The 108,808-nt window shown below is 61.4% G+C and carries 118 protein-coding genes, 4 tRNA genes, 1 pseudogene and 1 riboswitch (2 of these 124 only partly in view); of the genes and pseudogenes, 51 read left to right on the forward strand and 72 right to left on the reverse strand.

The window, feature by feature from the left end:
* Positions 1–1,284, forward strand: the 3' portion of a protein-coding gene (locus QOV41_RS17055; RefSeq protein ID WP_284577993.1) for an outer membrane protein assembly factor BamB family protein. The gene continues 600 nt to the left of window position 1, outside the view; the window shows 1,284 of its 1,884 coding nt (coding positions 601–1,884); its start codon lies beyond the left edge, outside the window; its stop codon occupies positions 1,282–1,284.
* 45 nt (positions 1,285–1,329) lie between these two features.
* On the opposite strand, the gene QOV41_RS17060 is transcribed toward QOV41_RS17055, so the two are convergent.
* The 10 genes from QOV41_RS17060 to murA all read right to left on the reverse strand — a co-directional run bounded on the left by QOV41_RS17060 (position 1,330) and on the right by murA (position 8,168).
* Positions 1,330–1,563, reverse strand: a complete 234-nt coding sequence (locus QOV41_RS17060; RefSeq protein ID WP_284577994.1) for a hypothetical protein — start codon at positions 1,561–1,563, stop codon at positions 1,330–1,332.
* 457 nt (positions 1,564–2,020) lie between these two features.
* Positions 2,021–2,096: transfer RNA gene (locus tag QOV41_RS17065), tRNA-Phe, on the reverse strand.
* 115 nt (positions 2,097–2,211) lie between these two features.
* Positions 2,212–2,403 carry a DNA gyrase inhibitor YacG gene (gene yacG, locus QOV41_RS17070; RefSeq protein WP_284577995.1) on the reverse strand — a complete coding sequence of 64 codons (192 nt, stop codon included), beginning with the start codon at positions 2,401–2,403 and terminating at the stop codon, positions 2,212–2,214.
* A complete protein-coding gene (locus tag QOV41_RS17075; protein WP_284577997.1) occupies positions 2,403–3,041 on the reverse strand; it encodes a Maf-like protein in 639 nt (212 codons plus the stop codon). The genes yacG and QOV41_RS17075 overlap by 1 nt, the downstream gene beginning before the upstream one ends.
* A gap of 11 nt (positions 3,042–3,052) precedes the next feature.
* A complete protein-coding gene (infA, locus tag QOV41_RS17080) occupies positions 3,053–3,271 on the reverse strand; it encodes a translation initiation factor IF-1 (RefSeq protein ID WP_035082742.1) in 219 nt (72 codons plus the stop codon).
* A gap of 76 nt (positions 3,272–3,347) precedes the next feature.
* Positions 3,348–4,307: a UPF0262 family protein gene (locus tag QOV41_RS19810; RefSeq protein WP_350150085.1), complete on the reverse strand. Its 960-nt coding sequence runs from the start codon at positions 4,305–4,307 to the stop codon at positions 3,348–3,350.
* Between the two features lie 8 nt (positions 4,308–4,315).
* Positions 4,316–5,608 carry a histidinol dehydrogenase gene (gene hisD / locus QOV41_RS17095; protein WP_284578006.1) on the reverse strand — a complete coding sequence of 431 codons (1,293 nt, stop codon included), beginning with the start codon at positions 5,606–5,608 and terminating at the stop codon, positions 4,316–4,318.
* A gap of 9 nt (positions 5,609–5,617) precedes the next feature.
* Positions 5,618–6,052: a DUF2948 family protein gene (locus QOV41_RS17100; RefSeq protein ID WP_284578007.1), complete on the reverse strand. Its 435-nt coding sequence runs from the start codon at positions 6,050–6,052 to the stop codon at positions 5,618–5,620.
* Between the two features lie 445 nt (positions 6,053–6,497).
* The gene (locus tag QOV41_RS17105; protein WP_284578009.1) at positions 6,498–6,872 is read right to left on the reverse strand and encodes a VOC family protein; all 375 of its coding nucleotides are present in this window, start codon (positions 6,870–6,872) and stop codon (positions 6,498–6,500) included.
* 3 nt (positions 6,873–6,875) lie between these two features.
* Positions 6,876–8,168: a UDP-N-acetylglucosamine 1-carboxyvinyltransferase gene (gene murA, locus QOV41_RS17110; RefSeq protein WP_284578011.1), complete on the reverse strand. Its 1,293-nt coding sequence runs from the start codon at positions 8,166–8,168 to the stop codon at positions 6,876–6,878.
* 425 nt (positions 8,169–8,593) lie between these two features.
* Between murA and QOV41_RS17115 the strand changes: the two genes are divergently transcribed.
* Positions 8,594–8,668 (forward strand) — tRNA-Thr (locus QOV41_RS17115).
* 306 nt (positions 8,669–8,974) lie between these two features.
* Here QOV41_RS17115 and QOV41_RS17120 read toward each other — a convergent pair.
* Positions 8,975–9,442, reverse strand: a complete 468-nt coding sequence (locus QOV41_RS17120; protein WP_284578012.1) for a hypothetical protein — start codon at positions 9,440–9,442, stop codon at positions 8,975–8,977.
* A 159-nt stretch (positions 9,443–9,601) separates the two neighbouring features.
* On the opposite strand from QOV41_RS17120, the gene QOV41_RS17125 reads away from it, so the two are divergent.
* Positions 9,602–9,751, forward strand: a complete 150-nt coding sequence (locus tag QOV41_RS17125) for a hypothetical protein (protein ID WP_284578013.1) — start codon at positions 9,602–9,604, stop codon at positions 9,749–9,751.
* 62 nt (positions 9,752–9,813) lie between these two features.
* Positions 9,814–10,797, forward strand: coding sequence for a ribosome small subunit-dependent GTPase A (rsgA, locus tag QOV41_RS17130; RefSeq protein ID WP_284578014.1), 984 nt, complete (start codon positions 9,814–9,816; stop codon positions 10,795–10,797).
* Between the two features lie 234 nt (positions 10,798–11,031).
* Here rsgA and QOV41_RS17135 read toward each other — a convergent pair whose 3' ends face one another.
* On the reverse strand, positions 11,032–11,361 hold the full coding sequence (locus tag QOV41_RS17135; protein WP_284578015.1) for a hypothetical protein: 330 nt from the start codon (positions 11,359–11,361) through the stop codon (positions 11,032–11,034).
* 11 nt (positions 11,362–11,372) lie between these two features.
* Positions 11,373–11,747 (reverse strand): tudor domain-containing protein, encoded by a 375-nt coding sequence (locus QOV41_RS17140; RefSeq protein ID WP_284578016.1) that lies wholly within the window; start codon positions 11,745–11,747, stop codon positions 11,373–11,375.
* Positions 11,748–12,115: 368 nt separating this feature from the next.
* On the opposite strand from QOV41_RS17140, the gene QOV41_RS17145 reads away from it, so the two are divergent.
* The gene (locus QOV41_RS17145; RefSeq protein WP_284578017.1) at positions 12,116–12,451 is read left to right on the forward strand and encodes an ion transporter; all 336 of its coding nucleotides are present in this window, start codon (positions 12,116–12,118) and stop codon (positions 12,449–12,451) included.
* Between the two features lie 35 nt (positions 12,452–12,486).
* Here QOV41_RS17145 and QOV41_RS17150 read toward each other — a convergent pair whose 3' ends face one another.
* Both QOV41_RS17150 and QOV41_RS17155 read right to left on the reverse strand, forming a co-directional pair.
* Positions 12,487–12,804, reverse strand: coding sequence for a DUF190 domain-containing protein (locus tag QOV41_RS17150; protein ID WP_284578019.1), 318 nt, complete (start codon positions 12,802–12,804; stop codon positions 12,487–12,489).
* Positions 12,801–13,751: a sodium-dependent bicarbonate transport family permease gene (locus QOV41_RS17155; RefSeq protein ID WP_284578021.1), complete on the reverse strand. Its 951-nt coding sequence runs from the start codon at positions 13,749–13,751 to the stop codon at positions 12,801–12,803. The genes QOV41_RS17150 and QOV41_RS17155 overlap by 4 nt, the downstream gene beginning before the upstream one ends.
* Before the next feature lie 213 nt (positions 13,752–13,964).
* Between QOV41_RS17155 and QOV41_RS17160 the strand changes: the two genes are divergently transcribed.
* On the forward strand, positions 13,965–14,957 hold the full coding sequence (locus QOV41_RS17160; RefSeq protein WP_284578023.1) for an SDR family oxidoreductase: 993 nt from the start codon (positions 13,965–13,967) through the stop codon (positions 14,955–14,957).
* Between the two features lie 190 nt (positions 14,958–15,147).
* The gene (locus QOV41_RS17165; RefSeq protein ID WP_284578024.1) at positions 15,148–16,470 is read left to right on the forward strand and encodes a PAS domain-containing sensor histidine kinase; all 1,323 of its coding nucleotides are present in this window, start codon (positions 15,148–15,150) and stop codon (positions 16,468–16,470) included.
* Between the two features lie 579 nt (positions 16,471–17,049).
* Here the strand turns inward: QOV41_RS17165 and QOV41_RS17170 are convergent.
* The 12 genes from QOV41_RS17170 to QOV41_RS17225 all read right to left on the reverse strand — a co-directional run bounded on the left by QOV41_RS17170 (position 17,050) and on the right by QOV41_RS17225 (position 26,068).
* Complete coding sequence (locus QOV41_RS17170) at positions 17,050–17,469, reverse strand: response regulator (RefSeq protein WP_284578025.1); 420 nt, start codon at positions 17,467–17,469, stop codon at positions 17,050–17,052.
* Between the two features lie 125 nt (positions 17,470–17,594).
* A complete protein-coding gene (locus QOV41_RS17175) occupies positions 17,595–17,810 on the reverse strand; it encodes a hypothetical protein (protein ID WP_284578027.1) in 216 nt (71 codons plus the stop codon).
* A gap of 188 nt (positions 17,811–17,998) precedes the next feature.
* Complete coding sequence (gene cydB, locus QOV41_RS17180) at positions 17,999–19,003, reverse strand: cytochrome d ubiquinol oxidase subunit II (protein WP_284578028.1); 1,005 nt, start codon at positions 19,001–19,003, stop codon at positions 17,999–18,001.
* Positions 18,993–20,405, reverse strand: a complete 1,413-nt coding sequence (locus QOV41_RS17185; protein WP_284578030.1) for a cytochrome ubiquinol oxidase subunit I — start codon at positions 20,403–20,405, stop codon at positions 18,993–18,995. Before QOV41_RS17185 ends, cydB begins: the two co-directional genes overlap by 11 nt.
* Before the next feature lie 162 nt (positions 20,406–20,567).
* The gene (locus QOV41_RS17190; protein ID WP_284578031.1) at positions 20,568–21,881 is read right to left on the reverse strand and encodes a TRAP transporter large permease; all 1,314 of its coding nucleotides are present in this window, start codon (positions 21,879–21,881) and stop codon (positions 20,568–20,570) included.
* 1 nt (position 21,882) lies between these two features.
* Positions 21,883–22,458 carry a TRAP transporter small permease subunit gene (locus QOV41_RS17195; protein WP_284578033.1) on the reverse strand — a complete coding sequence of 192 codons (576 nt, stop codon included), beginning with the start codon at positions 22,456–22,458 and terminating at the stop codon, positions 21,883–21,885.
* Between the two features lie 71 nt (positions 22,459–22,529).
* Positions 22,530–23,552 carry a TRAP transporter substrate-binding protein gene (locus tag QOV41_RS17200; protein ID WP_284578034.1) on the reverse strand — a complete coding sequence of 341 codons (1,023 nt, stop codon included), beginning with the start codon at positions 23,550–23,552 and terminating at the stop codon, positions 22,530–22,532.
* Between the two features lie 166 nt (positions 23,553–23,718).
* Positions 23,719–23,901, reverse strand: coding sequence for a hypothetical protein (locus tag QOV41_RS17205; RefSeq protein WP_284578036.1), 183 nt, complete (start codon positions 23,899–23,901; stop codon positions 23,719–23,721).
* Between the two features lie 109 nt (positions 23,902–24,010).
* Entirely contained in the window at positions 24,011–24,226 is a 216-nt protein-coding gene (locus QOV41_RS17210) for a cold-shock protein (RefSeq protein WP_284578037.1), read from the reverse strand.
* A 189-nt stretch (positions 24,227–24,415) separates the two neighbouring features.
* Positions 24,416–25,069 carry a DnaJ domain-containing protein gene (locus tag QOV41_RS17215; RefSeq protein WP_284578039.1) on the reverse strand — a complete coding sequence of 218 codons (654 nt, stop codon included), beginning with the start codon at positions 25,067–25,069 and terminating at the stop codon, positions 24,416–24,418.
* A 51-nt stretch (positions 25,070–25,120) separates the two neighbouring features.
* Entirely contained in the window at positions 25,121–25,609 is a 489-nt protein-coding gene (locus QOV41_RS17220) for a DUF421 domain-containing protein (protein ID WP_284578040.1), read from the reverse strand.
* A 57-nt stretch (positions 25,610–25,666) separates the two neighbouring features.
* Positions 25,667–26,068 carry a four-helix bundle copper-binding protein gene (locus QOV41_RS17225; protein ID WP_284578042.1) on the reverse strand — a complete coding sequence of 134 codons (402 nt, stop codon included), beginning with the start codon at positions 26,066–26,068 and terminating at the stop codon, positions 25,667–25,669.
* Positions 26,069–26,251: 183 nt separating this feature from the next.
* Here QOV41_RS17225 and QOV41_RS17230 point away from each other — a divergent pair, with 183 nt between their 5' ends.
* Together QOV41_RS17230 and QOV41_RS17235 are read left to right on the forward strand one after the other, a co-directional pair.
* The gene (locus tag QOV41_RS17230) at positions 26,252–27,088 is read left to right on the forward strand and encodes an MBL fold metallo-hydrolase (RefSeq protein WP_284578043.1); all 837 of its coding nucleotides are present in this window, start codon (positions 26,252–26,254) and stop codon (positions 27,086–27,088) included.
* A 100-nt stretch (positions 27,089–27,188) separates the two neighbouring features.
* Positions 27,189–28,046 (forward strand): SDR family oxidoreductase, encoded by an 858-nt coding sequence (locus QOV41_RS17235; RefSeq protein ID WP_284578045.1) that lies wholly within the window; start codon positions 27,189–27,191, stop codon positions 28,044–28,046.
* Between the two features lie 9 nt (positions 28,047–28,055).
* On the opposite strand, the gene QOV41_RS17240 is transcribed toward QOV41_RS17235, so the two are convergent.
* Both QOV41_RS17240 and QOV41_RS17245 read right to left on the reverse strand, forming a co-directional pair.
* On the reverse strand, positions 28,056–28,793 hold the full coding sequence (locus QOV41_RS17240; protein WP_284578047.1) for a DUF4336 domain-containing protein: 738 nt from the start codon (positions 28,791–28,793) through the stop codon (positions 28,056–28,058).
* A gap of 143 nt (positions 28,794–28,936) precedes the next feature.
* Positions 28,937–29,326 (reverse strand): PRC-barrel domain-containing protein, encoded by a 390-nt coding sequence (locus QOV41_RS17245; RefSeq protein ID WP_284578048.1) that lies wholly within the window; start codon positions 29,324–29,326, stop codon positions 28,937–28,939.
* Positions 29,327–29,479: 153 nt separating this feature from the next.
* Between QOV41_RS17245 and QOV41_RS17250 the strand changes: the two genes are divergently transcribed.
* Positions 29,480–29,743 (forward strand): hypothetical protein, encoded by a 264-nt coding sequence (locus QOV41_RS17250; protein WP_284578050.1) that lies wholly within the window; start codon positions 29,480–29,482, stop codon positions 29,741–29,743.
* Positions 29,743–30,042, forward strand: coding sequence for a hypothetical protein (locus QOV41_RS17255; protein ID WP_284578051.1), 300 nt, complete (start codon positions 29,743–29,745; stop codon positions 30,040–30,042). The genes QOV41_RS17250 and QOV41_RS17255 overlap by 1 nt, the downstream gene beginning before the upstream one ends.
* A 53-nt stretch (positions 30,043–30,095) precedes the next feature.
* Here the strand turns inward: QOV41_RS17255 and QOV41_RS17260 are convergent, their stop codons facing one another.
* The 3 genes from QOV41_RS17260 to QOV41_RS17270 all read right to left on the reverse strand — a co-directional run bounded on the left by QOV41_RS17260 (position 30,096) and on the right by QOV41_RS17270 (position 32,969).
* Entirely contained in the window at positions 30,096–30,761 is a 666-nt protein-coding gene (locus QOV41_RS17260) for a YiaD family glycine zipper/OmpA-like lipoprotein (RefSeq protein ID WP_284578053.1), read from the reverse strand.
* A gap of 117 nt (positions 30,762–30,878) precedes the next feature.
* A complete protein-coding gene (locus tag QOV41_RS17265; protein WP_284578054.1) occupies positions 30,879–31,649 on the reverse strand; it encodes an SDR family NAD(P)-dependent oxidoreductase in 771 nt (256 codons plus the stop codon).
* Between the two features lie 21 nt (positions 31,650–31,670).
* Positions 31,671–32,969 carry a hypothetical protein gene (locus tag QOV41_RS17270; RefSeq protein ID WP_284578056.1) on the reverse strand — a complete coding sequence of 433 codons (1,299 nt, stop codon included), beginning with the start codon at positions 32,967–32,969 and terminating at the stop codon, positions 31,671–31,673.
* A 312-nt stretch (positions 32,970–33,281) separates the two neighbouring features.
* Here QOV41_RS17270 and hemA point away from each other — a divergent pair, with 312 nt between their 5' ends.
* Positions 33,282–34,562, forward strand: coding sequence for a 5-aminolevulinate synthase (gene hemA, locus QOV41_RS17275; protein WP_284578057.1), 1,281 nt, complete (start codon positions 33,282–33,284; stop codon positions 34,560–34,562).
* A 10-nt stretch (positions 34,563–34,572) separates the two neighbouring features.
* Here the strand turns inward: hemA and QOV41_RS17280 are convergent, their stop codons facing one another.
* A complete protein-coding gene (locus QOV41_RS17280; RefSeq protein WP_284578059.1) occupies positions 34,573–35,208 on the reverse strand; it encodes a response regulator transcription factor in 636 nt (211 codons plus the stop codon).
* A 208-nt stretch (positions 35,209–35,416) separates the two neighbouring features.
* A complete protein-coding gene (mscL, locus tag QOV41_RS17285; RefSeq protein ID WP_284578060.1) occupies positions 35,417–35,890 on the reverse strand; it encodes a large conductance mechanosensitive channel protein MscL in 474 nt (157 codons plus the stop codon).
* A gap of 147 nt (positions 35,891–36,037) precedes the next feature.
* On the opposite strand from mscL, the gene QOV41_RS17290 reads away from it, so the two are divergent.
* Entirely contained in the window at positions 36,038–37,657 is a 1,620-nt protein-coding gene (locus QOV41_RS17290) for a hybrid sensor histidine kinase/response regulator (protein ID WP_284578061.1), read from the forward strand.
* Here QOV41_RS17290 and QOV41_RS17295 read toward each other — a convergent pair.
* A complete protein-coding gene (locus tag QOV41_RS17295; RefSeq protein ID WP_284578062.1) occupies positions 37,654–38,325 on the reverse strand; it encodes a response regulator in 672 nt (223 codons plus the stop codon). The genes QOV41_RS17290 and QOV41_RS17295 overlap by 4 nt on opposite strands.
* A gap of 181 nt (positions 38,326–38,506) precedes the next feature.
* Here QOV41_RS17295 and QOV41_RS17300 point away from each other — a divergent pair, with 181 nt between their 5' ends.
* The 3 genes from QOV41_RS17300 to QOV41_RS17310 all read left to right on the forward strand — a co-directional run bounded on the left by QOV41_RS17300 (position 38,507) and on the right by QOV41_RS17310 (position 43,913).
* On the forward strand, positions 38,507–42,079 hold the full coding sequence (locus QOV41_RS17300; protein ID WP_284578063.1) for a peptidoglycan-binding protein: 3,573 nt from the start codon (positions 38,507–38,509) through the stop codon (positions 42,077–42,079).
* 149 nt (positions 42,080–42,228) lie between these two features.
* On the forward strand, positions 42,229–43,152 hold the full coding sequence (locus tag QOV41_RS17305; protein ID WP_284578064.1) for a sulfite exporter TauE/SafE family protein: 924 nt from the start codon (positions 42,229–42,231) through the stop codon (positions 43,150–43,152).
* Positions 43,152–43,913 carry a TIGR02186 family protein gene (locus tag QOV41_RS17310; protein WP_284578066.1) on the forward strand — a complete coding sequence of 254 codons (762 nt, stop codon included), beginning with the start codon at positions 43,152–43,154 and terminating at the stop codon, positions 43,911–43,913. Before QOV41_RS17305 ends, QOV41_RS17310 begins: the two co-directional genes overlap by 1 nt.
* On the opposite strand, the gene pdeM is transcribed toward QOV41_RS17310, so the two are convergent.
* Positions 43,910–44,617, reverse strand: a complete 708-nt coding sequence (pdeM, locus tag QOV41_RS17315) for a ligase-associated DNA damage response endonuclease PdeM (protein ID WP_284578067.1) — start codon at positions 44,615–44,617, stop codon at positions 43,910–43,912. The two genes, QOV41_RS17310 and pdeM, sit on opposite strands and share 4 nt — an antisense overlap.
* Positions 44,614–47,103, reverse strand: coding sequence for a ligase-associated DNA damage response DEXH box helicase (locus tag QOV41_RS17320; protein WP_284578068.1), 2,490 nt, complete (start codon positions 47,101–47,103; stop codon positions 44,614–44,616). Before QOV41_RS17320 ends, pdeM begins: the two co-directional genes overlap by 4 nt.
* Positions 47,104–47,319: 216 nt before the next feature.
* Here QOV41_RS17320 and QOV41_RS17325 point away from each other — a divergent pair, with 216 nt between their 5' ends.
* The 3 genes from QOV41_RS17325 to QOV41_RS17335 all read left to right on the forward strand — a co-directional run bounded on the left by QOV41_RS17325 (position 47,320) and on the right by QOV41_RS17335 (position 49,731).
* The gene (locus QOV41_RS17325; protein ID WP_284578069.1) at positions 47,320–47,613 is read left to right on the forward strand and encodes a DUF6460 domain-containing protein; all 294 of its coding nucleotides are present in this window, start codon (positions 47,320–47,322) and stop codon (positions 47,611–47,613) included.
* Positions 47,613–48,284: a nucleoside/nucleotide kinase family protein gene (locus QOV41_RS17330; protein ID WP_284578070.1), complete on the forward strand. Its 672-nt coding sequence runs from the start codon at positions 47,613–47,615 to the stop codon at positions 48,282–48,284. The genes QOV41_RS17325 and QOV41_RS17330 overlap by 1 nt, the downstream gene beginning before the upstream one ends.
* 88 nt (positions 48,285–48,372) lie before the next feature.
* Complete coding sequence (locus QOV41_RS17335; RefSeq protein WP_284578071.1) at positions 48,373–49,731, forward strand: MATE family efflux transporter; 1,359 nt, start codon at positions 48,373–48,375, stop codon at positions 49,729–49,731.
* Here the strand turns inward: QOV41_RS17335 and QOV41_RS17340 are convergent.
* Positions 49,728–50,804 carry a quinone-dependent dihydroorotate dehydrogenase gene (locus QOV41_RS17340; protein WP_284581366.1) on the reverse strand — a complete coding sequence of 359 codons (1,077 nt, stop codon included), beginning with the start codon at positions 50,802–50,804 and terminating at the stop codon, positions 49,728–49,730. The two genes, QOV41_RS17335 and QOV41_RS17340, sit on opposite strands and share 4 nt — an antisense overlap.
* Before the next feature lie 29 nt (positions 50,805–50,833).
* Positions 50,834–51,190: a DUF952 domain-containing protein gene (locus tag QOV41_RS17345; RefSeq protein ID WP_284578072.1), complete on the reverse strand. Its 357-nt coding sequence runs from the start codon at positions 51,188–51,190 to the stop codon at positions 50,834–50,836.
* Positions 51,191–51,317: 127 nt separating this feature from the next.
* Between QOV41_RS17345 and QOV41_RS17350 the strand changes: the two genes are divergently transcribed.
* Positions 51,318–51,956, forward strand: a complete 639-nt coding sequence (locus tag QOV41_RS17350; protein WP_284578074.1) for a S24 family peptidase — start codon at positions 51,318–51,320, stop codon at positions 51,954–51,956.
* 70 nt (positions 51,957–52,026) lie between these two features.
* Here QOV41_RS17350 and QOV41_RS17355 read toward each other — a convergent pair whose 3' ends face one another.
* Positions 52,027–53,643 (reverse strand): lysine--tRNA ligase, encoded by a 1,617-nt coding sequence (locus QOV41_RS17355; RefSeq protein WP_284578075.1) that lies wholly within the window; start codon positions 53,641–53,643, stop codon positions 52,027–52,029.
* Between the two features lie 131 nt (positions 53,644–53,774).
* Here QOV41_RS17355 and QOV41_RS17360 point away from each other — a divergent pair, with 131 nt between their 5' ends.
* Positions 53,775–54,188, forward strand: a complete 414-nt coding sequence (locus QOV41_RS17360) for a tellurite resistance TerB family protein (RefSeq protein WP_284578076.1) — start codon at positions 53,775–53,777, stop codon at positions 54,186–54,188.
* Here the strand turns inward: QOV41_RS17360 and QOV41_RS17365 are convergent.
* Both QOV41_RS17365 and metZ read right to left on the reverse strand, forming a co-directional pair.
* Complete coding sequence (locus QOV41_RS17365) at positions 54,185–54,979, reverse strand: transporter substrate-binding domain-containing protein (RefSeq protein ID WP_284578077.1); 795 nt, start codon at positions 54,977–54,979, stop codon at positions 54,185–54,187. The genes QOV41_RS17360 and QOV41_RS17365 overlap by 4 nt on opposite strands.
* Positions 54,980–55,016: 37 nt before the next feature.
* Entirely contained in the window at positions 55,017–56,225 is a 1,209-nt protein-coding gene (gene metZ / locus QOV41_RS17370) for an O-succinylhomoserine sulfhydrylase (RefSeq protein ID WP_284578078.1), read from the reverse strand.
* Between the two features lie 37 nt (positions 56,226–56,262).
* A riboswitch (SAM riboswitch) is annotated at positions 56,263–56,338 on the reverse strand.
* Between the two features lie 77 nt (positions 56,339–56,415).
* On the opposite strand from metZ, the gene QOV41_RS17375 reads away from it, so the two are divergent.
* Positions 56,416–57,528, forward strand: coding sequence for a 2'-deoxycytidine 5'-triphosphate deaminase (locus QOV41_RS17375; protein ID WP_284578079.1), 1,113 nt, complete (start codon positions 56,416–56,418; stop codon positions 57,526–57,528).
* 7 nt (positions 57,529–57,535) lie between these two features.
* Here QOV41_RS17375 and QOV41_RS17380 read toward each other — a convergent pair whose 3' ends face one another.
* The 10 genes from QOV41_RS17380 to QOV41_RS17425 all read right to left on the reverse strand — a co-directional run bounded on the left by QOV41_RS17380 (position 57,536) and on the right by QOV41_RS17425 (position 68,684).
* Positions 57,536–59,269, reverse strand: a complete 1,734-nt coding sequence (locus QOV41_RS17380; RefSeq protein WP_284578081.1) for a hypothetical protein — start codon at positions 59,267–59,269, stop codon at positions 57,536–57,538.
* A gap of 3 nt (positions 59,270–59,272) precedes the next feature.
* Positions 59,273–60,394: a protein-glutamate methylesterase/protein-glutamine glutaminase gene (locus QOV41_RS17385; protein ID WP_284578082.1), complete on the reverse strand. Its 1,122-nt coding sequence runs from the start codon at positions 60,392–60,394 to the stop codon at positions 59,273–59,275.
* 7 nt (positions 60,395–60,401) lie between these two features.
* Entirely contained in the window at positions 60,402–61,283 is an 882-nt protein-coding gene (locus QOV41_RS17390) for a CheR family methyltransferase (protein ID WP_284578083.1), read from the reverse strand.
* 52 nt (positions 61,284–61,335) lie between these two features.
* Positions 61,336–61,800 (reverse strand): chemotaxis protein CheW, encoded by a 465-nt coding sequence (locus tag QOV41_RS17395; RefSeq protein ID WP_284578084.1) that lies wholly within the window; start codon positions 61,798–61,800, stop codon positions 61,336–61,338.
* Positions 61,801–61,808: 8 nt separating this feature from the next.
* Positions 61,809–63,905, reverse strand: a complete 2,097-nt coding sequence (locus QOV41_RS17400) for a HAMP domain-containing methyl-accepting chemotaxis protein (RefSeq protein ID WP_284578085.1) — start codon at positions 63,903–63,905, stop codon at positions 61,809–61,811.
* Entirely contained in the window at positions 63,902–64,402 is a 501-nt protein-coding gene (locus QOV41_RS17405; RefSeq protein WP_284578086.1) for a chemotaxis protein CheW, read from the reverse strand. The genes QOV41_RS17400 and QOV41_RS17405 overlap by 4 nt, the downstream gene beginning before the upstream one ends.
* Complete coding sequence (locus QOV41_RS17410) at positions 64,399–66,450, reverse strand: chemotaxis protein CheA (RefSeq protein ID WP_284578087.1); 2,052 nt, start codon at positions 66,448–66,450, stop codon at positions 64,399–64,401. The genes QOV41_RS17405 and QOV41_RS17410 overlap by 4 nt, the downstream gene beginning before the upstream one ends.
* Entirely contained in the window at positions 66,447–66,815 is a 369-nt protein-coding gene (locus tag QOV41_RS17415) for a response regulator (RefSeq protein WP_284578088.1), read from the reverse strand. The genes QOV41_RS17410 and QOV41_RS17415 overlap by 4 nt, the downstream gene beginning before the upstream one ends.
* Complete coding sequence (locus QOV41_RS17420; RefSeq protein WP_284578090.1) at positions 66,812–67,159, reverse strand: STAS domain-containing protein; 348 nt, start codon at positions 67,157–67,159, stop codon at positions 66,812–66,814. Before QOV41_RS17420 ends, QOV41_RS17415 begins: the two co-directional genes overlap by 4 nt.
* A 475-nt stretch (positions 67,160–67,634) precedes the next feature.
* A complete protein-coding gene (locus QOV41_RS17425) occupies positions 67,635–68,684 on the reverse strand; it encodes an HD domain-containing phosphohydrolase (RefSeq protein ID WP_284578092.1) in 1,050 nt (349 codons plus the stop codon).
* 274 nt (positions 68,685–68,958) lie between these two features.
* On the opposite strand from QOV41_RS17425, the gene gmd reads away from it, so the two are divergent.
* The 7 genes from gmd to QOV41_RS17460 all read left to right on the forward strand — a co-directional run bounded on the left by gmd (position 68,959) and on the right by QOV41_RS17460 (position 74,968).
* Positions 68,959–70,128, forward strand: a complete 1,170-nt coding sequence (gene gmd / locus QOV41_RS17430; RefSeq protein ID WP_284578093.1) for a GDP-mannose 4,6-dehydratase — start codon at positions 68,959–68,961, stop codon at positions 70,126–70,128.
* Between the two features lies 1 nt (position 70,129).
* The gene (gene fcl, locus QOV41_RS17435; protein WP_284578095.1) at positions 70,130–71,089 is read left to right on the forward strand and encodes a GDP-L-fucose synthase; all 960 of its coding nucleotides are present in this window, start codon (positions 70,130–70,132) and stop codon (positions 71,087–71,089) included.
* Positions 71,090–71,192: 103 nt separating this feature from the next.
* Positions 71,193–71,266 (forward strand) — tRNA-Gly (locus tag QOV41_RS17440).
* A gap of 140 nt (positions 71,267–71,406) precedes the next feature.
* Positions 71,407–72,474, forward strand: coding sequence for a M48 family metallopeptidase (locus tag QOV41_RS17445; protein WP_284578097.1), 1,068 nt, complete (start codon positions 71,407–71,409; stop codon positions 72,472–72,474).
* Positions 72,475–72,663: 189 nt separating this feature from the next.
* On the forward strand, positions 72,664–73,638 hold the full coding sequence (locus QOV41_RS17450; protein WP_284578099.1) for a calcium/sodium antiporter: 975 nt from the start codon (positions 72,664–72,666) through the stop codon (positions 73,636–73,638).
* A 55-nt stretch (positions 73,639–73,693) separates the two neighbouring features.
* Entirely contained in the window at positions 73,694–73,966 is a 273-nt protein-coding gene (locus QOV41_RS17455) for a hypothetical protein (protein ID WP_284578100.1), read from the forward strand.
* 105 nt (positions 73,967–74,071) lie between these two features.
* On the forward strand, positions 74,072–74,968 hold the full coding sequence (locus tag QOV41_RS17460) for a mechanosensitive ion channel domain-containing protein (RefSeq protein ID WP_284578101.1): 897 nt from the start codon (positions 74,072–74,074) through the stop codon (positions 74,966–74,968).
* Positions 74,969–75,036: 68 nt separating this feature from the next.
* On the opposite strand, the gene QOV41_RS17465 is transcribed toward QOV41_RS17460, so the two are convergent.
* Both QOV41_RS17465 and QOV41_RS17470 read right to left on the reverse strand, forming a co-directional pair.
* On the reverse strand, positions 75,037–75,621 hold the full coding sequence (locus QOV41_RS17465; protein ID WP_284578102.1) for a YqaA family protein: 585 nt from the start codon (positions 75,619–75,621) through the stop codon (positions 75,037–75,039).
* Positions 75,622–75,635: 14 nt separating this feature from the next.
* Entirely contained in the window at positions 75,636–76,469 is an 834-nt protein-coding gene (locus QOV41_RS17470) for an undecaprenyl-diphosphate phosphatase (protein WP_284578104.1), read from the reverse strand.
* Positions 76,470–76,741: 272 nt separating this feature from the next.
* Between QOV41_RS17470 and QOV41_RS17475 the strand changes: the two genes are divergently transcribed.
* Genes QOV41_RS17475 through QOV41_RS17490 form a run of 4 tightly spaced genes read left to right on the forward strand, consistent with a single transcriptional unit; the run spans position 76,742 to position 79,802 of the window.
* Positions 76,742–77,683 (forward strand): DUF3618 domain-containing protein, encoded by a 942-nt coding sequence (locus tag QOV41_RS17475; protein ID WP_284578105.1) that lies wholly within the window; start codon positions 76,742–76,744, stop codon positions 77,681–77,683.
* 21 nt (positions 77,684–77,704) lie between these two features.
* The gene (locus tag QOV41_RS17480) at positions 77,705–78,445 is read left to right on the forward strand and encodes a hypothetical protein (protein ID WP_284578106.1); all 741 of its coding nucleotides are present in this window, start codon (positions 77,705–77,707) and stop codon (positions 78,443–78,445) included.
* A gap of 8 nt (positions 78,446–78,453) precedes the next feature.
* The gene (locus QOV41_RS17485; protein WP_284578108.1) at positions 78,454–78,846 is read left to right on the forward strand and encodes a phage holin family protein; all 393 of its coding nucleotides are present in this window, start codon (positions 78,454–78,456) and stop codon (positions 78,844–78,846) included.
* Positions 78,846–79,802 (forward strand): hypothetical protein, encoded by a 957-nt coding sequence (locus QOV41_RS17490; RefSeq protein WP_284578110.1) that lies wholly within the window; start codon positions 78,846–78,848, stop codon positions 79,800–79,802. Before QOV41_RS17485 ends, QOV41_RS17490 begins: the two co-directional genes overlap by 1 nt.
* A gap of 176 nt (positions 79,803–79,978) precedes the next feature.
* Here QOV41_RS17490 and QOV41_RS17495 read toward each other — a convergent pair whose 3' ends face one another.
* Positions 79,979–80,320 carry a hypothetical protein gene (locus tag QOV41_RS17495; protein WP_284578112.1) on the reverse strand — a complete coding sequence of 114 codons (342 nt, stop codon included), beginning with the start codon at positions 80,318–80,320 and terminating at the stop codon, positions 79,979–79,981.
* 67 nt (positions 80,321–80,387) lie between these two features.
* Here QOV41_RS17495 and QOV41_RS17500 point away from each other — a divergent pair, with 67 nt between their 5' ends.
* The 3 genes from QOV41_RS17500 to QOV41_RS17510 all read left to right on the forward strand — a co-directional run bounded on the left by QOV41_RS17500 (position 80,388) and on the right by QOV41_RS17510 (position 82,965).
* Entirely contained in the window at positions 80,388–80,783 is a 396-nt protein-coding gene (locus QOV41_RS17500; RefSeq protein ID WP_284578114.1) for a YsnF/AvaK domain-containing protein, read from the forward strand.
* A gap of 1 nt (position 80,784) precedes the next feature.
* Positions 80,785–81,609 carry a YsnF/AvaK domain-containing protein gene (locus QOV41_RS17505; RefSeq protein WP_284578115.1) on the forward strand — a complete coding sequence of 275 codons (825 nt, stop codon included), beginning with the start codon at positions 80,785–80,787 and terminating at the stop codon, positions 81,607–81,609.
* Between the two features lie 219 nt (positions 81,610–81,828).
* Complete coding sequence (locus QOV41_RS17510; RefSeq protein ID WP_284578117.1) at positions 81,829–82,965, forward strand: AAA family ATPase; 1,137 nt, start codon at positions 81,829–81,831, stop codon at positions 82,963–82,965.
* 93 nt (positions 82,966–83,058) lie between these two features.
* Here the strand turns inward: QOV41_RS17510 and QOV41_RS17515 are convergent, their stop codons facing one another.
* From QOV41_RS17515 to QOV41_RS17530, 4 genes are read right to left on the reverse strand one after another with little or no spacing between them, the layout of a single operon-like run.
* Positions 83,059–84,216 carry a glutathionylspermidine synthase family protein gene (locus QOV41_RS17515; protein ID WP_284578119.1) on the reverse strand — a complete coding sequence of 386 codons (1,158 nt, stop codon included), beginning with the start codon at positions 84,214–84,216 and terminating at the stop codon, positions 83,059–83,061.
* Position 84,217: 1 nt separating this feature from the next.
* The gene (locus QOV41_RS17520; RefSeq protein WP_284578120.1) at positions 84,218–84,805 is read right to left on the reverse strand and encodes a DUF1190 domain-containing protein; all 588 of its coding nucleotides are present in this window, start codon (positions 84,803–84,805) and stop codon (positions 84,218–84,220) included.
* A gap of 11 nt (positions 84,806–84,816) precedes the next feature.
* Complete coding sequence (locus QOV41_RS17525; RefSeq protein WP_284578122.1) at positions 84,817–85,218, reverse strand: DUF350 domain-containing protein; 402 nt, start codon at positions 85,216–85,218, stop codon at positions 84,817–84,819.
* 37 nt (positions 85,219–85,255) lie between these two features.
* Positions 85,256–85,909: a DUF2491 family protein gene (locus tag QOV41_RS17530; protein WP_284578124.1), complete on the reverse strand. Its 654-nt coding sequence runs from the start codon at positions 85,907–85,909 to the stop codon at positions 85,256–85,258.
* Positions 85,910–86,210: 301 nt separating this feature from the next.
* On the opposite strand from QOV41_RS17530, the gene QOV41_RS17535 reads away from it, so the two are divergent.
* Both QOV41_RS17535 and QOV41_RS17540 read left to right on the forward strand, forming a co-directional pair.
* The gene (locus QOV41_RS17535) at positions 86,211–86,645 is read left to right on the forward strand and encodes a YjfI family protein (RefSeq protein WP_284578126.1); all 435 of its coding nucleotides are present in this window, start codon (positions 86,211–86,213) and stop codon (positions 86,643–86,645) included.
* A complete protein-coding gene (locus tag QOV41_RS17540) occupies positions 86,642–87,376 on the forward strand; it encodes a PspA/IM30 family protein (RefSeq protein ID WP_284578128.1) in 735 nt (244 codons plus the stop codon). The genes QOV41_RS17535 and QOV41_RS17540 overlap by 4 nt, the downstream gene beginning before the upstream one ends.
* A gap of 78 nt (positions 87,377–87,454) precedes the next feature.
* On the opposite strand, the gene QOV41_RS17545 is transcribed toward QOV41_RS17540, so the two are convergent.
* Positions 87,455–88,609: an alpha/beta fold hydrolase gene (locus QOV41_RS17545; RefSeq protein WP_284578129.1), complete on the reverse strand. Its 1,155-nt coding sequence runs from the start codon at positions 88,607–88,609 to the stop codon at positions 87,455–87,457.
* A 390-nt stretch (positions 88,610–88,999) separates the two neighbouring features.
* On the opposite strand from QOV41_RS17545, the gene QOV41_RS17550 reads away from it, so the two are divergent.
* Positions 89,000–89,731, forward strand: a complete 732-nt coding sequence (locus QOV41_RS17550) for a DUF2254 family protein (protein ID WP_284578131.1) — start codon at positions 89,000–89,002, stop codon at positions 89,729–89,731.
* A pseudogene (locus QOV41_RS17555) lies at positions 89,712–90,400 on the forward strand (DUF2254 family protein). Before QOV41_RS17550 ends, QOV41_RS17555 begins: the two are co-directional and overlap by 20 nt.
* Here QOV41_RS17555 and QOV41_RS17560 read toward each other — a convergent pair.
* Genes QOV41_RS17560 through QOV41_RS17570 form a run of 3 tightly spaced genes read right to left on the reverse strand, consistent with a single transcriptional unit; the run spans position 90,397 to position 93,038 of the window.
* Positions 90,397–91,509, reverse strand: a complete 1,113-nt coding sequence (locus QOV41_RS17560; RefSeq protein ID WP_284578133.1) for a YihY/virulence factor BrkB family protein — start codon at positions 91,507–91,509, stop codon at positions 90,397–90,399. The pseudogene QOV41_RS17555 and the gene QOV41_RS17560 overlap by 4 nt on opposite strands.
* 39 nt (positions 91,510–91,548) lie before the next feature.
* A complete protein-coding gene (locus tag QOV41_RS17565) occupies positions 91,549–92,625 on the reverse strand; it encodes a DUF3618 domain-containing protein (RefSeq protein WP_284578135.1) in 1,077 nt (358 codons plus the stop codon).
* Positions 92,625–93,038, reverse strand: coding sequence for a phage holin family protein (locus QOV41_RS17570; protein WP_284578136.1), 414 nt, complete (start codon positions 93,036–93,038; stop codon positions 92,625–92,627). The genes QOV41_RS17565 and QOV41_RS17570 overlap by 1 nt, the downstream gene beginning before the upstream one ends.
* A 254-nt stretch (positions 93,039–93,292) precedes the next feature.
* Here QOV41_RS17570 and QOV41_RS17575 point away from each other — a divergent pair, with 254 nt between their 5' ends.
* Positions 93,293–93,799, forward strand: coding sequence for a ferritin-like domain-containing protein (locus QOV41_RS17575; RefSeq protein WP_284578137.1), 507 nt, complete (start codon positions 93,293–93,295; stop codon positions 93,797–93,799).
* 93 nt (positions 93,800–93,892) lie between these two features.
* Positions 93,893–94,303 (forward strand): VOC family protein, encoded by a 411-nt coding sequence (locus tag QOV41_RS17580; protein WP_284578138.1) that lies wholly within the window; start codon positions 93,893–93,895, stop codon positions 94,301–94,303.
* 60 nt (positions 94,304–94,363) lie between these two features.
* On the opposite strand, the gene QOV41_RS17585 is transcribed toward QOV41_RS17580, so the two are convergent.
* The 5 genes from QOV41_RS17585 to coxB all read right to left on the reverse strand — a co-directional run bounded on the left by QOV41_RS17585 (position 94,364) and on the right by coxB (position 99,643).
* Positions 94,364–95,536 carry a zinc-dependent alcohol dehydrogenase gene (locus QOV41_RS17585; protein ID WP_284578139.1) on the reverse strand — a complete coding sequence of 391 codons (1,173 nt, stop codon included), beginning with the start codon at positions 95,534–95,536 and terminating at the stop codon, positions 94,364–94,366.
* 21 nt (positions 95,537–95,557) lie between these two features.
* Positions 95,558–96,079 (reverse strand): SRPBCC family protein, encoded by a 522-nt coding sequence (locus QOV41_RS17590; RefSeq protein ID WP_284578140.1) that lies wholly within the window; start codon positions 96,077–96,079, stop codon positions 95,558–95,560.
* A gap of 74 nt (positions 96,080–96,153) precedes the next feature.
* Complete coding sequence (locus tag QOV41_RS17595) at positions 96,154–96,492, reverse strand: hypothetical protein (RefSeq protein WP_284578142.1); 339 nt, start codon at positions 96,490–96,492, stop codon at positions 96,154–96,156.
* The gene (gene ctaD, locus QOV41_RS17600; RefSeq protein ID WP_284578143.1) at positions 96,492–98,993 is read right to left on the reverse strand and encodes a cytochrome c oxidase subunit I; all 2,502 of its coding nucleotides are present in this window, start codon (positions 98,991–98,993) and stop codon (positions 96,492–96,494) included. Before ctaD ends, QOV41_RS17595 begins: the two co-directional genes overlap by 1 nt.
* Entirely contained in the window at positions 98,990–99,643 is a 654-nt protein-coding gene (gene coxB / locus QOV41_RS17605; RefSeq protein WP_284578144.1) for a cytochrome c oxidase subunit II, read from the reverse strand. The genes ctaD and coxB overlap by 4 nt, the downstream gene beginning before the upstream one ends.
* A gap of 114 nt (positions 99,644–99,757) precedes the next feature.
* Between coxB and QOV41_RS17610 the strand changes: the two genes are divergently transcribed.
* On the forward strand, positions 99,758–100,225 hold the full coding sequence (locus QOV41_RS17610) for a DUF2231 domain-containing protein (RefSeq protein WP_284581367.1): 468 nt from the start codon (positions 99,758–99,760) through the stop codon (positions 100,223–100,225).
* On the opposite strand, the gene QOV41_RS17615 is transcribed toward QOV41_RS17610, so the two are convergent.
* Positions 100,206–100,706, reverse strand: a complete 501-nt coding sequence (locus tag QOV41_RS17615; RefSeq protein WP_284578145.1) for a CopD family protein — start codon at positions 100,704–100,706, stop codon at positions 100,206–100,208. The genes QOV41_RS17610 and QOV41_RS17615 overlap by 20 nt on opposite strands.
* Positions 100,703–101,446, reverse strand: coding sequence for a cytochrome c oxidase assembly protein (locus tag QOV41_RS17620; protein WP_284578146.1), 744 nt, complete (start codon positions 101,444–101,446; stop codon positions 100,703–100,705). Before QOV41_RS17620 ends, QOV41_RS17615 begins: the two co-directional genes overlap by 4 nt.
* 388 nt (positions 101,447–101,834) lie before the next feature.
* Here QOV41_RS17620 and QOV41_RS17625 point away from each other — a divergent pair, with 388 nt between their 5' ends.
* Positions 101,835–102,215: a GFA family protein gene (locus tag QOV41_RS17625; RefSeq protein WP_284578148.1), complete on the forward strand. Its 381-nt coding sequence runs from the start codon at positions 101,835–101,837 to the stop codon at positions 102,213–102,215.
* A gap of 56 nt (positions 102,216–102,271) precedes the next feature.
* Here QOV41_RS17625 and QOV41_RS17630 read toward each other — a convergent pair whose 3' ends face one another.
* On the reverse strand, positions 102,272–102,838 hold the full coding sequence (locus QOV41_RS17630) for a GcrA family cell cycle regulator (RefSeq protein ID WP_284581368.1): 567 nt from the start codon (positions 102,836–102,838) through the stop codon (positions 102,272–102,274).
* Between the two features lie 362 nt (positions 102,839–103,200).
* Between QOV41_RS17630 and QOV41_RS17635 the strand changes: the two genes are divergently transcribed.
* From QOV41_RS17635 to QOV41_RS17660, 6 genes are all read left to right on the forward strand, one after another.
* Complete coding sequence (locus QOV41_RS17635) at positions 103,201–104,394, forward strand: aspartate aminotransferase family protein (RefSeq protein WP_284578150.1); 1,194 nt, start codon at positions 103,201–103,203, stop codon at positions 104,392–104,394.
* Positions 104,395–104,516: 122 nt separating this feature from the next.
* Complete coding sequence (gene argF, locus QOV41_RS17640; RefSeq protein ID WP_284578151.1) at positions 104,517–105,446, forward strand: ornithine carbamoyltransferase; 930 nt, start codon at positions 104,517–104,519, stop codon at positions 105,444–105,446.
* A 152-nt stretch (positions 105,447–105,598) separates the two neighbouring features.
* On the forward strand, positions 105,599–106,600 hold the full coding sequence (locus QOV41_RS17645; RefSeq protein ID WP_284578153.1) for an Hsp33 family molecular chaperone: 1,002 nt from the start codon (positions 105,599–105,601) through the stop codon (positions 106,598–106,600).
* 107 nt (positions 106,601–106,707) lie between these two features.
* Positions 106,708–107,517: a hypothetical protein gene (locus QOV41_RS17650; RefSeq protein WP_284578155.1), complete on the forward strand. Its 810-nt coding sequence runs from the start codon at positions 106,708–106,710 to the stop codon at positions 107,515–107,517.
* 119 nt (positions 107,518–107,636) lie between these two features.
* Positions 107,637–108,095 carry a hypothetical protein gene (locus tag QOV41_RS17655; protein ID WP_284578157.1) on the forward strand — a complete coding sequence of 153 codons (459 nt, stop codon included), beginning with the start codon at positions 107,637–107,639 and terminating at the stop codon, positions 108,093–108,095.
* 31 nt (positions 108,096–108,126) lie between these two features.
* Positions 108,127–108,204 (forward strand) — tRNA-Gly (locus QOV41_RS17660).
* Between the two features lie 25 nt (positions 108,205–108,229).
* Here the strand turns inward: QOV41_RS17660 and QOV41_RS17665 are convergent.
* Positions 108,230–108,472: a helix-turn-helix domain-containing protein gene (locus tag QOV41_RS17665; protein ID WP_284578159.1), complete on the reverse strand. Its 243-nt coding sequence runs from the start codon at positions 108,470–108,472 to the stop codon at positions 108,230–108,232.
* A gap of 93 nt (positions 108,473–108,565) precedes the next feature.
* Here QOV41_RS17665 and QOV41_RS17670 point away from each other — a divergent pair, with 93 nt between their 5' ends.
* Positions 108,566–108,808, forward strand: partial view of an IS1595 family transposase gene (locus tag QOV41_RS17670; RefSeq protein ID WP_284578160.1) — the start only. It continues 747 nt past the right edge of the window; 243 of the gene's 990 nt are visible here — the first part of the coding sequence; it begins with the start codon at positions 108,566–108,568; the stop codon falls past the right edge of the window.

The raw sequence follows: 108,808 nt of genomic DNA on the forward strand, positions 1-108,808 counted from the left end.
TGGGCTGGCAAGGATTGGGAGTATACCGTCGCCCCGCCCGGCAATCTTCTGGCCATAGATGCGCGCTCGGGCGAGCTACTGTGGGAAACGAGCTTCATTCCATCCGAACTGGTCCCGCAGACGGGAACCGCAAACATCTGGACGGCGATGACGGCGGACCCAGAACTCGGCATGGTTTATGCCCCGGTCTCGTCGCCCAGCCCCAATTACTGGGGCGGCCTGCGGACCGACCCTATTCCGCTGGCTACCTCGGTTAGCGCCATCGACATCGAATCGGGGGAGATCGTCTGGAGCTTCCAGCACGTCCGGCATGACATCTGGGATTATGACACTCCCTCTGCGCCCACCCTTGTCGACATCGAGCGGGATGGCCAGACTATTCCTGCTCTCGTGCAGGCGACCAAGCAGGGCTTTTTGTTTGTGCTTGACCGTCGAACGGGCGAGCCGCTCTTTCCGATCGAAGAGCGCCCGACGCCTCCCAGCACCGCCGAGGGCGAAGTCACCGCCGCGACGCAGCCCTTTGCAATGACACCAAGGCCGATGGGCAACCCGCTCGAGTTGCCGGACGTTTGGCCGCTCGCTGACCTTGTGAGTATGTGGCAGTGCTCGCGCGATCGCGACCAGTATCTTTATGAAGGCATTTTTACACCGCCGTCAGAGCAAGGCACCCTGTTTTTCCCCGGCACTGCCGGCGCGACGAATTGGGGCGGTGTCGCCGTCGACCCGCTCAACGCCATCCTTTACGTCAACGCATCGCGCATCGTGCAGCTGATCCGGCTGATTCCTCGGGCAGAATATGACAGCCTGGACGCCACCACCGGCGGAAATGAGGAGGGCTATTCCCCGCAGGAAGGCTCTCCCTACGGCATCTATCTGACCGATTGGAGCAACTGGGCTGGCATGCCCTGTTGGGAGCCGCCGTTCGGCACGTTCTCGGCCTACGACCTCAAGACGGGCGAGCTATTATATGAAACCCCATTCGGCCGGGCGCAGCTCTACGGGTTTTATGGCCTTGAGGCTTGGGGCTCGCCAACTCTGGGCGGTCCCGTCGTAACCGCTGGCGGTGTGGTGTTCATAGGCGCCTCGGTCGACTCCCGAGTTCGCGCGCTCAATGCGGCGACGGGGGAGGAAATCTGGTCTGATCTCGTCGAGGCGCCTGCCGTCTCGATACCGGCGGTCTTCACCCATGAGGGCGTGGATTATGTCGTCTTCGCGGTGGGAGGTAATTCCATCCTCAAGCCGGAAGTCTCGGATCAGGCAGTCGCTTACCGGCTGGCGCCATAACCACCGCAAGGGCGCTTAATGCCCGGGCGCAGTGTCAACTCACACCTAGTTGCTGTTGTCGGTCTGCCTTTCTTCGATCTTGTAGAAATCCACAGCCGCCACTGTCTCTCTGAGCAGTTCGGCTCCCTGGGGATCCTTTTCCAGCTCCATGTTACCAATGTTCGCAGCCATGCTGCCGAGCAGATCGTTCCAGCGCTCTCTATCCAGTTGCCCCGCGTTAGCCATCACCTCGATCAGCGCCTTGAGCGCCAGCTTCATCGCCTGTGTTTCTGCTACCATTTGTCAAATCCTTACGTGCTTTGCATGCGGCGCCGCCCCTGCGGTCGCTTAATTGGAGCGCTCGATCTCAATCATGATGACAGCGATGATGAGCGGAATGGTGGCGCCGAGGTAGAGCACCTGCTGCCACCACGTGCCGGTGCCGAACCAAATTCTGAATGATGCCATAGCTGAGCTTTGGCCGAGAAAACCAGCGATTGATGGCCAGCAATGCCGCGGGTACGGCGAGTGCTAGAATAGCAGCGATAAGTTCATCGCTGCCTGTAAACCGCTGCCAGGCCTCGCCCCACCAATCCATCAACGCCCCCATGTTGCATCCATGTCGCATGGATTCACCGAGACTGTCGAGAAAACCCCGGAAATGCTGGAGATCGCAGCGCAACATGTTTGCGACATGCAAGCGCTACAAAGGACGCCTATGGAGCACTTGAGCTCTTGTTCTGAAACGAGAAAGGCGTGGTGCCCGGGACCGGAATCGAACCAGTGACACGCGGATTTTCAATCCGCTGCTCTACCAACTGAGCTACCCGGGCAGCGGGGCGTTTGCGGCGCCCGGCTTCAAGCCACGGGCCTTATAGGGGAAGGGTTTTGCCGGCGCAAGCGGGAAAAGCTGTTGTGGAAAAGGCCTTCTGCAGGACCGCCTGGCGCTTAGATATTGTCGTCCTCATCGGCACCAGGAACACCCAAGTCAGCCTCTTCACCCACCTCGTCATCGCGCGCGGGGATGACGTAGCTATCCGAAAGCCAGCGGTTAAGATCGACATCAGCACAGCGCTTGGAGCAGAAGGGCTTGAACTCTTCTACCGATGGCTTGCCGCAGATGGGGCATGACCTTGCCATCAGACGCCCGACAAGGCCGACTGGTTGAGCCAGTTGAACTGGACCGGATAGCCTTCCCCGGCGAGGAGTTGCGCGGTTTCCATGAGCGGGAGGCCGACAACGGCGGTGTAGGAGCCGACCAGCTTGACCACAAAGGCGCCGGCAATCCCCTGAATGGCATAACCTCCTGCCTTGTCGCGCCATTCGGCACTGGCAAGATAGGCTTCCATTTCACGGGTGGAGAGACGCTTGAAACGGATGCGCGTTTCCACGACTCGCTGCCGCTTGCTGCCCGAAGGGGTCAGCACCGTCAGCGCGGTATAAACGCGATGGGCCCGGCCGGAGAGAAGATGAAGGCAATCGGTTGCTTCCTCCATCGTCTCGGCCTTGGGCAGGACGCGGCGCCCGACAGCCACCACAGTGTCGGCGGCAAGCACCAACGCGCCAGTGCCAAAACCCGCGGAACGGGCTTTGTGCTGGGCAGTCAGTGCCTTGATGTCGGCCAATCGCATCGCCAGCTTGCGCGGCAGTTCGCCTTTTTCCGGCGTCTCGTCGACATTGGCGGGCACCAGATGCTCAGGCTCGATGCCGATCTGGTTGAGGAGCGCAAGACGGCGCGGCGAGGCGGAGGCCAGGATGAGTTCCGGACGGCTGGCCATGGCGTGCCGCCTTACTTGAAGCGATAAGTGATGCGACCCTTGGTCAGGTCGTAGGGCGTCATTTCGCACAGGACCTTGTCGCCGGCGAGAACGCGGATGCGGTTCTTGCGCATGCGGCCGGCGGTGTGGGCGATGATCTCATGTTCGTTTTCCAACTTGACGCGGAACGTCGCGTTGGGAAGCAATTCAGTCACCACGCCCGGGAATTCGAGCACTTCTTCCTTGGCCATACTCTCTCCAGAAAAGACCCCGCGCGGCTCCAAAACGGCGCGCCGGGGTCGAAAAACGCGCGGAACCTACTCTAGTTCAGGGGTTTTGTGAACCACCGGAAACCAGCGGCTCCAAACGGGCCCGCACCCGCTTGCGCAAACTGTCGCGCAGCTCGCGATAAGCATCGAGCGTTGCGTCCCGGCTGGCTTCCACTAGAGAAGGATCGGCCACGTCCCAATGCTCGGTGGCGCCTGCCTCCAAGGCCTTGTGGACCAAAGCACCAGGCGCGTCATCGGACAGTGTGACGACGAGGTCGAAGCGGGTGGCGACGAGTTCATCGAGGATATGGGGCGTGTGCACGCTCATATCAATGCCCGCCTCCTCCATCACCTCATGGACGAACTGATCGGCCTTGCCACCATTGACGCCTACCGAGCGCGCGATCACGCGCCCAGGAAAAGCCTGGCGCGCCAGTGCCGCCGCCATGGGGGAGCGCACCGAATTCATCGAGCAGACAAAGAGCACCGTGGGTAGCTCGCTAACACGCTCGTCGATCCGGCTGGCATAAGGCTGCACGGCACAGATCAGGGTGAAGAGTCGTCGCGCGGTATTCAGATCGATGATGATCTTGTTGGTGAGGCGCGTCCGCAGCAATTCGGCCGCTTCGTTGTGCATGCCGCGCCGAGCCATGTCGACGGTTTCGATCTGAAAGGGCTGCGCGGAGCGAATGGCCTCGTAATAGGCGTCGCGAATGCGGAAATAATCACGGATCAAACGGCGAAACGGGGTGAGCGACAGGTAATGGGCGGCAATCGGCTGGAAGGTCGTGGGATGCCGCACATCGAGAACGATGGAATTGCCGATGATCGACATGTGGAGCGCGAACGGGCCGGTCGCATCCACCCGCGCCGGGCGAAAACGATTGTCCTCGAGCAGGTCGTAGATCGCGCTACGCCATTCATGCACCTCGTCGGGATTGATCGAGGTAATGGTGTTGGGATCCAGCGTTACAGTCACCAGACGGTCGGTGTCGGTGACCCGCGCCGTGGTTTCCATCGAGATGCTCACCGGTTGAGCCTTATGGAAATGGAGCGGCCATGCCCCGCCAGCGCCTCCACTTCGGCGATCGTCACGGCAGCATCGGCCAGAGTGGACAGGGAGGACGGATCGCAGCCCAGGATCGAGGTGCGCTTGACGAAGTCGAGCACGCCCAGGCCCGAGGCGAAGCGGGCCGACCGTGCGGTGGGCAGCACGTGGTTGGAGCCCCCGACATAGTCGCCAATCGCTTCGGGCGTATGGTGACCGAGGAAGATCGCGCCGGCATGGCGAATGGCTGGAACCATGCTCTGTGGATCGTCGATCGCTAGTTCCACATGTTCGGAGGCGATCCGGTTGGCCAGCACTGCAGCCTCGTCCAGCGAAGTGACCGTAATAATGGCGCCGAACTCGGCCCAGCCCTCGCGAGCGATTGCCTCCTTGGGGAGGATAGCCAATTGCCGCTCGACCTCGGCTTCGACGGCGTCCGCAAGGTGTGCTTCGGTGGTGAGCAGAATGGATTGGGCCCCTGCCCCATGCTCTGCCTGGGCGATCAGGTCGGCAGCAACCCAGGCGGGATTGGCGGAACGGTCGGCGATGACAAGCACTTCGGACGGGCCGGCAATCATGTCGATGCCGACCTGCCCGAAAACCTGGCGCTTGGCCGCAGCCACATAGGCATTGCCCGGACCTACGATCTTATCGACGCGAGCGACGGTAGCCGTGCCGTAGGCCAAGGCGGCTATGGCCTGCGCCCCGCCGATGCGGTAGATTTCGGTAACGCCGGCGATCTTGGCGGCAAGCAGAATGGCGGGATTGACCTGCCCATCGGGGGTCGGCACCACCATGGCGATGCGGCTGACGCCGGCAACCTTGGCGGGCACGGCGTTCATCAACACCGAGGACGGGTAGGACGCCAGCCCACCCGGCACATAGATGCCCACGGCGTCGACGGGCGTCCAGCGCGTGCCCAGCGTCACTCCCAGCGCATCGGTATAGATGTGATCCTCAGGCTTTTGCTTTTCGTGATGCGCCCATATGCGGTCATGCGCCGTCTGGAGGGCATCGCGGATATTGGCGGGCACGCTGGCGGCGGCCGCCTCGATCTCATCCTCGGTAAGGCGCAGGGCATCGGCGGTTAAACTGGTGCGATCGAACTTGTTGGTGAGGTCCACCACGGCCGCATCGCCGCGCCGGCGCACATCGGCGATGATGCCGGCGACCGTGTCGTTGACGTCTTTGCTGGACTCCCGCTTGCCGCCTAGCAGCGCAGAAAAGTGCACTTCGAAATCGGTGTCGGCGCTATCGAGGCGAATGGGCATGGAGGTCCTTTAGTCCAGTCTGTGTTCCGGCTTGGCGGCAGCCGCCCAGGCAGCGCCCAGATCGGAAAGGCGGGCTTCGACGCACTCCACGGTGAGCCGCACCGTGCCGCCGCCAGCAAAGCTGAGTTCGATCACTCCGGCCGGCGCTTCGGTAGGCGTGAAGGTGATGGCGAGCAATTCCAGCACGCCCTCGGGCGCATTGGGATCAAAGCCGACAAAGGCGACCGAAAGCACATGCTCAAAGTGCAGGGCAGCCCGCTTGCGGACACCCTTCTGCCGCCGGCCACCGGTCTTTTCCCAGTCGAAGCGGTTCATCAACAGTGCAAAGCGGCGGTCGGCGCGCGCAAAGCCCATTTCGGCAACGCGAAGCACCGCGTCCTGCACATGGGCGGAGATGATCTGGAGGTCTTCGGAATCAAGCGCAATCAGCTTGAGGTCAGTCATGGGGCGCCCTGTTCTTCTCGCATGAAATCCTTCCAGAGCCTTTGCGGCAGCGGTGCCTCGGGCCGGCTGGACTGATCCCTATCTGGTTCCGGTGCTCCCGATCTACAAGTTTGGCGGCAGTGGGGCAATGCGGCTCTCCTCTACCTCGCTAGATGTGGCGTGCCGAAGCGCCGCCCTGGCCAGATTGGCCGCTTATGCTGCGACACGGGGCGAAGTTCGCCTCGGTGTTGGTCGTCCGGCAGGTAAACAGGTGACCTCCCTTCCATCCGGATCCCCGCACCAACCGTCCTTCGCCACCGCGCAGCTTGTGCGGAGATGAGGCACTGTCGCACGGGGCGGAGGGGTGCGGGTACCCGGATAGTCGGGGTCAGTTTAAGGGGTTTGGGGGTGAGAGACCCCCACCCGGCCTCACCCTGGGAAGGTGGAGGTGAAGAGGTACTGATGGCTAGGCGCCTTGCATCCAGCCGATGGCAGCACCGGTGGGGTCGCGCAGCACGCAGACGCGGCCCACATCGGGGACGGTGTGGGGCGGGCGAATGGCCGTGGCACCCGCCTCCAGTGCCCGGGCGAACCGCTCGTCGATTTCGGACACCTCGATAAAAGCCAACCAATAGGACTGGGTGGTTTCAAGGTCGCCGTGCTCGATGGCGCCCAACCCACCCACCATGGTCTCGCCGGAGCGGATGACGAAGTAGGGCTGGCCTGCAAGGGAGAAATCTTCGTAGGTCCAGCCCAGTGTCTCGGCATAGAAGCGCTTGGCACGTTCGACATTGCTGGTCAGCAAATCGTTCCAGACGATGGTGCCGTGCTGACGCGCCATAGGTTAGCCGGAAACGCGCTCGATTTCGGCACCGCAGCGCGAGAGCTTCTCTTCGAGGCGCTCGAAACCGCGGTCCAGATGATAGATGCGGTTGACCGTGGTTTCGCCCCGGGCTGCGAGCCCCGCGATCACCAGCGACACCGAGGCGCGCAGATCGGTTGCCATCACTTGGGCACCGCGCAATTGGGGCTTGCCCCGGATGGTCGCGAGTTGGCCATCGACACTGATGTCGGCGCCGAAGCGGGCCAGCTCGGCCACGTGCATGTAGCGATTCTCAAAGATCGTTTCGCGAATGCGGGACGTGCCAGTGCTCATGGTCATCAGCGCCATGAACTGCGCCTGGAGGTCGGTGGGGAAACCGGGGAACGGATCGGTATCGACATCGACCGGCTGGATGCCGTTGCCATTGCGATAGACGCGGATGCCACCTTCTTCGGAGGTGACGTCGGCACCGGTCTGGCTCAGAATATCGAGCGCCGCCTTGAGGTGTTCGGCGTGGGCACCCTTGAGCAGCACATTGCCGCCCGTCATGGCGGCGGCCATGGCGAAGGTGCCAGTTTCGATGCGGTCGGGGATCACATCGACCGTTGCCCCATGGAGGCGGTCGACGCCTTCAATGGTCAGCGTGCGTGTGCCGATGCCGGTAATCTTGGCGCCCATGGCTACAAGGCACTCGGCTACATTGGTGATCTCGGGTTCCTGGGCGGCATTTTCGAGGATCGTCGTGCCCTTGGCGAGGCTCGCCGCCATCAGCAGGGTGTGGGTTGCGCCCACCGATACCTTGGGGAAGGTGATGCGGGCGCCGACCAGCCCGCCCTTGGGAGCCTTGGCCAGCACATAGCCACCGTCGATGTCGATCTCGGCGCCGAGCGCCTTGAGGCCGAACAGGAAGAGATCGACTGGCCGCGTACCGATGGCGCAGCCGCCCGGCAGGGAAACACGGGCCTCATGGCAGCGCGCCAGGAGCGGCCCAATGACCCAGAAGCTGGCGCGCATCTTGGAGACCAGCTCGTAGGGCGCGGTGGTGTCCACGATATCGGCGGCATGGAAAGTCATGCGCTGGCCTACGCCCTCGTCCTCACCGCGGCGGCGGCCATGGACGGCGATGTCGACGCCGTGATTTTCAAGGATGCGCTCGAGCTGTTTGACGTCAGCCAGGCGCGGCACGTTCTGCAGCACCAGCGGCTCGTCGGTGAGCAAGGAGGCGATCATCAGCGGCAGGGCAGCGTTCTTGGCGCCGGAGATGGGGATCTCCCCATGAAGTTCGTTGCCACCGACCAAACGAATGCGGTCCATAAAGTCTATCCTATCTCGCGGGGCCGGTCTGGCCACCTTTTGTGGGGAACGAGGTAGGCCAAGTCTTCTCAGCCCCGTAGGCTAGACTCGCCGCACTCAGTGTCGAAAGGCGTAACTCAGTTCGCCCGAAAATGGTTTACGGTTTCTTGACCGGGACCGTTTCGGCAGCCGGAGCAGAACCAGGTGCCTGCTCGTCCGCGGTGGCGCGAGCCTTAGCCTGTCCCTTCCGGCGCTTGAGGTTCTCCCGGAGCTTTGCGGCCAATCTTTGCTCGCGCAGGGCGGCTTGTTCGGATTTGCTCATGGGCCCAAGGAGAATCTACGTTGCCTTTCGGACTGGTGATAGGCGTTTTTTGGCCTTGCGTCGAGCCAGACCCTATGGCAGTAGAGCCCGCGTCGCCGGACACGCCTTGTCTCCCGCGCTAATTGCTGCCGTAGCTCAGTGGTAGAGCACTCCCTTGGTAAGGGAGAGGCCGACAGTTCAATCCTGTCCGGCAGCACCATTTCCCCTTGGTACGGCAAGTTACTCGATCTCGGGTGGTCGCCCGCTGGCGGCTGCAAACGGCGTCTGCGGGGAGCGACTGGCGGAGCTCCAATCTACACTGACCTGGCAGAGTTGCGGGAGGCCCCTCGCAGATATAGCATGTGCGGTGGGGCGCGGGGTCTAAGTACCGGCGCATACAACAAGTCGAGCACCAGTGGACTGAAGCTTCGACCCGACGCTTCAGAACACAGTGTGAGCGGCGTGCATGTGCAAGCAAGTGCTACGCTGAAGCAGTGGGCGGGCTTTGGCCGAAGCCATGCTGCTTCTAGTTCAGCCGCGACCGCCAGGTTTTCGGCAGTGCTATGCCAAATCCCTCCAAGCGGGTGCGCGCAGCCTGCACAACGGCGTCGTCAAACCGGTTGGCGTACTCCAAGACCACGTACTCACCGGTGAACTCGGCCATGCCACTCTCAACAACTGCGATAAAGCCGGGCGTAACGACCTTGTCTGTCGCTAAAGCCGCCAACGTTGCGATAGGCCCCTTGGTCTCGATCTGCTTGCGCATCTTTGTGGCGCGCTGCGCCCGACCATGCTTGATCCTGAGGGTCTCTTCGTAGGCAGTTACCACCTGCCACAACCGCTGCGTCATCGCGTCGGGATGGTGAGCGCCACCGAGCTCGAAGATCCGGCGCATGGAGAGGCGTGCCAATCCTTCCTCACCTCGGGTGAGCGCATTTTGCATGAGTATCTTGATCCGTTTCGGATCGTTCATTGTCGAAGGGTCGGCTGACATGGTTTCCCCGGTGATTTGCCCACGTGTAGCACGCAAGGCGCTTCCGGGAGCTCGGAAACGAACGGTATTGCCAACGAATTGACATCGGCCAAGTGAATGCGTCCTTGTGTTCGGACGCGTGAAGGATCAGGAACAGCAATTCAAAGACGATGAGGAACCATGGCTCGTACCCCCAACTACAGTTTCGAACGAAAAGAGCGCGAACGGCTCAAGAAGCTAAAAAATGCTGAACGTGCAGAGGCCAAGCTGAAGCCGGCTGTCGAGCAACCCGAAAGTGCAGCACCCGACGAAAGCCCGAAGCCGGACTAGATGCTGGTTTCAGTCGTGTTGCACGCCAATCTCCTGACGCTTTTCTGTCTACAGGGGGCACTGTGAGCGACAATTTCGCGCAAACCAATGCTGCGGACTTGCAGCGGCTTGGCTGGGCGCCCTTTTTTGAGGATCAACTCTCCGGAGGTGAACTCGACCTGGCACGATTGCGGATCGACGCGATCCATCGCAAACGGCTGACCGCGCTTTCGACCGTCGGGCAAATCGAGTTGGATCTGCCCGCCCATACGGACACCGGCAGATACGCGGTTGGGGACTGGTTACTAGCCGACCCTCTGACCCATCTGTTGACCCGTCGATTGGAGCGCAAAACGCTGCTCCAACGCAGCGCTGAGGGCAAAAAGCCCATGCAACTCGTGGCTGCGAATGTGGATGCCCTGTTTATTGTCGCCTCCTGCAACAATGACTTTAGCCTCGCTCGGCTGGAACGGTATCTCGCCTTTGCCAATGAGGCTGGAACCGAGCCGGTGATTGTTCTCACCAAAGCCGATCTGGCGCAGGATGCAGCAGAGTTCGAGCAGCAAGCCTCCTTGCTTCAGCGGGGGCTCGCTGTGGTCACGCTTAATGCCCGCTCGACAGGGGCCGCAGCAGCCTTGCGTCCATGGTGCAGCGTTGGCTCGACTGTGGCTCTGGTTGGCTCCTCCGGGGTCGGCAAATCCACTCTTGTGAATACCCTTGTGGGCGTCGGCTGGGGTCAGCCCCAGCAAACAGGCAGCGTGCGCGAGAGCGACTCCAAAGGCCGTCACACCACAACGTCTCGATCACTGCATGCCATGTCCGGCGGTGGCTGGGTTATCGACACCCCTGGCGTCAGAAGCCTTCACCTCAAGGATGTGAGTGAGGGGATCGACATGCTGTTTGCGGAGATCACTGAACTCGCCCCCCAATGCAAGTTCCGCAATTGCAGCCATGACCATGAGCCCGGATGCGCCGTTATCGCCGCAGTGGCGGCAGGCACGCTTGATCCTGATCGGCTGGCGCGTTGGAGAAAGCTGCAAGCGGAAAGTCGCGGCCGTCACGCATAGTCGCTTGCACGAAGTCATACCTCTGCAGCGGGTTTAACTGCCCTGAGGCTAGCCAAGCCTTGAAAGGCGGGAAGTGCCGGACGCGCTCTGATGCATGTCGGTTCCGCAGACGTTTCAGCTTCTAGGCGCAAGATGGACGCCCGCCGCGGTTCGCCAGCGGCGGGTGCCAGGCGCGCGCCACGTGGGTAACGCAGAGGCGCGATACGCGCCTCTGCAGAAATCGTCCTCAGTCCGTTAGTCCGTCAGCGTGTAGCTGCCGAGGGAGCAGATATCGACTTCGTAGACGTCGAGTTCGCCGCCTTCGGCTGTTTCGAAGAGGAAATCGTAGAGGCACTGGTCCGAGCCATCACCGATGAAGACGATCGCCTCTTCACCCGGCTCAAGCGTGCCGGTGTCGCCCAAGAGGTCGTCACCCCAATCTTCGGTGTTGCTCGGTGCTGCGTAGTAGTAGTGCAGCGACTGCGAGCTGTTGTTGATCAGAGTAAATTCGACGTTCTGTGCAGCGACAGGAAGAACACTGGTGGTCAGCGCCGTGGCGACGAGCGCCACCTTGAAGAAGTTCATCATCATACTTTCTAGAAAGAGCGGCAAAGGCCGGTGGTTGTCGTTTCCTTGTCGCCATCATGGTAGGCGATGCCAATTTTCTCGCCGGCCAGGGAAGCAATCGTGCCGGGATAGAAGACGCCCTTGCCCTGGAAATTGCATTCCACTTCCATGCCGATCATCCAATCATAGGGACGGACCTTGGACAGGCTCACAGTCTCGCGCTCGCCGTCATCGTAGAGGATCGTGATTTTGCCGCCCTCGATCTTCTCGGCTATGCCGGCAAACCAGTAACCCGAACCTTTGTAGTTCCCCAGTACCCAATCACCCTGGGTCTGGGCCTGAGCCCCAGCGCTGCTGGCGATCAGAATGGCAGCCGTGAGGCCTGCCGACACAAACTTTAACATGTACGTCCCCATTTATATTCCGCGGTAGAGAATTTGCGGCGTCCAGCTAGGTACTCACTTCCGATAAACTTGCGAACAGCCAGCTGCAAAGTATTCGACATAAAACTCAAATAAGGCATATTGCCAGATCGGCTCTGCTGTGCGGGTTTGTCTTGTCGAGATGCGCTATTAACGATTGCGCAGGGCACTCCCTCTGGAAAAGGCAAGTTATCGGCTGACGCGCACGGCAGGGTTGCCGACGAAATGGATGCAGCCGGAGCTTGCCTCAGTGCGCTGGCCGCTCAGAACAACGCCATTTGGCGCTTGGCTTTTTCGGGCTTTGATTAGTATGAGACCCCTAGAACCATGAGGGTTGGAGAGTGCTACCGATGCGGTCTGAACTGCGAGCGCTGCTGAGCTCCCGCAGCTGGGAGTACTTCATTATCACAATAATTCTGATCAATGCGGTTACACTGGGCCTGGAAGCTGAGCTGGGCCTGCTGAGTGAGTTCAGCACGGCTCTGTTGTTTGTGGATCGCCTGATCCTGGGGGTATTCGTCGTCGAGCTCGCGGCCCGTCTAACTGCAGAAGGGGTGGAAGAGGACCAGCAGCGCGATGCACTCGTCCAGTTTGGATGCGACCATCTGCAGGACTTTTTACTGTCACGTCCTCTGGAAGGCGGGCAGCTAGCCCAGGCACTGTTGAACGTACGCCGTGCCGCATAGGTGGGGTGCCAGAAGTGTCTGTCGCTGTTGGCGAGCTAGATGAACTTTTGTCCCCGCAGCACGGCAACGGGGCTGACGAGGACGACTATGCCATAGCTGTCGAGCACGGGACGCAGTGCTTCGGCCAGCGCATCGGCTTTGGCCGCATCGGTGATAACGAGAACCATCACCTTTTGCTGCGCAGAGGTGATCTGATCCTCCTGCCAGTGGCCGGAGGCGCCCTCTCCGCTGAGGGTTGGAAAAACGGTGTACCCGGTGATGCCGCTGTCCTTGATCTTGCCCACCAGCCAGCCCAGCAGGGGCGCGTCCAGGAGCACCTCAATTCGGGCCTTTTGCGTCTGCTCGGCACTCATGGGTTCAGAAACCTCGCCATTGCGGCATAAAGCGGGATGCCGAGCAAGATGTTGAAGGGGAAGGTGACGGCCAGCGACATGCCGAGATAAAGGCCGGGATCGGCTTGCGGGAGGGCCAGGCGCATCGCGGCCGGGACGGCGATATAGCTGGCACTGGCGGCCAGGATACCCAATGCCGCCGTCGAGCCTGCGTCAAGCCCGAGCGCGGTGCCCACCAGCACGCCGATGATGCCGTTGACGATAGCTACGGCAACGGCAATTACCGCCAGGCGCAGGGTGAGGCTCTTGGTTTCGCGCAAGCGCCGGGCAGCAATAAGGCCCATATCGAGAAGGAACAGGCACAGGACGCCACGAAAGGCGCCGTCGAACACGGGGGCGATGGGAGCAAAGCCAACCGGCCCTGCGATGTACCCGATAAGGAAACTGCCCACGAGCAGCATCACTGAACCGTTGGTAAGCGCCTCATGGAGCAATTCCCCTGTCGGGCGCGCAGCCACGCCGCCAGTGCGCTGGGCCAGCAGCAGGCCAGTGACGATGGCCGGCGTTTCCATCAACGCCAGCACGGCCACCATGTAGCCGGCGGCCGGCATATTGCCCTGGGCCAGCACCTCGATGCCGGTGACAAAGGTAACCACTGAGACCGAGCCATAATGGGCGGATACCGCGGCGGCATTGGTGGCATCGAGCCGCCCCAGCGTGCGGAGCACCCAGAAAACCGGTAGAGGCAGGAGAAAGCTCAGCGCTAGGCCGGCAGCAGCGGCAAGGCCGAGCTCAACGCTCAGCCCCGCTTGCGAGACTTGCACCCCACCTTTAAGGCCAATGGCTGCCATAAGGTAGAGCGACAGGGCCTTGCCGATGGTTTCGGGGATAACAAGATCTGATCGTACCAACGCGGCGATCGCACCCAGAACGAAAAACAGGATGATGGGCGAGAGTAGTGTCTCCATCGCGTCCGAAACAGGCTCCTACATTCGACAGTGATCTACGTCGTGCCAAGGCGATGAGCGGGGGGCGGCATGCACCTTGGTCCAGTCACCATCGCATAGTCCTTCTTCTACAGTCCACGACGCCTCGCGCAAGGCATTCCCGAAAGCCGCCGACGGAACGATGTTGATGCCTCGCCATTGGTCCGCTGGACTTTGAAACGGGTGGGTGGTGGCATGAGCCGGCAGCAGCAAGTGGTGGTTATTACGGGCGCATCGAGCGGCAATGGACGCGCCACTGCGCATGCCTTTGCACGTCGCGGCGCCCGCCTAGCCCTCGCAGCACGCCGCAAGGCTGAACTCGAGGAGACCGTGCGCGAATGCGCTGCACTGGGCGGCGAGGCCATCGCAGTCGTCACCGACGCGGGCGATGCAGCAGCCATTGCAGCTTTGGCCGAGACGACGCTGCACCGGTTCGGCCGTATCGATATTTGGGTCAACTGCGCCGCAGTGCTGCAATTCGGCCGGGTGGAGGATACGCCGGCTGCGGTTATCGAAAAGGTGATCCGCACGAACCTTCTTGGCTACTTCTACGGAACGCAGGAGGCAATCAGGCAGTTTCGCGCCCAGGGTCGGGGCAACCTGATCAATGTGAGCTCGGTCCTGGGGATCACCGCGCAGCCCTTCGCCGCGGCCTATGTCGCTAGCAAGTTCGGTATTCGCGGCCTCAGCGACAGCGTGCGCCTGGAGGTCAGCAAAGAGCCGCACATCCACGTTTGCACCGTCCTGCCCTTTGCCATCGACACCCCGGTCTACCAACGGGCCGCAAACTATCTGGGCCGCAAGATGCAGCCAGTTTATCCGCGTTATCGTCCCGAGACCGTAGCCGATGCAGTGTTAAGCGCGGCCGACCACCCGCGGCGCGAAGTCTACGCGGGCAGGATCGGTGGCCTGGTGCGGATGGCGAAGGCGCTCGCCCCGGGGCTGAGCCAGCAATTCACCGGGGCTGCAGTCAGGCTCCTCGAGGTTCGCAACGAGCCTGAGCGCACCAGCGCCGGCAATGTCTTCGAGCCGATCAGCGATGAGTGGAAGGTCGATGGAGGCTGGAAGGCACAAAAAAACCAGAGCATACGCTCAGCAGCACCGCTCCTGGTGCTGGGGGCAGTGGCAGGCCTGGTTGCCGTATCAGCGTTAACCTTTCGAAAACCACGCGGCTCGAAGCGGAGCTGATCCCCCTGCCCGCCTGGCGCAGGAGAAACCCCTAGTTCCTCAGGCCTCGCACCTGGTGCCCATGAGCAACAGCGTACAGGCTGCCCCTTGTTTACCGGCGGCACGCATTGCTACTGGTTAACACAGATGCTTAAGTACCACTGTGGACTCCAAGGGGGCGGGCTTGGTGGATCTTTGGACGCCAACGAGTATGGGCGGATTGCGAGCAGGGCATGAGCCTTTGCCGGCGATCATCTGGTCATGCGATGAAAACGGATTGTGTACGCGCCTGACGGCGGCCTGGACGCACTTCACCGGCAACACGCCCGATAATGGCCTCGGCTGGGGTTTCTTGCAGGCTGTTCATCCCGATGACCGCCAGGCAATCAGGACTGCCTTCGAATCGGCGCGGATCACCAAAAGCACCTATCAGGTCGAGTACCGGCTGCTGCACAAATCGGGTGCGCATCGCTGGGTGCTGGACACCGCATCCCCAGAAGAAGACCAGGATGGTATCTTCCGAGGTTTCATGGGCGCCATTGTCGACAATTCCGCCCGCAAACTGGCCGAGGAGCGGCTCGCCGAGCGTGAGCGGGAACTGCGGCTCGTAACCGACACCGTGCCGGTGCTGATTGCCCATGTCGACAACGAGCAGCGCTATATCTACGCCAACTCCGCCTATCGCACCTGGTACGGGGTGGATCCGCAAACACTTTCCGGCAAGAGCATCGCGGAACTGCTTGGCCCCGACGCCTATCGGGAGCGTGCCCCCTATATCGAGGCGGCCCTACGGGGCGAACGGGTCGCCTATGATGGCTCCGTGACGATGCACGACGGTTCGGTGCGGCAGGTACAGACGGTTTATGTGCCCAATGTCTGCTCGGCCGGCATGATCGAGGGGTTCATCGTGATGGTGACCGATATCGATGAGCGCTTCCAGGCGCAGGAGCATCTTGATCTCGTGGTTCGAGAGCTCAAGCACCACATGCGCAACATGATGAGCCTGGTGCAGAGCATTGCGTCGCAGACTTTTCGGGGTGACGCTGGCGCCTCGCAGTCGCTGGAGGTCTTCTATGGTCGCTTGCGGGCGCTTGCAGCGGCTACCGATGCCATCACTCCGCAGGACGTAGCGGCGTCAGACCTCAGCAGCCTCGTGGAAAAGGTCGTGGCGCCCTATCGGGACAATGGTCATGATCCCTTTGCCCTGGACGGCGGCAGCTACGAACTGCCCACCACGGCCGCGACCAGCCTCTCCATGGCACTGCACGAGCTCTGCACCAATGCGGTCAAATATGGTGCCCTGTCGGTGCCGGAAGGACGCGTCACCGTCTCGTGGTTTGAAACGGATACTACTCTGGAGTTGCACTGGGTGGAGAGCAAAGGTCCTACTGTCGCGCCGCCAAAGCGCCAGGGCTTCGGTACCCGCCTCTTGCAGTCCGCACTTAGTTCGGTCTCCGGCGCCCGTGCCGTCTGCGAGTTCCCGCCCAGCGGAGTTACCTGCAGCTTTCTTATTCCCAAGGTCAAAACCGCCTAGGACGTGGCACTACTATGCGCCGACTTGGTGTAAAGTCGCACCATGGTGATTGGCTGATCCGGTGCCTGGAAATACACACGGGCAGCTAGATCACGTTTGCGGCCGCTGCGAGTGAGTTCCATCCCCAGCGCCATGCGAGCCGCAGCTTCCGGCGAGCGCGCCCCAGTTATGGCACTTGGCTCCGTCTTGGTTGTGCCCGGACGCAAGTCAATGACGCGGTATTCCATCTTACTCGGCGCCTTGGGTGAACCGGCTGTCGTCACGCTCATTGAGCGTGGTGGCGATAAGGCCGGCGCCGCTCACGGCCAGTGCAGCAATGGAAAGTGCAACTACGATGAGAGTGATCATGGTTCTCGTCCGGTGGCTCAGGTTCGGGTTGCGCCAGGGCCGCTCCCACGCACCAAACGGGGGGCGAATAGAAGCACAGGAGCGGCCTGCTGACGCTCTTGAGGAACACCGCTTGAGGCGTTTGGTTGCACAGCTAAGTGATTGTTATCCAAGATGAAAATACACTCACCGCGCTGTCAGGAAGCTGTCAGCTTGGCATTGGAGTGCTTGGCCGCCGATGGGGATCAGGGCCTAAAGAACCTGCGGCGGCGCGTTGTTCAACAATTGTGAGACGGCGGTTACCGCCTGGTCCAGCGCGAAGGGCTTGCTGAGCATCAGGCTATTGGGCACACCTTTGGATACCCAGTCGCGCGCGCTGTCACCGCTCATGTAGACAACGGCCATTGTCGGCATCAGTTCGCGGGCCCTATGCCCAACGTCCCAGCCATCTGGCCCCTTGGGCATGCGGATGTCTGTGACAACGGCTTTGAAGCGCTCCGGGTTGGCCTCGAGTTCACGCACGGCGACATTACCGTCCTTTGCCACGACGGCTTCATAGCCCGCGTCAACGAAAGCTTCTTCGAGCGCGAACGCCAGCAATCCCTCATCTTCGACAAGCAGCACGGTCACGGGTGACATTTCAAACCAAGTCTGTGGCAGCGGAGCGGCCATGGCATCTTCCAACTAGGAAGATGCCCACACCGGTGGCGCCTTATAGAAGAGACACGCCGCCCTGCACAGTGCCAAAGGAAAAAAGAGTAAAGTGACCAGGCCGCGGGAGCAGCCCGAAAGCTCAGTCACGGCTTGATGTAACGCGAGCCTTTATCCTTGCCATCCCGGCCAGCATAGCCGTTATGGATGCCATCATTAGGACCGAGGTCATTGCGCGGCGCATCATCACCGCCGGGACGGCGCTGGCGATCATAATGCTCTTCGTTGGACGGATGGGGATCGGCGACGTCCAGCTTAGGCGGAGCGGTACCAGGGCCGGTCTTTTTGAAGCTCTGAGACATAGGATCGATCCTTGTGTGTCGGACCCCAGGAACGCAGCTGAGGGGCGTGTCAGTTCCGCTCTCCCCGTTCACAAGGTTAAGGGACCAGGAACAAGCGGATCACAAGTCCGACAGCGGTCACCGCCAGCACACCGGCGAACCACAGGCCAATGAACCAAAGCCATTTTCGCCCCGTGTCGGCAGCCATTTCAGTGATAGCCCTCGTCGGGGTCCAACTTACCGCGGAAAACCCAGTAGGCATAACCCGTATAGATGAGGATGGTCGGTACCAAAACCACAGCGCCCACCAGCAAGAACATCAGCGAGGAATCGGGCGCCGCCGCCTCCTCGATAGTAAGGCTTCCCGGGACGATATAGGGGTAAAAACTGATCCCTAGCCCCACAAAGCTCAGGATGAAGAGGCCCAGTGCCGCGAGGAATGGCTGCAAATGCTTGTCGTGGGTCAGGCCATGCCAAAGCGCGAAGGCGCACACAACCAGCAGCATCGGCACGAAGGCGGAGAAGAACGCTGTCGGCCAGCCGAACCACCGGTCGAAATATACAGGGTTGATGAAGGGGCTCCAGAGGGACACTGCGCCAATCAGTACGAGCAGAATGACACCTGTCACCAACGCCATCTTACGGGCATGTTCCTGGATATCGCCTACTGTCTTGAGATTAAGCCAGGTCGCCCCCAGTAGGGCATAGCCAACCACCACGGCCAGGCCGGTCAGCATCGAAAATGGGGAGAACCAGTCCCACCAGCCGCCGACATATTGGCGGTTGGCGATGTCGATGCCCTCGACGAGGGCGCCTAGGGCAATGCCCTGCGTAAAGCCCGCAACAGTCGAGCCGATCCAGAAACCATGATCCCACCAGCCAGAGCCGCGCTGGGTGCGCCAGCGGAACTCGAACGCGACGCCACGAAAGATCAAACCGAGCAGCATGAGTATGACCGGCATGTAGAGGGCCGGCAGCACGGTGGCGTAGACAACGGGGAAGACCGCCATCAGTCCCCCACCGCCCAGCACCAGCCAGGTCTCGTTGCCGTCCCAAACAGGCGCGATGGAATTGGTCATCAGGTCACGGTCGCGCCGCGCCGGAAAGAAGGGGAAGAGAATGCCGACGCCTAGATCAAAGCCGTCGAGCACCACATAGGCCAGCACGGCAAAGGCAATGATGCCGGCCCAAACGGTGGGGAGATCAATTGGCATCGACGCCTCCCGAGCGGATGGGTTCTTCCTGGGCTGGGCCCGGGGTGATGCCGGCGGCGCGATGCGGCCCCTTGTCCAGTTCATGGTCCTCCGCAATGACCGGTGGCCGTCGCATCAATCGCAACAGGTAGAAGGTGCCAGCGCCAAAGACGAGGAAGTAGACGATGATGAAGGCGAGCAGCGAGGCGCCCACTGCTGGCGCATCCACCGGCGAGAGACTGTCGGAGGTACGCAGCATGCCATAGACGGTATAGGGCTGACGGCCGACTTCGGTCGTGAACCAGCCCGCCAGCACCGCAACGAAGCCGGAGGGACCCATCACCAGAGCGGCCCGATGCAGGGTCTTGTTGGTGTAAAAATTGCCGCGCCAACGTTCCCACAGCGACCAGAGGCCCAGACCCAGCATCAGGAACCCGATGCCCACCATGATGCGGAAGGTGAAGAAGGGGATGATTGCCGGTGGCCGGTCCTCACGCGCCCACTCTTTCAGCCCCTGAATCGCTCCATCCCATTCGTGAGTAAGGATCAGTGAACCAAGCTTGGGGATTTCGAGCGCGAAATGTGTGGTTTCCGCCTCGTCGTCGGGGATGCCGAAGAGAATAAGCGGCGCCCCGTCGGTGTGGGTCTCGTAGTGGCCCTCCATGGCGGCGATCTTGGCGGGTTGATACTCGAGCGTGTTGAGCCCGTGCAGGTCCCCTACGAAGATCTGCACCGGGGTCACCAGCGCCGCCATCCACATGGCCATCGAAAACATGATGCGGGCCTGCCGGTTCGTACGGTCCTTGAGCAGGTGCCAGGCCCCCACCGCACCTACCGCAAAGGCCGTGGTCAGGAAAGCCGCCAGCACAGTGTGCGTCAGCCGGTAGGGGAAAGACGGATTGAAGATGATGGCCCACCAATCCTCGGGCACGAAGTTGCCGTTGGCATCGATGCCGTAGCCGGCTGGCGTATGCATCCAACTATTGGCCGAGGTGATCCAGGTGGCCGAGATCAGCGTCCCGACAGCGACAGCCACCACTGCAACCATGTGGAGGGTGTCGCCCACACGTTTGCGCCCGAACAACGCAATGCCGAGAAAGCCGGCTTCTAGGAAAAAGGCAGTCAGCACCTCATAGCCCATCAGGGGCCCGATCACGGCACCCGCACGGTCCGAAAAGGTCGCCCAATTGGTGCCGAACTGGTAGCTCATCACGATGCCGGACACCACGCCCATGCCAAAAGTGATGGCGAAAATGGTCTTCCAGTACTCGAACATGTGGAGGTAGACCGGGTCGCGCTTCCACAGCCACAAGCCGTTAAGCACCGCCAGGAAACTCGCCGTGCCGATGGAGAAGGCGGGAAACAGGAAGTGAAACGAGACGGTAAAGGCGAACTGAATGCGCGCCAGGATTTCAGCCGTCATGCCAAAAGTCATCGCCTACCCCGCTTCATCAGCGGCAGCAATCGGGTGGAGCCCCGGCTTGCCGCCGTCTCTCGCTACGTACCCGCTATATATAGCTCCTCCGGCCCTCCATTTTAGAACATCTGCCTGCGTAGCAAAGTCGCAGCCCGGGCTCTTCCCTTTCTAGGAGATGGCCCAGGTGGACAGTTCGGGGAAGAACAAGAGCAGCATCAGCACTACCAGTTGCAAGCCGATAAACGGCAGGAGCGAGGTATAGATGTGCTTTAGGGTTATGTCCGGCGGCGCCACGCTCTTGAGATAAAAAGCAGCGGGTCCGAACGGCGGCGTGAGATAGGACACCTGCATGTTGACGGCAAAGAGAATGCCGAACCAGATCGGGTCATAGCCAAGCTGGACGACGATTGGCACGAAGATGGGTAGCGTCAGAAGCGCAATGCCGATCCAGTCGAGGAACATGCCGAGGACAAGTAGGATCAGCATCATGACCATGATGATGACTACCGGCGGCGCATCGATCCCCAGGATCGCGGAGGCTACGAAACGATTGCCACCCATGAGGTTGTAGACGCCAACGAGCGCGGCCGCAGCGATACCGATCCAGATGATCATGCCGCAGGTTTCGAGCGTATGGACCAGACTGTCCTGCAGCATCTTGAAGTTCAGTTCGCGCCGCAGGAGCGATATGACCAACACCGAGGAGACACCTAGTGCCGCGGCTTCGGTGATCGAAGCCACGCCGGCATAGATCGAGCCCAACACGACGACGACGATGAAGAGCGGCGCCGCCAAGGACACGAGGGCATGCCCCAGCGATTCCTGTTTGGCTTCCTCCCTGGACATTGGCGGCCCCAGCTTGGGGTTGCGAATGCAGAGCACCAGCACATAGGCGATGTAGAACGCCAGTAGCAGCAGCGCGGGAGTGATTGCGGCAGTGAAGAGGTCGGCGATGGATACGCTGGCGATCAGACCATAGATGATCAGCACGATCGAGGGCGGCATCATGGTGCCGAGCGAACCGCCGGCCACCACCACGCCAATCGAGAGATTGCGGTCATAACCCAAGCGCAGCATCTGCGGCAGGGCGAGAATGCCAAGCAGGACGATCTCGCCACCGATAACGCCGGACATCGCTGCAAGCAGAATGGCGACGATCAGCGTCTGCACGGCAACGCCGCCGGGCACTCGCCCCGCGAGCACGCGCATGCTGTTGAACAGATCCTTGGCGATACCGGAACGGTCCAACAGCGCCGCCATGAGGATGAACATGGGCACCGCAACCAGCGAATATTCGGTGATGAAACCGAAAACGCGGGACGTGACGAGCGGCAGCGCGTTGGGCCCAAACCAGCCGAAGGTGAAGATGATGGCGACAAGACCGGTTACCCAGGCCAGCGGCAAGCCGGTGAGCAGCAGCAGGAAGATGCTGCCGACGAGAACATAGGTGCCGAGTTCGATACCGAGACTGCTCAAGCCCATCTCAGCGCTCCTCGACCCGCTTGGATAGCGGTGTGCTGCCTCTCAGGGCAGATATCAAATGCAGGATGGTCTGGACAATCATCACCACCACGACGATCAGGATGGTAATCTTCAGCAGCGCTGGTGTGGGTGGGTTCCAGGCCGTTCCAGTGCGCTCGAACTGGATGGCGCCCGTGGGAGAATGGGTGGACTGCCACGCCATGGTGGCGGCGGCGTAGCCCAGCCCTCCCAAGAAGGCGAGGGTGATGATGGAGTTCACCACGTCGAGCCAACGGCGGCGCTCCGGCGAAACCGTGTCGTAGATCACCCGCACGCGGATGTGCTTGTCGCGCGCCAACGCAATGGGGCCACCAACCAGGAAGATGGCGGCGATCAGAAAGGTCGTGGATTCATGCGCCCAATAGGTAGGCCGGTCGAAGACGTAGCGGGCCACGACCTCGTAGACGCTGACCGCAAAGGCGAGGAAAATGGCCCAGGCGAAGACCTTGGCGGTGCCAGCTACCCAGCGGTCGAGGCGGGTACGCACGAGCGGCTCGCCGCCGTCACGGACGGCATCGTCGTCTTGATTGGTAATCATCTAAAGCCACCCGGTGGAACGGCAGGAAACGCCCGGCGGAACAATCCCGCCGGGCGTCAACTTCGCAGCTATCAGAGCAGGTTGCGGTTCTGCAGATAGGTCGTGACGGTGTCGTAATAGCGCTGGGTCATGTCCGAGCGCGAGGCCCAGTTCTGCCACTCTTCCTGCGCGATTTGACGGAACTTCTGACGTTCATCATTGGACCAGTTGATGATCTCGATGCTCTCGTCAGCACGCGCTTCGGCCACCGCTTCAGCATCGAGCTGACGCACTGAATAGATATGGTCCATGGCGAAGTTGTTCACCGACGCGGTGAGGATCGCCTGGAGATCTTCGGGCAAGCTGTCCCAGATTTCCTTGTTCATCGAGATGTCGATGAGCGGCAGCGAGTGGAAGCCCGGGTAGAGCGGGTAGGTCGCAAAATCGTGCAGGCCTTGGGCGTGGTTGGTGGCGAACACGGTATTGTCGGCGGCGTCCACTACGCCCTTGTCCAGCGCGGTGAAAATTTCCGAACCCGGCAGCGCAACAGGCGAAGCACCGGCCTTGGAGAAGATTTCGAACACCATGCCTTCAGGGGCGCGGAGCTTGACGCCTTCGAGGTCTTCGACGGTGCGGATCGGCACCTTGGAGACAAAGGCTTCCGGTTCGGTCGCCGCAGCGCCAATGAAATGGATGCCATATGGCTCCACCAGTTCAGAATAGAGCTCATTGCCGCCGCCTGAGTTCATGAAGCCCAGCAGCTCATAGGGATCGCTCCAGGCGCCGACCAGATTGCCCATCATGGCAAAGGCGGGATCCTGCCCGGAGAAGTAGCTCGGATCGGTCAAATGGCCCTGGAGAATACCGGTGCCCACTGCCTGCAGCGTCTCGGTATGGGGAACCACCGCGCCGATTGGCAGGATCTCAATTTCGATGCGGCCGCCCGACATCTCGGCGACGTCCTCGGCCCACTTGGTCTTGTTGATGAAGCCGGGCTCGCCGGCTGTCTCGGAGGTCTGGAAGGTCCAGTTATAGTCAGCGGCCAGCGCCGCCCCGGTCAGGGCCAGCACTGACGTCGCAACGGCTGCAGCCGCAATCATGCGCTTCAGGATCATCAATCTCACTCCCATGTGCCTTGTGGCTTGTTTCTAGAGCGCCGGTGGAGCATCGGTCAGTTCGACCAAAGCTCGATCGGCGCCCGGGGAGTGAGTGTGCACGTCAGCGGATCGGGATCAACCCCAATAAATTCCGCTGCCGATCAGTCAAGCGGGCCTATAACGGTCAGTCCGCCGTTTCCTTGGCGCGGATGATGTCGCGCAATTGCTTCATCAAGGTGCGGCCGGTGATTTGGGCTACAGAATAGCCTTCCTCACTCACCGCGCTCTTGATTTCCGATGACGTGGTGAAGCGGCCGGAATGGGCCAGTTCGAAGGCTCGCTCGAGTGCTGTCTTGTTCGGTTCCATAACCCTACCTTAGCAGGCGTGGCGCACAAAAAAAGGCCGCCGCGTTTTCAACATCGCGGCGGCCCTTGTGTTTACGGCCTGCAAAGGCTGTAAACTAAGTGGAAACTGGTTACTCGACCAGGGTCAGGTTCGTTGCCGAAACCTTGCCGTCACGGCCAGTCTCGAGCTCGTAGGTGACCTTGTCGTTCTCATAGAGACCCTGCAGGCCCGAGCGCTCGACAGCGGAGATATGGACGAACGCGTCCTTGCTACCGTCTTCTGGCTGAATGAAGCCGAAACCCTTGGTGGAGTTGAAGAACTTTACGGTACCGTTGATGGTGGCCATTTTTGCAATCCTTAGTGCTCGAAGCGAATGCGAACGAGCGGTTTCCCTCCCCGCAACATGCAGGAAGAGGCAGAAACGTTCGCATTGTAGAGCTGGAGCCGAGGACCGGAAATGACCGGCAGCAGGCAGCCGACTTAGGCTGAAAACGTATGGCCGGACAATGTCAGACCAGAGTGTTCAAATCAAGGCCTATGATTCGGCAGACATGGTTTTGGCAGTTGTGGGGGCCGAGCCTTCGGCTTCCACGTCAAGGGCAGAGAATAATTCAACTTCAGAATCGTAATTCTCGAGTTCGGCCGCTGCAGTTGACAACAATGCCTGGCGGTGCCGCACGGTGGCATGCGCCTCGACCTTGCTCTTGACCTGCTCATTGAGCCGCTGCACGAAGAGATTAGGCTCTTCGTCCTGGCGCCTGATACGGTTGCGCAGCACCTTGAGAGCCTCGATCTCCTGATCCAATCGCTGCGACTGTTCGTCGGCCTGGGAAGACTGCGTGCCCAGAGCGGTGCTCATCTGCTTAATGAAATCGACGCGGTCGAGCGGCAGGCCCAGATCGAGGGCAGTGCTCACAGCCGTATCAAACATGTCGGCGAGGATGACGGCGACTTCCTGCCGATAAGAGCGCGCCCCCTCTTCGTTAACGATGCCGAACTCATCGAAGAGACGCTTGGCTTCAGGGTCCGACAAGACACCGAAGGCTTTCACGACGGTCATAAACGCCGCGGGCTCCCCGCCCCGGTCGGGGTGCGTCAAGCGGGCGTGCTTGCGGTAGGCGCTCTTGACGGCATCTTCGTCGGCTGTCCGTGCCAGCTCTAGAACCGCGTATGGATCGAAACTCTGCATAGCGCCATCTACAGGGATCACCCTTGCAAGCGCAATATCAGGCTGACTGGGTCAACTGCTCTTGCGCAAGATTGCCGTCAAGCTGCCATCGGTCTCCAGAAACACCGCTTCAGCGTCCTCGAGGTCTCTGCCGCCGGACTGACGAATAGACGCCACGAGTTCATCCTTGGTCACCCGCTCGCGCCTCATGGCGGTCTCGATGGGCTCCCCGGCCCGGAGCAAGACCGATGGCTCGGCCTTGATGATGCGATCGAACCCGTCCCAGTGCACCGAAAGCCAGGTCACCACCAGTTGCAACAAGACCAGCACGAAGAGCGCGGTTATACCGTTGACGAGGGGCAAATCTTTGGAGGTGATCACGGTCGCCAGCGTGGAGCCCAGGGCAATGGTGACGATGAAATCGAAAGCGTTGAGCTTGGAGAGGGTGCGCTTGCCGGTGACCCTGAGGATGATGATCAGGGCCACATAGGCCATGATGCCGATCAGCAGGATCCGAACGACGCCGCTCCATCCTTGAAAGAAAATATCCGAACTCAGCATTGAGGATCCTCGGCAAGGCGGGCCCCGCGCATCAACGCGGGACCGGCAATTGGCAGGTTAGTGCACCTGCGGCAGGGCCTCGCGGCAAGCCTGTTCGCAGGAGCGGCACGCCTCTGCACAGATACGGCAGTGTTCATGCATGTCGGCGTGCGACTGACACTCCTCGCCACAAGCCCGGCACGCTGCGGCACAGGCCTCGATGGTGGCCCGGAGAACTTCGACATTGCGGCCGGAGCGGCGTGAGGCCATGGCGCCCGTCGCAGCGCAGATGTCGGCGCAGTCGAGGTTGAGGCGAATACACTGGGTCAGGTCCTTGACCATGTCTTCGCCCATGCAGGCATCGGCACAGGAGGTGCAGGTCTGGGCACAGGCGTAGCACTCCTCGATGCACCGCAACAGAGCGTCGGCGGTGCTTCCCTGCACATGAGGATGGGTGCTGATCATTTCGCGAACTCGCATGGGATATCTCCTGTTCTGAGATGACGGCAGGCTGCTGCCCTTGTGGCGAACGGGTGCGTCTCTCCTCGGTTCCGCTGCACATCCATCTATGTCAGGCCAAGTGGAGCTGATATCCTGCGTCAACCGCATGGGCCCATGTTGAACCTCCGCCGATGCACTCCGTTCCGAAACCGGAGGTGCTTCATGGCCGTACAAATCCCCCTTTCCAACGACGCCCGCACGCATGACCAGATCGGCGAAGAACGCATGCGCGAGATCCTGCCAGACGTCGCCTACCGCCGGCTAACCATGGTCAACGTCGTGTTCATCGGCCCCGCAGGCGCGCCCGACCGAGGTTGGGTCATGGCCGACACCGGCTTGGTCGGCTTCGGCGCAACGATCTTTGATGCGGCGGTAGCCCGGTTCGGTGCGAAAAGCCGCCCGGCTGCCATCATCCAAACGCATGGGCATTTCGACCATGTCGGTGCGCTTGAGGACCTCGCCGACAGCTGGGATTGCCCCGTTTTCTGCCACAGGCTGGAAGCGCCTTACCTCTCGGGCCAGAAGGATTATCCGCCTCCCGATGCTGCCGCTGGCGGTGGCATCATGCCCAAGATCGCGCCGCTCCTGCCGCGAGGCCCTGTGGATGTCAGCACGCGCCTGCAGATGCTGCCCGAGGATCACTCGGTCCCCTTCCTCTCCGGCTGGGAATGGCTCCACACCCCCGGCCATACCGAAGGCCATATCTCCCTCTGGCGTGCCGCGGACCGTATGCTGGTGGCGGACGATGCGATCGTCACGACGGGCCAGGAATCGGCCTACGAGGTGATGGTTCAGGAGCCCGAAATGCATGGGCCACCCCGCTACTTCACGCCAGACTGGATCGCGGCCGAAGCCTCCGTGCAGCAACTTGCAGCGCTTGAGCCCGAAACAGTGGTTACCGGCCATGGCCGCGCCATGCAGGGCGAGGAAATGCGCCGTGCCCTCCATGAGCTCGCGCGCAATTTCCGGCAAATCGCGGTTCCGGCATCCCGCCAGTAGAACTGTTCCAGCAGAGAAAAACGTCACAAGCTGCGTGGGTTACATGCTGAACCCCGCCGCTTCCGGCACGTTAGCCACTCACCAACCTGCGGAGTACTTCATGTCCAACGAACCAAAACCACCCTTCGACACGCCGCAACAGCCGATCCCCGGCTCCAGCGAGGCAATGAACCCCAAGCCCGATCATGGCGAAGACAGCTACAAGGGCAGCGGCAAGCTCGAAGGCAAGAAGGCGCTGATCACCGGCGGCGATTCCGGCATTGGCCGCGCTGTCGCGCTGGGCTTTGCCCGAGAAGGTGCGGACGTCTTGGTGTCCTATCTCAGCGAGCATGAGGATGCCCAGGAGACCAAGCGTCTTGTGGAAGCGGCGGGCCGCCAGTGCATTCTTGTGGCTGGTGACATCTCCAAGCGCGAGCACTGCAAGGATCTGGTGAAGCAGGCGGTGGAAGCCTTTGGCCGGATCGACGTGCTGGTCAACAATGCCGCGCACCAGGACACGTTCGAAAAGATCGAAGACATTCCCGACGAGGAATGGGAAGTCACCCTCGCCACCAACATCTCGGCGATGTTCTATATCACCAAGGCTGCGGTTCCGCACATGAAGGAGGGCTCTTCAATCATCAACACCTCCTCGATCAATGCCGATACGCCCAGCCCCATCTTGCTGGCCTATGCCACCACCAAGGGCGCGATCCAAAATTTTGGCGCAGGACTTGCCCAGATGCTTGCCGAGCGCGGCATTCGGGTGAATACCGTGGCGCCAGGGCCGGTTTGGACACCCCTCATCCCCTCCACCATGCCAGCCGAGAACGTGAAGAACTTCGGGAAGCAGGTGCCCATGGCGCGTCCGGCACAGCCTAAGGAACTGATCGCGCCCTATGTGATGTTGGCCAGCGACGAAGCCAGCTACATCTCGGGCGCAACCATTGCCGTCACCGGCGGCAAGCCTATCATCTAGACCGCAAGACTAGGACGGCAGCAGCCAGGACAGGGATTTCTCGAGCCTGGCCGTGCCGTCCTTCTCGAACCAGGCGCCATGGGCAAAGATCACCCGCTCGGGCGCGAAGGCGACCAGCTTGGCGGCGGCTTCTTCGGCCTCCTTGCCACCCGCCTTGTAAGCAGCACGCGCATAGGCAGGTGCCTTGCCATTGGGAGCAGTTGAACCCGCCAGGGTCGCCCCCAGCCGGATCGGCAGCGGCATCTTCTCTGCCTCCATGTTGACAACGAGATCGGTGAGCACGAGCGTGCGGCTCCGGCCGTGGAACAAGGCAATTTCGCTGACGCCCTTGCCACGGACGATCACCGTCTCGACTTCGCCTGTCCAGGGGAATGGCATAGCCTCATCGAACACCCGGTCGATTCGTACGCCCGCTTTTTGTACGGCCGGACGCTCCTTTAGTCCGGGTATGGCCCAGCAGATCGCGTCGGGACAATGGCTCTGCCACTCCTTGATGAACGACCAGTGCGTGGTGCTGGGCGCCACCAGATGCGAGATGGGACCCACCGCCTCCAGGCGCTCCTTGAGAGCGAGACTGAACTGAGTAGGGGAGTGAAGAATAAGGGCGCCGTTGTCGAGCTGGATCACAGTCATTCGCACCGGGATGGGCACCGCACCCATAGCCTTCATGGGGCCTGCGTCAACAATCCAGACATGCTCGGCGACGGGTTTGAGAACATCGATGGGCGGGTAGGTAATCTCCGGCACGGGCAGTCTCCTTGGGGCTGGCTGACCGCTCAACAACTCCACACCGCTAGCAGTTGCGCCGCTTATCCGCGGGCACGCGCCCAACAAAAAAGCCGGCGCCTTTGTGGGCGCCGGCCAGTCGCATTCGGTCTTAGCTCTCCGGCCTAGATCCAATAGGGGGCCACGCCGTAATAATCGTAGACGCGGCGGCCGTTCTCGGCCGTCCAGTAGTCGTCGTCTTCAGCGCCATAACGCGGAGCACCTTCAAGCTGCTCTCGGGTCACGCCGACCCGGTAACCGCCTAGGCTCTCGTCATATTCGAGCTTGCTCCAGGGGAGTGGGTAGTGGTCGTGGCCGATGCCCAGAAAGCCGCCAAAGCTCAGTACCGCATAGGATACCTTGCCGCTGCGCTTCTCGACCATGATCCGCTCGATCGAGCCGATATGCTCGCCCTTGGGATCATAGACCTTGGTGCCCTCGACCTTATCGGAAGCGATGAGATCGTGGGTTTCCGTCACATCGGCGTCGCGATTGCGTACATCTTCGTAAGCCATCGTCGTTCTCCTCAGTTTAGGGATACAACTTAAACGCATGGCCCCCATCGGAGTTGCGAAGTCAGCGGGGCCGGAAGGGGAACCTCGATCCGGGGCCGGCATTAGTCCTTGCGAAGGGGGCATGTGCCCCGCAAGCAATGTTAGGAGTCGATCATGGTATTCGACAGCCTCATCAATCGGGCGGGCGGCAAGGACAAGGTCTCCCCCATGAAGATAGCGCATAACAGCCTGCTGACGGCCCGCGAGAAAATCGACCTGCTGAACCAACTCAAGGCCGACGTGACTGGCGCCCAGCAGGAGGGCGACGACACCCATGTGGGCTTCGACGCCGCCGAAATCGATGCGGCCATCGAGGAAGTGCGCCTGGGCGTCCAAAACGGCGTCAACTCGGACACCGTGATCCGGGGAGACTACTAATGGCAACAACGCCCCAGCAACCAGCCCCGCGCGTGGCCCAGGTAGATTCGCTGGTCGACGAGAACGGCTCCCGCATCGATGTGCCTGATGGCTCGACCATCAAGGTGGCGGGCGAAGAGGAGGGCACGGTTGGCGCGACGGGCCCAACCAATTGGTGGATGTATGGCCTGTTAGGTCTCGCCATCGTGGTCGCGCTGCTCTTTATCTTGCAGCTCTTTAACGGCGCCCCGGGTACCGATGTCCGCCCCAACTCCCCCGTTGCCGAGCCAGTGGTCGCACCGGTAGATTCAGCCCTCTAGATGCAAAAAAGCGCGGCTCGATGGCCGCGCTTTCCCAATTGGAGTGTCGCGTCTTAGCCGTTGATCGGTGCGATCTGGATCTCAACGCGCCGGTTCTGCGCGCGGCCTGCCTCGGTGGCGTTGGACGCGATCGGGCTGGTTTCACCCTTGCCCTCGATGAAGAAGCGGCGCTGGTCGATGCCCTGGCTGGCAAGGATGGTCGCAACCGAAACGGCACGGCGCTGGCTGAGCGACAGGTTATAAGCGTCGTCGCCCTGGCTGTCGGTGTGGCCATAGACATCGACGATGGTCTTGTCGAACTTCTTGAGCACCAGCGCGACCGAGACCAGGGTCTGGTTGAACTGCGGCTGCACCGCCGCCTGATCGGTGGCAAAGGTGATGTTGGACGGCATGTTGAGGATGATCTGCTGACCAACACGGGTCACCGAAACACCGGTGCCCTGCAGTTGCGCCCGCAATTCGGCTTCCTGCTGATCCATGTAGTTGCCCACGGCCGCGCCGGTGAGGCCACCAACACCAGCGCCAATCAAGGCGCCTACGCGGGGATCGCCACCCACTGCCGCGCCGACCAGGGCACCCGCGAGCGCGCCGCCGCCGGTGCCGATCAAGGCGCCGCCGGTCGTGTTGGAAAGCTGCGACTGGCCCGTGAACGGATCGGTGGTGGTGCAGGCGCTCAGCGCCAGGGTCGCGGCAAGCGCGACGAGAAGCTTGGATTTCATGTGAATCCCCCTGAAGGATGAAGAGCCGGCTGGTGGCGGCTGATTACGGCAGGACCGTGGTTAACAAAATTGGCTGAACGGCGGATGAACGATCTCTGAACGAGGTGTTAACCGCCCCTAGACGTGGGCCCAACCACCATCGACCAAAAACTGCTGCGCCGAGATCATGCGGCTGTCTTCGGCCGCGAGGAACAGCGCCATGCGCGCGCAATCCTCAGGGTAGACGCGCCCAGCCAACGCCTGAGTTTCCTCGATTTGCTTTTCGCCCGCCGCGTCGAGCCATTTGTCGAGTTGGCGCTGCGTCATGATCCAGCCCGGCACCAGCGTATTGACCCGAATGCCCGACTTGCCCAGTTCTCGCGCCATGCCGCGGGTGAGGCCATGGGTTGCGGCCTTCGCCGCCTCATAGATGGGAATACGCGGTGCCATGATCATCCAGCTGATCGAGCCGGTATTGATGATCGAGCCACGCCCCGCCTTGACCATGCCTGGGGCGACCGCCTGGATGGCGAAGAAAGCGTGCTTGAGATTGACCGCGATGCGCTGGTCCCAAGAGGCAGAGGTCTCCTCGGCCCAGTCGTGCCGCTCGTCATGGGCGGCATTGTTGACCAGCACCAATGCGTCGCCATGCGCCTCGGCGAACCCGGCAATAGCAGCCTGATAGGCCTCGGTATCGGTGATGTCGCAGCGGGTGAAGCGCACCGTTTGGCCAGCTTCGGTCAGTTCGGCCGCCAGATTTTCACCGGCCTCGGCGGCGATATCGACGAAGCCCACTTTGCTGCCTTGCGCGGCGAAATGGCGGACGAGGCTTTCTCCTATACCGGAGGCACCCCCAGAGATGACGACGGGCGTTCCGGCTAGGCTCGGATAGCGGGCGAATTCGGTCACGTGCTGCCTCAGACGCTTGGGTCAGGAAGCGGGCTGAATATCACGATTCTCGGTGGCTTCCAGCAGGGTGACGATATAGTCGACGCGGTCGAGGAAATGCTGCTCCATGGCGAAATTCAGTGTGATGTATTCGCGATTGGGCACGAAGGTGCAAAGGTTCGCGCTGGGGTGGAACGAGCCGACATAGACCGGCTCCACCAGATCGCGCGTCATGTTGCCATACATGCGGTGCGGCGGCACCAGGGTTAGCACCACGTCGGTCGCCTGATTGAAGCGAAACAGCCGGTCGCCATAGAGAAAGGGCAGAACCTTCGAGATCTTCCGGTGCAGGGCAAACATGCCCATGATCACCAGCTGGAAGGTGGTCGTGTCCTTGGCCTCTACCTCGGTGAGCGTCTGGTCGATGCTGCGCACATACTCCACAAAGTCGGACTTCACCGGAAACTTGGTGCGCAGCGCTCGCACCCGGAACTGGTCGTCATCGGCCTCTGTGCGCTGGGCGTTGTCCAGCATGGTGTAGGCCGCCGTGATGACCTCAGCACTGGGTCCCTTCTCGGCTACATTGAGCGCCTGAGTAATGAGCCCGAACATCAGCGAACGCTGCCGCACGCCCATGCGGTTGGCCAATGCGCGAATGCGCGCCCGATCGAGCGCCAACGACTTGAAGCCCAGATTTTTCTCGGGCACCGGCTTGGCATGGGCGAAAATCAACTGCACCGAGGCCATGAGTACCGAGCCGAGCGCAAGACCGGCACGGCGCTTGAGCGGGATTTTGGCCTTGGACTTGGAGGTTGGCGCCGCGGTGCGGGCAATCGAGTGCGAGCGGGTCAGCAAGGAGGAATCCTGCCCCTCCAGCAAAGCATGGCTGGAGCGGACGAGCACCATGGAGGCATGACCCTTCTCGTCGGGTCCGCCACGGCGGGTGATGGCATAGACGCGAAACAGGGGCAGGTCCTTGCGCTCGAAAATGTCGAGACCCTTGCCCAGCCATTTGTCGGGATAGCCTTCGAAATCATCGACCTCGGTCACCGAGGTGATGGCGTCGAGGATGTGCTTGGGGAAAGGCTGCCCCGGCAGGGCGCCCACAAAGCCATGCGTCAGTTGCGGCGCCAACGACACCATCTCGGCGACGAAGTTGCCCAAGCTTGCCTTATCGAACGCCGTTTTGGAGAAGGCGGTGAAGTAGACGGTGTTCTTGGATTTGTAGAGGAACCACTGAAAGTTGGTGAACAGCGCCTGTGGATTCTTGCGAACGGCCTTGGCCGCCCATTGCAGTGCTTTTTCCTGTTCGACCGCGGCGCTTGCCTGAAGATTGTCCAAGATTACCTCCCTGCCCAAATGCGGCATTTTCTTGATGCTATAAGTTCCGCGGCGGAGCAGCAACTAGGCACTCCAGGTGCAGTTACCAGCGTGTCATTTCTGCCATTTTGGGGCAGCAGATGTGCGCCATTGGCGCATTGGCAGACGCAGTCGAGTACTTTAGAATGGCTCTCAACTTCGAAACCGGTCGCGAAAGGCGAGACGGTGGGTCGCGCGGCGAATTGACCTAGGTCAAGGCAGCCCCAGCGGCACTATGTAAGGCTGAGCGTTGCAGCGCTCCATGCGGTGCAGCACGGCGCAAAGGAACATTTCATGGATTATCGCGGCATATTCGAAGAAGCAGTGGACACACTGCGTTCCGAGAAGCGGTACCGGGTCTTCGCAGATCTCGAGCGCATTGCGGGTCGTTTCCCGCGCGCGCTCTATCGCGACGAAGCCGACAATGCCCGCGAGATTACCATCTGGTGCTCCAACGACTACCTCGGTATGGGCCAGCACGACTGCACAGTTTCGGCCATGCAGGAAACCGCCGGACGGTTGGGCGTCGGCTCGGGCGGCACCCGCAACATTTCGGGCACCAACCGACCGCTGGTGGAGCTGGAGCGCTCGCTTGCCGATCTGCACCGCAAGGAAGCCGCTCTGGTCTTCACCTCTGGCTTTGTCTCCAACGAGGCGGCGATCTCGACCATTGCCCGCCTCTTGCCTGATTGCGTCATCTTTTCGGACCAGCTCAACCACGCCTCCATGATCCAGGGCGTGCGCCAGTCGGGCATGCAGAAGCACATTTTCCGCCACAACGACGTCGCCCATCTGCGCGACCTCCTAGCGGCAACCGATCGCAAGCGCCCCAAGCTCATCTGCTTTGAGTCAGTCTATTCGATGGATGGCGATGTCGCTCCCATTAAGGAGATTTGCGACCTTGCCGAGGAATTCGGCGCTCTCACCTATATCGATGAAGTGCATGCCGTGGGCATGTATGGCCCACGCGGCGGCGGCATCGCCGAGCGCGACGGCCTGATGGACCGGATCGACATCATCGAAGGCACGCTGGCCAAGGGTTTTGGCGTGATGGGCGGCTATATCACCGCCAACCGCGCGATCATCGATGCCGTGCGCTCCTATGCGCCCGAATTCATCTTTACCACCTCCCTACCCCCGGCGCTCTGCGCTGCGGCCCGCGCTTCGATCGAACACCTCAAGGCCTCCGACCACGAACGCATCATGCATCAGCGCCAGGCCAAGCTCACCAAGGCGATCCTGGCCGATGCTGGCCTGCCGGTGATGGAAACCGAAACCCATATTGTGCCGCTGATCGTGGGGGATGCGCGCCAGTGCAAGGCGGCCAGCGATATGCTGCTGGACAAGCACAATATCTATATCCAGCCGATCAACTATCCAACCGTGCCCAAGGGCACCGAGCGGCTGCGTATTACGCCGACCCCGCTCCATACCGACGAGATGATCTTTGCGCTGCGGCACGCGCTGGTCAGCGTCTGGACCAGCCTGGAGCTGCCGCGCGAGCGCGCCGATGCGGCGATTACCGCCAGCAAGCTGACCTCGGGCGACTTGACCCTGCCGACCACGGGCGGCTGAGCGGCAACTCTCAACCCGTCAGGACAATCCGCATCAAATCGGCGGTGTTCTTGGCACCGAGCTTTTCCATGATGCGCGCCCGGTGCACTTCCACCGTACGGGGCGAAATGCCCAGCTGCCGGCCCGCTTCCTTGTTGGAAAGGCCATTGCTGATCAATTGCAGCACGTCGCGTTCCCGGGCTGTGAGCTTGGCAAAACCGCGCACCTCGACCGATCGCCGGCCGGAACTGATCGTTCCCAGATGAACATCGCGCTGCAGCGCCTCGCGCACCACACCCAGCAGGTGCTCGGTGTCGATAGGCTTGCTGATCACATCGGTTGCGCCCAGCTTCATGGCAGCAACCGCCTCGTTGACCTGTGGACCATCGGCGATCATGAACACGGGTGTTGCCGTGCGCATGGCCTTGATGCGCCGGAGCAGCACCAGTCCACTATCCCCGCCGAGCTTGAGATTGAGCACCACAGAGTCTGGCATACGGCGCTCGAGGGCGCTGACAAACTGGGTTGCATCTACAGAAAAGGTGGTCTGGAAACCCTCGAGGCGAAAAAGAACACTCAACGCCTCGCAGGCGGACGGATCTGTGTCAACGATGTGGACAAGTCGATCTCGGTTCAGCACCGGATGGTAGTAGATTTGCTCTTCCACTAGTCTTTCCCCCTTCAGACTATCCATCCAGTTTAAACCTGTATTACAGGGTTTCCAAGAACCTTAATCCCTGAGGCTGAAGCAAAATCCCGTAGGGATACGTTCATTACCCCATGCCGGTACTGAACAAAACATACGGTAGAACACGTACTACCCTCCGTAAAATTAGGTATATTTCCCTAGGTTCCGCGCGTCAACGACAAAGTTCCTAGGTAGAAGGACTTTCATCAGGCTGAGTTCCCGTCGGATTCGTCGGTCTTGCCCGCAATGCATCCCGAATTTCGGTCAGCAACACCTCTTCTCGACTGGGTGAGGCAGACTCCTCGACTGGCTCCTTGGCAGCCTCGCGCTTGAGGGAATTGATGCCCTTGACCACCATGAACAGCACCATGGCGATGATCAGGAACTTCACCACGGCGTTGATGAAAAGGCCGATATTGAGCGTGGAAACCCCCGCCTCCTGGGCCGCCGCTACCGAGGATACCTCGATCCCTTGAGGGTTGGAGAGGACGATAAAGAGGTTGGAGAAATCGATGCCGCCGATGACGAGGCCGATCAGCGGCATGAAGATGTCGTCGACGATAGATGAGACGATGGCGCCGAAGGCGGCGCCGATGATGACGCCGATGGCTAGATCGATCATGTTGCCCTTGACGGCGAAATCGCGGAATTCTTTGAACATTGTCTCTCTCGTCTTGGCGCGGCTGCCGCGCAGGTCCTGAACCCTCCACCGTCTCGGCGAAGCAGGCCTGATGGTTACGCGGGCGGCCTTGCTTGCGCAATCGGAGCGGCAGATAGTTGGATCCATCGAACTCAGCACGCACGTGACATGGCCTCTTCCCACAACGCTGCCAGCAGCCTGATCCAGGCGATCGACCATATCCCGCAAGGGGTCGCGGTGTTCGATGCGGGCATGCACCTGGTCGCCTCCAACCAGCGTTACAATAGCCTCCTGGCCCTGCCCGAGGATCTCGCCCGCGCCGGCACGCCACTATTTGATATCGCGATCTTTCTCGGCGACCGCGGCGACTTCGGGCCAGGCGATCCGGCCGGCCTTGCCATCGAGCGCATCAAGCGCATCACCGGCGCGCCCAATTCGGTGACGCAGCGCGTCGGCGATTCGGGGCAGTCCCTGGAGTTCTATTCCAGTCGTTTGCCCGATGGGGGCCTCGTCATCAGCGTTGCCGACGTGACGGCGCGCGTACATGCCGAGCAGGAATTGGAGCGCGTCAACCAGACCCTAGAAGGGCGCGTGGCCGAACGCACGGCGGCGCTGACGCGCGTCAATGCGGAACTGGAGACCGCCCGCGCCAAGGCCGACGCCGCCAACCACGACAAGACCCGCTTTCTGGCGGCGGCCAGCCACGACCTGTTGCAGCCGCTCAACGCGGCTCGGCTCTATACCTCGACATTGATCGAACGCGCCAAGAGCACGGGGCTGGCCGATCTCGCCAACTCCATCGAGGCATCATTGACCGCGGTCGAGGACATCATGTCGGCCCTGCTCGACATTTCCCGCATCGATAGCGGCGCCTTGCGGCCCAATCCGGCACCCGTGACGGCGCGCGAACTGCTGCGCAAGATCGAGGTGGAGTTCGGACCCATGGCGCGCGAGCGCAATATCTCGCTGCGCATCGTGCCTACGGCAGCCACCGTGCTGGCCGACCGGACCCTGGTGGGGCGCATCGTGCAGAACCTTGTCTCCAACGCCATCAAATACACCATGCCCGGCGGCAAGGTGCTGGTGGGGTTGCGCCGGCGCGGCGCGCGGCTGCGGCTCGACGTCATCGATACCGGCATCGGGTTCAACCGCGACCAGCATCGGCTGCTTTTTGCCGAGTTCTCCCGGCTCGAGCGGGGCGCGCGCATGGCGCAGGGCCTGGGGCTGGGGCTTTCCATCGTCCAGCGCCTCGTCGCGGCGCTGGGCCTGTCGCTCGAAGTGGACAGCCAGGAGCGGCGCGGGTCGCGCTTCTCGCTCTACCTGCCCATCACCCGGCCGAGCCGCACTGCCGAGGAGACAGGGCCCGTCGCCCCCGAAACCAGCTTCACCACGCTCGATCTCAAGGTGCTGTGCGTCGACAACGAGAGAGCGATCCTCGAAGCCATGGATGGCCTGCTCAGCCATTGGGGGTGCGATGTGCGCGGCGCCCTCTCGCTCAAGCAGATCGACCGCGAGCGGCTACTCGAGGGCTGGTATCCCGACCTCGTCCTCATGGACTACCATCTCGACCAGACCTCGGGGCTCGATGCCATCGAGTGGCTCCGGCACAATCTGGGTGCCCATTTGCCCGCCGCCCTGGTGACCGCCGACCGGAGCGCCGCCGTCCGCGCGCTGGCGGAGGATCGCGGCATTCCAGTGATCACCAAGCCAGTGAAGCCGGCGGCCCTGCGGGCACTGATCAGCGGCATGGCCAGCCAGAGCGGGCGCACCGTCAAGCGCGCCGGCTAGGCCTTTTCGGCGCCGGTCGAGAACAGCGCCTCGAATTGACCTTCCTCGATCCGCGCGGCGGCGATCACCGCCTGGGTGCGGCTGTCGACGTCGAGCTTTTGCAGGATCGCCGATACGTGCGCCTTGACGGTCGCCTCGGAGATCGAGAGCTCATAGGCAATCTGCTTGTTCATCAAGCCATCACTCAGCATCATCAGCACCCGCACCTGCTGGGGCGTCAGGGTCGAGAGCCGGCGCATCAGCGCGGTGTGATTGTCATCGCTGCCCAGCGTCGTTCCGGCGGGCAAGAAGACTTCCCCCGCCAGCACCGTCTCAATCGCCCGGCGAATCTCGGTGGGTCCAACCGATTTGTGGATATAGCCAGCGGCACCCAGCTCGAACGCGCGGCGGATGACGGTGCTGTCCTCCACCGCCGAGATGATCATCACCGGAATATCGGGGTATTGCGCCCGCAGCAGCAACAGCCCCGAGAAACCGCGCACGCCCGGCATGTTGAGATCGAGCAGCACCAAGTCGCAATCGCGGTCGGCGTCGAGCGCCGCCGAGAGGCTGTTGAGGTCGCCCGCTTCCTCGACATTGACGGTGGTGTCGCCCACGGCCAAGGTCTGGCGCAGGGCTGCGCGGAACAGGGGATGGTCGTCGACGATGATGATGCGGCGGCGGGTCATGGGGCTGGCCGATTCCTCCTGGGCAAGCAATTGTGGGCATGTAAACAGGTTATGCGCCCATAGTTGTTGCATATTGCAGCAGTGCTTAACGGGTTCTTTACCATGTTTTCCCAAGAGTGAGGCTTAGACCTTCGTGTGCAATCGCGAGGGCTCCGTCTAGTCACAGACAGGGACTTACCGAATGGCCCGCGCTTACCGGCAACAGGAACTGCCCGCATCACACGATCCGCAACCGGGCGAGTGGCAGGCGCTGCGCGGCGAATTGGTCGCCTTGCTCGATCAGGTGGAAGGACGATTGGCGCCGCAACGCGAGCCGGAGCCCGGATTGTCCGGTCTCGCCCAGCGTATGCGCCATCTGCGCGACCAGGTGGAAGGCCCCGAGCCCACCCTGCGCCGCCGCGAGGCCCTGCGCACCGTCAAACGCGCCGTTGACCGCTTCAGCGACCGCGACGAGGATACTTCGGGCATCGACAATGATGCGCTGACCGACGCCATCGCCGAGATCCGCGGCCGGCAAATGTCGGGCTCAGCGGCAGCTTTGGGCAGCCGCCCAGCCGACATGCCCGAATTCCGCGAGTTGGGCCGACTGGTGGGCGGTATCTCGGATCGGCTCGGATGGCTCGAAAGTGAGCTCAAGTCGCAGCGGTCTGGCAAGGACGGCGTGCGCGAGGTCGCAGCCCAGGTCGAACAACTGACCCATGTGGTCGAACTCCTCGCCGGCGCCGTTGGCGAGACCGGCCAGGTCAAGCGCCTCGAAGCCCAGATAGCCGCCCTCGGCGCGATGATCGAAGATACGCCCCGGGTGGACCTCGGCGCTGTCAACAAGCGCCTCGACGATGTCTCGGCCACTGTGGGCAAGCTCGCTGAGCTCCAGGTCCAGCAGATGGAACGCGAGATCGTGCGCGAAGAACGCGCCGCGATCGAAACGGTCGACACGGCGTCGATGCTCACGCCGGCCATGCAGTCGATCGAGGAAAACGTCCGCGCGGTCTATGACCGTATCGATGCCATCGAGCGCAACACCGCCATTTCCTCGGCTGACTTCGAGCGCCTGACCGAAGAAATGGCTGCGTTCAGCCGCGCTATGCAGGAACGCGACATGCCTCCGGGCAAGCTCGTCGCCAAGGTCGACGCACTGGCCGCGCGTATCGCCGACTTCGAAGGTGCCGGCGCCGAGATCGGCGCCCTCCAGCAGGATGTGGGCGCGCTTCGCGACGCAGTATTGGCCGGCATGCAGCCGCACTTCCAGCGTATTGAAGACCGCATAGAAGCCCTTTCCGAGAAGATGGTGCCCGCCGATACGGGACAGGTCGAAAGCCAGCTAAAGCTGCTGATGCAGCGCATGAACGAGACCGGCGCGCAGCTCGACGGACTGACCAAGCTTTATTCGTCCCATCAGGGTGAGCCCACAGATCTCGAAGCCATGGCAACGCTGGTGGCCGAGCGCACCAGCGAGGCGGTGACCCGCAAGGCCCCGGCTCCCGTGGCTATGTTCGGTCCCGACAGCCTCAAGAGCATCGAGGATCGGCTCGCCGGATTGATCAAGACAGCGGGCAAAGCGCCCGATCTTGAAAAGCTGGCGACGCTCGTTGCCGAGAAGACTTCTGAGGCCGTCTCCAAGGCGGCGCCGGCACCGCAGTCTGCCATAAGCGATGACGGCATGGATGCGCTGGAACAGCGCATGGCATCGCTCTTCAACACCGCTGGCAAGGAAACAGCTGAGCGTTTGACGCGTCTCGAAGCAGCTTTGGCGGCACGGCAGGAACGTGCACCCGATGCACCGGCCGCCCCGCGGCGCGAAGCTGCGCCCGCAAAACCCGTGACCGAACGGGACGGCACCAGCCTAGATGCCATGCTGAGCGCGCTCTCGAGCCCCAGTGCCACTGGCCGGAGCGACTCCATGCCGGCCAATCCGGCCGATGACGCTCCTTTGGTAGATCCGGGGTTCAAGCAAGGCCCCATCCGGGCAGCGCTCGAGGCCAAGACCCACAACAAGGGCAGCTCTGCCAACACGGCGCCACAGCGCCATGAATTCGATCTTTCCGCCGTCGAGCCGCCGCCCCGGCCGCAGTCCAGCTTCCACCCGGCAGAGGCCGATCCCTTCGCCGCTCCACCCCCGCCGCCAGCCGCCGCAGCGCCCGTGGTGGCGCCGGCGCCCAACAGCACCAGCACCTTTGTGGCCGCCGCCCGGCGGGCTCAGCAGGCGCGGCAGGAAACCCCCGCTCCGGCGGCAAGCGGAAACTCGCTGATCAGCCGTGCCCTCTCGCGGGTGATGCCGGGGCAAGCTGCAGTCGAGACAAAGGCAGACGACACTGCCGCTCCAGCTGAAAAGCCTGCCAAGGCCAAAAAACCGGTCAAGGAAAAGCAGGTCAAGCAACCCAAGGCGCCCGCTACGGCCGCTCCGGTCGCCGGGATGGAGCAAGACGCGCCGCAGCAACCGAACTTCCTCGTTCGGCACCGCCGGCCGCTGCTTCTCGCCGCAACGCTCGTGGCCGTTTCCATGCTGGCGCTGAACCTCGTCATGCAGCGAGCCAACGAGGCGCAACCAGCCACTCCCGCACCGCTCGAAAGTGTCGCTCCGGCGCCCGCCCCAGTTTCTCCCGAGCTGTCTTCCACGGTTGAGCCCGCAGCGGACGCTGCCGAAGAGGTATCCTTGGTCGCGCCTGAGCCGCGCGTCATCGACATGGTCGACAGCACCGAGACAGCTTCGATCAATCCCTCGCAGCGGATGAGCTTCAGCCAGGCTGTGGCGGAAACGCCAATGCCGCCGACGCTATTCGCCAGCACCTCACAGGCGCCGCTTGATCCTGTTCCAGCTGAGGTAACGCCTGCGGTACCGACCGGTCTAGCGCCCGAGTTCACCGGCAGCATCCCTCCTGCCTCAGACCCTGCTGAACCTTTCGAGCTGCCACCCGAAGCACTCGGTCCGACCGAACTGCGCCAGGCCGCAGCCGATGGCGACGCCCGTGCCCAGTTCGAGGTCGGAGCCATCTTCACCGAAGGCCGCGCTCTACCGCAGGACCATGTCGAAGCCGCCAAGTGGTACGAACGCGCTGCCGCGCAGGGGTTCGTTCCGGCGCAGTACCGCCTGGGCAATCTTTATGAAGCCGGCCAGGGCGTGGAAAAGGACCTAGAGGTTGCCAAGCTTTGGTACCAGCGCAGTGCCGAAGCGGGCAACCGCATGGCGATGCACAATCTGGCGGCTCTCTATGCCAGCGGCCAGCTGGGCGAGCAGGAGTTCGAAGCTGCCGCCGAGTGGTTCGAAAAGGCCGCCGACCGCGGCATGACCGACAGCCAGTTCAATCTGGGCATGCTCTATGCTCGCGGGCTCGGCGTCGTGCAGGATTTCGAGCAGAGCTACAAATGGTTCTCGCTGGCCGCCATTGCAAGCGATGGGGACGCGGGCAAGGCGCGCGACGACATTGCCAAGTCGCTCAATGCCGCAGCGGTCAGCCGCCTCGATGACGAAGTCGCCGCATGGAAGGCCCAGCCCATCGACCTGGCGGTCAACTATGCCCCCCTCGGCACCTGGTCGGAGAGCTTTGACCCCGGCGAAGCGATCACCAGCAAGGAGGTGGTCGCCCGCGTCCAGCAGGCGCTCACCAAGCTCGGCTTCGATGTCGGCACGCCAGACGGACTTGCCGGCCCCAAGACCATCGACGCCATCAAGAGCTTCGAGCGGGCGACTGGCATGAGCGAGAGCGGCACCATCAATCCACGCCTCCTGGCGGTGCTCGGCAGCCAGCCCGTCTAGAACGACACCGAACCGTCGTTTGACAAGCGACGGATCGAGACCTAAGCCAAATCAGAAGGTTCCGTCCGAAAGGCCGGAGCCTTTGACTCATTGTTGACGCTCGCTCCCTTAGGATGAGCCGGCGTCTTTTTAGAACGGAACCAGAGGTCTTGCAGGTCTATCTGCCGATCGCCGAGCTTTCCGTGAACCTCTTCTTTCTCGTGGGGATCGGAGGGGCCGTCGGCTTTTTGTCCGGCCTGTTCGGCATCGGCGGCGGCTTCCTGCTGACGCCGCTCCTGATCTTTTCGGGAGTGCCGTCGCCCGTCGCCGTGGCCTCGGTGACCGGCCAGGTTGTTGCGGCATCCACCTCGGGTGCACTCAGCCATTATCGACGCGGCGGCATCGACCTCCATCTTGCGCTCTATCTCGTTGTGTCGGGCATTATCGGCGCCTTTGGGGGCGTGGCCGCTTTCGACCTGCTCCGCCGCTCCGGGCAATTGGATCTGGTGATTTCGCTCGGTTACCTTGTGCTGCTCGGCTTTGTGGGCGTGCTGATGCTCAATGAATCCGTGCGGTCGATCCTCAAGCGCCGGCAAGGCGTAGTCGTGCGGGAGCGTCAGGCCAACCAGCACAACTGGATGCACGGCCTGCCCTGGCGCGTGCGCTTCAAGAAATCCCGGCTCTATATCAGCGTGCTGCCGGTGCTCACCATCGGCGTCTTTATCGGCTTTGTCGGCGCGCTCCTTGGCATCGGCGGCGGCTTCATTATGGTGCCGGCCTTGGTGTACCTGCTGCGCGTACCGGGCAATGTGGTGATCGGCACGTCGCTGGCCCAGGTGGTGGCAATGATGTCCGCCACCACCATTCTCCATGCCGTGCAGAGCCAGAGCGTGGATATCCTCCTCGCCTTTTGCCTGATGGTCGGGGGCACCGCAGGCGCCCAGTTCGGCGCCTCCGCCGGCAAATATCTGCGCGGTGAGCAGCTTCGTGGCTTATTGGCCCTGCTGGTGCTGGCCGTCGCCATCCGCTTTGGCCTGACGCTCGTCCTACCGCCGGGCGACCCGTTCAGCATGGCCGTGATGGGAGGTCTGTGATGGCGCGCCTCCTCCTCGCCTTGCTAGCCTTTGTCGTGCTGGCGGTGCCCGCCCAGGCGGTTCGCATCGTCTCGCAGGTCTCCAACGATTTGGTGGAGATCACCTCCAGCTTCGATGGCGAACGCCTCACCTTCTTTGGCACCATCGCGCCCGATGCGGGCTCGGAGGAGCGGAGTGTCGAAGGGCCGTTCCATATCGTCATTGCCGTGGTGGGGCCGACCCAGACCCGCGTGGCGCGGCAAATGACGCACAATTTCGGGATCTGGTTCAACACCGACGAGGTGGCGTTCCGCAACTTTCCCAGCTTCTTCCAAGTGCTGTCGAGCGGTCGCCTGCGCGAGATCACCGACATCACCACGCTGACCACCAACTACATCCTGCCCGAGGCGCTGACCCTCGTGCCTACCGATGCGGGATGGTGGCGAACCGCCGTCTTCGGCCGCGAGTTGGTGCGGCTGATGACCCAGCGGGGCCTCTTCGGCGTCAACGAAAACGGGGTCAACTTCCTGGCCGAGAACTTCTACTCGGCGCGGCTGACCCTGCCCAGCGACGCGCCGCCCGGCCCCTATGTGGCGCAGATCTATGCCTTCAAGAACGGTGAGCTGGTGGCACGGCAGACGCAGGGCTTTGCGGTCCGCAAGATCGGCTTTGAGCGGTTTCTCGCGATTTCCGCGGCCCAGCAGCCCTTCGTCTATGGCCTTTTCACCGTCCTGCTCGCGCTGTTTACCGGCTGGCTGGGCGGCGTGCTCTTCAAGCGCTAACCGGCGACCAGCCGCTTGGGGCTGACCGGATAGGTGCGGCCCTTGCCCAGCATGGTGACCTCAAGGCCCGCCCAGTTAAAAAGCCCGGTGAATGCCGGGGACATGATGTTGATCGACCCTGCCGAGGCGCCATAGGCGGGCAGGATCATCAGCCGGTTGTCGTGCACGAAACAGGGGCGCCGGCTGGTGCGACCCTCCATATGAACCCGCGCTGCGGGGTGGAGGTGCCCGGCCATCAGCCCAATGGTACCCCGTCGCGGTTCATGCGTCAGGGTCAGCCCGGCGAGTTCCACTTCCGCCCGGCACTGGCCACCCAGGGCATGCGGACGCGGATCATGATTGCCTGAGAGCCAGAGCCATTCGCACAGGTCGGTCAACAGATCGATGCGCGCCCGATCGGTTTCGATCAGCGTCGTCGTGCCCTCGTCGCGATGAAAACTGTCGCCGAGCGCCACCACTCGTTGCGCGCCGGTGCGGCGCATATCCGCTTCCAGCCGCGCCAGCGTCAACCCGGTATCATAGGGCGGCAGCATATGCCCCTTGCGGGCAAAGCTGCTCATCTTTTCCAAGTGGAGATCGGCGACCAGCAGCGTCTCCTGGCTGTGCCAATAGAGGCCACCAGACGGCAGGGGTTCGAAATTGTGGCCGGCAAAGCGCAGGAGCGGGGTCTCCCTGATCTCGGCTCGATATAGGATCTGGCTCAACTGCGGCCCAGGGCCTCGCGCATCAATTCGTCGGCAGCTTCCGCCATAGCTGATTCGCGGCCTTCCCCGTAGATCGGCTCACGACCGATATCGAGCATCACCGGCACGGCGAGGGGCGAGATCCGCTCCAGGGGCTTGTGCACGATATGGGAGCGGATGCGCCGCAGCATGTCGCCCAATCGCCCGATATCAAGCAGCCCGCGCGCTGCGTCGCGCCGCGTCGCCTGGATGAGGATATGGTCGGGTTCGTGCTGGTAGAGCACATCGTAGATCAGGTCCGAGCTCATGGTGATCTGCCGGCCGGTCTTTTCCTTGCCCGGATGGCGACGCTCGATCAGCCCGGCGATGATCGCGCAATTGCGGAAAGTGCGCTTCATCAGCGCGGATTCATCCAACCAGTCCTCGAGGTCGTCGCCCAGCATGTCCTCGGAAAAAAGATCGTCGAGCGACAGCCGGTCGGTGCGGATCAGCGCCGAGAGGTCACCCAGCCCCCAGACGGCCAGCGCATATTCGGACGCTACGAAGCCCAGCGGCCGCGCCCGGGCCCGCTCTAGCCGCCGCGTCAACAGCATGCCCAGCGTCTGGTGCGCCAAGCGGCCCTCGAAGGGATAGCAGACCATGTAGTTCTGCGTGCCGCGCGGAAAGGTCTCGACCAAAAGACTATCGCGCTGCGGCACCACCGACACATCGCGCTGCAGGCGCAGCCAGTCGCTGACTTGGTCGGGCAGCTTGGACCAGTCCTCTGGCGTATCCATGATGCGGCGCACCCGCTCGGCGAGATAGGTCGAAAGGGGGAACTTGCCGCCCATATAGGAAGGTATCTTGGGGTCGGCCGATTGGGCGCGGCTGACATAGGCTTCGTTGTCCTTCATGCCTTCGAAGGCGACGATCTCGCCGCCGAACATGAAGGTGTCCCCGATCAGGAGAGTACCGAAGAAACACTCTTCCATCTCCCCCAGCACGCGCCCGCCATGGCCGATCGGTCCCGTGGTCTGCCCGCGTTTGAAGCCGCGGCCGCGCACCAGGCGCACCTTGACCATGGGCTCCTCGACAATGGTGCCGATATTGAGCCGGTATTGCTGAGCCACCTGCGGATTGGCGATACGCCACTCCCCTTCTGGCGTCTGCCGCAGCCGCGCATAGCGCTCATAGGCGCGCAGCGCGTAGCCGCCGGTGGCGACGAAATCGAGCACCCGACCAAATTGGGAGCGCGGCAGGTCGCGATAGGGCCAGGCGCGGCGCACCTCGTCATAGAGGTCGTCGGCCCGAAACGGGCCCGCGCAGGCCATGCCAAGCACGTGCTGGGCGAGCACATCATAGCCGCCGGCGATGGGGTCCTCACTATCCTGGTGCCGTTCGGCCACCGCCTCCAGCGCCGCCTCGCATTCGAGCACCTCGAACCGATTGGAGGGCACGAGGATGGCGCGGGAGGGCTCGTCCAGCCGGTGATTGGCGCGGCCGATGCGCTGCAGCATACGCGAGCTACCCTTGGGGGCGCCCACCTGCACCACCAGATCGACATCGCCCCAGTCGATGCCCAGATCGAGCGTCGAAGTACAGACCACAGCCTTCAGAGTGCCCGCCACCATCGCCGCCTCCACCTTGCGGCGCTGCTCGACCGAGAGCGAGCCATGGTGGAGGGCAATGGGCAGCATGTCGTCATTGATCGCCCAGAGGCCCTGGAACAGCATCTCGGCTTGTGAGCGGGTGTTGACGAAAAGCAGTGTCGTCTTGTGCCGCTTGATGACCTCGTAGAGGTCGCGATGGGCATAGTTGGCCGAGTGCCCTGCCCAGGGCAGGCGTTCAGCTGTTTGCAGGATTTCCAGCTCCGGCGGCGCCCCGCCGGTGGTGGCGAGGAGTTGGGTCGGCGCCTCTTGCACCGGCTGGGCGATCCAGTCGCGCAGCAGATCTGGGCGGGCCACGGTCGCGCTGAGCGCGGTGATGCGCAGGTTCGGTGCCAGCCGAGCAATGCGCGCCAGCGCCAGCGACAGCAGTTCCCCCCGCTTGGAGGTCACCAGGGCATGCAGCTCGTCGAGCACGATCCGGCGCAGCGAGCCAAACAGCAGGTCCGCATGGGGATGGCTGATAAGCAGCGCCAATTGCTCGGGCGTGGTGAGCAGGATGTGCGGCGGGTTGGTGCGCTGCCGGGCGCGCCGCGCCGCTGGGGTGTCGCCGGTGCGCGTTTCGGCCTTGATCCTCAGTCCCATTTCGGTGATGGGCGTGGTCAAGTTCCGCTGCACGTCCACCGCGAGCGCCTTGAGCGGCGAGATATAGAGGGTGTGCAGGCCCTCGAACTCGCCATCCACCAGATCGGTAAGCGTGGGCAGGAAGCCGGCCAACGTCTTGCCAGCACCGGTGGGCGCGATGAGCAGTGCCGAGGCCCCTGCCTGCCAGGAGGCGAGCACGTCGAGCTGATGCTCTCGCGGCGCCCAGCCCTTGGCCGTAAACCAGTCGGCGATGACAGGGGGCAAGAGAGGCGCGCTCAAAGAGGTCCTCACTCTCCCTTACCCTCAGAGGAGGAGGTGAGACCCCGTGATGGGTGCAAGATGGTGCCACCACCACCGCCCCTTCTCCTCCCCTTCCCTGGGGGAGGCAGGGTGGGGGTCCCGATCAGACACAATTCTGGCAAGCGGCACCTTCTTAAAATCACAATCCAGCCTATATGATCCCCCAACAGAGCCACAACCAGCCCCAGGACACCGATGAGCGAGAACTACCCCGTCCGTGACGAACGCCGCAGTGGTATCGAGCGGCTGATCGGCGGCAGGCCGGGCGCCGTTGCCGTGCGGCTAGTTCTGCTGTCGCTCGTCGTCGGCTTCCTCATGACCCTCTTCGGCGTCGATGTGCAGGATCTCGTGTCCGGCGCAATCGAGTTGGTAGAGACCGCCATTCGCGACGGCTTTGGCGCTTTTGGCAGCGTTGGCGGCTATATCCTCACCGGCGCAGCGGTGGTGCTGCCCATCTGGCTTCTCATGCGCCTGCTCAAGGCGCGTTGATGCCGGAGCGGCTGAGGCTCACCCCACAGGCAGCGCAGGCGCGGCTCGTTCCGCATATCCAGCAGATGGAGAGCGAGGCGCAGGGGCAGCGTATCGCTATTGGGCTTGCCGGCGGTCCTGGCGTCGGCAAGTCGACGATGGGCGTCGCCCTTCTCAACATGCTCAACGCCCTTCATCCGGGCAGCGCTGCGCTGGTGCCGATGGACGGCTTTCACATGCGGCACGCCAAGCTCGAAGAGCTGGGCCAGACGGACCGCAAGGGCGCCCCGCACACTTTCGAGGGTGCCGCCTTTGTCAGCTTCCTCCACCACCTCAAGCACGCACGCGAACATGTCAGCGGCCCCGGCTATTCCCGCAAAATCGAAGATGTGGTGGACGATGCCTTTACCGTCCCGCCCGAAGTGCGAGTGCTGATCATCGAGGGCAACTACCTCCTCCTAACCGACCCACCATGGGCCGGCGTGCGGTCGCTGCTCGACTATGCCGTCTTCCTTGATGTACCGCGCGACCTCGTTCGTGCCCGCTTGCTCAAGCGGCACGCCGAAGAGGGGCTCTTCACCGAAGAGCGCAACCGCGCCCATATCGAGCGCAACGACCTGCCCAATTATGATCTCGTGGTGCAGTCGCAGGACCGCGCGGACGTCATCATCGAACTGGATGTTGCCAACTAGCAAACCGTGCCCGCCCTGGAATATCCCTCTTCTCGGCGCTTTGGCGTGAGGCTAGAAAAGCGCGGCTCCCCGCCGCCGAGTCTAGCCGATGACCGCCCTGTCTGCCCGCCCGCAATATCCGTTTGACGTTCGCCGCGCCGATGTGTGGCGCATCGCCCTTCCCGCCTCTATCGCCTTTATAACCGAGCCTTTGGTGGGGCTGGTCGATATTGTGGTCATTGGCCGGTTGGGGGATGCGGGACTATTGGGCGGCCTAGTGCTGGGCGCGCTGGTCTTCGACATCATCTTTTCGCTCGCCTACTTCCTCCGCATCGGAACGGCGGGGCTCGTGGCCCAGGCCATCGGTTCGCGTGACCCGCGCGAAGGCCTCCTCCATGTCAGCCGCGCCATTCTCCTCGGCGTCGGCATCGGCGTGCTGATGATCGCGCTCGCGGCGCCCATCCTCTGGCTTTCCACCGCGCTCCTTGCGCCCGAAGCCGGGGCTAGCGCGGCTCTGGCGGACTATTTTAATTGGCGCATCTGGTCGGCGCCCTTCTCGCTCATCAACTATGCCCTGCTTGGCTGGTTCTATGGGCGCGCCGCGGCCAAGACCGGCATGGCGCTCCAAATCCTGCTCCACGGCATCGACATCACACTTTCCATCTGGTTCGTGCATGGCCTGGGCTGGGGCGTGCCCGGCGCCGCCATCGCCACGGTGGTTGGCCAAATTGTTGCCGCCTCGCTCGGCATTGCGCTGCTGCTGCGCCATTATGGCGGGTTCGGGGCCGTGTTGCGGCGGATCGAGCCCGGCGAGTTGCGCGACGCGGTCGCCGTCAAACGCATGTTTGGGCTCAGCCGCGATTTGATGATCCGCTCCGCGGCCCTCATGGGGGCCTATGCCTGGTTTGCCGCGCAGGGCTCGCGCATGGGCGAGGTGGCACTATCGGCCAACGCCATCCTCCTCAATCTCCTGATGGTGGCCGGCTATTTCATGGATGGGATCGCCCAAGCGGCCGAGCAACTGACGGGCAAGGCGGTCGGCGCCAATTGGCGCCCCGCCTATGAACGCGCCTACGGGCTTTCCATGCAACTGGGCCTGCTGCTCGCCGTGGGGCTGGGGCTGTTGTGGTATCTGAGCGGGCCTTGGGTCATTGGCTTCATGACGACCAACAAAGCGGTGCGCGACTATGCCCTCGCCTATCTGCCTATAGCCGTTCTCTGCGCGCTCACCTTCATGCCGGCCTTTATCTATGACGGCATCCTGATCGGCAGCACGCTCAACACCACCATGCGCAATGGTATGGTGGTTTCGCTCGTCGTGTTTCTGGTGGCCGCACTCACATTGCAACCGGCCTTTGGCAATTGGGGCCTCTGGGGTGCGATGCACGCCTGGTTCCTGGCCCGCGGCGCGATCTACTGGTGGGCGCTGGAGCGGCGGAAGGCGGGGCTCTTCGCCCCAGCCCATTAGAGCGTTCCGCGACCCGCAGCCCACTCCTCAGTTCTCCTGCCGACCACTTGGCTGACATTGGTCTGGCCCTGCGCCCGCACGGCGGCAACCAGGCCGCGCTTGATCCCAGCCAAAAGGTCGAGCCCACCAAAGACCAGAGCCGAATAGAGCTGCACGGCATTGGCGCCAGCCTCAAACTTGGCAAGGGCCGTTTGCGGCGAGTGAATGCCGCCGACTCCGATGATGGGCAGGTCGCCGACGCGCTGCCGCATCTGCGCCAGGCGCTGCGTCGAGAGCATGAACAGCGGCTTGCCGGAAAGGCCGCCTGTTTCGCTCGCATTCTCCTGGCCCGCAACCATGTCGCGGTTGATCGTTGTATTGGACACAATGAGCCCGTCGAGATCGGTCTCGAGCACGACGCGAGCGATTGCATCGAGCGCGGCCTCGTCGAGATCCGGAGCGATCTTGAGCAGCACCGGCACCCGCGTCATGGCCTTGGCGCGGGCCGACAGCACCTCACCCAAGAGGCGCTTTAGCGCTTCGTCGGCCTGCAGGTTGCGCAAGCCCGGCGTGTTGGGCGACGAGACATTGACGGTCAGATAGTCGGCGAGATCGGCAAAGCGGCGGACACCGGCAACATAGTCGGCGACGAAGTCCTCGGTATCCTTGTTGGCGCCGATATTGACGCCTAGGGCCGCAGGCACGCGCAGCCCTTTAAGCCGCGCAAAAGCCGCCTCATGCCCCTCATTGTTGAACCCCATGCGGTTGATGACCCCTTCGGACGCGCCGATGCGAAACAGGCGCGGCTTGGGATTGCCAGATTGCGGGCGCGGCGTAACTGTGCCGATCTCGACCATGCCGAAGCCCATCAGCGCCAACGGGCGCGGCACTTCGGCGTTCTTGTCGAAGCCCGCCGCCATGCCCACCGGGTTCTTGAGGTCTAGCCCACATAGGGTCGTACGCAGCTCTGGGCCGTCAGCATGCTCTTGCTCTGGCGCCAGGCCCAGCTTCAGCGCGGTGATCGTTGCACCATGCGCTGTCTCGGGATCCATCTTGAGCAGCGTCTGCTGCGTCAGGCCGGAGACCCCCGGCATGCGCAGGAGCGGCGAGAGGGCAGAAAAGATCATCGAGCAGCCTCGGGAAGGCTGACACTGCCGTCAGTGGCAACGCTGATCGTCTCCTCCCACGCGATCGCACTCGTGGGAAGCGGGCCGCCATAAAGATGGGGAAACAGTTGCCCGCCACGTGATGGCTCCCAGACCAGCCGATCACTCAGGTCATTCGTGCGAACCGCCAGCAGCACCAGATCGGCTTGTCCCTTGAAGTGCAGCCGCAGGGTTTCCTGCAACTGCTCGGCGGTCGAGAAGTGCATATAGCCATCCGATGCGTCGATGGGCATGCCCTCGAAACTGTCGCTGGTGCGAGCAGGACCATAGGCGGTTTGAGTGGCGATCTTGTAGATGAGCTCTGGATGCGTCATGGCGCGGACCCTAATAGGCGGCGCTTTGCCCATCAAGCGCCGCGAGCGCTTTACAAGCCAAGCCCCCACCGCTACATATAGGACTATCTTCCGCACCTAAGATTGATTTCCTCTGAAGGAAATTGCCATGCTCTCACATAGCGCCATTTGGGATGGGATCGACGCCCTGGCGCGTCGGCATGGCCACTCCGTTTCGGCGCTGGCCAAGCTGGCCGGTCTCGATGCCACCGCCTTCAACGTTTCCAAGCGCGTCAGCAAGGATGGCCGCGAGCGTTGGCCCTCGACCGAGAGCATCGCCAAGGTGCTCGAAGTTACCGGCGAGAGCTTTGACAGCTTCCTTGCGGGCGGCACGTTTCTGCAAACAGGTACCCGCCGGTTTCTTCCCACCGTGCCACTCCTTGGCCTTGCGCAAGCGGGCACCGGCGGCTTCTTCGACAGCGCTGGTTTTCCCGCCGGTCAGGGCTGGGACGAAGTTGCCCTGCCCTCACCCGGTGAAAACGGCATCTATGCGCTCGAAGTGCAGGGCGACTCCATGGAGCCGCTCTATCGCGAAGGCGACCGGATCGTCGTCTCACCAACCGAGCAGGTGCGGCGCGGTGATCGTGTCGTCGTCAAGACTCGGGACGGCGAGGTAATGGCAAAAATCCTCCACCGCCAAACGGCCAAGCAGATCGAATTGCACTCGCTCAACCCCGCCTATGCGCCCCGCATTATCGACCTCGTCGATCTTGAATGGGTGGCGCGCATTATTTGGGCCAGTCAGTAGCGAATTGCTGCGTCCACGGGCAACAGTCCGTTACCCCTAAGCGCGCATTTGCGACAGTAGATCGAGCGAGCTAGGCGGTTTTGAGGAGCTTCCCGGCCAGCGCCTCGGCGATCAAGGCACGCGTTTCAGCCACCCCGAACAGGGCAATGAACGAGCCAAAGCGCGGCCCCTGGTCCTCGCCCAACAGCACCTGGTAGATGGCCTTGAACCAGTCGCGCAGCGGCTCGAATTGGTGTGTCTTTCCAATCTCATAGACGAGGTTCTGCAGCTCTTCGGCGTCGATCGACCCCTCATGCGCAGCCAGCCGATCATGCAGATCTTGCAGGGCCGCCCGCTCCTGTTCCGTTGCTGCGCGATACGTCTTGAGCGGCTTGACCTTGTCGTTAAAGTACCGCACGGCGTAGCCGGCCAGCTTATCCAGCTCCGGGTGGCTCGCCGCACTCGCCCCGGGAATATAGCGCGAGATAAAGCCCCACAGAACCTTGGTTTCCTGGGCGTTTGCCGTCGCCACAAGGTTGAGCAACAGCGCAAAGCTCAGCGGCACTTCGGGGTTCGGCACATCACCGTAATGCACATGAAAGGCCGGGTTCTCCAGCCGCGCTGCCACGTCTTGCGTTTGGTAGGCAGCCACATGCGCATAGTAGTCATCCACCTGACGGGGAATGACATCGAAGTGGAGCCGCTTGGCCACCCGAGGCTTCTGGAACATGTAAAGACCCAGGCTTTCGGTGGAGGCATACGTCAACCATTCATCGATGGTCAGCCCATTGCCCTTGGACTTGGAGATCTTCTGCCCCTCGGAATCGAGGAACAACTCATAGACATAGTGCTCCGGCGGTGTGCCGCCCAGGATGGCGCAGATCCTGTCGTAAAGGACCTGATTGGTCTGGTGGTCCTTGCCGAACATCTCGAAATCGACGCCCAGGGCGGCCCAACGCATGCCGAAATCGGGCTTCCACTGCAGCTTCACATTGCCGCCCGTGACCGGAAGAGTAGTGTCGCCACCATCCTCGTCGGCAAAGGTGATTGTACCGTCCTTGGCGTTGACCTCCTTCATCGGCACGTAAAGGACGCGCCCGCTGATCGGAGAGATGGGCAGGAAAGGCGAATAGGTCGCCTGCCGCTCGGCGCCCAGCGTGGGCAGCATCACCTTCATGATATCGTCGTACCGCTCAGCCGCACGCAGCAGCACCGCGTCAAACTTGCCGGACTTGTAGTAGTCCGTGGCGCTGGCGAACTCGTAGTCGAACCCAAAGGTATCGAGAAACCGGCGCAGCATGGCGTTGTTGTGATCGCCAAAGCTGGTGAACTCATTGGTCCAGGGGTCCGGCACCGAAGTCAGCGGCTTTTGCAGATGCGGCTCCATGGCCTCCTTGGAGGGTACGGTATCGGGAATCTTGCGCATGCCGTCGAGGTCATCGGAAAAGCAGATGAGGCGCGTCGGGATCTCGTCGCGGGTCAGCAGGCGAAAGGCGGTTCGCACCATGGTGGTGCGCGCCACCTCCCCGAAGGTGCCGATATGGGGCAGGCCAGAGGGGCCGTAGCCGGTCTCGAACAAGGCCTCTCCCTTGCCGCTCTTTTCCAGCCGCTTGACCAGTTTGCGTGCTTCCTCGAACGGCCAGGCACGGGCAGTCTGGGCAGCGTCAAAGAACGCCGGATCGAGTTCGGGCAACGGAGCGGGCGACAAGGAATAAGCCTTTCAACAAGAGAGTGCGGCTGGTGTGTTGCATCCCCCATCGCCAACGTCAACGTGGCAGGCGCTTGCCAAGCTGGCGGAGGATGCCTAGGTGTTCGCCATTCGAGCAACAGGGAAGCCCCATGTCCACTGCCGCACAAGATGCACTTATCCATCTGATGATCGTCGCCGCCACCTCCGACAGCGCCATCACCGATCGGGAGCTTGCGCGCATTCAGGCACTTATCGGCAGGTTGCCGGTGTTCGAAGGTTTCGACATCGACCGGCTGGAGGACGTAGCCAACGCCTGTGCCGACAAGCTCAATGGCCCTGAAGGTCTTGATGGTCTGCTCGACCAGGTGATCGACACTCTGCCCAAGAAACTGCAGGACACCGCATATGCGCTCGCTGTCGAGGTGACGGCTGTCGATCTGTTCCTCGAGCAGGAGGAACTGCGGTTTCTTGAGATGCTGCGCGACCGACTGGAGCTTGATCGCCTGACAACAGCCGCGATTGAGGTCGCGGCGCGCGCCCGCCACCGGCGCATGCCGGCTTAATAGAACCCCACTGGAAACCAACGCAGATAGAGTTCATCCAGGGCGCCGCTTTCAGTCAGCCGCACCAGCGCCCAGTCGATGACGTGCCGCATGTTGTCTTGCCCTGCCGGCAGGGCAATGGCTAAGCCCTCCCCGAAGAGCTTGGGACGGAAGTAGGGCTCGCCGGCAAAGCCGCAGCAGTCGAGATTGTCGTTCAGCCAGAACGAGGCGCGCATTGCATCGCCGAAGAACACATCCACATCCCCCGCCTGCAGCGCTTGGAGCGCTTCGATTTCGCTGTCATGTCCGACAATCTCGGCACCTGGGATGTAGCGGGCGAGAAAAGCTTCATGCGCACTCCCCGCACGCACGCCCACTGTGTCGACGCTCACGCCGGACACATCGAAGTCAGGCAAATCTTCCGTGCGGGTGACGAAACGGCCGGGGAGTTCAAGGTAGACGGAGGAGTAGTCGAAGCGTTCGCCATTCTCCGGCGTCAGCGATAGACCGGCGATCAGCGCATCGCCCTGATTGTCGGCCAGGGCGTCCGCAGCCTGGTCCCAGGGCCAGGCTTGGATGGTACAGGCGACATCCACTTCCGCGCAGATGCGCTTCGCAAGATCCACGTTGAAGCCGATGAGTTCGCCGCTAGCGTCGCGGAAGTTGAACGGCGGGAAGTCGGCAGTGGTCAGAAAGCGGATCGCAGGGACTGTGTTGTCCCGCGCCAGCTCGCGAGCGGTTGGATCCGCATGATAAGGCATTACCTGCGCAAATGCTGCTGCACTGCCGAGCGAAAGCAGCAACAGCGCCATTGCACCTCGGGTTGCCAGATGGGTCCCCTTCACCACGTCAGACCTGGTCCAGGCCATACAACAAATCGGCGATCAGGTCGTCGGGATCCTCCAAGCCCACCGAGAGGCGCAGCAGACCCGGGGTGACGCCGGTTGCCAGCCTGACTTCCTCCGTCAACCGCTGGTGGGTGGTGGTGCGTGGGTGGGTGATCAGCGACTTGGCATCACCCAGATTGTTGGAAATCAGGATCACCGCCAGCGAGTCTGCCAGCGTGAACGCCGCCTGCTGCCCTCCCCTGACGTCAAGCGCCATCAAGGTCGAGCCGCGCAGCATCTGCCGCTTGGCCAGCTCATATTGCGGGTGGCTGGGATGATGCGGGTAGATCACCCGTTCGACCTTGGGATGTGATGCCAGCGCTTCGGCGAGTTTCTCGGCGCTGTCAGTCATCTGCCTGACCCGCAGAGCGTAGGTCTCGAGCCCTTTGGTCAGTACCCAGGCATTGAATGGCGATAGGGTCGGACCGGTGTGGCGTAGGAAGGTGTGAATGTCGCCCTCTATGAGCGCCTTCGAACCAAGCACGATGCCGCCCATCACCCTACCCTGTCCATCGATATGCTTGGTGGCGGAATAGGTGACCAGATCGGCGCCCAGCTCCAGCGGCTTCTGGTAGAGGGCTGTGCTGAAGACATTGTCGACGATGAGCTTTGCACCATGAGCGTGGGCAATATCCGCAACGGCCCTAATGTCCACGAGCTCCAGCGTCGGGTTGGTGGGGGTTTCGATGAACACGATCTTGGTGTTCGGCTGCATCGCTGCAGCGAAGTTGGCGGGATCGCGGCCATCGACGAGCGTGGAAGCAACGCCAAAGCGCGGGGCATAATCCTCCACCACATAGCGGCAGCCACCGAACAGCGCCTGGGAGGCCACGATATGGTCGCCCGCCCGCACCTGGCTCATGATCGCATTGGTCACCGCCGCCATTCCCGTAGCGAAGGCCCGGGCTGCCTCAGCGCCTTCCAGAAGCGCCATACGATCCTGGAACATGTCATAGCTGGGATTGGCAAAACGCGAGTAATTGTGCCCGCCGGGTACTTTGCCCTGGAACAGCAATTCGGCATGTTCCGAGCTTGGATAAGCGTAGCCGGAATTCAGAAATAGCGCTTCGCTGGTCTCGTTGAACTCGGAGCGCTTGGTGCCGCCATGCACCATCTGCGTTGCGGCCGAACGACGGGCGGGATCTTGGAGGGGATTGTTCGCCTTGGACATCAGCACACTTTCCAACAAAAAACCGGCACGCGAATGGCGGCCGGTTCCAACGGTCTTTAGCAATTTCTTTTAAGTGGCTGCAAGCGACCGGCCAAATCACCACTGGGCTGTGATGTAAAGCCAATTGTCTGTTGGCGTCAATCACCGGGATTGGTAGGGAAGATCAAAGCACCGCAGGAACCCCATCGCCATGGACGAGCAAGAGCGCTGGCCAAGAGGAGTTTTCTCTGCCCGGCTGATCGAAAAGCTGCGGCAGACCGATGCCATTCGTATGCCCCGCCCCTTCGACGACGACCAGGTGCAACCGGCAAGCCTGGATCTGCGGTTGGGGGACGTGGCCTACCGCGTCCGGTCGAGCTTTTTGCCTGGTCCCAGTCACTCCGTCGCTGAACGCATTGATGCCTTGAAGCTGCACGAGATCGATCTCACGCGCGGCGCCGTGCTGGAGCGGGGCTGTGTCTACCTCGTGCCGCTGCAGGAAGGCCTCGCACTGCCGCCGAACGTCAGCGCCTCAGCCAACCCCAAGAGTTCCACTGGCCGGCTTGATGTGTTCACGCGGGTGATCGGTGATCGAGCCCGCGGCTTCGACCAGATGCCGAACGGGTATGCGGGCCCCCTTTATCTAGAGGTCAGCCCCCGAACTTTCCCGGTGTTGGTGCGCACTGGCTCACGGCTGAGCCAGATGCGCTTCCGCTCTGGCGATACACGGCTGTCGGCCACAGAGCACCAGGCCCTCCACGCCAGTGATACGCTGGTGTTCGCTGGCAACCACCCGGTAGGAGACGGCATAGCCCTGTCGATCGATCTAAAGGGAGATGGGCGCAGCGGGCTGGTTGGCTTCCGTTCCAAACGTCACACCGCTGTGGTTGATGTGGACAAGAAGGGCGCGCTCGATGTGCTCGACTTCTGGGAGCCCATCTTCAACCGCGGCCGCGAAGAACTCATCCTTGATCCCGATGAGTTCTACATTCTCGTGAGCGATGAGGCCGTGCACGTGCCGCCCACTCATGCTGCCGAAATGGTGCCGTTCGACCCGCTAGTGGGTGAGTTCCGGGTTCATTACGCCGGTTTCTTCGATCCCGGTTTTGGGCATTCAGCCGCGGGGGGCACAGGGAGCCGCGCAGTGCTGGAGGTGCGCAGCCGCGAGGTGCCATTCCTGCTCCAGCACGGCCAGACCATCGGGCGGCTGATCTATGAGCAACTGGCCGAGCCGCCCGAGCGGCTCTATGGCAGTGCGCTGGGGTCCAATTACCAAGCGCAGAGCCTCAAGCTCTCCAAGCACTTCAAGCCCTATACGCCCTAGGGCGGCATCAGAAGAAGATGTCGTCGAGCTCTGCCTCGGCCGGCTGGTCGTTGGCAGCAACTGGCATCGGGACCGCCCGGCCGAACACACCATCATGGATCTGCCGCTCTGCGCCCATGGTGTAAGTGTTGCGAAGCTCGCTGAGCGTTTCAACCAGAACAGGAGCAAACTCCTGCGGCACTTCTGAGGAGCATTGATCCAGTAGTTGCAGCTGCAAATCCGCCAGGGATTCGGCGATGTCGGAGTGATTGCCAAAGGTGTTGGCGGCTTGCCCAAGTAGGCCGATAACGATCGGCCCGTCTCGGTTGAGCGTCGCCAAGGCTTCCGCCAGCGAGCGGTCGACTGCCTCGAGCATCGAAAGTGCGCCGTTTGCCTGCTGCTCCAATTCGCCAATCCTGCCGGCGGCAGCTCCGGTCGCGGTAGCCCCGAAGGATTGCGCCAGTTCGGCCGCCTCGTGCAGGCCTGACATTGCAGATTCGGCGGCTGCGACCGTTTCGCCGGTGAGCTCCCGCAGCTGGCTGGCGATGACGTTGAGCGCGGCGCCGCGGGGGCCAAGCTGGGCACATTTCACTGCCGCATTGAGGCTTACAAGGCGCATGTTTGCCTCGATTTCTTGGACCGCTTCAACGTGCCCGAGGAGAATTCTGACTGTATTCTGAACAGCGTTTGCCACGACGCCGAGCTTGGTGCGCTCGCCGTCGCAATTACGCAGCACGGCGGCGGCAGCACGCACCTCGGTGCTGAGCTGGGTCAGAGCCGATTTACCTTTCCCGTCGCCGTAGATGCTGCGGCTCCGGTCCATGATGCTGCGGGCATCGCTGGCAAGTTCGGCAAGCGCATCGTTGGCTTCCGAGATATCGCTCGAGAAGGCCTCGGTTGCAGCGGCGAGTTGTTGGGCCTCGAGGGTACCGATCACAGCACGGATGTCTGCAGCGTCCTGCTCTAATAGATCGCCATCGAGCAGTCTGCACATCTTGTCCAGCCCTGCTTCGACGTGCTCGAGACGCTGCCGTGTTGCGTCGCCGACTTGCAGCGCCATCACGGCCTGCGCGATCCGGCCGACGATCTGGCGGGTGACACGGCTTGTTTCCGAGCTGCTCTCCACCGACAGATGCTGCTGCGCTGCAACCGAGCCAAGAGTTATACGCAAGCTCTGCGCTAAAGCGGTCAGGCTGTGGGCGTGAGCGGTCTCGAAGCGCTGCCGCTGCTGGGCTGCGGACTCTACCGCATCAACAAGCTGGCGGTAGACCGCCGTGAATTCTTGAAGGGTCTGGTTGGCGCCGTCGGAAAGCTTGGCGATGTCGGTCGTAAACACGTCGAAGTCGTCGCGATCTCCCACGACGGCCGCAGCAACCACGCGGGCGTTGATGGCGACGATGCCCATCATCTTTACCGTTCGACGCAAATCCGCGATCGGGTGATGCGCCGCGGTGACGACCTCTACGAGCCGAGCAAGATCCGCCTGTTCGGTTGCGAAAAGGGCTGAGATCGCCTCAGCCTCGTGCCCAACTGCGTGGAGCCGCTCTGCCGCGTCCTTGAGCTCGGGGCTTTCGAGCTGGGCGGGTAGCGCTTCAAAGACTTTGGTGACCCGGTTGAGCAGAGTGGCGCCTTCAGACAGGCGCGCACCAACCGATACGAAGGTGCTTTCTATCTGTTCGCGGGGTTCGGCCAGTGCGGCGATCAGCGCCTCTAGGCTGATGGAGGCCGCTGTGGAGCGCTCATGCGCAAGTGCAGGGATCACCGATTAACTCCCGGTTCGCCGCGGAGCGCGGGCGTAGATGCCGATCTCGCCGGCGACGCGATTGAGCGGCACGGTTTTGGCCGCTGCCCCTCGCTGAATGGCTTCCTTGGGCATGCCGAAAACAACACAGCTTTCCTCGTCCTGAGCAAGGGTGTAGCTGCCGGCCTGACGCATTTCGAGCAGGCCCCGCGCACCATCGTCGCCCATGCCAGTCAGCAACACGCCCATGGCATTGCGACCGGCAGTTTGCGAGGCGGAACGAAAAAGAACATCGACCGATGGCCGGTGACGCGAAACGTGCGGACCATCGACGATGCTAACCGTATAGCGCGTGCCAGTGCGTTGCAGCAGCATGTGGCGATTGCCGGGGGCGATCAGCGCTCGACCTGGCAGCACCACGTCGCCATCCTCGGCCTCCTTGACTTCGATGGCGCACATGTTGTTGAGGCGCCGGGCGAAAGCGTTGGTGAAGTTCTCCGGCATGTGCTGCACGATGAGGATTGCGGGTGAGATGGCGGGCAGGGGCTCAAGCACCTCCCGCAGGGCCTCGGTGCCGCCGGTGGATGCGCCGATGCAGATGATCGGATCGGTATCGGGCTGCCGAGCGCGGACGGAAGCGGCGCGCGCCTCGGAATGGGGTGGGATGATCGCGTCCGCGTCCAGCTTGGCTTCCACAACGAGGCGGGGCGCCGGCTTGTGCACACCGCGGAACTTGGCGTGCGCAGCGGCCTTGGCGGCATCACAGATCCGCATCCGTGATTCCTGGAGGAATTGGGCGGTGTCCACGCGCGGCTTAGTCACCACGTCCACGGCACCCGCTTCAAGCGCCTGCATCAAGGTATCCGATCCCGCCTCGGCAAGGCTGGAGCAGATGACCACGGGGATAGGCCGCTGCGCCATGATCTTGCGCAGGAAGGTCAACCCGTCCATGCGCGGCAGTTCGATATCGAGGAACATGACGTCGGGCACTTCCTGGCGGATGCGCTCGACTGCAACGTAAGGGTCGGCAGCCGTCGCCATCACCTCGAGATCGGGATCGCTGCCAATAATCTCGCTCAAGGTCATGCGGACCGAGGCGCTGTCGTCGACGATAAGGACGCGGATTTTGCGGCTGGAGAACGTCATGCCCTGCTCACGGCTTCTGGAAAACGGCGGGGGCAACCTGACGCATGGTCACCGCGGTACCGATCATGGATTCGGAATGCCCAAGAATTAGATAACCGCCGCACCGCAAATGTCCGATCAGGCGCAGGATCACCTTCTCCTGGTCGGCCTTATCGAAATAGATCAGGACATTGCGCAGGAAGATGACGTCCACATCCCGGTCAAAGGGGTACGAGGTATCCATGAGGTTGAGCCGAGCGAACTGGACGAGCCGGCGCAGTTCAGGGACTATTCGCACCTCGGGACGCAAGCCTTGTTTGCGGGCATGCATCAGATAGCGACCGTTTTTCTCGGGCGGTACCGGCGCGACGAACTCGGTTGGGTAAACGGCCCGTTCGGCTTGTTTAAGCACGGATGTCGAGATGTCCGTACCCAAAATGGCGAAGCGGAAATCGCGCCGCTGGGCCGCTAGGTCGGCCAGCACCATGGCAGTGGTGTACGCTTCGGCGCCTGTGGAGGATGCCGCGCTCCACACTTTGATCAGAGGCTGCCGCTCACCGTTGCGAAGTTCCAGCAGATCCGGGACGAGCTTGCGCTCGAGCAGGTTGAAGTGTTCGGGCTCGCGAAAGAAGTCGGTCTTGTTGGTGGTGACCGCGTCAATCAGGTGGACCCGTTCAGCGGCGAGGCCGCCGCGCTGAAAGAGGAAATGGCTGTAGTCGTCCAACCCTCGCAGGCCCAGCGCACGCACGCGCTTGCGCAAACGGCCTTCGATCATCAGCCGTTTGGCAGGCGGCAGCTTAATGCCGGTTTCATCGCCAATCAGTTGGGAGATACGGCCGTAGTCACGATGGCTGAGGTGATCGGCGTCGGCATGGTCCGCGGCCGGCGCGGGGCGGGTCAGAAGCGACAAGTCCTGGTACTCCAGACAAGGGACGGCACGCCCATTTGGGCGTGCCGGAAGATCACGCAGCCTGAGAGGTGGCGGCTTCAAAATCGCCGAGGAGCCGATCGAGCTCGAGCACCGTCACGAAGCGTCCGTTACGACGGCCAATGCCGGCGATACAGCGCCCTGACCATAGGCCGCTCACCGGGGGCGCCGGATCGAGGGCATCGTCGTCGAGGATAGTCACCTCGAAGACCCGGTCGGCACGCAGCCCCAACCGCAGATCCCCGCCCCGGCCCGCAAGGGCCAGGACGATGATGCGGGTGTTTTCGGTGTCGGGTGTCTCCGGCAGACCAAGGGTCAGGCGCAGATCGACCACCGGAACACCCTGGCCACGCACGTCGATCATGCCGAGCAGGGCTGCCGGCGCCTGGGGCAGCCGCGCGATGGGTCGCATGTCCAGGATTTCCTGCACCTTCTCGACCGGCGCTGCGAAGAGTTCCTCCGCAACGCCCAGAGTTACGTATTGGGCCCGTTCCGCCATGGCCGATCTCAGGCCGCGCCGCGGCGGCTGAACTCGGCGTCGAGCGCATCATGCCCGTCATCGAGGTCAAGATCGAAGCCACCACCGCTGCTTGCCCGGGCTGCCGGCTTGCGGGGAGCGACATGAGGCGCCTTGGCAAGGATCGCCTCGCGCAGTGCCGCGGTGGACGGCTTGGAACGGCTGGCCAGTGGAGCTTCGCTGGCACCGTGACGATCATCGACCCGGAAGTAGCTGATCGCCGATTGCAGCTGTTCGGCCTGGCTCGCCAGCTCTTCAGAGGTCGCCGACATTTCTTCGGCAGCCGAAGTGTTCTGCTGGGTGACCTTGTCGAGCTGCTGGATGGCCGTGTTGATCTGGCTAGCACCGGCATTCTGCTCACGGCTGGCCGCCGAGATTTCCTCGACCAGTTCAGCCGTGCGCTGGATATCGGGAACCAGCTTGCCGAGCATTTCGCCGGCAGACTGGGCGGCCTTTACCGTAGTGCCCGAGAGCGTAGAGATTTCTGCCGCCGCAGCCTGGCTGCGTTCGGCGAGCTTACGCACTTCGGAGGCTACCACGGCAAAGCCGCGGCCATGTTCGCCGGCACGGGCAGCTTCCACTGCCGCGTTGAGCGCCAGGAGATCGGTCTGGCGGGCGATTTCCTGCACGACCATGATCTTTTCGGCGATCGTCTGCATGGCAGTGACAGCGTTGTTCACAGCTTCGCCAGAGGCGATTGCGTCGGCAGCGGACTGGCGCGCGATCTTTTCGGTCTGCGATGCATTGTCGGCCGACTGCTTAATGGTGGCAGCCATTTCTTCCATCGAAGCGGAAGCCTCTTCGGTCGAGGACGCCTGCTCGGTTGCACCCTGGCTCAACTGTTCGGCCGTGGCGGACATTTCCTGGCTGCCGGCCGCAACGTTGCGGGTGGCGGAGGTCACTTCGGCGACGACTTCACGCAGCTTGGCCGTCATGCCGTTGAGCGCTTTGATGAGATCGGAGACCTCGTCGTCCGATTTCACAGCAGCGGTCGCGTTGAGGTCGCCATCGGCCACGTCATTGGCGAGTTTTACGGCGCTCGAGAGAGCACGAGAGATCGAGATAACGATCCAGGTGGCGGCTATTGCTGCGATTATGGCCGAACCGGCGAGAATGCCAATCAATAGCATCATCGAATGTTCGTAGAGTTGCTGAGCTTGTACATCAGCCTCTGCCATAAGCTCCTGATTGTGGTCGATAAGTCCTTGCAAAATGCCATCGGCCTCCTCGAGCAGCAGGTTCGTGTTCGACGCGGTTTGCATCGCAAAGTAGTCGCCATTTTCCATGCTCACCGCAACGGCCTTGTTCATGGCCGCAACCATGTCGTCGTAGGCCGTTCTCGCAGCATTGAACAAAGCCATATCGCCCTGCGGCATTGTCCGTTGCATGTCCGGGATACGACCCGCATTCGCCTCGACGCCAGCAAGGTAGTCAGCATGCCACTGCTCCTGCAAAGCGCGATCCTGTGACGCGGCCAGGAGCACATTTCGCTGCTGCCGGAACATGTCGCTACCGGTTACGAACATCTCAGTCGCTGCCTGGTAGGCGGGAAAGGCCATCAGATCGCCTGAGGCGACGCGACGCTCAAGTGAAGCGCGCAACGCGGCCATGGTTTCCTCGAAAACACCCAAAGCACCGCTGCCTTCGCTGCGGCTGATCTGGAGTGCGGTCGCGTCGGAGTTTTTAAGGGTGTGTTCTTGAGTTGCCAGAGCTTCAGACCACATCTGATCGAGCTTGGCCGAGAAAACGGGCAGCTGCTCGAGGGTAGCGGAGTCTGGGGCGTTGGCACTGAGCTGATCGAGGCCGCTCGTCAGTTCGGTGTAGTCGCTCTCGAGGGAAGCGATGTACTCCTGCTTGAGGTCAGGGTCGGTCGTCAGAATTTGGGCCCGAATGCGCGAACCCAGGCTCTCAAGGCTCGTCTGCATCTGAGACGATGTCACCACATTGGCAGCCCGTACGTTCACGATGGTCTCGAGCTTCTCGTTCAGAGCACCGAGATTTTGAAGCGCGACGAACATGCTCCCCGCGGACATGGCAACCACGACGGTGAACACCGCCGCCAGTTTGGTTTTGATAGTCAGTCTCACGATGCAGACCTTTCTTCTGAAGCTGCTGGGGCGACCGTTCTGGCGCCCTGGGTTTCGAAAATGCGTCCTAGATCCGGGATGATGATGAAGCCGCCATCGCGCTTGCCGATGCCGCGGATGAACTCGGGCCGCCAGCGCATGCCGACCTTGGGCGCCTCTTCGATCGAAGCCGCTTCAATGTCGGTGACGTCATGGACCTTGTCGGCGAGAATGCCGGCGACGGTCGGCTCGCCGTCGATCTCCACTTCCATGACAACGATGCGGGTATCTTGATCGGGTTCAGGCCGATCCATGCCGAACATGACCCGGAGATCAGCCAGCGGCACGACGCGGCCGCGTACATTGATCAGCCCGTTGACGAAGGGTGAGGCGTTGGGCACCTCGGTGATCGGCACAAGATCAAGGATCTCGCGGACGCTGCCCGCCTCCACGGCAAAGAGCTCGTCCTGGAGGCGTAGCGTCAGCGCCTTCATCGAAGTGTTGGGAACAGCGCTCATGCTGCCCTCCCCTGTTCACGAGAGTGATCGACATAGCTCTGACCGTGGGCGACCAGATGCGCGGTGTCGAGAATGAGCGCTACGCTGCCGTCACCCAGAATGGTGGCGCCAGAGAACGATTTGATCCCCGAATGCAGCTTGCTCAGCTGCTTGATGACGGTCTGGTTGTTGCCGATGATCTGATCGACGACCAGACCCACCCGGCCCTCGCCCGAGGAGACGATCACCACCTTCTGGTGCGGCTCGACCGGCGCCGCAGTCCCGAACACTTCGCGCAGGCGCAGGAACGGCACGAGGCTGCCGCGGATATCAAGGAAGTTGCGGCCGCGGGCATTGGCTTCGACGCCCTCCGGCAGCTCGACACATTCTTCCACCGCCGACAGCGGGATGGTGTACCGGCCATTGCCGACCCGGACCAGCATGCCATCGATGATGGCCAGGGTCAGTGGCAGGCGCAGGGTCATGGTCGAGCCGTGGCCCGGCGTTGTCGCGACATCGATGCTGCCGCGCAACCCATCGATGGTGCGGCGCACCACATCCATCCCAACACCGCGGCCGGAGAGCGAGGTCACCTCCTTGGCCGTCGAAAACCCTGGAGCGAAGATCATCTGCCAAAGATCCTGGTCGGCGATCTTGGCGTCGGGCGCGAGAAGTCCCGCCTCTTCCGCCTTGGCGCGGATGCGCTCGGCATTGAGCCCGGCACCATCGTCGGAGACGGAAATTGCCACTTCGGCGCCAGCATAGACGGCCGAGAGGCGCACCGTGCCCTTACCGGGCTTGCCAGTTTTTTGGCGGGTTTCTGCATCCTCAAGGCCGTGGTCCACCGAGTTGCGGATGAGGTGGACCAATGGGTCGGCGAGACGCTCGATCATGGTCTTGTCGAGCTCGGTTTCCTCGCCGGTGGTGACGAACTCGATCTCCTTGCCCAGTTCGCGCGAGAGATCATGGATGAGGCGCCGGAAGCGACCGAACAGCGTCCCGATCGGCACCATGCGAATGCCCATGGTGGTATCGCGCAGGCCTGAGCTCAGGCGCTCGAGTTCCTCGGCGATCGTCTTGAGATTGCCGTCGCTGCTTTGGGCGGCGATCTGGGTCAGCCGGGCCTGGGCGATCACCAGTTCGCCGACCCGATCCATCAGTTCGTCCAGCCGTTCGGCATCGACGCGCATGGACGAGGAGACCTGGCGCTCCGGTGCGGGCTCCTTGTCGGCAATCTTGGCCTGCTTAGGGCTTGTTTTGGCGGCCTTAAGAGGCGTCGACGCGGCCATGGGGTCTGTTTGGGGCTCAGATACTGGCGCCTCTACTGGTGCCGAGAGGTTAGCGGTCTCTGTTTCGGTTAGTTGCTCGAGCGAGAGTTCCATGCCGTCGCGCAGGAAAAGGAAGACATCTTCAAGCGCAGCGGCGGGATCATCGGCCGTGATGTCAACCTGCCAGCCTATATACGCCGCCTCCGGATCGAGCAGGTCCAGCGGCGGGATGGCATCGGTGATCGGGGTAATGACGCAAGGGCCGATGGCCCGGATTTCGTCCAGCAGCAGCAGCGGATTGGTGCCGTGCACCAAGGCATCGGAGGGGAGGCTGAAGCGGAGGCGCCAGCGCTTGGCTTCCGGCGCTGGTGTGGCCTGGAGCTGCGGCTCGGGCGTCGCGTCAAGATCGATCTCGGCGCCGCCTTTTGGAGCACCGTCGAGCACAGCGCGGAGAGCTTCGAGAATCTCCTCGCCACCGCTGATCTGCGCATCAGGGTGCTCGATCAGCTGGTGAATGTGGTCCTTGGCGTCGAGCGCGACCCCGACCAGTTCGGGAGAAGCCGGCGCCTGGCCCTTGCGGACCCGGTCGAAGGCAGTTTCGAACTCGTGGACAAACGAGGCTACGGCGGTGAACCCGAACATGGCGCCCGAGCCCTTGATGGTGTGGAGCGCCCGAAAGGCAGAGTTGACGAGGTCGTCATTGCCGGGGTTCTGCTCAAGGTCGAGCAGACCGCTTTCGAGCTGCTCGAGCAGCTCCCGCGCTTCCTGGCGGAAGGTTTCGGTAGGATCGGGGAAGCTCATGCGCCCGTAACCTTCTTGATGACGGCGAGGAGTTGGTCCTGCTTGAACGGCTTCACGATCCAGCCGGTCGCACCCGCTTCCTTGGCCTGGCGCTTGAGGTCCTCGTTGGACTCGGTGGTCAAAAGGATGATCGGCACGCCCTTGCTCGAGGGGTGCTCGCGATACTTGCGGATGAACTCGATGCCGTTCATCACCGGCATATTGAGATCGGTGATGACCGCGTGCACCGTCTGCGACGTCGCCTTGGTGTAGCCGTCGGCGCCATTGATGGCTTCAACGACATCCAGGCCTGCGCTCTGCAGGGTCATCGACACCATCTGGCGAATGGATGCAGAGTCATCGATGGTGAGAATGGTCTTGCTCATGCCGACACTGTCCTTGGCTGATGGAGTGGAGTGACCCAGAAGCGAGCCTCAGCGGACACAGCCGCACCCTCGGCATCAAGGAATCCCGTTTCGGTCAGGAGTTCGCGTAGGCGACCCTTGGCAGGTCCTGCCATGGCGAGCGACTTGCCGAGGCTGTCAGCCTGTTTGTGAGCCGCGAGCAGCACCTGGAGGGTACTGACATCGACGCACGTCGCCTCGTCTAACGACACGAGCACCGCATTATGGGAAGCAAGCGCGCTGCGCAACGTTTCCGTGATGGCTTGGATATGCCTGATGCCAGCGTCGCCGCTGATTTCGGCCAGATAGGGGCTGCCTCCGGTCATGACCATGACCGGGCCAGTACGAGCATTACGCAATACATGGACTACTCTACCGCAGAGATACGCTGGGAAGCGGTTTAGGATTGGATCTCGAAGATCCGATGAAGTGCTTTCGAACGCCTTTATTCACGTCTCAGATCGCCGTATTCCCATCCGGCGTATGTCATAAGTTACATGCCGGACCTTAATTGCTGGTTACTCAACCGGAAACGGCGATGATTCCCATTGTGAAAGTACATCAGTGATAATCACGATGACGATACGGAGTCTATCTTCCGCACGACTCTCCGAGGGGCAGTCATGATTCACACGCGCCGAATCCTTCCGCGCACTGGCGGAGTCTCGAATCAAGTTCTAGGGAGCCGTTACTTGAAGCGCGGTGAGTTACTCGGCCTTTCGAAAGGCCGAGAGTCACAGGCGTTGTCGGAATGACGTTCCCAAACCTGAAATCGCAAGTTGTTGCGGCCGGACACCCAAATCAGAGGGCGGCAATCCCGGGTTCAGGATCAACCTGCATGACCTGCTCGATCTCCCCCCACTTGGCTCGGAAGGCGTCGACACAAGCAGGATCGAAATGCGTGCCGCTCGATGCGACGATTTCGGCGAAGGCCTTTTCGATCGGCCAGGCAGGCTTGTAGGGGCGTTCGGAGCACAGCGCGTCAAAGACGTCGGCGATCGCAACTACCCGCGCCTCGACGGGAATATCGGCTCCCGAGAGCCGATCAGGGTAACCGGTGCCGTCCCAACGCTCATGGTGGCTTTGCGCGATTAGTTCGGCAGTCCTGATCAGGTCTGAGGATGCGCCTTCGAGAATTCGGGCACCGATGGTCACATGCTCCCGCATGGTCTTAAACTCATCATCGGTGAGCTTGCCAGGCTTGCTCAGTATCGCATCAGCGATACCAATCTTGCCGATGTCATGGAGAGGCGCGGCAAGGTAGATCGTCCGGCATCGCTGGGGCGACAGCCCAATTCCCTCGGCGATCAACTGGCTGATCTGGGCCACACGAGAGACGTGTTCACCAGTATCTCCGTCGCGATACTCGATGGCGCGGGCGAGCCGCCAGATGATCTCCTCCTCGCGCGCCAGCAGATGGGCGGTAGCCAGCTCGACTTCACGGCTTAGCCAGTTGGCGCGATCAGCCAATTCCACCTGTGCTGCTCGCAATCGGAGGAGGTTGATCACCCGCGCTTCAAGTTCTGTTGGATCGAAGGGTTTGTTGACGAAATCGGTGGCACCAGCGCGGATAGCCTCGATGCGCGTGTGGCGGTCCATATCGGATGTCACCATGACCACCGGCACTAAGCGGTAGCCTTCTTGTTCGCGCAGAATGCTTGTAAACTCCACGCCATCCATGCCGGGCATAACGTGATCGACCAAGAGCAGGTCGAACTGCTGCCGCTTGCAGAGATCTGTCGCCACCACCGGATCAAGGCAGGTTTGGACCTGGACGCCGTCAATCCGTTCAACCAGTGAACCGATCAGCGCCAAGCTCGAGCGGCTGTCGTCCACGATGAGCACACGCATACCCGTCCCCCGAGGTAAGTGCCTGAAGCTACTGGTATTCAGGTTAGGCGACCATTAACTCGCCGAATGCCGCTTCAGCAGGGTTTCTAAAGGGTTAAGTCGCGTCTGAGCGAACAGTGACGGGGGTTCAAAGCGACACACGACAGTGCAGCCTCGATCTGGGCGCAGGCCGGCGGGCTGATTGAGCCGCGCCAATTTGATGTCTATAGCTCTAAGCAGGTTAGACGAGATGAGTACGGGCGCGTCTTAGCTGACGCAGAAGTGGCGGAGACCCATGAGCAAAAAAGCCCTCGTTACCGGCATCACAGGGCAAGACGGCTCCTATCTAGCCGAGCTATTGCTGCAGCAGGGCTACGAGGTGCATGGGATCAAGCGCCGGGCGTCGTCCTTCAATACCCAGCGGATCGATCATCTCTATGAAGATCCCCACACCGCAGCCTCTGGGATGACACTGCACTATGGCGATCTATCGGATACCTCCGGCCTTACCCGCTTGATCAGCGAAATCAAACCCGACGAAGTCTACAATCTAGGAGCGCAGTCACACGTCAAAGTTTCCTTCGAGGCTCCCGAATACACAGCTGACGTTGATGGTATCGGTACCCTGCGGCTGCTGGAGGCGATCCGCTTCTTGGGGTTAGAAAAGAGAACGAGGTTTTATCAGGCGTCGACATCCGAGCTCTACGGACTGGTTCAACAGACACCCCAACGTGAAACCACACCGTTCCATCCCAGGTCGCCATATGCTGTTGCTAAACTCTACGCCTACTGGATCACGGTGAACTATCGAGAAGCCTACGGGATGTATGCCTGCAACGGCATATTGTTCAATCACGAGAGCCCCCGTCGCGGGGAAACCTTCGTGACGCGAAAAATCACACGTGGACTTTGCAACATTGCCCTCGGCCTCGACAAATGTCTCTACCTGGGCAACCTCGATGCTCTCCGCGATTGGGGACACGCCAAAGACTATGTTCGCATGCAGTGGATGATGCTGCAGCAAGAGACGCCCGAGGATTTTGTCATCGCCACGGGACGGCAACACTCGGTCCGCGACTTCATCGTCTGGGCCGCTTCCGATCTTGGCGTAGCGCTCGAATTCACTGGCAGAGGCAGTGATGAGGTTGGAGTAGTCGCAGCGATCGAGGGCGATTTGGCGCCTGAACTTAGGTTGGGCGATGTGATTGTCCGTGTAGATCCCAGGTATTTCAGACCTGCGGAAGTCGAGTCCCTCCTTGGCGATGCTCTGAAGGCTAAGGAAAAATTGGGATGGGTGCCCGAAATCACCGCTCGTGAGATGTGTAGGGAGATGGTCGATTGCGACTACAAGGCTGCACTCCGCTACGGGCTCCTAAAACAGCTTGGCCTTGATCTGCCGGTAAGTCTGGAGGAACGGACACCGTCGCCTGGGCTTGAAGATACGAGACGATCGGAGACGCTATGAGATGACGTATGACCTTCGCGGAAAGCGCGTCTGGGTTGCCGGGCATGGCGGAATGGTGGGCGGGGCGGTGGTCAAACGATTAACTTGCGAACAGTGCGACGTGGTTACCGTCGGTCGCGACGTAGTCGATTTGCGGCGACAGAGCGACGTGGAGGCATTCGTAGCCGACGCGTCTCCCCATGTCATAGTGATCGCGGCCGCTAAGGTCGGGGGGATACTCGCGAACGAGACCCAGCCGGCTGAATTTTTATACGACAATCTCATGATTGAGGCGAACATCATCGCAGCTGCACATGAGAACGAAACAGAGAAGCTGCTGTTTCTGGGATCATCCTGCATATACCCCAAACTTGCGCCGCAGCCGATCCCGGAAGAGGCGTTGCTAGCCGGCCCCCTTGAGCCAACCAATGAGTGGTATGCAGTGGCCAAGATCGCGGGTGTCAAGCTGGCGCAGGCCTACCGACGGCAGTATGGCCGCGATTATGTTTCTGCGATGCCGACCAATCTGTATGGTCCCGGCGACAATTTCGATCTGGCATCCAGTCACGTGCTCCCGGCTTTGATCCGCAAAGCCCACGAGGCTAAGCTTCGTGGCGACAAGACCATCTCGGTTTGGGGTACCGGCTCACCGCGTCGAGAGTTTTTACATGCTGATGATTGTGCCGACGCACTCGTCTTTCTGCTCAAGGAATACTCGGGCGAAAATCACATCAATGTAGGATCGGGTGAGGACATCACCATTCTTGAGCTAACGAGGCTGGTCTGCGACATAGTCGGCTTTGACGGCGAGATCTTGCTTGATCCCACTAAGCCTGACGGCACACCACGCAAGTTAATGAACAGCAACAAGCTCCTTGATCTAGGATGGCGGCCAAGGATCCCGCTTCCAACAGGCATCCAGCAAACCTATGACTGGTACGTCAGACACGCCCCTCGTGAAGCGTTTGCCGATATTGGGTAGCGGAGCGGGCAGTTGCCTTTGCCATATCTACCAATCCCAAGCGGTGGAGCTTGGCGACGGGTGCTTGACGCGCCCAGCGATATCCCGCATCTATCATGCCGTTGCGGGTGTAGCTCAATGGTAGAGCAGAAGCTTCCCAAGCTTACGACGAGGGTTCGATTCCCTTCACCCGCTCCAGTTCCCACACAGCCGCCGTTGACGGCGCCGCAGCAGAGTAGACCTCCGTGGCTACCCGAAGCTGCCCGTGCGAGCGATTGTAGGAACGTCACCCACGCTACCTAGTACGCATAGCAGCTTCGCCGCACAGCAAGTGGGCCATGCTGCGCTTTGGGAGTGCTGTCTTCAACAAGTGCCGCCGGCGCTACACTATTCGCTACCTCGTCTTGAACAGTGTTGGCGCCAAATATGCGAAGAATCGCGTCGAGGTCGACTCGCTCTACTTCCACATTCTCATCAACTCATCAGCAGCCGCAGCCAAGGCCGTAGCTGGGCAGAGTGCCCGCCCGACGAGGTTCGACAAGGAACAGCAGGAACCGTGCCTTTCACCCGGCGTTTGCCTCGCAATCAGGGTTACAAGAAGCATGTGCACAAACTGCCTATCCCGAAAGCAATCGGCTGCCAGCGTGGACCTGGCTCGGCGAAAAACGCTGCTTTTGGTCGGTTCGGCAGCTCTCGTTCCCGTGGTCGGCGGGTGCGACCGCATCTCGGAAATTCCTGGCCGACTTATTCCCGACGGAATGGTCGAACAGATGGGTAGCGAAAGCTGGCAGCGTATTGTCGCGCAAACGGCTCTCTCCACAAACCCAGAGTATATCAGCACGGCAGCTGAGATCACTGGGCGACTACTTGCTGCGGCCGGAGAGACACCAACCTCCTGGGAAGTGCGCGTTTTCGCCGGAGCGGAAGTGAACGCCTTTGCTCTACCTGGCGGCAAGATCGGCATTTACGAAGGGATGTTTAGCGTCGCCGAACTGCCCGATCAGTTAGCTGCAGTCATCGGTCACGAGATCGGTCACAACACCGCCCAACACTCCGAGGAGCGCATCGCTGCTGCCTTGGCGCAGGAGCTAGGCCTGCGCCTGGTTAGCACGGCGCTGCAGCTGGGTGACGTCGCCTACGCCAACGAGATTGCTGCCCTTCTTGGTGTTGGCGTCGAGTTCGGTCTCGTCCTTCCCTACTCGCGCAGACAGGAACTGGAGGCCGATCGCATCGGATTGTCGGTGATGGATCAGGCGGGATACGACCCCTACCAAGCGATTACGCTTTGGCAAAGGATGGCAGCCATGGCCGGTACTCGTGGCCCCGCCTTCTTGTCGACGCACCCCGATCCGGAACGCCGCATTGAAGCCTTAAGCGCGATTCTTGAAGAAGGTAGCGACTTTTGATCTGCCTAGTTCTTGCAAAGTAAGTTGCTGTAGTCATGCCCGCGATTTCGCGGGAGCAAGAATGAGGGGCGTCAACCAGCACTGGCCAAGAGGGGCTTTTCCTCCACGGGGTGTCTCGGTATCGTGGAACTTGCGGTAATCCGCAGAGTTCGCACTAGGTCTCACAAGGAAGAGGTTTGCAGGCCCGACATGACTTGGCTGATGCTCGTTGGTGGATTGGTTTTGCTTCTGGTTGGCGGCGAGCTTTTGGTGCGGGGCGCCGTTCGCGTGGCCAGCCAACTCGGCGTCTCCCCCCTGATCATAGGACTGACACTTGTCGGCTTCGGCACCTCGACGCCAGAACTGGTCACGTCCGTGCAGGCAGCGATGAACGGCTCGCCCGGTATCGCCTTTGGCAACATTGTCGGCTCGAACATTGCCAATCTACTGCTGATCCTGGGAGCATCGGCGCTGGTCTCCCCCATCATCGTCCAATCCTCAGCTCTGCGCCGCGATGCAGTCGTGATGGTGGCTGTCGCGATTGTCTTCGCCATGCTGTCGCCGCTGTTCCCGCTGGGGCGGCTTATCGGTATTTTGTTTGTCGCCGCTCTGGGTATCTACATCTATGTTGCCTTCCGGCAGGAGGCGGCCGCCACGGCGACACACGGAGCTGCCTTTGACAAGAGTGCTGCGGCCCAGGGGGCCGATCCGGCTCTTGCCCCGGTTCCCCCACAGGGCGGCTCGCTCGTGGTGCCGCTCCTGACGTCACTATTGGGCTTGGGCATCGTCGTCGTTGGCGGCTATTTCCTCGTCAATGGTGCCGTTGCCCTGGCGCGCTCCTTTGGTATTTCCGAGACTATTATCGGCCTCACCATCGTGGCTGTGGGCACCTCGATGCCAGAACTGGTCACCTCGCTTGTGGCGGCGGTGCGGCGTGAAGCAGATGTGGCCTTTGGCAACATTATCGGCTCCAACATCTACAATATTCTGGGGATCGGTGGCGTTACGGCGCTGATCACGCCCTCTCAGGTGCCCCCGCAAATCGCCGGCTTTGACAACATCGTCATGGTAGCGGTCTCCGCCTTGGTCGTCGTGCTCGCCTATACCGGACGACGTCTCGCACGCTGGGAAGGCGCGGTCCTCGTTGCTGGCTATATCGTCTATGTGTGGTGGCTCTGGCCCTAGGGCCCGAGGCTACGCCATAGGTCGGGCCATTCTACTTACCCTGAGGATTTCCGCCTTGCTTCACGCCGTTACGCTGGCTCTAGATGTCGCGGCGATCGCCGCAGCTCTGGTGGCGTCCTGGCTATGGTATCGAGCCGGGCAACGGCAGACGCGCCGGATCTCCCGGCTCGAAGTTCTGGACGCGGCAGACCTCAACCGTGTTGTCACCGCTATTAATCGCAGTGCCATCCTCAATAAGCGCGCAGCACTCGCCTCTGCATTCTCCGCAGCGTGTTTTGCACTCCGCTTCGCGGCAACCCTGCTGATTGACCTTGTAGAGCTTGGCTAACTCCACCGACGATGCCACTAAGATCACGCGCAACTCTCAAGGTAGCTGCGCGGCTGGCAAGCTATGGGGCTAATATTGGCACAGACTTCATGATGGAAGGGCTCAATGGGATCTGACCTAAGCGACCTTGTTTTACCGCTACTGGCAATCGAGGGCTTTCCACTGCTCGACATCGTGGCTTCGGCGGCTCTGCTCGCCCTCCTTGTGGTGATCCGCCTCGTTGCCACCCGCATGCTCCGGAGCAAGACAGAAGCCAGCCCGCATATTCAGCGGCGATGGGCCGCAACCATCCGCAATATCTTGTTCTTCCTTGGCCTGATTGGCTTGGTGCTGATCTGGGCCCCGCAACTGCGTACCTTTGCCCTCTCGCTGACCGCTGTTGCCGTGGCCCTCGTGGTCGCCACCAAGGAGCTTATCCTGTGTTTTTCAGGGTCGTTCCTGCGCGCCTCGACTCGATCCTTCGCCATCGGCGATGGGATCGAAATCGGCACCATCCGAGGCGAGGTTGTGGACCACAACATCTTCGTCACCGCGTTGCACGAGTTTGACGGTAATGCTCAGTCTTTCCAGTTCACTGGCCGGACTGTGGTGGTTCCGAACAGCATCCTGCTCAACACTCCGGTGCGCAATTTTTCGCTCTTGCGAGAGTTCACCTATCATAGCTTCTCGCTGACCCTTGAGCCAACAGCGAATGTATTCGAGCACCAGGATATGATCGAGGCGACCGTCGAGCAACACTATGCCCCGCACCGAGAACGAGCCGCTCAGGTCAATGCCGCTATCGAGCGGCGCAGCTCTGTCGACCTGAAGGATGCACTAGTGGCCGTGCGTTTTGGCACCACCGACATCGGCAGGTACCGCGTCACCATCACCCTGTTTTGCCCCAGCAGCGCCGCCGAGACACTGGAGCGGCAGATCACCTGCGATCTCATGAGCCGCCTGCACGATCTAGCGCGGCAGGCAGTTTCCGAAGGCGAGCAGGCCAGTCCAGCGGGAGAGTAAGCTCACGATCTAGGGTGCTGTGCAAGCAGACTGGCGTTCCACTCTTCCGCCCCTGGGCTAGTAGGCGCCTAGTGAACCAGCAGGCGAGCCGCCGCGAATCCTGCAAAGAAAACGGCCGTCGTGATGCAGAAGACCAATGTGAGCCGTTTCTCGATGAATGCTCTGACAGGTGGTCCAAACCAGTAGAGCAGCGCGGCAACCGCATAGAACCGGATACCCCGCGCAACGACAGCAGCAACGAGAAAAATCGGGAGGTCCATGCCCGTTGCACCGCTGGCGATCGTTATCACCTTGAATGGGAACGGAGTCAGACCAGCCATCAAGACGATAGCAGGACCCCACTCATGGTAAGCCTCGGCGAAGTCGCTGAACCGCTCTCCATAGCCGTAGAAATTCAGTACCGGCATGGCCAATTGCTCGAACAGCACGGCACCAATTGCGTATCCCAAGACCGCCCCAGCAACCGAAGCAAGGGTGCATATGAGCGCTATTCGCCATGCGCGTTGACGATCTGCCAAGACCATGGGCAAGAGCAGAACATCGGGGGGAATGGGGAAAAATGAGCTCTCGGCGAAGGACACTACTGCCAGACCAATGTTCGCACGAGGACTGCTCGCCAGCGACATGGTCCAGTGATAGAGAGCTCTCAGCATGCTTGGGCTCCTGCTCAAACCAGCTTGGTAATCAGAAGTGCGATCAGCAGCAGCCCCAAGGCCACTCGGTAGATGACAAAGGGGGTATAGTTCTGCCGCGCCAGCCAGCGCATCAAGAGCGCGATTGATATGAGGGCGCTGACAAAAGCCAGCAGCCCGCCCCAGATCGCATAAGTGGTGAACGCTGCATCGCCGCTTTGCGCGAGGTCAAAGGTGCTAAGTGTTCCAGCGCCCAAAATGGCGGGAATGGCCATCAACATCGCCAGCCGGGCGGAAAGCGGCCGGTCGAGCCTGATAAGGCGCGCTGCCGTCATGCAGATGCCCGACCGGCTGACGCCCGGGATAATTGCCAGGCATTGCGCCAGACCAACTATCAGAGCGTCTCTATAGGACACTTCAGATATGCTTCGCCGCCCTACCGGACGGCGGTCCGCAACAAAGAGCAGCACGCCGAAAGTTAGAGTTGTCCCGGCGATGATGGCAACAGATCGCCCGGCATCGATGATCAAGTCTTTGAGGAGTAGCCCTGCGGCTACGAGTGGCAGGCTGGCCACGATGAGAACGCCCAAAGTTTGCGCTGCAGTGCTTCTTCGCATCATCAGCGCGTCACGTAGCCCCCCTAGCAGCATCAGCATGTCGCGCCAGAAGTAGACGATGATAGCCCCAAGGGAGCCGACATGAAGAGAGACGTCCAGCGAGAGCTCCTCTGCCGCAGATAAGGACAGAGGGGCTAGGCCAGCGGACTGCAACAGCGTTCGACCCAGGATCAAATGTCCTGATGAACTCACTGGCAAAAACTCAGTGATGCCTTGGACTAGCGCCAGAAAAGCGAGCTCGACACCTTCCACTTCGCCCTCTTTCCGTTTTGCAGCTTTGGATTGCCTACACTCTGGTACGCAAAACCCACAGGAGAGGTCGAAGTGGCCTGTCGTCGCAGCCTGATGAGCGCAACGGTGCGGTTTGCTCTCCAAGGCAGTTATCATTGCCAAGAGGAGCACCTGGCAAAGAGGCAGGCGCCTGTGGCGACAATTTGGGAACCATCACCCCGTCGTTCTATTGAGGTAAAAACCACTTCCCCGAGCCGTCCTAGAGCGCTGACGAACACGATGATGGAGTGACCATGACTGACCCTGCCGCGCCTGCCGGAAAAGACAACGGCCTGGATCAACTCGAAAGGCAGGCCGAGCAACATCGGGCGGATTTCGCTCAGACCGTTGAAGAACTACGCCGTCGCATATCGCCCAAAGCTATTAAGGCCGACCTGAGGCGGCGCACCACAGGCATCGGTAAAGGAATGCTCGCCGGTCTGGAGCAAAGGGCCTTGGATAACCCTCTCCAAGCTGCGGCGTTAGGCGCAGGCGTGGCTTATCCGGTGTGGCGCATTCTTCAGAACCTGCCAGCGCCGATACTGCTCCTAGGTGCCGGGGTTGCCTTAGCGGGGCGTGGCTCGAACGAGAAGGCAGAGCGGGTTCGCTCGTCGAACTCTGGTCAGGTCACCTCTTTATCCGAACCAGCCCAAGTCGATGAGCACGCCGGCGAGGTGACCAAATCCAACTCCCGGGCCGTCTCCACCGCCTCGTCCTACGCCTCATCCACCTATCAAGCGGGCGCCGAGGCGTCTGCAGAAGCTGCGCGAAAAGCTGCCGACGCCGGCCGCGCGACGCGCGATAGCGTTGATGAAACGATTGAGCGATACCCTCTGGTGGTTACTGGTGCCGGTTTACTGTTGGGCGCGGCTCTTGCGGCCTGCCTTCCCTCGAGCCGAACCGAGCGCCAGCTCTTCGGGGAGACAAGCGATCGGCTCAAGGATCAGGCGCGGGGAACCGTAGCCCACGCTTTGGACGAGGTTACGGCAGCGGGCGAACGGATCGTCGAAAACACTCTGGATGAAGCGCAAGAACAAGGGCTCACTCCGAGTAATGCGCAAAGGGCGCTGCGGAAGGCTGGCGGTTCGGCGCGAGCGGTTGCCGATCGCGCCAGCGGTGCAGCGTTCGACGAGGAGGCTGCCTCGCCTGGAGAGAAGGCAGCCAGCAATACCAGCAGCAAGCAAGACGATAGCTAACCACGCGGAATGGAGCGCTTCATGAGCGACGATCAAGCGAAAAGCGAGCAGACCAAGCCCAGCCGACCAAAAACCGAGGCAAGGAAGCCAGCAGGAGCCAGCGCTGCTGCGTCTCCCTCCAAACGCCTCAAGGCAAAAGCCAAGTCCAGCGAGAAAGCGGCGGCTGAGACGTCGGCCACCGTTCGTCATGAAGTCGAGGACATCACGTCCGACCTTAGCGAAAAGGCGCGGAAGACCGCATCCAACACGGCGGCGCGTCTGCGTGATGCCGTAGAGGAGCAGAAGACAGCGGGCGCCGAGCGCGCCAAGGGAATTGCGGGTGCCATCAACAGGGCCGCCGGTGAGCTCGACGACGAAATTCCGCTCGCGGCGCATTATGTGCGCAAGGCTGCCGAGGAACTCGAGCATCTCTCTGAGGAGGTGCGCGAACGCGATGCTGGAGAAATTCTGTCGATAGTGGAGGATTTTGCCCGGCGAAAGCCCACTATGGTGCTTGGGGCTACCGCGCTTGTGGGATTTGCAGCAGTCCGGTTTCTTATGACATCTGCGCCATCGCGCCGAGTATCGCCAGATTTCGGTGGGACGCCAACACGATCAGCCACGCGCCAAACGCGTGCTGACCAAGCAACTGAGGCAACGCGGACGGCGTCGGAAGCTAGTGGCCAAAGCGCGCCCGTTGCATCCGGTGATCCGGGCGGTGTGTCACCGCAAGCGCCTGGCTTTGGGTCCACAGCGTCTACTTCTGATTCCAAAGAGTCTTGAGGCCAGCGATGTCTATGTCCACGGACGATGCCTCTCTTGGCACTCTCTTCTCCGAAGCGCTGAGCCAGCTGCGGGCGCTGCTGCGCACCGAGGTGCAGTTAGCCAAGTCGGAGTTGTCCAAGAAGGCTTCAAATGCCGGGCTGGCCTTGGCCATGCTGGCCGCAGGCGCTGCCTTCGCGCTTGCCACCATTGTCATGCTCCTGTTCACCGTTGCCGCGCTGCTTGCCGATGCGGGGGTGCCCTCAGGATTAGCGGCGCTTCTCGCTACCCTGCTGGGAGCCTTGGTGACCATCGGCCTCTCCTGGGCAGGACTCCAGAGGCTGAAGGCCAAGGCGCTCATTCCAGAGCGCACGATACGTCAACTTCGTCATGATGCGGCGGCAGCGAAAGGACGATTCTGATGAGCACCACACGTTTCGAGGCAAACCAGGCGCCTGTCCGCGTCGTCGAGGAAGAGATCGTCGTCACCACTAAGGCTCCCTCCTCCGAACCCACCCCACGGAGCTTCGCCCAGAGAATCGGCGAAGCCGCACGCGACAAACCTGCATCGGCAGCGCTTATCACCATGGGGGTTGCCTGGCTCTTTACCGGCGGCGGCAAGGTGTCGCTATTCTCTGGGAACAGAAGAGAGAGACACCTCCAGGACTACCGGATCGCCGTGTTGGATCCGGATTATGCGCCAGCGCGATACCGGCACGATGCATTGGCATCGTCTGTACATGCTAGCGGCGACACCCTGCAGCGTGCCGGCACAGCCGCTGCCGACCAGGCGAGGCGGGCTGAGGCCAAGATTGGCGCCGCTTCCTCCGCCGCTGCATCGGCGGTGGATGATGGGGCCTCCGCGCTGGGTCATGGCGTTTCAGCAGCTGGCTCCGCAGCATCTGAAGCTGCCTCACACGCTTATGGCGGATTTGAAGCGGCTACTCACGCGGCGTATCGCACCTCGCGCAAAGCCGCTGTCGGAGCCCGCCGCGAGGCCGAGCATTTGCAGCAGACGCTGGGTTCGTTTTTCGAAAGCCAGCCTTTGGCTGTGGGCTTGCTCGGACTTGCCGTTGGTGCGGGGATCGCCGCCACCCTGCCGAAAACCCAGACTGAGCAGGAACTGTTGGGTGAAAGCAGCGACGCGGTGAAGGGTCAGGCTTATCAACTGGTGTCAGAACAAATGGCGAGCGCCAGGCGCGTCGCAGACCTGGCACTCGAGGAGGCGGCGCGCGAGGCTAGAGCCCAAGGGCTGTCGGAAGACACGATCGCCGATGTCGTTCGCACTTTTAGCGAGAAACTGACCGACGTCACCGCTACGGCCACCGATAGCCTCAACATGGAGATCGGGAAGGCCGGTTCGACCAAAAAAACGTAATGCTGCCTGCTCTGCCGTTTCGATGCGCGGCATTGGGCTGTGACAAGGATTGGTCCTGAACAATGGACCAATCCTTTTGTATTTAAACGGTCAGGGGTAGGCTCCTGACGACAAGCGTGCAGTACTGGTGGCGTTAATTATCGCGAACCACGCCTGCAGCAGCCGCTTCCTTGCGATTACACCACCCGCAGTGCAGGCCGTCGCTGGGCTCCTTGGGAAAGATGAACGTCCCATCCTGCTTCAGCCGGTGTGGCAACGAGGACATAGCGAAAGCGCTGGGCCAATGGGCGGAGTTGTTCAAGCGCCTCTGCTGAGACGCTCCTGCGGATTACCGGTTCGGCTTGCGCCATCAGAACACAAATTGCCCCTACCTCTATTCCAAGGTCGAAATCGGGTCCGCGTCCCGGAAACCGAACCCGTACATCGTCTAAAATCTCGATCTGGCGCATCATTCCGACCTTGGCACATCTCCATGGAAAGCTGATCGTGGTGAACGGCAGGTTAATTCCGCCGGTCACAACTTCCCCCCATGCGGAACCATGCGGATTCGGCGCCGTTGGCCAACCTCGAAACGGAACGAGGCCCATGTCGAGTGATCAAGACAAACTCACCATCGCCGAAGAGACCGCGTACGCTGAAAAGCAAGACGTAGTCACTGGGCGGGTTCGAATTACCACCCGCACTGAGACCAAAGATGAGCTGGTCGAAGCGCTGCTGGCCCGGGAAGAAGTTTCTGTAGAGCGGGTTGCAGTAGAACGCGACGTCGACGTCGTCCCAGATGTACGTACCGAAGGGGACGTCACAATTGTACCTTTGGTTGAAGAAGTGCTGGTCGTCGAGAAGCGCCTGCGGCTGCGCGAGGAGCTCCACATCCGCCGTACTGTTTCGCAAGACCCCGTAGAGGTGCCGGTCACCCTGCGCAAGCAACGGGCCGAAATACACCGCGATGGTCCAAACCAAAACAACGAAGAGGAAATTTGAGATGAGCCAGATCTATGAGAACGGCACTCGCACTCTGACGGCGTTTTTCGACACGCGCTCCGCAGCTGATGGAGCTGTAGAACGCCTCGTCAGTGCAGGCATACCACGCAGCCAAGTGCAGCTTGCCGCTGGTGCAGAGCAAGGCTCTGCAACGGTAAAGCAGGATCAGCATAAGGGCTTTTTCGAATCCCTGTCTGACTTCTTCATGCCCGAAGAGGATCGTTACACCTATGCAGAAGGTCTTAGCCGAGGCGGCTATCTCGTGGTCGTCAACGATCTTGACGATCGCTCCCATGAGATTGCTATCGACATCCTCGATGACGAAGGTTCTGTGAACCTCGATGAGCGCGAGGCCACTTGGCGCGCTGAGGGATGGGGCGGGTACGACGCCGCAGGTACCACATCCAGCGACCTCGCTGCCGGGCGCCGCGACACCACCGGAGAGGCTATTCCTGTTGTGGAAGAGCAGCTTGAGATTGGTAAGCGGGATGTCAGCCTCGGCCGGGTTCGGGTGCGTTCTTATGTTCGCGAGCAACCCGTCAGTGCCGACGTCAACCTGCACGAAGATCGCGTGACCATCGACCGGCGGCCTGTTGATCGCCCGTTGACCGGCGCAGACGATGCTTTCCGCGACCGCACGATTGAGGCCGAAGAGCATGCAGAGCGAGCAGTGGTCTCCAAGGAAGCGCGCGTGACAGAAGAAATCTCTCTTCGCCGCGAAGGCACCGATCACGTTGAAAAGGTCGGCGACACCGTACGCAAGACTGAAGTCGAGATCGAAGACGACCGCAACCTCGCGGCGAACAAGCGGCAAAACCAGCGCTAATCTGACTGTTGCCCAGATAAAAAATGGCGGCCGGAAACGGTCGCCATTTTGCTCCTGCAACTTGCATACCATCAACTTCCGTAGTGGTCTTGGAAGCGCATTCTGCCGAGATTGACAGGCGCCGCTGCGGTTCGCCAGCGGCCTGGCATCCTAGGTCCAAACCACCCACCCATCTGTGCCGGGGTCGAACCTTTGGACCGCTTGTGCCAGATTGCCTTTATGTCACTTTCCGACCTTTCCATTGCGGGTTACCGCTCGATCCGGTCCATTCGCTTCCCGCTGAGACGCTTGACCGTACTCGTAGGCAGCAATGGTGTTGGCAAGACCAATCTCTACCGGGCACTTGAACTCGTTCACGCAGCGGCCACAGGCGAACTCGCTCTGGCAATCGCGCGTGAAGGTGGTCTGGCTTCGGTAATGTGGGCGGGCTCTCGTCGCGCCACCGACCCGCCACGCCTCAGATTTGAGGTGGGCATGGACACCATCCTGCCCACCGACGCGGAAGCCGCCTACCAGCCGCGCTACGCTGTCGAGGTTGGCTTTGGCGACTCTCGCTACGAAGCGGTGTTTTCTGAGGAGCCGCAGATCAAGGCGGAAAGCCTGATCCTGCCGGGTCGGCGCAGCATCACGCTCCTAGAGCGAAAGGGCCCAGCGGCCTGGTTCCGGGATGAAAATGGGCGCATGCGTCAGCTCGAGCAACCGCTTCTCGCCAGTGAAACTGCGCTTTCCTCACTGCGCGGCACCCTGCCCGAGCTCGATGCCGTTCGGCATCTGCTCGCAAGTTGGCGCTTCTATCACGGGTTTCGAACAGATCAGGCATCGCCCCTACGCCGGCCTTCTCTCGCCGTGACCGCTCCCATGCTGGACGCAGACGGCGGCAATCTTGGCGCCGTTCTGGCCACGCTGAAGCACATCCGGGGCGACACGGTCGATCTTGCCGCCGCGATCGATCAGGCGTTCCCGGGGGCCCGCCTGGCCATTCCGCCTCCTGCTAAAGACGCGTCTTTCGCGATGACCTTCCCCGATGTGCCGCACCGGCCTTTCGGCCCATCCGAACTGTCCGATGGCACGTTGCAGTTCATCGCGCTGCTGGGCGCTCTCCTGGCCTATCGCCCGCCCCCTTTTATCGCGCTGAACGAACCCGAGGCCAGTCTTCACCCCGACCTCCTTCCGGCACTCGCGCGTGCGATCGCCCGCGCAGCAGAGCGCAGTCAGGTCTGGGTGGTGACCCATTCGACCATCCTTGCGCAGGCAATCGCTGAGGAAACCTGCATTCACCCGCGCCAGGTCATCCGCAAGGATGGGGCCACCTGGCTCGAAGGGCTCTCCGATGTCGGTATTTTCCCAGACGAATGAAAAGGATCTGCCACTAGGCGAGCAGCAGACGTGCCCGAAGCATTCAATCTGGCTTTGATTCACCGTTGGGAGAGGTAGTCTCGTCTCTATGCCTTATCCGAGGATCACATGCGGCACGAAACGGGAGAGATTGGCCGTGATGGGCGATTGGTCCTCCCGTACGCCAAGCGCACAGGCGCGGTCCCCCACCACCCAACTGCCCAAAACCGCGTAGCCGAACTCACTGCGGAACAGCGGGGCATAACCCTGCACGATATAGCCTTCCTCGCCATATGTACCAGGCGCCGAGGCGATCTCCTCGCCTCCTCGAACGATGGTGACGTTCTCGCCCTCGCGAGACAGCAGAGGCTTGCGCACAAATTCGCTCAACTCACCGGCGCGCGTGTCACCGGCAAAAAAGGCGGGCAGCAGATTGGGATGATTGGGGTGCCGTTCCCAAAGCAGCGGCAACAATCCCTTGTTGGAGAGGATGGCCTTCCACGCGGGCTCGACGAAGACATCTCCTGACGGCACGAGCTGGCGGGAGAAGGGCTCCCGCAACATGAACTCCCACGGATAGAGCTTAAAGCACTGGTCGATGACCCGGTCCCGCAGGTCGGTAAAACGGCCCTGCGCATCCACTCCGATCTGGCTGATATCGAGCAGTTCGACCCGGTGACCCGCCTGTACGGCACAGTCCATGAGGTAGACCGTGGTGCCGCGGTCCTCTTCATTGTCGAGCATGGCCGCGAAGTGAAAGATCGGGTCGTGCGGGAACTCGCCGAAAGCTTCGACCAGGCTTTCCTGCAGCAGGTTGTATTGATCGGTGTCGGCCGGCAGGGCACCCCGTTCGACTTGATCCGTCATCCAATTGAATTGGAAGTAGCCGGTCTCGAACACCGAAGTGGGGGTATCAGCGTTGTATTCGAGCAGCTTGGCGTCGCCTGTACCATCATAGGCCAGATCGAACCGGCCATAGAGATGGAGGTCACCCCGCTCCCAGGAGCGCTGCACCACGTCTCGGAGCTCGGAGGGGATTGCGAGACGATCAAGATACTGTTCGTTACCGACGATGTCGTCCACAAGGTCCATGCACATCTCGTGCAATTCCTGAGACGGCGCCTCTATCCTTGTTTCAAGCTCTTCGAGCGTGAAGGTGTAGGCAGCGTCGTCCACCCAATAGGGTTCGCCATACATTTCGTGGAAGCCGAACCCAACCTCACGTGCCTTGTCGCGCCAGTCGGGACGTGCCGGTAGGGTGGTACGCTCCATGTCAGCCGCCGAACCCAAAACTGGTCGAGCGCCCACCGAAGCCCTGGCGCGCGACCGTTCGCGTGTTGACGTTGACGGGCTGCATGGTTTGCCGGCCGGGCGCCACAACCGAGGTGTTTGCGCCACCGCCAAAAGTGGGGGTCAAAGTCTGGCCAGCCCGATTGCGGTAGATCGGAGTTGAGCCATAGCCATAGCCCTCCGCCTGTCGCTGCCGCCGATAATTGCTGTAGTCGGTCAGGTTGCCAATGGCTGACGACATTACGTAGCCGGCCAGGAACGGCATGAAGAAGCTACCACCGCCGCCTGTCGCCCCGGCCGGCGCCACGGTGCACTGGTCCACGCCATATTCGGCTTCGCAGGCGGCGAGCCCGTCGAAGCGCGGCGCTCCCTCGATGTGGGCCTGCACAGCATCCTGGTAGCCAGCCTGGCAGACCTCCTGGCTCATGCCCGCCTCGATGCATTGCTGCGCGTTGGTGAACAAGACCTCTCCGGGCGGTTCACCGGCACAGCCGGACAGCGCTAGGCTTGAGGTGGCAATGGTGCCCAGCACCAATAGGGGACGCTGACGAGCGCTCTTGAGTCGACGCATAGCCGTTCTCCTCAATAGCTCATGCAGGCAGCGTTAAGAATGCCGACGGCCAGAGCAATGCCGCCACCCCAAAGACCTGCCGCCATCTCACCATTGGTAATCTTCTCATGCAGCTTCTGCATGGAGAAATTGGCGATGAAGTAGGCGAGGATCTGCGCGATGATGCCCACCACAGCCCAGATGATATAGTCCACAATGCTGACCGAATTGGCTGCAGCCGAAGCCAGTGGCAGACTGAACCCCAGCAAGGCACCCAGAAAGGCCGTGACGGCGGCAAGATTCCCAGCGCGAATCAACTCGACCTCCCGATGGGGCGTGAGCGTGGTGTAGATTGCGGTGAAGGCCGCATAGGCGGCTAAGCCGATAGCGAAATAGCCGAGGAATGCGGGCAGGCCTGCCAAATAGTCGAGCATCAGTGAAAATTCCTAAATTGCAGACGAAGATACTGGATCAGACACGACGGACATCGGCGGGGCCCAAGCCATAGCCAAGGAGAAATTCCACCGAGCCACCAGCGCGTGCTTCATCGAGGTCGCGCTCGATATTGATCAGCAGCATCTCCCGTGTCGATCCCAATGGGCGAAAATAAAGCATGCAGGTCTGATGAATAGACCGCATGGTCTCGCCATCATCTACTTTCTCCACGAATTCGACGGGCTCGGCGCGATCAGTCCCCTCTCCCCAGAAGCGCTGAAACAGAATACCGTCAGCATCGTAATGAGGCTGTCCCAAGAGGCCATCCCGACCACGCCAGCGATTCCATTCGCTCGGACCGGCGGGAACCACGCTGTCCCACGGATTGTAGTAAGTAAGATCCTGCACCGCATCGCCGGGCCGGCCCGATGCCGATAGCACCTGCACCACGTGGTGCTGGTCATCGTAATATCGCGACAATACAGTCGCGCCATCAAGCCGCGCTTCGCCATAGGCGGAGACGATCAGAGGACCCGATTTTGGTAGGGGATGAGACGGCTCGCCGCCTATAGCTTCGGCTTCGAGCGATAGAAAGTCGAGGTCGAGTGCACCGCCGATGCCGACGGCCAATGGCCCGCGTTCGATCGGTGTCGGCCTCTCGTCTTTTGCTTTGCTGAACCAGTCGAACATATCGAGCGCCCCCTACCCAGCTGTGAACGAGGCGCAGGTCGTGCCAGGTTCCAGCGATGTGCGGTTTTTTATCATCTAGCACCATGCGGCCTATTTGTGACGGCTGATCGAGAGAGCTGCTCCCGAACCCTTGTCAGCCTCGTACAATATCTGCTCCCCTCTGGTGAAAGCGGACAGGCGCACCACATACGCGTTGCGTCGAGGGTGAATGCGAGCTGGCACTGAACTCGCCCGCGCCCGCGCTGTTGCAGCTTGATGCCTGATCGCGGTAACTGACTTGCCCAACCATGGAGGCCTTCTTTTGGAGACTTGGACCCTAACCAGCCTGACGCGCCTGTTTGCCGCCGATCCGGAGGCGCTGGGCGATGTCGACGTCAATGTTCCCCAGGGGGGCGACGTCATCTGCGTCACTCTCAAGGAGCAGGGTGAGCTCGATGTTTTCGTCACCATTAGCGGCGAGCGCGACATCCTTGCCAGCGTGCTGCTGGCGCCCTGCGATAGCATTCCCAATCGCGCAGCCTTCGAGCACATGGTGCTCAAGACCCACAAATTCGTGCCGCTCTCGAGCTTTGGCATCACCACGCGTGAAGGCGAAGAATGGTATGAACTGTTTGGTTCGCTCTCCGCTAAATCGCCGGCAGAAGCCGTGGTCGAGGAAGTTGCGATCTTGGCGGCCAATGCGGTCGACGCCGCAACTATGATCGAGGAATGGCGCAATGGGGAGATTGCAGCATGAGTGCCTGGGGTAAGATTTTCACCGCCATCCGCGGCGGCGTGAACGAAGCAGCTGAGAAGGCCGCCGATACGCAGTCGATGCGCATTCTCGACCAGGAAATCCGCGACGCCGAACAATCCCTTCGGCAGGCCCGTTCGGATCTGGCGGGCATCATGGCTTCCAACAAGGGGCTAATGCGCCGCATCGAGGAAAACCGCGCCAAGGAAGCCAAGGACAGCGAGAGCGCCCGGTCTGCCATTGCTGCGGGCCGCACCGATCTGGCGCAGGGGCTGGCGCAGCGTATTGCCACAACCCGCAGTGATCTGCAGCGCGACCAGTCCGAGCTGGAGAACCTTTTGCCACGCCAGCAGCAAATGCTGCGCATCATTCAGGAAACCGAGTCCCGGATCACGCAGATGAAGCGGGAAGTGGAGAATGTGCGCGCCAATGAAGCGCTGCTGCGCGCGCAGTCTGCGGTTGCCCACAGTCATTCGGGCGTCAGCAACCGGTTGGGCACCGCCATGGACAGCCTCGAGCGCATTAAGAAGCGCCAGGAAGAGACGTCAAACCGGATTGCTGCAGGCGCAGAACTCGCCGCCATTGAGGATGGCAGCGATCTCGACCGGCAATTGCGCGAGGCGGGGATCGGCGGCTCGCGCCATTCTGCCGACGATGTTTTGGCCGAATTGATGGCGCCTGGCGGCTCCAGCGAAACCGGCTCCCTGCCCCCACCACAAAAGCGCTTGACCTAGTGTAAGCGCGCCCGCGCACGCGGCCCCCACCGCGTGCGTCCCATCCGCAAATTTGAGGTGGACGAGCTACTCCTCCCGTCAGGATGGGACGGAGGAACCGCCCTTGAGGCTCGCGGGGCGCGTCGCCTGTTTGGCAAAGGCGACGATCTCGCGATTATAGTCGTCATGGCCTTCCAGAAAGCCCATGTGATTGCAGCCCTCGATGACCCGCAGTGATGCGCCGCACTGTTGCGCAATGGATTGGCTTGCCTCCGGTTTCGTAACAACATCCACGGCACCGGCGAGTATGTGAAGCGGCACTTCGGGCTTCGCCAAGGCTCCTGTCGCGTCCCAGCGGAACATTGCCAGGTTCCCCTTCTGCATATTCCCTGGCGGGTTCCTGGTGGTCAGAAGGGTTGTGTGCTCGAGCTGGCTTCGAGTGACGTATTTGCCAAAGGCAAGGCGATTGGTCATGTGGGCGGTTCCGTTGAGGTAGCTCATCCAGACACCCAGCCAGGCCACGGGCTGCAGATGGATGATGAGGCGCATGACGGGCTCTAGTACGGGCCGACGGAGTGCTTGGGCCAAGCCAGATAGGATCATGGTTTTGAGAGGATTGGTGTAGGTGGTGTTCACCAACACTGCCCCGGCCACCCTGCTGGAGAACAGTTCAGGCATGTCGCGCGCCAGTGTTTGGACGGTCATGCCACCAATGCTGTGACCTACCAAGACCACGCGCTGTGGCGCTTGCTGCTCGACAAGAACTGCCAGATTGCGGGCAAAACTCTCCAGGGAGATCTCACCGCTCGACTTCCCCATGCCAGGCAAGTCCCAGACAATAACTTTGAAGTCCTTCGCCAAGGCCAACTTGCTATAGTGCCAGATGGTACTGTCCATAGCCCAGCCATGGGTCAGGATAACCGGAGCCCCATCCGAGCGCCCGAGTTGTTCGACATAAAGCCGGGCGCCGTTTGCACCCCCTACCACCTGCCCAGCGCCGCGATCCGGCTTGGAGGGTTCGCCGCTGTCGGGCCCGGCGAGCAGCAGCAACATCAGCGGCCGCCCGACAAAGGCGAACGCCAACAGTAGAAGCGGCACCCAAAGCCGCCAGTCCTCCCGCACACGGACGAGGCTGCCGTCGGCCAGCAAGACGTCATCCCCCTGGTACCAAGTCCAAAGCAGGTACGCTGCTATCCCGAGCACTAGCAGGGACAAGAGGGTGGCGAGAAATCGTACAATGGAAAGCAGCGGCATCGGGAACTCCAGTCAGCGGCCGATAACCTCCTAGCCATCTTGCTGGTTCCTCGTAGGTAAAAATGGTCCCTCGGCGAACCTAACTCGCCGTACGGGTTACAACATAGGCTATAACTCCCAGAGCGACGATCGCGAGCAAGATGAGCAACGCGACCACGGGTACTGCCCCGGCAGCGGCGTTGGTGCTCTCGGGTGATGGGTTGGTGTGGGGGTCTCGGGGTTCTCGGAAGGCTTCCTGTTTATCCGCCATGGTGCCGGCTCCTTTATGGCTCGGAGGAGAGGCGTCGAACATTGGCGCCTCAGCCACGGCGACGCCCCGCGGCTATGATGAGGAACACTGCTGGCTCCAGCGAGTTGCGTCGGAATACATTCAGCCAAGAGTAAGCTGCCGTGACCCACCGCAAAGGTGCTTCGCTCGAGAAGGGCAGTCAGAAGGATGCGCCTAGCCAGCAGGCGCAAGTCATCTGGGAAAAGCTACGAACCAGTTTCTGGTTGGTTCCTACGATAATGGGGCTGCTGGGCGGGTTGCTCGCATGGCTGGGTTATTCCGGCGACTTGGTGCTGTCCCGGCAGGTTGGTGCCCCGGCGCCACCCCTGGTCTATCTCGGAACAGCAGACCACGCCCGCGACGTCATTGCTACGCTCCTGTCATCGATGATCACGATGACGAGCCTGGTTTTCTCCATCACCATGGTGGTTCTGACGCTGGCTGCCAGCCAGTCTGGGCCGCGACTGATCCGCAGTTTCATGTCGAGCCACCATACCCAGGTGGTGCTGGGTACCTTCATCATGACGACGGTCTATTGTCTGTTGGTACTCGGCAGCATCGGTTCTTACACCTCCCAAGAGCAACAAGCCTTCGCGAGCGTTAGCGGCGCCATCGCCCTGGCGCTCGCCAGCCTTGCGTTGCTGGTGATGTTTTTACATTTCCTCGCTCGTTCCATTGTCTCCGAAACGGTTATTCACCGCGTCGGCCTAGAGCTGGACCAAAGCATCAGAGATCTGGACCAGTCGAGAGGACGCAGGAAGCCGATCCGCGGGCCGCCCTTCCGGCTGAGTTCGAGCAGACAGCAAAGTTCTCGGGCCGCCCGGTCAGGGTTATGTGCAGGCGATCGACTATGACAGCCTCGTGGCCCATGCCGAAGGGGCTGACGTGATGATCGGCCTCTACTTCGCGCCGGGTGACTACGTGGTGATTGATGGCGGCGGCATTGGCGTTTACCCGGCCCACCGATGCACCGCAGAACTCGAACACCAGATCAGTCGAGCCATGTTGCTGGGTCCTCATCGCACCCGACCCAGGACATCGAGTTCTCCATCCGCCACCTTGTCGAAATAGCGGTTCGCGCGCTCTCTCCGGGCATCAATGATCCGTACACAGCGGCGGCGGTGATCAACCAGCTTTCCGCATCGCTTTCGCTTTTGATGGGTCGGGCAATGCCACCAGCGGTTCTCCATGATACCGCGGGAAAGCTGCGTGTGAGTTCGGCCCGCGCCACTTACGCGACGCTGCTTTCTGCAGGGTTCAACCAGATCCGGCAGAATGCGGCGGGCAAGCCGTTCGTAGTGATCTATCTGATCGAGGCGATCATTCGGATTGCCGATCATGTTCGTCTCGAAAGCCAGCGCTCCGCGTTGCAGGAGCAACTCAACGCCATCCTCTCTGATGCGAGGAGAGACATCCCAGACGGCTACGACATGGAAACGATCGGCGCCCGCGCCGAGGCCGCAAGCCGGTTGCTTGACCCTTCAACCGCCTCCACCTCAGGACGTAAGAGAACTTCAGCCTAGCTACGGTGACGGCGCCCAAGTGCTCTCGCTAAATAGGCGGCAGGGGCTGCTACTGCCAGCGCCCCCCAGGAGATGCGCTGGCGCGTCGCCCGGAGCACTGGGGGGCTCGCAACCTTGTCTAGGTCGAGCGGAATGACCTCGCCTACGGTGTCGGCCATCCGCGCACCCCGTTGACCTAAAGGCAGGGGCTCGCCGGTGGTGGAGTCATGAGCGGTCTGATGCTCGATCTCAGAATTCAGCTCAGCGCCGACAATGATGATGATCGCAGAAATCCACACCCAGGTGAGAAAGCCGATGAGTGCCCCCAGTGAGCCGTAGGCGGCGCTGTAATCGCTGAAATTGGTGACATACCAGGAGAAGGTCACTGAGGTGAGCCCGAGTAGCACGACCGACATAACCGCACCGGGCGTTATCCAGCGCCATTTCGCCCGCTCCCGGCTCGGGCCCCACCGGTAAAGCGCGCCGATAGCGAGCGCAATAATCAGCAACATCAAGCCATAGGCAGCAATCTGGACAATCCAAGCATACTCATCTGAGCCGGGAATGAGCTGCAGCAGTGGCGGCAGGATAACGACCGTGGCAATCACTAGCATTGCGGCGATCGCGCCGGCAAAGGTGTATATCATAGCCAACACAGTGACCCAGAAAAACGAGCGTTTTTCTGTCTCCTGATAGGCGATATTCATCGCGTCGAACATCGAACGCACACCAGCGCTGGCACTCCAAAGGGCGATTGCAAGCGAAACCAGGAGAGTGAGACTAAGGGTGCCGGTGTTTTCGGCTGCCAGACGGGTGAGCTGCTCCCTGATCAGCTCCAGCCCGCCTTCGGGGACGATCCCGGACAATAGGGAGACCTGCTCGACAACACTTCTGGTGTCGTTGAACAGACCGTAGATGGAGACGAAAGCAGTTAGCGTCGGAACGAGAGCCAGGAGAACGAAATAGGTCACCCCCGCTGCCGTGAGGATGACCCGATCTTCGTTGAAGCTACGCCACAGGCGCCAGAGCACGTCTTTCCACCCGGCCCAAGGGATTCTCTTGGGCGACCGCGCCTGACGACCGCGTCCGGTTTGGAACTGGGCGGAGTTGTTGGTACTCGTGTCCGTCACGCTCTGCCCCTAGTGCCCAAACGCAGCTGCCGCTCGGATCTAGCGGGTCTGGTCTTGAGTCGACCCGCTACCCGCGCCGCTCACCGTGGCCTGGAGCTTTTCGTGAGTCTCGCTCACCTTCTCCACCACCGTCTCGTGCAGCTCCGCGGCCTTGGCACGCCCCTCCTCGTAGAGGTGGGATGCCTCCTCCCCTAGCTTGGCCTTGATCGAATCAGAGGCCCGGCCCAGCACTTCATCTTCCTGGCGTGTGCGCGGCAGCGCCGAGGCAATTGCCGCACCCAGGGCAAAAGCGAGCGCTCCAGCAATCAGCGGCTGGTCCCGGTAGAGCTGCAGCCCGGTATCACCCAGGTGCCCCGCTTGCTCCCGCGCTATGCCCGCTTGGCGGCGCATCATGGTGCTGGCATTGACGGCGCCACTTGCTGCCATGCCGCGGCTCGAGCTTACGGTTCCGGACACGGTATCGCGCAGGTCGTGCATCTTCCGCCTTGCTAGCTGCCAAGTGTCAGCAGCCCAATGGCTCGCCTCTTCCAGCACATCGCCCGCCTCGTCGCGGAAATGGTGGATGCGATTGCCGGCAGTGTCGGTGAAGCCGCGGAATTTGTTCCCGGACTCGTCTCGGAAATCACCGATGCGACGACCGGCCTTGTCCGTGGCGGCATGGAAGCGGCGTCCCGCCTCGTCGACGAACTCGGCGAAACGGTTGCCATGCTCGTCCTCGGAATGTCCCGCCCGCTGCATACTCGTGCCCGAGACCACGATAAGCGGATAGGGAGTATCGGGGACTTCTTCAGCATGGCGATAGCCACGCTGCATATTGATGCTGCGGTCCCAGTCGCGATCAGCCTCATGGTCCTCGCCGTCCGCTTCGCCTGGCCGCAAGAAGAGCCAGCCCGCAGCAACGCCCAGGAGTAGCACCGGCAGAGGATTGGTCGTGACCTGCCGTTGGAGGCTCGCCAGCATCTCGCCACCGCCGCGGGACTGGGAAAGAAAGTCATCGAGGATTTCGCCGGGCGAAAGCTTCTGCTGGATTTGATCCAGTCGCTCGTCGATGCGGCGACGGTGGAGGTCGACCTCGCGCTGCAGCTCGGCCGAACTCTTCTGGTCATTGCCCGCCATCAAAGCTTCTCCTTCACCATATCGGCATCGCGGCTCAGCGAACTCGTCGTGCGGCTCATGTTAAGGTTGGTCTTCTTGATGGCATCGATGCCTTTGGACACCAACATCCAGGCAATCAGCGCCACGACAATGGTGACAATGCCCGCTGAGATAGAGGTTGCGATTGGCACATCGAAGCCCTGATCGACCAAAATCGAGGTGCCCAGAGCAACAATCGCGCTCAGCAGCACGCCGATGGCGCCAACGGCCAGCACTGCACCTATGCCCATGAACACCAAACCGCTCACCGCCTGCGAAGCCTTCTCGGAGGCCTCGGTCTTGGCAAGTTGGATTTCGGTGCGGAAGAGGTTGGAAATATCGGTGGCGAGCCCGCCGAGCAATTCTCCCAAGGAACGCGAGTCTGTAGTGGCCATGAGCTAACTCCCTCAACGGTGTGGCTCTCACACAATGCGGAGGAAGTGTGGCAGTTCCCAGCAGAGGCTCCGAGCCGCTCTTTGGGCCCCTCGCCGCCCGTTGGCACCGGGAACAAAAAGAGCCGCTCTGGATTGCCACGAGGCGTGGATCGCGCAGCTCTGGCCAAGCGCTAACCTGCGCTAGCCCGGATCGCGAGACCGATCCCGCGCGTTCCACGCCACACGCCCAAGCGGCTCAACAGCAAGGAATTAGCATGCCCGAAGCAAGAGAATACTTTATCTCCGGCCTGAAGAACGCCCACGCCATGGAAAACCAAGCGCTCTCGATCATGCGGCCGCAGGTAAGCCGCATCGAGAACTACCCGGAAGTCGCTGCGCGCCTTGAACAGCACATCAAGGAAACCGAAGTCCAGATCGATCGACTTGAGCGCCTGCTGGAGGGCCTCGGCGAAAGCAATTCCGGTCTCAAGGACATGGCTCTCTCCTTTAGCGGCAGCATGGCTGCGATCGGCCACAGCGCCGCTCCCGACGAAATCGTCAAGAACAGCTTTGCCAATTATGCCTTTGAGCACTTCGAAATGGCTGCCTACAAATCCCTGCTCGCCCTCAGCCCGCATGTCGGCAATGCGACAGCCACTGAACTGCTGACGCAGAGCTTGGAGGAAGAGATCGCGATGGCCGATTGGGTCGGCCGCAACATCGAGCCGGTTACCCTGCAGTATGTTGCATTGCGGGAAGCTGGAGCCACGGCAAAGAAGTAACCTTTTGCCCGCGATCGGCATTCTGGCTGGAGATGGTGGTGTGCGGCCAGGTCGGGCACCACTTCCAACAATCCCACGAACGGAGACCCGGTCATGACCATCGCCCACCGCATCTCAGCCAATCTGCTTACCCGCGACCTCGCCGCCAGCAGCGCCTTCTATCAGGCACTGTGCGGCTTTGGCGTCGTGCACCAGGAAAGCTGGTATGTGATCCTCGCTGCGGCGCCAGACAGCGCCTTCCAGCTGGGCCTTATCGATTGGGTCAGCGAGTTCGTGCCTCGGGCTGCGCGCGGCGTACCGCAAGGCTCTTTTCTGGAGGTCGTGGTAGACGACGTCGCAGCAGCTGTTGATGCGGTCCGCTCCTTCGACACGGAGATCATCGAGGCGCCAACCCAGTTTGGCGAGCAGACGCGGGCGGTGATCCGCGACCTCGATGGGCATGTCATCGACATCGCCACGCCACACACCCGCTTCATTATCCCGCCGCGCAAGTCGGTCGCCTGAACGGCCTCAGCGACCAATGCAAAAATCCCCGCCTCGTTGGCGGGGATTTCTTTTTGCGGATCAGTGGGCCTTAAGAACGACCTTGGTCCACTCGTTCTGCTTGTCGTGGAAGTTCTCGTAGCCGGTCGGCGCCTCTTCCAGAGGCAAGCGGTGGCTGATGAGGAAGGTCGTGTCGATTTCACCTTCCTGGATCTTGTGCAGCAGATCCTTGGTATAGCGCTGCATGTGCGTCTGGCCGGTGCGGATCGTCAGGCCCTTCTCCATCATCGCGCCCAAGGGCCATTTGTCGAGCATGCCACCATAAACGCCTGGGACAGAAACCCGGCCGCCCTTGCGACAGGCGAGCAGGGCCTGACGCAGTGCATGGCCGCGGTCAGCACCGGGCGAGAGCTTTTGCTTGACGACATCGAGCACGTTGTCGACCGCAAAACCGTGGGCCTCCATGCCGACAGCGTCGATTACCGCGTCAGGTCCAATGCCACCAGTCATCTCCATGAGGGCTTCGCGCACATGCGTCTCGGAGAAGTTGATCGTCTTGGCGCCAAACTTCTTGGCAAGTTCCAGACGATGGGGATGGTGATCAATGGCAATGATCTGCTCGGCGCCCATCAGTTTGGCGCTTTGGACCGCAAAGAGCCCGACAGGGCCGGCGCCCCACACCGCAACGGTATCACCAGGCTCGATCTCGGCATTTTCCGCAGCCATCCAGCCGGTGGGAAGAATGTCGGAGAGGAACAGCACCTCTTCGTCCTCCATCCCATCAGGAATGACGATGGGGCCGACGTCTGAGAACGGCACGCGTACATATTCGGCCTGCCCGCCAGCATAGCCACCGGTCATGTGCGAGTAGCCGAAGATACCGCCCATGGCATGGCCATAGAGCTTCTCGCTCGCATCCTGCTTGGCGACCGGGTTGCTGTTGTCGCAAGCCGAGAACTGAGTGTTCTTGCAGAAGAAACACTGGCCGCAGGATATCGTGAACGGCACGACCACGCGCTGACCCTTCATCAGGGTGCTCTTGGGCCCGACTTCGACCACCTCGCCCATGAATTCGTGGCCCAGTATGTCTCCTGACTTCATGCCGGGGATCACCCCGTCATAGAGGTGCAGGTCGGAGCCACAGATTGCCGTGGAGGTGACCTTGAGGATCACGTCGCGAGGATTGATGATTTCGGGATCAGGTACAGTGTCTACACGGACATCCTGTGTGCCGTGCCAAGTCAGCGCGCGCATGACGGCTCCTAGGGTTTGGTTCTATGATCTGTGGTAAGCGCCGGTGGCGATTTCACCGGTCTCCATGAGCATCTTGAAGCGCTTGAGTTCATGGCGCGCCTGGATGTTCGGCTCGGCTGCGAAGAGCTTGGCGACAACACGCCCAAGGTCTCCGGCGGGTGGTTCGTAGCCGATATCGGCCGACACCACAGTGCCGCGGTCCGCGGGCGCATCGGTGAACGTAACACGACCCTCGGTCTTGATTTGCGATCCTTCTACCGAGCGCCAGGCGATGCTCTCGCCGTCGACCACGTCGGTCACCTCGGTCTCCAGTTCGACGGTCTGCCCGGCGGGAGCACGGATGGTCCAGACGGAGCGCTTCTCCCCGGTCATCTGAATCTTTTCGACCGCCTCCATGAAGGAGGGCAGATTGGTGAAATCGCGCCAATAAGCGAAAAGTTCTGAGCGCGGCCGGTTAATCAGGACGGAGCGACCGACGATTGCGAGGTCGCCGTCTTTGTCGTCGCGGTTCGTTCTTTTTGGGGCGTCATCGGTGTTTGCCATGTTCGTCTCCGCATTCGGTCCCAGTCCAAACAGGGGAGAAGCGCCGAGGTTCCGGTGGCTGTCACTTTTGCAACCTAGATGCAGGCACTGGTGCTAAAAATCACGGAAAACACAAAGACCGAAGCCGCCAGCGCCGCGAGGTTCAGGGTATGCCCCACCCATCCGAGAAGCGCCCGTGGCGGCGCTTGCCCCCGATTACGCCCGCGGGAGTCCCAAACAAGGAAGAGAGCTGCTAGTAGCGTGGTCGCATAGACTGCAATCAGCACAACTCGGTGCAGGGTCGTGCCAAGCAGCTCGATCTCGCCCCAGCCATATTGGCAACCCAGGGCCTGAACCGCATAGAGCGCGATAAAGCCAGCCGACCAGAGGGTGAAACCAACAACTGTTGGGAGTATTCCTGGCAACCAGACCATCAGGCGCTCCCCCCCAGCATGGCAAGAGCATAGACAAAGCCCACGCCCACCAGCAGGGTCGCGGCGGCGAAGTCGGCCCAAAGTACCCCCAGGTTCAGCGTCGTGGCGCGGCGGGGCGAAAGGTAACCACCGCGGCAGCGCAGAATGCCCTGCAGCGCCAACAAGCCAGCGACACTGGCGTGCACAACCCCATAGAGGAGGATGGCGAAGCGCAGCGCCGGGTTTGCGTGACTGGTGGGGTCTGGCAGCACATACATAGCGTAGGCTAACCCCAGGATTACTAGGCCGTGCAACACCATCGAGCCGACTAGGCTCGCCATAGGTGATTTGCCATGGGCGTTGGCCCGGCGCGCCAGATGCGCCATCGCCGCTGCCGCTAGGGACGCAACCGCGGGCGCCGCGATCCACCAGGGAGTCGCCTCGGCTACCCTGCCTTCCCAGCCCGGCGCGACCACGAGGAGAAACAGGGCTCCAAAAAGGAGTGAAGCATAGAGCGTTGCATCTGCTCCAACCGCAAAGAGGTTGGCCCAACCCGTCACATTGCCATTCACTTCCGCATCAAGCGGCACGGCAACACCTCGGCCAATGTCGAGCGCACCGCCGTCTTTCGGCGCGCCAAGGGACCGCGCCCAGATGAAATACATCACCACGGTAGCGATCACCCCAACGGGAGCCAACCAATAGACCTTGAACAGCAGCGAAAGAAAGAAAACGCCGGTAGCAAGTGCGGTGTAGAGGGGGACAAAGCTACTGTTGGGGAGGATGATTACATGCTCTGGCTCGCCGCTCAGCATGTCAACGCCAAGCGTCTCCTGGCGGCCCTCTCGGGCAAAACCGAGATAGCCCTCCCCAGATGCCAATTCGCGGCCCAACTGCTCGGTATCGAGATCATCCGCCCGACCAGAAATGTGCGGAATGGAGGCGAAATTATAGGAAGGGGGCGGTAGCGGCGTTGCCCATTCCAGCGTTCGGGCGCCCCAGGGATTGATCCCTTCGCGTCGGCCGAAGCGGAACTGGAGGATGATGTCCACCAGCACCAGCGCGAAGCCGACGGTGGATAGGAACCCACCGATCGACGAAAGCAGGTTGAGCCAATCCCAGCCCCAGTTCGACGGATAGGTCGAGATGCGCCGTGGCATGCCCATGAGGCCCGTTAGGTGCATCAGGAAGAAGGTCAGATTGAACCCGATAAAGATCAGCCAGAAGGCGGGGACTGACAGCCGGTAGAGCGTCGTTCGTCCGGTAAAATGAGGCAACCAGTAGTAGAGGCCTGCCAGCATGGGGAAGACGAAACCGCCGACCAGCACATAGTGCAGATGCGCCACCACGAAGTGCGTGTCGTGAGCCTGGCTGTTGAACGGCACCATAGCGAGCATCACACCCGTCAGCCCGCCAATGACAAAAACAAAGAAGAAGCCGAGCACGTAGAGCATGGGCACGTCGAACTTCGGTCTGCCAAGCGAGAGAGTGCCGATCCAGACAAAGATCTGGATGGCTGTCGGCACTGCAACGAGAGCGCTGGCGGCCGAGAAGAATGCCAGGGCCATGTGCGGAATGCCCACGGTAAACATGTGGTGGACCCACAGGCCGAAGCTCAGAAACCCCATCGCAACAATCGCCGCGACGACCGCTCGGTAGGCGATCAACGGACGCTGCGCGAAAGTGGGGATGATGGTCGACAGCACGCCCGCTGCCGGCAGGAAGATGATGTACACCTCGGGGTGGCCGAATAGCCAGAACAGGTGCTGCCACAGCAGCGGATCGCCACCACGCTCCGGGTCAAAGAACGGCAGCTCAAAAGCGCGTTCCATTTCGAGGAGGATGGATCCGAGGATCAGCGGCGGGAAGCCGAAGATCATCATCCCGGAGGTGACAATCATGTACCAGGCGAAGATCGGCATGCGGTCGATTGACATGCCCGGAGCGCGCATCTTGAGCACGGTGACCATGATCTCGATCGCGGCGGTGATGGCCGAGATCTCGACGAAGGTGATGCCCAGGAGCCAGACGTCGGAATTGATACCTGGCGAATATACGTCGGACGAGAGCGGGGTGTACATGAACCAGCCCGCATCTGGGGCGTAGCCCAGCACCATCGCCGCGATAAGGATGGTGCCGCCGAAGATGTAGCACCAGAAGCCGTAGGCAGTGATGCGCGGGAACGCCAGATCTCGTGCCCCCAAGAGCTTGGGAAGCAGGTAAATTGCCAGTCCTTCGAACATCGGGATGGCGAACAGGAACATCATCACCGTGCCGTGCATGGTGAAGATCTGGTTGTAGAGATCGGGGCCGATGAAGGCGCTTTCCGCCGTCGCCAGTTGCGCCCGGATCAGCATGGCCAGAGTGCCGCCGATCGAGAAGAAAACCAGCGCTGCGATCATGAAGCGCTTGCCCACGATGTTGTGGTTGACGGAGGACAGGCGGCCCCATCCAGGGGGGGTGTCCCAGATTTCCGCGAGTGCCTTATGCAGGGCGACTGGGCTCATCGGCTCGCGATTCATGGATTACCCCCTACCGCTGCCGCGAAGTCCTCGGGTGCATGCGCCTGGGCCACAAAGCCCATGTCGTCATGTCCCGGACCACAATATTCCGCGCAGATACCCCGGTAGATACCAGGTTCGTCGGCGGCGATACGCAGCACGTTGACGTGGCCGGGCACGGCGTCCAGCTTGCCGCCCAATCGCGGGATCCAGAAAGCATGGATCACGTCTTCTGAAGTTATGGCGATGTCGACCGGCTCCCCCGCGGGCAGGTGCAGCACACCCGACGAGGGTGCTCCGGGCATGTCCGGATAGCTGAACTCCCAATACCATTGGGCCGCCCGGCCCTCGATCCGCATCGGTGCGGCAGCGCCCGGCTTGGGGAGGAGTTGCTCACCTAGGATAAGGGCTGCAACAAGCAATGCGGCGAGGATGGGGATGGGCATAAGCAACCCGCCCCCCACCACCCAGTGCATGGGCTTGATCCCGGACAGAGCCTTGGGCCGCAAGAGGCTAAGCGCCAGAAAGCCCATCACCATGAAAAACAGAGCGACCGAGCCCCAGAACATCACCCACCAGAGCGTTTCGATATTGGCGGCGCCGGGTCCCGCAGGATCCAGGGTCGAGAGTGGGCTGGTGCAACCAGCGACAAGCACTGGCGTTGCTGCCACGGCAGCAAACTTCAAAGCGGGGCGAAAACGATGAGCGACGACCGGAACACCGAAGACGAGATCGCGGAAGAGGAAAGCAAGCCCGAGTCGGATCGCAAGCATCCCAACCCCGCCATGCGCGCCGTGGCAGAGAAGGACGTCGGCTCGGCGGTGGCGGTCGCGGGTCACCCCATTCACGCCATGATGGTGCATTTTCCCATCGCTTTGATCATCAGTACGTTGGGCATTGACGTGCTCTACTGGTGGACGGCCGACCAGTTCTGGGTCGATGTGGGTGTTTGGTCGGCGGGAGGTGCGTTCGTTGCCGGCGTGCTGGCGGCGGTTGCCGGAACGGCTGAACTGCTGCTGGTCCCGGGCATTCGGGTGCGCGTTGCCAGCTGGAACCACGCGGTCGCCGCCATGACCCTCATAGCCGTTGCGGGGCTCAACTGGGGCCTGCGGCTCTACTTCCCCGAGCAGGTGTTGCCGCACGGGATCTTGGTCTCCCTGCTCGCCTCTGCGTTGACCGGTTTGGCTGGCTTTTATGGTGGTAAGTTGGTTTTGGATCACGGCATCGGCCTCATCATTTCCACCAAGCAGTGATGCCGCTCAGCATCTCCGCCAATGCGCCGGGTGCGAAGAAATCTTCCACCGCAGCATGGCCAGCTATGTCAGGCTTACCGAGCACCGTTGCGAGGATCGCCCCGATTATACCGATGGTTACAACGCTCACTGCAATCGCTCGCAGCCGCGGATACGACTGCTCGGGCTCAAACAAGCGCATGATCGCCAACCCGACGAGAAGGTGAATGACCACCAGCATTGCCACCAAGGCGAGCTTGATCGAAAACCACGGCACAAAGGTCGCCTGGAGGAAGATCAGCGTAATCCCAGACGCCACTGCCAAATAGGCGCCCGGAGATGCGAAGGTGATGTAGAGAAAGCGTGTGAAATTATGCAGATCGTGCAGCCGGTAGCCTTCCAGACCCCGACGTTGCAGGAACAGAAAAGGCATCACGAGGAGACCGGCAGACCAGGTTGCTATTCCCACTACATGGACGATCTTGAGCAGGACTACGATCACGTCTGCCTTGCCTCACTGGGCTGCAGCATGGCGAGCAGGCGCAACAGCGCCGCCATGAGGTAGGGCACGCTCGCAGGCACCCACATGATGAGGCCGGCGAGTTGCTGATCTGCCAGAGGATCGAAGCCGAACGCCAAGGTGGTTGCGAGGTGCGGCACATACAGGGCCTGCGGCGAGAAGACCAGCAGTGCACCCAAAAATCCCATCTGAATGGTCGCGCCGAGCAAAGCCACAATAGCCGAGCCCGTGCCGGCAGCGAGGATGGCGCTCCACAGCAATGCTGCGGTACCCAAGAGCGAGAGTTGCATAGCCCAGTAGACAAGAGTGTCGGAGAGGGCGAGGGAATAGGCATCGGGCGCATGCCAGAGCCAAAAGACGACCGTGTGCAGGAGCAGAAGCGGCGTCGTCAGGGTTGCGACGTGCTTGGCCTGCCGGCGAAAGGCGAGCGCCAGCAGCGGCGCCGCGACTGCCACGAGCAGCACGTGATGCACCACACGCGCAGAGAAAAGCGCAACAGTAAGGGCGCAAAGTGGGCTCACAAAGGCGACGACCAGGGTGAAGATAGCGCCAGCAAAGCTCCAGCGCTCGATCGGTGACGCATCGCGTCGCAAGAGCACAAAACCGGCGATACATCCGGCGATAGCAAAAAGCAGCACCGGATCGAAATTCCAGCGCATCCAAAAGTTCTCCGGCAACGGCGCAGGGCCGCAATAGCTCAGAACGGCTGATGTGGCATCCATAGGAACCTCCTTCTCCTGCTGCTCGCGTCGTACAATAGGAGAGACTAGACGACCGGGTGACCGGTTTGAAGGTCAGGAGACAAATCCACCCGCCGAGCGCGATAAGCCAAATACGGCCGACAAGAAGCGGTATGCAAAAAGGCACCATTTCCGGGAGATATCATGAGGAGCCAATGGCCCCCACCGGGTGACTTCTCCGCCATTAAATCGCTCCCGGTAGACTTGTCCACGAAGCGGAACGGGCGAGAGCCACGACAGTTCCGCCACACAAAAGCCTGCGACATGAACGACATCTGAACGCTCAATTTGCCGATCTGTTCGACTGTGAGAGACACAAGACCTCCCACCTAATGCTAATCTCGCTTCGCTTTGCGAAAGAGGGAACAGAATGCACACCGGATCATGTCTCTGCGGAGCTGTGCGCTTTGAGGTGACAGGGGACCTGCCGGAGGCTTCGGCGTGTCACTGCACTATGTGCCGCAAGCACACCGGGCACCTCGAGGCAGGCGTTGATCTGCCCCGCTCGCAGGTCACAATGGTGCAGCAGGATACGCTGGTTTGGTATCAATCGTCAGCCAAGGTCCGGCGCGGCTTCTGCTCGGTATGTGGATCGTCGCTGTTTTTCGACCCGGTTGAGCGTGATTGGATCGGGATCATGATGGGCGCTTTCGACGGACCCACCAATACCAAGATCGGCCTCCACATTTTCGTTGCCGACAAGGGCGACTATTACGAGATCGGCGACGGGGTTCCGCAGAACGCACAATAGGACGGGAAACAAAAAGGGCGCCCACGGCGCCCCTAATTCACTGCAAAAATGAGATGTCAGCGCTTCTTCTTGTCCATCTGGTGATAGGCGCGACGCGAGTGGAACTCGCAATAGGGGCCAGACTCCAGCGAGTGTTGACCGCAGAAATAGAAATCCTTGGTGAGTGGATCGCCGATCGGCCACTTGCAGGTTTGTTCGCTCAGCTGCAGCAGGTTAAGGCGCTTATCCTCGGGGATGAAGAGCTCGGCCGCGGCGGGAGCCACGTACATCTCGGTTTCCATCTCCGGGGCGATGGCAAGGGCAGTTGCCCCCATGGTCTGCGGGCGCGGCATGGCGCTGCGCATCTTGGCAGCCGCGCTGATGCCGCTCGACACGGTCGCTGCCGGGCTGGCGGCACGGCGTGGCGCCGGACGGGCCGCCGGCCGGGCACGTGGCGCCGTGTTGGTAGGCTTGGCTCGCGCCGAGAGCTTGAGACGGTGTACCTTGCCGATTACGGCATTACGGGTGACGCCCTCGCCCAGTTCGCCTGCGATTTGGCTGGCCGAAAGACCTTCCATCCAGAGCTTCTTCAAAAGTTCGACGCGCTCGTCAGTCCAGCCCGCCGATTGTGCTCCTGAAACCATCGTCAAAACAGAATCCTTCATTGCGCTGCCAAATGGCCTGGCAGCCACTAACCCTAGACGTCGTATGCTAAGATGGGTCCGCCACACGATATGTCGTGTTTCCCAACGACTTGGAGATTACGACATCGGTGGAATCGGGATCAAGAGTCGCTGCCGCTTTTCCCCGAAAAAGCAGTGGTTAAAACTTCGCTAATAATCAGCGAGTCAAATCAGGCACTTGGCAGCGACCAGATTGACTTCCGAGGCGAAACTCGCTCAAATCCCGCCTGAAACGCGCTGCCGAACCGGCGCGTTTTTGATTTGTGTGGCACGTTTGCCACGCCCGCAGCCGGCACACGCCATTTCTGGAAGGATATTTGATCATGTCTGCGCTCTACGGCACCTATGCCCGGTCCGATCTCGCCTTTGAGCGGGGCGAGGGCATGCGCCTGTACGACCAGCATGGCCGAGATTACCTCGACTTTCACTCCGGCATCGCGGTCAATGCGCTGGGCCATGGCGATCCCCATATCGTCGCCGCGCTAAAAAGCGCTGCCGAAAAAGTTTGGCATACCTCAAATGTCTTCACCATTCCCGAGCAGGAACGGCTGGGTCAACGGCTGGTGGACGCCACCTTTGCCGACGCCGTGTTCTTCACCAATTCGGGTGCCGAGGCGCTGGAGTGCGCTATAAAGACGGCGCGTCACTATTTTTGGGCCAAGGGCGAGCAGGACCGCTACGAAATCATTGCCTTCACCGGCAGTTTCCATGGCCGGACCATGGGAACGATCGCCGCCGGCGGCAATCCAAGCTATCTCGAAGGCTTCGGCCCTGCCCTGCCCGGCTTCAAGCACGCGGCACCGGGCGATCTGGAGGCCGTCAAAGCACAAATCACGGCACAAACCTGCGCCATCCTGATCGAGACTGTGCAAGGCGAAGGCGGCGTCACTGCGATGACGAGCGAGTTCATGCAAGGGCTGCGCGCGCTCTGCGACGAGCATGGCCTGTTGCTGGTGCTCGATGAAGTGCAGTGCGGCTATGGCCGGACCGGCAAGTTCTTCGCATTTGAATGGTCCGGCATTACGCCCGACATTGTGGCTGTCGCCAAGGCTATCGGCGGCGGCTTTCCGCTCGGGGCCTGCCTTGCCAAGGGCGAAGTTGCTGCCTCTATGGTGCCGGGCACCCATGGCTCAACCTATGGCGGCAATCCGCTGGCGACGAGCGTCGGCAACGCCGTGCTCGATCGTATCCTCGCGCCGGGGTTCCTGGACCAGGCCAATCAGATGGGCCAAAAGCTCACCTGGCACCTGCAGCAATTGGCGCAGAAATATCCCGACCAGGTGGTCGAACTACGGGGCAAGGGTCTGCTAGCGGGCATCAAGATCACTCCGCCGGTACGCGATTTCGTTGCGCGGCTGCGGGACGACCACCGCCTGCTAGCCATTGGCGCGGGCGATAACGTGCTGCGTCTCCTGCCGCCCCTGATCGTTACCGAAGCCGATATCGAAGAGGCGATGGGCAAGATTGGTGCCGCCTTCGACGCCATCGAAGCCGAGAACGCTGCGGCCGCGCAATGATCGAGACGACCTTCTATCATTTCGGACGCCGCCGATGCGGCGTTCTCCATCCGGCCTGAGCGCAGGAAACCTGCCGCTGCCCTGCAGCGAACCTCCAGCAAGCGTCATAAAGGAGACCGGCCATGACGACCGGCAACCCCAGACATTTTCTCAATATAGATGACTTCACCTATCCCGAACTGCGCGGCATGCTCGATGCCGCCGTCTCGCTGAAGGAACGTCTCAAAGAGGGCGACCGCCCGCAGCCGCTTAAGGACAAAGTCCTGGCGATGATCTTCGAACGGCAGTCAACGCGGACCCGCGTGTCTTTTGACGTGGGAATGCGTCAGCTCGGGGGCGAGACAATCATGCTCTCGGGCCAGGAGATGCAGCTCAGCCGCGAAGAGACACTGGCGGACACCGCAAAGGTTATGAGCCGCTATGTCGATGCGATCATGATCCGCATCCTCTCCCATGCCGACCTGGTCGAGTTGGCCGAGGCGGCGACCGTCCCGGTTATAAACGGGCTCACACGTCGGGCCCACCCCTGCCAGGTTATGGCTGACCTCATGACCTTCGAGGAACATCGCGGCTCCATCAAGGGGGCCAAGGTGGCCTGGGTGGGTGACAGCAACAATGTGCTGCATTCCTGGGTAAATGCCGCCGAACTTTTCGAATGCGAGCTGACCGTTGCCGTGCCCGATGAGTACTGGCCCGAAAAGGACCTGATGCTGGACATCCAAAAGGCCGGCGACTGGGTCAAGCTGATAGAGGATCCACGCGAGGCAGTGGAAGGGGCTGATCTGGTTATCACCGACACCTGGGTCTCTATGGGCGACACCGACGCGGCCGAGCGCCGCCGGGTCTTGAAACCCTATCAGGTGAACACCAATTTGATGGCACTGGCGGACAAGAACGCCCTCTTCATGCATTGCCTGCCCGCCCATCGCGGTGACGAGGTGACCGACGAGGTGATCGATGGTCCCCAGTCGGTGGTGTTTGACGAGGCGGAAAACCGCCTGCATGCCCAAAAAGCAGTCCTGTGCTGGGCCCTCGGAGCTGAGCTCAACTAGCCCCGAGATTGACGGGATCGATGAGTAGACCTCATGCTGGGTGCTGTCGGACGTGGCGTTGACCACTTCCGGCGGGTTCCCGATGTGGCCTGCTCATGTTTCCGTCTGGGCTGAGCCGACCTGAAAGCCTGACGAATATGGACACGCCTGCCATGACTGAGAACCTGATGAATGCCCTGGGACTGGACCGCCCCGAAAGCGGCGACGATGCAGTCGTGCCGTTCACCCTGGATAAGCTCGACACCCGTGGCCGCACAGTGCGGCTCGGCGAGGCGCTAGACCAGATCCTCAGCCGCCACAACTATCCCGCGCCGGTCGCCCGGCTCCTGGGTGAGGCCGTTGTTCTGGCGTCCCTGATCGGTTCCTCGTTGAAATTCGATGGCCGCTTCATCATGCAGACCCAGACCGACGGCCCGGTGAACCTCATCGTGGTCGACTTCGACGCGCCCGATGGGCTGCGCGGCTATGCCCGCTTTGACCAGGATGCGCTGGTGAAGGCTGCCGAAGAGGGCAAGACGCGGCCGGGCGAGTTGCTGGGAAAGGGACATTTGGCGATGACCATCGACCAGGGACCGCATATGGAGCGCTATCAGGGCATCGTTGCCCTCGAGGGCGATACGCTCGAACAGGTAGCGCATACCTATTTCATGCAGTCCGAGCAGATCCCCACCATGGTGCGGATGGCTGTGGCCGAATTTACCCAAAAGGGCGATCACCGGCCGCACTGGCGGGCTGGCGGCGTGCTGATCCAGCACCTTCCCGAGCACGGCATTTCCCATATGCCGGACCTGCCCGGCGATGGCGATTTCGATAACCCCGAAACGGCCGACCCTGATTTTCAGGAAGCCGATGGCTGGACCGAGGCCAAGACCCTGCTGGCTACGCTCGACGACCTCGAACTGGCGGACCCAGAGCTTTCTTCCGAACGGCTCCTGTTCCGGCTCTATCATGAGACTGGTGTGCGCGTGTTTTCTCCCATTGCGGTGGAGGAGCGCTGCACCTGCTCGGCCGATCGGATCGAGGACATGCTGGCCAACAGCTTTTCGGCCGAGGAGCGCGAAGACATGGCAGTGGATGGACAAATCGAAGTAGTGTGCGAGTTCTGTTCTTCGGCCTATCATTTCAATCCGCATCAGTTCGAAGCCAAGCACTAAGCAAGACGGCCGCCTCCGGGCGGTCGTTTCCTTTTCGCTTAACCACTTGGCGCCAGACAATTTTCATGGCTAACTCGCACCGATGCTGATCGGAGCGATGGCTTTCCATGTCGGATGCCCTTGGCCTGCTGCGGGCGATCCTGCGGGACAAAAGCCTGAGTGAAGGGGACGCAAGGGAGCTACTCGCCCAGGCGCTGGAGCGGGAGATCGACCCCCTGCTCTATTGCGCTGCCGAACTGGGCCTGGGGCCGCGTCTCATCATGGAGCGCGCCGCCGCCTGGGCCGGCATGGCGTACTATCCTAAAATTCCCGACGGTCTGCCGGGGCGTAGCGACTTGCCAATCCTGGAGGCGCTACGCGCAGTCCAGAGTTGTCGAATGCAGCTGTTTGATCGGCATGTCAGCTTTGCCGCGCCGGACTTTTTTGGCGTGTTGCGGCTGCGACGGGCGGTGCTGCACAAGCCTTCGCTGCGCAACCGCATCTGCCTCGTGCCAGGGCCAGCGCTCCGCGACTACCTGGCGCTGTCGGCCGCCGAGAATTTGATCGATGAAGCGCGGCAAAGGCTGGCGCGGCGCTGGCCCTACGCCTCGGCGCAACTCGAGCTCACCAAACCGGTGCGTTATGGCTTCCTGGTTGCGGTGGTGCTGCTGACCACACTTATCCTCGTCGCGCCCTACGTCGCCCAAATCTGGCTTCTGCCGCTGGTGCTGATGCTCCTTGTCGCGCCCGCATCAATCCGGCTGGCGGCAGTGTTCGAACCGCTGCCTCCGCCACCCAAACTCACACGTCCGGCCGATGTCGAGTTGCCGATCTATTCGGTGCTGATCCCGCTCCGCAACGAGGCGGCAATGGTGCCGCAATTGTTCCGCGCCATGCGCGCTCTCGATTATCCGGCATTATGTAGGAAACGCATGTAGCTGAATCCACGCCACAAAGGGCGGGCGCAGTGGACTGGACGTACAGGAAAGATTCTTTTGAAAGACGTGTTGACTCCTGAGACGTCGTGCGGATACCGTCACGTCCAAGGAGATACCCGATGTCTATCGTCCCGCAGGAATCCATCCACGCTATGTTGCATCGTCGCCTTTCCGAACTGGAAAGCGCGATCGAGCTTGCGCGGGCGGCCCTAAAGGAGATGGAAGACGAGCGCGACTTGGCCTCCAAGATCATCCGCGAGAACCGTCTGCAGAAGTCGGGGCCCACCCAACAGGAAGGGACGAGGCAGCAGGAAGGAGACAGCGGATCCGCGGCGAACGGTGCAACTGACGGCCGAGGGGCCGGAGGAATGACCATCAAGCAGATGGCTTTGGCCGTGCTGGCAGATCATCCTGACGGTCTAAGCAACAGCGGCATCTTTGAGGCTATCAGGTCCAGGTTCGGCCAGGAAATTCAGCCTAAAAGCCTATCCCCGCAGTTGGGGCGGCTGGCCGATAGGGACAATAAAATCGTCAAGGAGAATGGCGTCTGGAAATTGGCAGAAAAAAACGCCGGGTAAAACCCAGCGTTTTTTCAATGCCCAACAGTCAGCGAACGTAGCTCAACTGGTAGAGCATTTAGGTTGCCCACCTAAAAGGTTGCGGGTCCGAGCCCCGTCGTTCGCTCCATTTCTCCCGGAACAAGGTGGCGTTGTCAAGTCAGCTTGTTCCGGGAGATTCCCAACGGTGCACCGGCGTCGTCAAAAATCATCCGCACACCAGCTTTTTCAAGGGCTTGCTGCATCGCGACCAGGTTATTCGGGATCGGCGAGCGGCGTCGCTTCTCGAAGTCCCGCACCGTGCTCAACGATACATTTGCGGCCTCGGCCAACTGCTGCTGGGTCCAGTCCAGCCAGCCGCGGGCAGCTCGGCTTTGCTCAGGGGTGATCTGTGACATCTGACAACTATATTAACCAACGTCAACGAATAGCACTGGCATTGGGCGAATCGACGCTTATCTCCAACCCCAACGATAACCGTTGGACTGGAAATGGGCCAGCACTTCCTGCTCTCTGCTGCAGCGCGGACGCTATCCGTGGCGAAGGTCGCCAGGATGGGCGAGGAGGAGGCATGGAACCTGTTCCGGGCGATCCGCTGGTCCGAGACGGACGGTGAACCTTACTGTCCTGATTGCGGTTCCTTGGCCACCTATCGCCACAAGTCCAGGAAGATCTTTAGTTGCCAGGCCTGCGGCCGACAGTTCAGCGTGACCAGCGGCACGATCTTCGCCAGC

The organism is Devosia sp. RR2S18 (genome assembly GCF_030177755.1).
Classification (GTDB): Bacteria; Pseudomonadota; Alphaproteobacteria; order Rhizobiales; family Devosiaceae; genus Devosia; species Devosia rhizosphaerae.

What these genes read in the sequence shown, in the direction of transcription:
- QOV41_RS17150 (WP_284578019.1), bottom strand. Translation starts at nt 12,804, where the DNA reads ATGAGTGCCGAGCAGACGCAAAAGGCCCGAATTGAGGTGCTCCTGGAC.
- QOV41_RS17585 (WP_284578139.1), bottom strand. Translation starts at nt 95,536, where the DNA reads ATGCGCGCGCTGACTTGGCACGGCACACAGGATGTCCGTGTAGACACT.
- QOV41_RS17475 (WP_284578105.1), top strand. Translation starts at nt 76,742, where the DNA reads ATGACTGACCCTGCCGCGCCTGCCGGAAAAGACAACGGCCTGGATCAA.
- QOV41_RS17220 (WP_284578040.1), bottom strand. Translation starts at nt 25,609, where the DNA reads ATGCTGAGTTCGGATATTTTCTTTCAAGGATGGAGCGGCGTCGTTCGG.
- QOV41_RS17190 (WP_284578031.1), bottom strand. Translation starts at nt 21,881, where the DNA reads ATGGGCTTGAGCAGTCTCGGTATCGAACTCGGCACCTATGTTCTCGTC.
- QOV41_RS17630 (WP_284581368.1), bottom strand. Translation starts at nt 102,838, where the DNA reads ATGGTTTCAGGAGCACAATCGGCGGGCTGGACTGACGAGCGCGTCGAA.
- QOV41_RS17140 (WP_284578016.1), bottom strand. Translation starts at nt 11,747, where the DNA reads ATGTTAAAGTTTGTGTCGGCAGGCCTCACGGCTGCCATTCTGATCGCC.
- QOV41_RS17625 (WP_284578148.1), top strand. Translation starts at nt 101,835, where the DNA reads ATGCACACCGGATCATGTCTCTGCGGAGCTGTGCGCTTTGAGGTGACA.
- QOV41_RS17530 (WP_284578124.1), bottom strand. Translation starts at nt 85,909, where the DNA reads ATGTTCGACTGGTTCAGCAAAGCAAAAGACGAGAGGCCGACACCGATC.
- QOV41_RS17655 (WP_284578157.1), top strand. Translation starts at nt 107,637, where the DNA reads ATGTCTATCGTCCCGCAGGAATCCATCCACGCTATGTTGCATCGTCGC.
- QOV41_RS17230 (WP_284578043.1), top strand. Translation starts at nt 26,252, where the DNA reads ATGGCCGTACAAATCCCCCTTTCCAACGACGCCCGCACGCATGACCAG.
- QOV41_RS17480 (WP_284578106.1), top strand. Translation starts at nt 77,705, where the DNA reads ATGAGCGACGATCAAGCGAAAAGCGAGCAGACCAAGCCCAGCCGACCA.
- QOV41_RS17300 (WP_284578063.1), top strand. Translation starts at nt 38,507, where the DNA reads ATGGCCCGCGCTTACCGGCAACAGGAACTGCCCGCATCACACGATCCG.
- QOV41_RS17155 (WP_284578021.1), bottom strand. Translation starts at nt 13,751, where the DNA reads ATGGAGACACTACTCTCGCCCATCATCCTGTTTTTCGTTCTGGGTGCG.
- mscL (WP_284578060.1), bottom strand. Translation starts at nt 35,890, where the DNA reads ATGTTCAAAGAATTCCGCGATTTCGCCGTCAAGGGCAACATGATCGAT.
- QOV41_RS17540 (WP_284578128.1), top strand. Translation starts at nt 86,642, where the DNA reads ATGAGTGCCTGGGGTAAGATTTTCACCGCCATCCGCGGCGGCGTGAAC.
- QOV41_RS17360 (WP_284578076.1), top strand. Translation starts at nt 53,775, where the DNA reads ATGTCCACTGCCGCACAAGATGCACTTATCCATCTGATGATCGTCGCC.
- hemA (WP_284578057.1), top strand. Translation starts at nt 33,282, where the DNA reads ATGGATTATCGCGGCATATTCGAAGAAGCAGTGGACACACTGCGTTCC.
- QOV41_RS17595 (WP_284578142.1), bottom strand. Translation starts at nt 96,492, where the DNA reads ATGGTCTGGTTGCCAGGAATACTCCCAACAGTTGTTGGTTTCACCCTC.
- QOV41_RS17340 (WP_284581366.1), bottom strand. Translation starts at nt 50,804, where the DNA reads ATGCCGGGGGTCTCCGGCCTGACGCAGCAGACGCTGCTCAAGATGGAT.
- QOV41_RS17450 (WP_284578099.1), top strand. Translation starts at nt 72,664, where the DNA reads ATGACTTGGCTGATGCTCGTTGGTGGATTGGTTTTGCTTCTGGTTGGC.
- QOV41_RS17225 (WP_284578042.1), bottom strand. Translation starts at nt 26,068, where the DNA reads ATGCGAGTTCGCGAAATGATCAGCACCCATCCTCATGTGCAGGGAAGC.
- QOV41_RS17485 (WP_284578108.1), top strand. Translation starts at nt 78,454, where the DNA reads ATGTCTATGTCCACGGACGATGCCTCTCTTGGCACTCTCTTCTCCGAA.
- QOV41_RS17215 (WP_284578039.1), bottom strand. Translation starts at nt 25,069, where the DNA reads ATGCAGAGTTTCGATCCATACGCGGTTCTAGAGCTGGCACGGACAGCC.
- QOV41_RS17420 (WP_284578090.1), bottom strand. Translation starts at nt 67,159, where the DNA reads ATGACCGGAGGCAGCCCCTATCTGGCCGAAATCAGCGGCGACGCTGGC.
- QOV41_RS17330 (WP_284578070.1), top strand. Translation starts at nt 47,613, where the DNA reads ATGCCGGAGCGGCTGAGGCTCACCCCACAGGCAGCGCAGGCGCGGCTC.
- QOV41_RS17565 (WP_284578135.1), bottom strand. Translation starts at nt 92,625, where the DNA reads ATGGCGGGCAATGACCAGAAGAGTTCGGCCGAGCTGCAGCGCGAGGTC.
- QOV41_RS17175 (WP_284578027.1), bottom strand. Translation starts at nt 17,810, where the DNA reads ATGTCTCAGAGCTTCAAAAAGACCGGCCCTGGTACCGCTCCGCCTAAG.
- QOV41_RS17410 (WP_284578087.1), bottom strand. Translation starts at nt 66,450, where the DNA reads ATGAGCTTCCCCGATCCTACCGAAACCTTCCGCCAGGAAGCGCGGGAG.
- QOV41_RS17335 (WP_284578071.1), top strand. Translation starts at nt 48,373, where the DNA reads ATGACCGCCCTGTCTGCCCGCCCGCAATATCCGTTTGACGTTCGCCGC.
- QOV41_RS17465 (WP_284578102.1), bottom strand. Translation starts at nt 75,621, where the DNA reads ATGCTGAGAGCTCTCTATCACTGGACCATGTCGCTGGCGAGCAGTCCT.
- QOV41_RS17445 (WP_284578097.1), top strand. Translation starts at nt 71,407, where the DNA reads ATGCTGCGCTTTGGGAGTGCTGTCTTCAACAAGTGCCGCCGGCGCTAC.
- QOV41_RS17295 (WP_284578062.1), bottom strand. Translation starts at nt 38,325, where the DNA reads ATGACCCGCCGCCGCATCATCATCGTCGACGACCATCCCCTGTTCCGC.
- QOV41_RS17515 (WP_284578119.1), bottom strand. Translation starts at nt 84,216, where the DNA reads ATGGAGCGTACCACCCTACCGGCACGTCCCGACTGGCGCGACAAGGCA.
- QOV41_RS17235 (WP_284578045.1), top strand. Translation starts at nt 27,189, where the DNA reads ATGTCCAACGAACCAAAACCACCCTTCGACACGCCGCAACAGCCGATC.
- cydB (WP_284578028.1), bottom strand. Translation starts at nt 19,003, where the DNA reads ATGCCAATTGATCTCCCCACCGTTTGGGCCGGCATCATTGCCTTTGCC.
- QOV41_RS17405 (WP_284578086.1), bottom strand. Translation starts at nt 64,402, where the DNA reads ATGAGCGCTGTTCCCAACACTTCGATGAAGGCGCTGACGCTACGCCTC.
- QOV41_RS17510 (WP_284578117.1), top strand. Translation starts at nt 81,829, where the DNA reads ATGTCACTTTCCGACCTTTCCATTGCGGGTTACCGCTCGATCCGGTCC.
- QOV41_RS17325 (WP_284578069.1), top strand. Translation starts at nt 47,320, where the DNA reads ATGAGCGAGAACTACCCCGTCCGTGACGAACGCCGCAGTGGTATCGAG.
- QOV41_RS17500 (WP_284578114.1), top strand. Translation starts at nt 80,388, where the DNA reads ATGTCGAGTGATCAAGACAAACTCACCATCGCCGAAGAGACCGCGTAC.
- QOV41_RS17575 (WP_284578137.1), top strand. Translation starts at nt 93,293, where the DNA reads ATGCCCGAAGCAAGAGAATACTTTATCTCCGGCCTGAAGAACGCCCAC.
- QOV41_RS17460 (WP_284578101.1), top strand. Translation starts at nt 74,072, where the DNA reads ATGGGATCTGACCTAAGCGACCTTGTTTTACCGCTACTGGCAATCGAG.
- argF (WP_284578151.1), top strand. Translation starts at nt 104,517, where the DNA reads ATGACGACCGGCAACCCCAGACATTTTCTCAATATAGATGACTTCACC.
- QOV41_RS17545 (WP_284578129.1), bottom strand. Translation starts at nt 88,609, where the DNA reads ATGCCGCTGCTTTCCATTGTACGATTTCTCGCCACCCTCTTGTCCCTG.
- QOV41_RS17100 (WP_284578007.1), bottom strand. Translation starts at nt 6,052, where the DNA reads ATGACTGACCTCAAGCTGATTGCGCTTGATTCCGAAGACCTCCAGATC.
- QOV41_RS17350 (WP_284578074.1), top strand. Translation starts at nt 51,318, where the DNA reads ATGCTCTCACATAGCGCCATTTGGGATGGGATCGACGCCCTGGCGCGT.
- QOV41_RS17525 (WP_284578122.1), bottom strand. Translation starts at nt 85,218, where the DNA reads ATGCTCGACTATTTGGCAGGCCTGCCCGCATTCCTCGGCTATTTCGCT.
- QOV41_RS17135 (WP_284578015.1), bottom strand. Translation starts at nt 11,361, where the DNA reads ATGAACTTCTTCAAGGTGGCGCTCGTCGCCACGGCGCTGACCACCAGT.
- ctaD (WP_284578143.1), bottom strand. Translation starts at nt 98,993, where the DNA reads ATGAATCGCGAGCCGATGAGCCCAGTCGCCCTGCATAAGGCACTCGCG.
- QOV41_RS17520 (WP_284578120.1), bottom strand. Translation starts at nt 84,805, where the DNA reads ATGCGTCGACTCAAGAGCGCTCGTCAGCGTCCCCTATTGGTGCTGGGC.
- QOV41_RS17490 (WP_284578110.1), top strand. Translation starts at nt 78,846, where the DNA reads ATGAGCACCACACGTTTCGAGGCAAACCAGGCGCCTGTCCGCGTCGTC.
- QOV41_RS17250 (WP_284578050.1), top strand. Translation starts at nt 29,480, where the DNA reads ATGGTATTCGACAGCCTCATCAATCGGGCGGGCGGCAAGGACAAGGTC.
- infA (WP_035082742.1), bottom strand. Translation starts at nt 3,271, where the DNA reads ATGGCCAAGGAAGAAGTGCTCGAATTCCCGGGCGTGGTGACTGAATTG.
- QOV41_RS17620 (WP_284578146.1), bottom strand. Translation starts at nt 101,446, where the DNA reads ATGGATGCCACATCAGCCGTTCTGAGCTATTGCGGCCCTGCGCCGTTG.
- QOV41_RS17260 (WP_284578053.1), bottom strand. Translation starts at nt 30,761, where the DNA reads ATGAAATCCAAGCTTCTCGTCGCGCTTGCCGCGACCCTGGCGCTGAGC.
- QOV41_RS17375 (WP_284578079.1), top strand. Translation starts at nt 56,416, where the DNA reads ATGGACGAGCAAGAGCGCTGGCCAAGAGGAGTTTTCTCTGCCCGGCTG.
- QOV41_RS17075 (WP_284577997.1), bottom strand. Translation starts at nt 3,041, where the DNA reads ATGGCCAGCCGTCCGGAACTCATCCTGGCCTCCGCCTCGCCGCGCCGT.
- gmd (WP_284578093.1), top strand. Translation starts at nt 68,959, where the DNA reads ATGAGCAAAAAAGCCCTCGTTACCGGCATCACAGGGCAAGACGGCTCC.
- QOV41_RS17505 (WP_284578115.1), top strand. Translation starts at nt 80,785, where the DNA reads ATGAGCCAGATCTATGAGAACGGCACTCGCACTCTGACGGCGTTTTTC.
- QOV41_RS17245 (WP_284578048.1), bottom strand. Translation starts at nt 29,326, where the DNA reads ATGGCTTACGAAGATGTACGCAATCGCGACGCCGATGTGACGGAAACC.
- QOV41_RS17590 (WP_284578140.1), bottom strand. Translation starts at nt 96,079, where the DNA reads ATGGCAAACACCGATGACGCCCCAAAAAGAACGAACCGCGACGACAAA.
- QOV41_RS17105 (WP_284578009.1), bottom strand. Translation starts at nt 6,872, where the DNA reads ATGGCGCGTCAGCACGGCACCATCGTCTGGAACGATTTGCTGACCAGC.
- QOV41_RS17610 (WP_284581367.1), top strand. Translation starts at nt 99,758, where the DNA reads ATGCGCGCCGTGGCAGAGAAGGACGTCGGCTCGGCGGTGGCGGTCGCG.
- QOV41_RS17185 (WP_284578030.1), bottom strand. Translation starts at nt 20,405, where the DNA reads ATGACGGCTGAAATCCTGGCGCGCATTCAGTTCGCCTTTACCGTCTCG.
- QOV41_RS17145 (WP_284578017.1), top strand. Translation starts at nt 12,116, where the DNA reads ATGCGGTCTGAACTGCGAGCGCTGCTGAGCTCCCGCAGCTGGGAGTAC.
- metZ (WP_284578078.1), bottom strand. Translation starts at nt 56,225, where the DNA reads ATGTCCAAGGCGAACAATCCCCTCCAAGATCCCGCCCGTCGTTCGGCC.
- QOV41_RS17385 (WP_284578082.1), bottom strand. Translation starts at nt 60,394, where the DNA reads ATGACGTTCTCCAGCCGCAAAATCCGCGTCCTTATCGTCGACGACAGC.
- QOV41_RS17195 (WP_284578033.1), bottom strand. Translation starts at nt 22,458, where the DNA reads ATGATTACCAATCAAGACGACGATGCCGTCCGTGACGGCGGCGAGCCG.
- QOV41_RS17290 (WP_284578061.1), top strand. Translation starts at nt 36,038, where the DNA reads ATGGCCTCTTCCCACAACGCTGCCAGCAGCCTGATCCAGGCGATCGAC.
- QOV41_RS17650 (WP_284578155.1), top strand. Translation starts at nt 106,708, where the DNA reads ATGTCGGATGCCCTTGGCCTGCTGCGGGCGATCCTGCGGGACAAAAGC.
- QOV41_RS17060 (WP_284577994.1), bottom strand. Translation starts at nt 1,563, where the DNA reads ATGGTAGCAGAAACACAGGCGATGAAGCTGGCGCTCAAGGCGCTGATC.
- QOV41_RS17200 (WP_284578034.1), bottom strand. Translation starts at nt 23,552, where the DNA reads ATGATCCTGAAGCGCATGATTGCGGCTGCAGCCGTTGCGACGTCAGTG.
- QOV41_RS17210 (WP_284578037.1), bottom strand. Translation starts at nt 24,226, where the DNA reads ATGGCCACCATCAACGGTACCGTAAAGTTCTTCAACTCCACCAAGGGT.
- QOV41_RS17170 (WP_284578025.1), bottom strand. Translation starts at nt 17,469, where the DNA reads ATGGCCGCTCCGCTGCCACAGACTTGGTTTGAAATGTCACCCGTGACC.
- QOV41_RS17345 (WP_284578072.1), bottom strand. Translation starts at nt 51,190, where the DNA reads ATGACGCATCCAGAGCTCATCTACAAGATCGCCACTCAAACCGCCTAT.
- yacG (WP_284577995.1), bottom strand. Translation starts at nt 2,403, where the DNA reads ATGGCAAGGTCATGCCCCATCTGCGGCAAGCCATCGGTAGAAGAGTTC.
- QOV41_RS17570 (WP_284578136.1), bottom strand. Translation starts at nt 93,038, where the DNA reads ATGGCCACTACAGACTCGCGTTCCTTGGGAGAATTGCTCGGCGGGCTC.
- QOV41_RS17645 (WP_284578153.1), top strand. Translation starts at nt 105,599, where the DNA reads ATGACTGAGAACCTGATGAATGCCCTGGGACTGGACCGCCCCGAAAGC.
- QOV41_RS17635 (WP_284578150.1), top strand. Translation starts at nt 103,201, where the DNA reads ATGTCTGCGCTCTACGGCACCTATGCCCGGTCCGATCTCGCCTTTGAG.
- QOV41_RS17415 (WP_284578088.1), bottom strand. Translation starts at nt 66,815, where the DNA reads ATGAGCAAGACCATTCTCACCATCGATGACTCTGCATCCATTCGCCAG.
- QOV41_RS17365 (WP_284578077.1), bottom strand. Translation starts at nt 54,979, where the DNA reads ATGGCGCTGTTGCTGCTTTCGCTCGGCAGTGCAGCAGCATTTGCGCAG.
- QOV41_RS17205 (WP_284578036.1), bottom strand. Translation starts at nt 23,901, where the DNA reads ATGGAACCGAACAAGACAGCACTCGAGCGAGCCTTCGAACTGGCCCAT.
- QOV41_RS19810 (WP_350150085.1), bottom strand. Translation starts at nt 4,307, where the DNA reads ATGGAAACCACGGCGCGGGTCACCGACACCGACCGTCTGGTGACTGTA.
- murA (WP_284578011.1), bottom strand. Translation starts at nt 8,168, where the DNA reads ATGGACCGCATTCGTTTGGTCGGTGGCAACGAACTTCATGGGGAGATC.
- QOV41_RS17255 (WP_284578051.1), top strand. Translation starts at nt 29,743, where the DNA reads ATGGCAACAACGCCCCAGCAACCAGCCCCGCGCGTGGCCCAGGTAGAT.
- QOV41_RS17580 (WP_284578138.1), top strand. Translation starts at nt 93,893, where the DNA reads ATGACCATCGCCCACCGCATCTCAGCCAATCTGCTTACCCGCGACCTC.
- hisD (WP_284578006.1), bottom strand. Translation starts at nt 5,608, where the DNA reads ATGCCCATTCGCCTCGATAGCGCCGACACCGATTTCGAAGTGCACTTT.
- fcl (WP_284578095.1), top strand. Translation starts at nt 70,130, where the DNA reads ATGACGTATGACCTTCGCGGAAAGCGCGTCTGGGTTGCCGGGCATGGC.
- QOV41_RS17125 (WP_284578013.1), top strand. Translation starts at nt 9,602, where the DNA reads ATGGCTCGTACCCCCAACTACAGTTTCGAACGAAAAGAGCGCGAACGG.
- QOV41_RS17665 (WP_284578159.1), bottom strand. Translation starts at nt 108,472, where the DNA reads ATGTCACAGATCACCCCTGAGCAAAGCCGAGCTGCCCGCGGCTGGCTG.
- QOV41_RS17395 (WP_284578084.1), bottom strand. Translation starts at nt 61,800, where the DNA reads ATGGCGGAACGGGCCCAATACGTAACTCTGGGCGTTGCGGAGGAACTC.
- QOV41_RS17160 (WP_284578023.1), top strand. Translation starts at nt 13,965, where the DNA reads ATGAGCCGGCAGCAGCAAGTGGTGGTTATTACGGGCGCATCGAGCGGC.
- QOV41_RS17165 (WP_284578024.1), top strand. Translation starts at nt 15,148, where the DNA reads ATGGGCGGATTGCGAGCAGGGCATGAGCCTTTGCCGGCGATCATCTGG.
- QOV41_RS17310 (WP_284578066.1), top strand. Translation starts at nt 43,152, where the DNA reads ATGGCGCGCCTCCTCCTCGCCTTGCTAGCCTTTGTCGTGCTGGCGGTG.
- QOV41_RS17425 (WP_284578092.1), bottom strand. Translation starts at nt 68,684, where the DNA reads ATGCGTGTGCTCATCGTGGACGACAGCCGCTCGAGCTTGGCGCTGATC.
- QOV41_RS17120 (WP_284578012.1), bottom strand. Translation starts at nt 9,442, where the DNA reads ATGTCAGCCGACCCTTCGACAATGAACGATCCGAAACGGATCAAGATA.